94 protein-coding genes and 8 pseudogenes (1 of these 102 running past the window's edge) are annotated in these 98905 nt (G+C 68.3%); 57 read left to right on the forward strand and 45 right to left on the reverse strand.

The annotated features are described in order from the left end of the window. Both ACFY12_RS08500 and ACFY12_RS08505 read left to right on the forward strand, forming a co-directional pair. Window positions 1-1775: the 3' portion of a hypothetical protein gene (locus tag ACFY12_RS08500; RefSeq protein ID WP_390714965.1), read on the forward strand. The gene continues 1465 nt to the left of window position 1, outside the view; the window shows 1775 of its 3240 coding nt (coding positions 1466-3240); the start codon falls outside the window, past its left edge; its stop codon occupies window positions 1773-1775. 151 nt (window positions 1776-1926) lie between these two features. Then, window positions 1927-2124 (forward strand): hypothetical protein, encoded by a 198-nt coding sequence (locus tag ACFY12_RS08505; RefSeq protein WP_390714966.1) that lies wholly within the window; start codon window positions 1927-1929, stop codon window positions 2122-2124. A 272-nt stretch (window positions 2125-2396) separates the two neighbouring features. Here the strand turns inward: ACFY12_RS08505 and ACFY12_RS08510 are convergent, their stop codons facing one another. After that, window positions 2397-3827 carry a transposase gene (locus ACFY12_RS08510; RefSeq protein WP_390714967.1) on the reverse strand — a complete coding sequence of 477 codons (1431 nt, stop codon included), beginning with the start codon at window positions 3825-3827 and terminating at the stop codon, window positions 2397-2399. 222 nt (window positions 3828-4049) lie between these two features. Here ACFY12_RS08510 and ACFY12_RS08515 point away from each other — a divergent pair, with 222 nt between their 5' ends. After that, a complete protein-coding gene (locus ACFY12_RS08515; protein WP_390714968.1) occupies window positions 4050-4478 on the forward strand; it encodes a nuclear transport factor 2 family protein in 429 nt (142 codons plus the stop codon). Window positions 4479-4598: 120 nt separating this feature from the next. Here ACFY12_RS08515 and ACFY12_RS08520 read toward each other — a convergent pair whose 3' ends face one another. Beyond that, entirely contained in the window at window positions 4599-5852 is a 1254-nt protein-coding gene (locus ACFY12_RS08520; RefSeq protein ID WP_390714969.1) for a hypothetical protein, read from the reverse strand. A 337-nt stretch (window positions 5853-6189) separates the two neighbouring features. On the opposite strand from ACFY12_RS08520, the gene ACFY12_RS08525 reads away from it, so the two are divergent. From ACFY12_RS08525 to ACFY12_RS08540, 4 genes and pseudogenes are all read left to right on the forward strand, one after another. Then, a complete protein-coding gene (locus tag ACFY12_RS08525) occupies window positions 6190-6516 on the forward strand; it encodes a DUF6087 family protein (protein ID WP_390714970.1) in 327 nt (108 codons plus the stop codon). Between the two features lie 600 nt (window positions 6517-7116). After that, window positions 7117-7416, forward strand: a complete 300-nt coding sequence (locus tag ACFY12_RS08530) for a hypothetical protein (protein WP_390714971.1) — start codon at window positions 7117-7119, stop codon at window positions 7414-7416. Window positions 7417-7543: 127 nt separating this feature from the next. Continuing rightward, window positions 7544-7814 (forward strand): annotated as a pseudogene (locus ACFY12_RS08535) (ATP-binding protein); the annotation flags it as partial. Window positions 7815-7941: 127 nt separating this feature from the next. Continuing rightward, the gene (locus ACFY12_RS08540; RefSeq protein WP_390714972.1) at window positions 7942-8379 is read left to right on the forward strand and encodes a YbhB/YbcL family Raf kinase inhibitor-like protein; all 438 of its coding nucleotides are present in this window, start codon (window positions 7942-7944) and stop codon (window positions 8377-8379) included. Window positions 8380-8709: 330 nt separating this feature from the next. On the opposite strand, the gene ACFY12_RS08545 is transcribed toward ACFY12_RS08540, so the two are convergent. Then, on the reverse strand, window positions 8710-9231 hold the full coding sequence (locus tag ACFY12_RS08545; RefSeq protein ID WP_390715087.1) for a hypothetical protein: 522 nt from the start codon (window positions 9229-9231) through the stop codon (window positions 8710-8712). Between ACFY12_RS08545 and ACFY12_RS08550 the strand changes: the two genes are divergently transcribed. Continuing rightward, on the forward strand, window positions 9148-9519 hold the full coding sequence (locus ACFY12_RS08550) for a hypothetical protein (RefSeq protein ID WP_390715096.1): 372 nt from the start codon (window positions 9148-9150) through the stop codon (window positions 9517-9519). The two genes, ACFY12_RS08545 and ACFY12_RS08550, sit on opposite strands and share 84 nt — an antisense overlap. 26 nt (window positions 9520-9545) lie before the next feature. Here ACFY12_RS08550 and ACFY12_RS08555 read toward each other — a convergent pair. The 14 genes and pseudogenes from ACFY12_RS08555 to ACFY12_RS08620 all read right to left on the reverse strand — a co-directional run. Then, window positions 9546-9683, reverse strand: a pseudogene (locus ACFY12_RS08555) (hypothetical protein); the annotation flags it as partial. Beyond that, window positions 9629-10291, reverse strand: a complete 663-nt coding sequence (locus ACFY12_RS08560) for a recombinase family protein (RefSeq protein WP_390714973.1) — start codon at window positions 10289-10291, stop codon at window positions 9629-9631. The gene ACFY12_RS08560 and the pseudogene ACFY12_RS08555, both read right to left, overlap by 55 nt. 101 nt (window positions 10292-10392) lie before the next feature. Then, on the reverse strand, window positions 10393-10653 hold the full coding sequence (locus ACFY12_RS08565; protein WP_390714974.1) for a hypothetical protein: 261 nt from the start codon (window positions 10651-10653) through the stop codon (window positions 10393-10395). Further along, a complete protein-coding gene (locus tag ACFY12_RS08570) occupies window positions 10643-11581 on the reverse strand; it encodes a TRM11 family SAM-dependent methyltransferase (RefSeq protein WP_390714975.1) in 939 nt (312 codons plus the stop codon). The genes ACFY12_RS08565 and ACFY12_RS08570 overlap by 11 nt, the downstream gene beginning before the upstream one ends. A gap of 12 nt (window positions 11582-11593) precedes the next feature. Then, on the reverse strand, window positions 11594-12256 hold the full coding sequence (locus tag ACFY12_RS08575) for a hypothetical protein (protein WP_390714976.1): 663 nt from the start codon (window positions 12254-12256) through the stop codon (window positions 11594-11596). A 389-nt stretch (window positions 12257-12645) separates the two neighbouring features. Beyond that, the gene (locus ACFY12_RS08580; protein WP_390714977.1) at window positions 12646-13302 is read right to left on the reverse strand and encodes a class I SAM-dependent methyltransferase; all 657 of its coding nucleotides are present in this window, start codon (window positions 13300-13302) and stop codon (window positions 12646-12648) included. Window positions 13303-13470: 168 nt separating this feature from the next. Next, window positions 13471-14817, reverse strand: a complete 1347-nt coding sequence (locus tag ACFY12_RS08585) for an IS630 family transposase (protein ID WP_390714978.1) — start codon at window positions 14815-14817, stop codon at window positions 13471-13473. 80 nt (window positions 14818-14897) lie between these two features. Further along, on the reverse strand, window positions 14898-15668 hold the full coding sequence (locus tag ACFY12_RS08590) for a transposase (RefSeq protein ID WP_390714979.1): 771 nt from the start codon (window positions 15666-15668) through the stop codon (window positions 14898-14900). A 27-nt stretch (window positions 15669-15695) separates the two neighbouring features. Then, window positions 15696-16064: a helix-turn-helix domain-containing protein gene (locus ACFY12_RS08595; RefSeq protein ID WP_390714980.1), complete on the reverse strand. Its 369-nt coding sequence runs from the start codon at window positions 16062-16064 to the stop codon at window positions 15696-15698. Window positions 16065-16234: 170 nt separating this feature from the next. After that, complete coding sequence (locus ACFY12_RS08600; protein WP_390714981.1) at window positions 16235-16720, reverse strand: hypothetical protein; 486 nt, start codon at window positions 16718-16720, stop codon at window positions 16235-16237. 362 nt (window positions 16721-17082) lie between these two features. Beyond that, on the reverse strand, window positions 17083-17586 hold the full coding sequence (locus tag ACFY12_RS08605; protein WP_390714982.1) for a hypothetical protein: 504 nt from the start codon (window positions 17584-17586) through the stop codon (window positions 17083-17085). Window positions 17587-17779: 193 nt separating this feature from the next. Further along, entirely contained in the window at window positions 17780-18550 is a 771-nt protein-coding gene (locus tag ACFY12_RS08610; protein WP_390714983.1) for a transposase, read from the reverse strand. A 41-nt stretch (window positions 18551-18591) separates the two neighbouring features. Further along, entirely contained in the window at window positions 18592-18846 is a 255-nt protein-coding gene (locus ACFY12_RS08615; RefSeq protein ID WP_390714984.1) for a MafI family immunity protein, read from the reverse strand. 424 nt (window positions 18847-19270) lie between these two features. Beyond that, window positions 19271-19903, reverse strand: a complete 633-nt coding sequence (locus ACFY12_RS08620; protein ID WP_390714985.1) for an HAD family hydrolase — start codon at window positions 19901-19903, stop codon at window positions 19271-19273. 581 nt (window positions 19904-20484) lie between these two features. Here ACFY12_RS08620 and ACFY12_RS08625 point away from each other — a divergent pair. From ACFY12_RS08625 to ACFY12_RS08665, 9 genes and pseudogenes are all read left to right on the forward strand, one after another. Further along, window positions 20485-21312 carry a hypothetical protein gene (locus ACFY12_RS08625; protein ID WP_390714986.1) on the forward strand — a complete coding sequence of 276 codons (828 nt, stop codon included), beginning with the start codon at window positions 20485-20487 and terminating at the stop codon, window positions 21310-21312. Window positions 21313-21664: 352 nt separating this feature from the next. Continuing rightward, on the forward strand, window positions 21665-22045 hold the full coding sequence (locus ACFY12_RS08630) for a pilin (RefSeq protein WP_390715088.1): 381 nt from the start codon (window positions 21665-21667) through the stop codon (window positions 22043-22045). A 323-nt stretch (window positions 22046-22368) separates the two neighbouring features. Then, complete coding sequence (locus ACFY12_RS08635; protein ID WP_390714987.1) at window positions 22369-24018, forward strand: hypothetical protein; 1650 nt, start codon at window positions 22369-22371, stop codon at window positions 24016-24018. Between the two features lie 4 nt (window positions 24019-24022). Then, on the forward strand, window positions 24023-24970 hold the full coding sequence (locus tag ACFY12_RS08640; RefSeq protein WP_390714988.1) for a PrgI family protein: 948 nt from the start codon (window positions 24023-24025) through the stop codon (window positions 24968-24970). A gap of 62 nt (window positions 24971-25032) precedes the next feature. After that, a pseudogene (locus ACFY12_RS08645) lies at window positions 25033-26840 on the forward strand (VirB4 family type IV secretion system protein). Between the two features lie 8 nt (window positions 26841-26848). Then, window positions 26849-29248 carry a type IV secretory system conjugative DNA transfer family protein gene (locus ACFY12_RS08650; RefSeq protein WP_390715089.1) on the forward strand — a complete coding sequence of 800 codons (2400 nt, stop codon included), beginning with the start codon at window positions 26849-26851 and terminating at the stop codon, window positions 29246-29248. A gap of 37 nt (window positions 29249-29285) precedes the next feature. Further along, window positions 29286-31208 (forward strand): replication-relaxation family protein, encoded by a 1923-nt coding sequence (locus tag ACFY12_RS08655; RefSeq protein WP_390714989.1) that lies wholly within the window; start codon window positions 29286-29288, stop codon window positions 31206-31208. Continuing rightward, window positions 31205-32134 carry an extensin gene (locus ACFY12_RS08660; protein ID WP_390714990.1) on the forward strand — a complete coding sequence of 310 codons (930 nt, stop codon included), beginning with the start codon at window positions 31205-31207 and terminating at the stop codon, window positions 32132-32134. Before ACFY12_RS08655 ends, ACFY12_RS08660 begins: the two co-directional genes overlap by 4 nt. Before the next feature lie 384 nt (window positions 32135-32518). Then, window positions 32519-33460, forward strand: coding sequence for a MarR family transcriptional regulator (locus tag ACFY12_RS08665; RefSeq protein WP_390714991.1), 942 nt, complete (start codon window positions 32519-32521; stop codon window positions 33458-33460). 155 nt (window positions 33461-33615) lie between these two features. Here the strand turns inward: ACFY12_RS08665 and ACFY12_RS08670 are convergent, their stop codons facing one another. Further along, window positions 33616-33804 (reverse strand): hypothetical protein, encoded by a 189-nt coding sequence (locus ACFY12_RS08670; protein WP_390714992.1) that lies wholly within the window; start codon window positions 33802-33804, stop codon window positions 33616-33618. Between the two features lie 851 nt (window positions 33805-34655). Between ACFY12_RS08670 and ACFY12_RS08675 the strand changes: the two genes are divergently transcribed. The 6 genes from ACFY12_RS08675 (at window position 34656) to ACFY12_RS08700 (ending at window position 43682) form a co-directional block, all read left to right on the forward strand. After that, complete coding sequence (locus ACFY12_RS08675; protein ID WP_390714993.1) at window positions 34656-36113, forward strand: AbfB domain-containing protein; 1458 nt, start codon at window positions 34656-34658, stop codon at window positions 36111-36113. 54 nt (window positions 36114-36167) lie between these two features. Next, on the forward strand, window positions 36168-36719 hold the full coding sequence (locus tag ACFY12_RS08680; protein ID WP_390714994.1) for an RICIN domain-containing protein: 552 nt from the start codon (window positions 36168-36170) through the stop codon (window positions 36717-36719). An 87-nt stretch (window positions 36720-36806) separates the two neighbouring features. Next, window positions 36807-37385, forward strand: a complete 579-nt coding sequence (locus tag ACFY12_RS08685) for an RICIN domain-containing protein (protein ID WP_390714995.1) — start codon at window positions 36807-36809, stop codon at window positions 37383-37385. A gap of 197 nt (window positions 37386-37582) precedes the next feature. Next, window positions 37583-38692, forward strand: coding sequence for a hypothetical protein (locus ACFY12_RS08690; protein WP_390714996.1), 1110 nt, complete (start codon window positions 37583-37585; stop codon window positions 38690-38692). A 194-nt stretch (window positions 38693-38886) separates the two neighbouring features. After that, the gene (locus ACFY12_RS08695) at window positions 38887-43176 is read left to right on the forward strand and encodes a polymorphic toxin-type HINT domain-containing protein (protein WP_390714997.1); all 4290 of its coding nucleotides are present in this window, start codon (window positions 38887-38889) and stop codon (window positions 43174-43176) included. 119 nt (window positions 43177-43295) lie between these two features. Further along, window positions 43296-43682, forward strand: a complete 387-nt coding sequence (locus ACFY12_RS08700) for a hypothetical protein (RefSeq protein WP_390714998.1) — start codon at window positions 43296-43298, stop codon at window positions 43680-43682. 18 nt (window positions 43683-43700) lie between these two features. On the opposite strand, the gene ACFY12_RS08705 is transcribed toward ACFY12_RS08700, so the two are convergent. Next, complete coding sequence (locus ACFY12_RS08705) at window positions 43701-43925, reverse strand: hypothetical protein (protein ID WP_390714999.1); 225 nt, start codon at window positions 43923-43925, stop codon at window positions 43701-43703. 167 nt (window positions 43926-44092) lie between these two features. On the opposite strand from ACFY12_RS08705, the gene ACFY12_RS08710 reads away from it, so the two are divergent. Together ACFY12_RS08710 and ACFY12_RS08715 are read left to right on the forward strand one after the other, a co-directional pair. After that, window positions 44093-44470, forward strand: coding sequence for an acyltransferase family protein (locus ACFY12_RS08710; protein ID WP_390715000.1), 378 nt, complete (start codon window positions 44093-44095; stop codon window positions 44468-44470). Between the two features lie 2 nt (window positions 44471-44472). Beyond that, window positions 44473-44754 carry a hypothetical protein gene (locus ACFY12_RS08715; RefSeq protein WP_390715001.1) on the forward strand — a complete coding sequence of 94 codons (282 nt, stop codon included), beginning with the start codon at window positions 44473-44475 and terminating at the stop codon, window positions 44752-44754. Between the two features lie 879 nt (window positions 44755-45633). Here the strand turns inward: ACFY12_RS08715 and ACFY12_RS08720 are convergent. Beyond that, window positions 45634-46473 carry an alpha/beta fold hydrolase gene (locus tag ACFY12_RS08720; RefSeq protein WP_390715002.1) on the reverse strand — a complete coding sequence of 280 codons (840 nt, stop codon included), beginning with the start codon at window positions 46471-46473 and terminating at the stop codon, window positions 45634-45636. Between the two features lie 39 nt (window positions 46474-46512). Between ACFY12_RS08720 and ACFY12_RS08725 the strand changes: the two genes are divergently transcribed. Next, entirely contained in the window at window positions 46513-47022 is a 510-nt protein-coding gene (locus ACFY12_RS08725) for a MarR family winged helix-turn-helix transcriptional regulator (protein WP_390715003.1), read from the forward strand. 461 nt (window positions 47023-47483) lie between these two features. Here ACFY12_RS08725 and ACFY12_RS08730 read toward each other — a convergent pair whose 3' ends face one another. Then, on the reverse strand, window positions 47484-48134 hold the full coding sequence (locus tag ACFY12_RS08730; protein ID WP_390715004.1) for a transposase: 651 nt from the start codon (window positions 48132-48134) through the stop codon (window positions 47484-47486). A gap of 109 nt (window positions 48135-48243) precedes the next feature. On the opposite strand from ACFY12_RS08730, the gene ACFY12_RS08735 reads away from it, so the two are divergent. Beyond that, entirely contained in the window at window positions 48244-48402 is a 159-nt protein-coding gene (locus tag ACFY12_RS08735) for a hypothetical protein (protein ID WP_390715005.1), read from the forward strand. Further along, complete coding sequence (locus ACFY12_RS08740; RefSeq protein ID WP_390715006.1) at window positions 48386-48568, forward strand: hypothetical protein; 183 nt, start codon at window positions 48386-48388, stop codon at window positions 48566-48568. The genes ACFY12_RS08735 and ACFY12_RS08740 overlap by 17 nt, the downstream gene beginning before the upstream one ends. Before the next feature lie 153 nt (window positions 48569-48721). Here ACFY12_RS08740 and ACFY12_RS08745 read toward each other — a convergent pair whose 3' ends face one another. Further along, entirely contained in the window at window positions 48722-48949 is a 228-nt protein-coding gene (locus tag ACFY12_RS08745) for a hypothetical protein (protein WP_390715007.1), read from the reverse strand. Between the two features lie 54 nt (window positions 48950-49003). Here ACFY12_RS08745 and ACFY12_RS08750 point away from each other — a divergent pair. Then, window positions 49004-49363, forward strand: a pseudogene (locus tag ACFY12_RS08750) (amino acid permease); the annotation flags it as partial. 122 nt (window positions 49364-49485) lie between these two features. Here ACFY12_RS08750 and ACFY12_RS08755 read toward each other — a convergent pair. From ACFY12_RS08755 to ACFY12_RS08765, 3 genes are all read right to left on the reverse strand, one after another. Continuing rightward, window positions 49486-50385 (reverse strand): TauD/TfdA dioxygenase family protein, encoded by a 900-nt coding sequence (locus ACFY12_RS08755; RefSeq protein WP_390715008.1) that lies wholly within the window; start codon window positions 50383-50385, stop codon window positions 49486-49488. A gap of 15 nt (window positions 50386-50400) precedes the next feature. Beyond that, on the reverse strand, window positions 50401-50859 hold the full coding sequence (locus tag ACFY12_RS08760; protein WP_390715009.1) for a hypothetical protein: 459 nt from the start codon (window positions 50857-50859) through the stop codon (window positions 50401-50403). Between the two features lie 95 nt (window positions 50860-50954). Then, a complete protein-coding gene (locus ACFY12_RS08765) occupies window positions 50955-51530 on the reverse strand; it encodes a winged helix-turn-helix domain-containing protein (protein WP_390715010.1) in 576 nt (191 codons plus the stop codon). 881 nt (window positions 51531-52411) lie between these two features. Here ACFY12_RS08765 and ACFY12_RS08770 point away from each other — a divergent pair. The 13 genes from ACFY12_RS08770 to ACFY12_RS08830 all read left to right on the forward strand — a co-directional run bounded on the left by ACFY12_RS08770 (window position 52412) and on the right by ACFY12_RS08830 (window position 65285). Continuing rightward, complete coding sequence (locus ACFY12_RS08770) at window positions 52412-53551, forward strand: LLM class flavin-dependent oxidoreductase (RefSeq protein WP_390715011.1); 1140 nt, start codon at window positions 52412-52414, stop codon at window positions 53549-53551. Beyond that, on the forward strand, window positions 53548-54072 hold the full coding sequence (locus ACFY12_RS08775) for a GNAT family N-acetyltransferase (protein ID WP_390715012.1): 525 nt from the start codon (window positions 53548-53550) through the stop codon (window positions 54070-54072). The genes ACFY12_RS08770 and ACFY12_RS08775 overlap by 4 nt, the downstream gene beginning before the upstream one ends. After that, window positions 54069-54242, forward strand: a complete 174-nt coding sequence (locus tag ACFY12_RS08780; protein WP_390715013.1) for a hypothetical protein — start codon at window positions 54069-54071, stop codon at window positions 54240-54242. The genes ACFY12_RS08775 and ACFY12_RS08780 overlap by 4 nt, the downstream gene beginning before the upstream one ends. Window positions 54243-54256: 14 nt before the next feature. Then, entirely contained in the window at window positions 54257-55240 is a 984-nt protein-coding gene (locus tag ACFY12_RS08785; RefSeq protein ID WP_390715014.1) for an amino acid ABC transporter permease, read from the forward strand. Beyond that, the gene (locus tag ACFY12_RS08790; RefSeq protein ID WP_390715015.1) at window positions 55237-56055 is read left to right on the forward strand and encodes an amino acid ABC transporter ATP-binding protein; all 819 of its coding nucleotides are present in this window, start codon (window positions 55237-55239) and stop codon (window positions 56053-56055) included. Before ACFY12_RS08785 ends, ACFY12_RS08790 begins: the two co-directional genes overlap by 4 nt. Window positions 56056-56093: 38 nt before the next feature. Next, a complete protein-coding gene (locus ACFY12_RS08795) occupies window positions 56094-57077 on the forward strand; it encodes an ABC transporter substrate-binding protein (protein WP_390715016.1) in 984 nt (327 codons plus the stop codon). 88 nt (window positions 57078-57165) lie between these two features. Further along, window positions 57166-57735 carry an NADPH-dependent FMN reductase gene (gene ssuE / locus ACFY12_RS08800; protein WP_390715017.1) on the forward strand — a complete coding sequence of 190 codons (570 nt, stop codon included), beginning with the start codon at window positions 57166-57168 and terminating at the stop codon, window positions 57733-57735. 323 nt (window positions 57736-58058) lie between these two features. After that, on the forward strand, window positions 58059-59324 hold the full coding sequence (locus ACFY12_RS08805; RefSeq protein ID WP_390715018.1) for an LLM class flavin-dependent oxidoreductase: 1266 nt from the start codon (window positions 58059-58061) through the stop codon (window positions 59322-59324). After that, on the forward strand, window positions 59321-60748 hold the full coding sequence (locus ACFY12_RS08810; protein WP_390715019.1) for an NtaA/DmoA family FMN-dependent monooxygenase: 1428 nt from the start codon (window positions 59321-59323) through the stop codon (window positions 60746-60748). Before ACFY12_RS08805 ends, ACFY12_RS08810 begins: the two co-directional genes overlap by 4 nt. Further along, window positions 60745-61908, forward strand: coding sequence for an LLM class flavin-dependent oxidoreductase (locus ACFY12_RS08815; RefSeq protein ID WP_390715020.1), 1164 nt, complete (start codon window positions 60745-60747; stop codon window positions 61906-61908). Before ACFY12_RS08810 ends, ACFY12_RS08815 begins: the two co-directional genes overlap by 4 nt. 16 nt (window positions 61909-61924) lie before the next feature. Further along, on the forward strand, window positions 61925-63052 hold the full coding sequence (locus ACFY12_RS08820; RefSeq protein ID WP_390715021.1) for an MsnO8 family LLM class oxidoreductase: 1128 nt from the start codon (window positions 61925-61927) through the stop codon (window positions 63050-63052). Between the two features lie 840 nt (window positions 63053-63892). After that, on the forward strand, window positions 63893-64759 hold the full coding sequence (locus tag ACFY12_RS08825; protein WP_390715022.1) for a glutathione S-transferase C-terminal domain-containing protein: 867 nt from the start codon (window positions 63893-63895) through the stop codon (window positions 64757-64759). A gap of 325 nt (window positions 64760-65084) precedes the next feature. Then, the gene (locus ACFY12_RS08830) at window positions 65085-65285 is read left to right on the forward strand and encodes a hypothetical protein (protein WP_390715023.1); all 201 of its coding nucleotides are present in this window, start codon (window positions 65085-65087) and stop codon (window positions 65283-65285) included. Here the strand turns inward: ACFY12_RS08830 and ACFY12_RS08835 are convergent. The 7 genes and pseudogenes from ACFY12_RS08835 to ACFY12_RS08865 all read right to left on the reverse strand — a co-directional run bounded on the left by ACFY12_RS08835 (window position 65259) and on the right by ACFY12_RS08865 (window position 71465). Further along, window positions 65259-65813 carry a dioxygenase gene (locus ACFY12_RS08835; protein WP_390715024.1) on the reverse strand — a complete coding sequence of 185 codons (555 nt, stop codon included), beginning with the start codon at window positions 65811-65813 and terminating at the stop codon, window positions 65259-65261. The two genes, ACFY12_RS08830 and ACFY12_RS08835, sit on opposite strands and share 27 nt — an antisense overlap. Window positions 65814-66444: 631 nt before the next feature. Then, window positions 66445-66696 carry a hypothetical protein gene (locus tag ACFY12_RS08840; protein ID WP_390715025.1) on the reverse strand — a complete coding sequence of 84 codons (252 nt, stop codon included), beginning with the start codon at window positions 66694-66696 and terminating at the stop codon, window positions 66445-66447. A 234-nt stretch (window positions 66697-66930) separates the two neighbouring features. Beyond that, window positions 66931-67785 (reverse strand): 3-deoxy-8-phosphooctulonate synthase, encoded by an 855-nt coding sequence (gene kdsA / locus ACFY12_RS08845; protein WP_390715090.1) that lies wholly within the window; start codon window positions 67783-67785, stop codon window positions 66931-66933. Window positions 67786-67790: 5 nt separating this feature from the next. Further along, entirely contained in the window at window positions 67791-68561 is a 771-nt protein-coding gene (locus ACFY12_RS08850) for a 3-deoxy-manno-octulosonate cytidylyltransferase (protein WP_390715026.1), read from the reverse strand. Then, window positions 68543-69067, reverse strand: a complete 525-nt coding sequence (locus tag ACFY12_RS08855) for an SIS domain-containing protein (RefSeq protein WP_390715027.1) — start codon at window positions 69065-69067, stop codon at window positions 68543-68545. Before ACFY12_RS08855 ends, ACFY12_RS08850 begins: the two co-directional genes overlap by 19 nt. Window positions 69068-70484: 1417 nt before the next feature. After that, entirely contained in the window at window positions 70485-70910 is a 426-nt protein-coding gene (locus ACFY12_RS08860) for a PPOX class F420-dependent oxidoreductase (protein WP_390715091.1), read from the reverse strand. Between the two features lie 28 nt (window positions 70911-70938). Further along, a pseudogene (locus ACFY12_RS08865) lies at window positions 70939-71465 on the reverse strand (PadR family transcriptional regulator). Window positions 71466-71658: 193 nt separating this feature from the next. Here ACFY12_RS08865 and ACFY12_RS08870 point away from each other — a divergent pair. Then, complete coding sequence (locus tag ACFY12_RS08870) at window positions 71659-71895, forward strand: hypothetical protein (protein WP_390715028.1); 237 nt, start codon at window positions 71659-71661, stop codon at window positions 71893-71895. A 537-nt stretch (window positions 71896-72432) separates the two neighbouring features. Here ACFY12_RS08870 and ACFY12_RS08875 read toward each other — a convergent pair. After that, complete coding sequence (locus ACFY12_RS08875) at window positions 72433-74055, reverse strand: transporter (protein WP_390715029.1); 1623 nt, start codon at window positions 74053-74055, stop codon at window positions 72433-72435. Further along, complete coding sequence (locus ACFY12_RS08880) at window positions 74052-74825, reverse strand: ABC transporter ATP-binding protein (protein WP_390715030.1); 774 nt, start codon at window positions 74823-74825, stop codon at window positions 74052-74054. Before ACFY12_RS08880 ends, ACFY12_RS08875 begins: the two co-directional genes overlap by 4 nt. Window positions 74826-75511: 686 nt before the next feature. Here ACFY12_RS08880 and ACFY12_RS08885 point away from each other — a divergent pair. Both ACFY12_RS08885 and ACFY12_RS08890 read left to right on the forward strand, forming a co-directional pair. After that, a complete protein-coding gene (locus ACFY12_RS08885; protein WP_390715031.1) occupies window positions 75512-76036 on the forward strand; it encodes a hypothetical protein in 525 nt (174 codons plus the stop codon). Between the two features lie 85 nt (window positions 76037-76121). Continuing rightward, window positions 76122-76526: a hypothetical protein gene (locus tag ACFY12_RS08890; RefSeq protein ID WP_390715032.1), complete on the forward strand. Its 405-nt coding sequence runs from the start codon at window positions 76122-76124 to the stop codon at window positions 76524-76526. Between the two features lie 114 nt (window positions 76527-76640). Here the strand turns inward: ACFY12_RS08890 and ACFY12_RS08895 are convergent, their stop codons facing one another. Next, the gene (locus ACFY12_RS08895) at window positions 76641-76967 is read right to left on the reverse strand and encodes a winged helix-turn-helix domain-containing protein (RefSeq protein ID WP_390715033.1); all 327 of its coding nucleotides are present in this window, start codon (window positions 76965-76967) and stop codon (window positions 76641-76643) included. Beyond that, window positions 76964-77452, reverse strand: coding sequence for a hypothetical protein (locus tag ACFY12_RS08900; protein WP_390715034.1), 489 nt, complete (start codon window positions 77450-77452; stop codon window positions 76964-76966). Before ACFY12_RS08900 ends, ACFY12_RS08895 begins: the two co-directional genes overlap by 4 nt. Before the next feature lie 461 nt (window positions 77453-77913). On the opposite strand from ACFY12_RS08900, the gene ACFY12_RS08905 reads away from it, so the two are divergent. The 5 genes from ACFY12_RS08905 (at window position 77914) to ACFY12_RS08925 (ending at window position 81985) form a co-directional block, all read left to right on the forward strand. Then, on the forward strand, window positions 77914-78060 hold the full coding sequence (locus tag ACFY12_RS08905) for a helix-turn-helix domain-containing protein (protein WP_390715092.1): 147 nt from the start codon (window positions 77914-77916) through the stop codon (window positions 78058-78060). 8 nt (window positions 78061-78068) lie between these two features. Beyond that, window positions 78069-78458, forward strand: a complete 390-nt coding sequence (locus ACFY12_RS08910; RefSeq protein WP_390715035.1) for a transposase — start codon at window positions 78069-78071, stop codon at window positions 78456-78458. Window positions 78459-79325: 867 nt separating this feature from the next. After that, window positions 79326-80309: a hypothetical protein gene (locus ACFY12_RS08915; RefSeq protein WP_390715036.1), complete on the forward strand. Its 984-nt coding sequence runs from the start codon at window positions 79326-79328 to the stop codon at window positions 80307-80309. 118 nt (window positions 80310-80427) lie between these two features. Beyond that, window positions 80428-81264 carry a transposase gene (locus ACFY12_RS08920; protein WP_390715037.1) on the forward strand — a complete coding sequence of 279 codons (837 nt, stop codon included), beginning with the start codon at window positions 80428-80430 and terminating at the stop codon, window positions 81262-81264. Further along, window positions 81215-81985, forward strand: a complete 771-nt coding sequence (locus ACFY12_RS08925; RefSeq protein ID WP_390715038.1) for a hypothetical protein — start codon at window positions 81215-81217, stop codon at window positions 81983-81985. Before ACFY12_RS08920 ends, ACFY12_RS08925 begins: the two co-directional genes overlap by 50 nt. 1023 nt (window positions 81986-83008) lie before the next feature. Here the strand turns inward: ACFY12_RS08925 and ACFY12_RS08930 are convergent. Continuing rightward, window positions 83009-83368, reverse strand: coding sequence for a hypothetical protein (locus ACFY12_RS08930; protein ID WP_390715093.1), 360 nt, complete (start codon window positions 83366-83368; stop codon window positions 83009-83011). A 251-nt stretch (window positions 83369-83619) separates the two neighbouring features. Here ACFY12_RS08930 and ACFY12_RS08935 point away from each other — a divergent pair, with 251 nt between their 5' ends. Both ACFY12_RS08935 and ACFY12_RS08940 read left to right on the forward strand, forming a co-directional pair. Continuing rightward, the gene (locus tag ACFY12_RS08935) at window positions 83620-84228 is read left to right on the forward strand and encodes a hypothetical protein (protein ID WP_390715039.1); all 609 of its coding nucleotides are present in this window, start codon (window positions 83620-83622) and stop codon (window positions 84226-84228) included. 545 nt (window positions 84229-84773) lie between these two features. Next, a pseudogene (locus ACFY12_RS08940) lies at window positions 84774-85103 on the forward strand (transposase); the annotation flags it as partial. A 698-nt stretch (window positions 85104-85801) separates the two neighbouring features. Here ACFY12_RS08940 and ACFY12_RS08945 read toward each other — a convergent pair. From ACFY12_RS08945 to ACFY12_RS08970, 6 genes and pseudogenes are all read right to left on the reverse strand, one after another. Further along, a complete protein-coding gene (locus ACFY12_RS08945; RefSeq protein WP_390715040.1) occupies window positions 85802-85897 on the reverse strand; it encodes a hypothetical protein in 96 nt (31 codons plus the stop codon). 74 nt (window positions 85898-85971) lie between these two features. Further along, a pseudogene (locus ACFY12_RS08950) lies at window positions 85972-86118 on the reverse strand (alpha/beta hydrolase); the annotation flags it as partial. 141 nt (window positions 86119-86259) lie between these two features. Further along, window positions 86260-87876, reverse strand: coding sequence for an ABC transporter ATP-binding protein (locus ACFY12_RS08955; protein ID WP_390715094.1), 1617 nt, complete (start codon window positions 87874-87876; stop codon window positions 86260-86262). Window positions 87877-87881: 5 nt separating this feature from the next. Next, the gene (locus ACFY12_RS08960) at window positions 87882-88736 is read right to left on the reverse strand and encodes an ABC transporter permease (protein WP_390715041.1); all 855 of its coding nucleotides are present in this window, start codon (window positions 88734-88736) and stop codon (window positions 87882-87884) included. Beyond that, window positions 88733-89758 (reverse strand): ABC transporter permease, encoded by a 1026-nt coding sequence (locus ACFY12_RS08965; RefSeq protein WP_390715042.1) that lies wholly within the window; start codon window positions 89756-89758, stop codon window positions 88733-88735. The genes ACFY12_RS08960 and ACFY12_RS08965 overlap by 4 nt, the downstream gene beginning before the upstream one ends. Then, window positions 89743-91293, reverse strand: coding sequence for an ABC transporter substrate-binding protein (locus ACFY12_RS08970; RefSeq protein ID WP_390715043.1), 1551 nt, complete (start codon window positions 91291-91293; stop codon window positions 89743-89745). Before ACFY12_RS08970 ends, ACFY12_RS08965 begins: the two co-directional genes overlap by 16 nt. 398 nt (window positions 91294-91691) lie before the next feature. On the opposite strand from ACFY12_RS08970, the gene ACFY12_RS08975 reads away from it, so the two are divergent. The 5 genes from ACFY12_RS08975 (at window position 91692) to ACFY12_RS08995 (ending at window position 97845) form a co-directional block, all read left to right on the forward strand. Continuing rightward, window positions 91692-92687, forward strand: a complete 996-nt coding sequence (locus ACFY12_RS08975) for a TauD/TfdA family dioxygenase (protein WP_390715044.1) — start codon at window positions 91692-91694, stop codon at window positions 92685-92687. A gap of 115 nt (window positions 92688-92802) precedes the next feature. After that, on the forward strand, window positions 92803-93765 hold the full coding sequence (locus ACFY12_RS08980; RefSeq protein ID WP_390715095.1) for an ornithine cyclodeaminase family protein: 963 nt from the start codon (window positions 92803-92805) through the stop codon (window positions 93763-93765). Further along, the gene (locus ACFY12_RS08985) at window positions 93756-95132 is read left to right on the forward strand and encodes a Y4yA family PLP-dependent enzyme (RefSeq protein WP_390715045.1); all 1377 of its coding nucleotides are present in this window, start codon (window positions 93756-93758) and stop codon (window positions 95130-95132) included. Before ACFY12_RS08980 ends, ACFY12_RS08985 begins: the two co-directional genes overlap by 10 nt. 108 nt (window positions 95133-95240) lie before the next feature. Then, on the forward strand, window positions 95241-96284 hold the full coding sequence (locus ACFY12_RS08990) for a cysteine synthase family protein (protein WP_390715046.1): 1044 nt from the start codon (window positions 95241-95243) through the stop codon (window positions 96282-96284). Window positions 96285-96288: 4 nt separating this feature from the next. Next, complete coding sequence (locus tag ACFY12_RS08995) at window positions 96289-97845, forward strand: MATE family efflux transporter (protein WP_390715047.1); 1557 nt, start codon at window positions 96289-96291, stop codon at window positions 97843-97845. Window positions 97846-97933: 88 nt separating this feature from the next. Here ACFY12_RS08995 and ACFY12_RS09000 read toward each other — a convergent pair whose 3' ends face one another. Then, window positions 97934-98464 carry a hypothetical protein gene (locus ACFY12_RS09000; RefSeq protein WP_390715048.1) on the reverse strand — a complete coding sequence of 177 codons (531 nt, stop codon included), beginning with the start codon at window positions 98462-98464 and terminating at the stop codon, window positions 97934-97936. Between the two features lie 52 nt (window positions 98465-98516). After that, window positions 98517-98905: pseudogene (locus ACFY12_RS09005) on the reverse strand (hypothetical protein); the annotation flags it as partial.

Genomic DNA, 98905 nt, shown 5'->3' on the forward strand with positions numbered 1-98905 from the left:
TGGCAGAGGAAAACGCAAGGCCGGATCTGGTCGATCCGACTGACTGGCCGGCCACCGAGCAGCAGGCGCCCGCCCAACCGATCCCGGCCCAAGCCGCACGGATCGCTGTGCGCTGGAAGGGGGCACAGGCACAGGGCCCAGTAGCCACGGTCGTCGGAGTACCAGACTTCCCCGGCGTGGGGATCGTCCTCGACCAGGACGCGGCCACCCTGGCGCAGGCAGCCGGCACCTACGAGCAGCGAACCATGGGCTGCACACCCGTGCTCGAGGCGGACCGTGAGCGGCTCGACGACGCCGCACCCGGCTCCCCCGTCCCCGCACACGACTTTCAGCAATACATCCAGGAACTATTCGCTGCGCTGAAAGAAGGCAGCCCGTCGGCAACGGGGCTGCTGCAGGAGCTGGGACAGACCTCGCCTCTGCCCGCTCATCTCGTGGGGAGCGCTGGCGAGAAAGGAGGAGCACTAGCCGACTGGCAGGCGGAGCTGACACCGGAGGACTGCGGCAGGCAGCAACTGCTGAGTGAGGATGACAAGTCGGCTAGCGGCTTCAAGGTGCTCATCGCAGCCGGGCGGCATAGCTGGGACTGGTGGACGGCGCCTGGCGACGCGCAGTGTGCCCGCGACGGATCCGGGACGTGGTCGGTCGTCTCCGTGCCGTACCGGCGCTTCTTCGCCGAAGGTCCATACCCGATCCACCCCGCCGTACTCCTGGGGCATCAGCTCGCGCACGTGTACCAGATCCACAACGGGTTCCTCGACCTGCAGGAGGTCAGCGTGCAGGTGGAGAAGATCAGGAGAACCACGCAGGCGATCTCCGAGCACATGGCCCGAGGCGTGCACCCCTGCCAGCAGGCGGGGGGCTGCGGCCTACCCTTCAGCATTGAGCACTCTCGGCGCGTCGCCGCCCTGGTGTGGGAATCCTGGGGGAGGAGTTCGACGCGGGGCCGCCGTGCCTTCCCACAGGACCTGCAACGCACTCTGAAGCATGTGGGGTTCTCCGAGCGCACGGTGGCCGATGAACTGCGGGTCTACTCCCAGCGGTCGTACAGGGAAAAGGAGAACGACACGCAGGAGATCTACCTCAAGAGCGCCGTGGGCGATCTGACGGAGATCTTGCGCGAGCTGGCGAAGTACGAGCACCCGTGGGAGTTTCGGCGGTACTGGACGGCTTGGCCCGCGGACCACGAGAAGTACAAGCTCAAGAAGGAGGGGATCGCCAAGAGCGGCATCACCTGCGTCATCCGGCGTGACCTGCTGCCGAAGGACAGCCAGGCCGCCGCTGTGTATCAGCGCGCTATCGGCCCGCAGGCGGCCGACTACATTGAGCAGGGCATCAACAGCGCAGTTGATGCTGTGGCCGGGGCAGCTGTTCAAGAGGTACTTGATACGGCCTTTCCTATCGGGGCCATCGGCGCCGCAACTGCCACGAGCGCATCTGCCTTGAACCAGACGCATCATCTCTTGCACCGAGAAGTGCACCACGGACCACTGTCCGGCACGAGCACCTCCGGACGGGGCACGCAGGACCGGCTGTCCCTGCGCGATGTGGGCCCGCACCAGATGGTCACGTTCGAGAGCGACAAGGAGCCTCCGGCCCGCATGTCAGGACCCTCTAGCGTCACCTACGCCCTACACATGATGCTCCGCACCGCGCCCGCCAGGGCGACGAGTCATGCCGGATCTCCGTCAACAGCCTCTCAGAGGCCGGGCGGTGAGCTGGAACAGTGCGCCAAGTCCCCGGGCAAGGGTAAAGCGCGGCTGCTCCCCCGTTGACCCGGGTTCCGCAGATGATGTAGCGGGATAGTCCGTGGCGTTGGGGGTGACGTGCGGAATTGCGCCGTCGGCTGGTGGGACGGCGTGTGTCTAGGGCCAGTGGTTCGTGCTGGTCAGTCGATCGCGGGGGTGAGCTGGTAGATCCGCTGCGGTGGTCGAGCTGGAGGGCGTGGAACAGGTCGCATTGGGGTTTCGCGATCTCGGTGCGCTGTTGGAAGGTGTCGGCAGGGTCGGTGAAGGCGCCGAGCTTGATGCGGTCGAGTTCGTGGCGCAGTGTCGGCCAGTCTGCCCGGTCTGGCTCTCGGCGGTGCGGGCCGGGAGCAGGGCGAGCCAGCAGAGCAGAATGTGAGCGCGGATGCGTTCCTCCCTGCGATGGAACACCGGCCGCAGGTCCACGACCTGCTTCATGTCGCGCCAGCTGTGCTCGACTTCGAGGAGTTGCTGGTCACCGAGCGCCATGTCCTCGGTTGGTCATCTTGGGGTGGGAGACTGCCTCGTCGCCCACCTCACCAGATCGGCTTCGGCATTCTGCAGGTCAGCCCTTCTTTCCTGCCCTCGCTAAGGTGCTCGCCGTCCCGTAAAGCCGAGACATTGCCCCTTAGAGCTCCTACCGGTAGTTCGTTAAATCCGGCGGTAGAGGTCAATGCCGTGTCCGGTGGTGACCGCGTCGATCAGGGCTTGCAGCTCGGAGGGTGGGTCCGTGTCCGTCCAGGCTCGCCACCACCGGGTGAGGGTGATGGCAGGGGTGAGCCAGGAACGGATGGCTCGTAAGGCCCTGGGCCAGCAAGGCTGTTGGTGCTGGTGGGGTTCGGTTGATCCCCCCTTTTTGGCCCCTCGTTGGGGCACGGGTCCGGCGCGGTGGCATCCAGGGGTCCGGGTGGGTCGAACCACTGGTCCCAGCAGAAGGAGAAGGCGCAGTTGACGAGTGTCTGGTGGCGGCGGATGGCGCGGTCGGAGCGGACTTGGAAGTCGGCCCAGCCGAGTTCGTCCTTGATCTGCTTGTAGCTCTGCTCGATCCACGGCCGCAGGCCGTGGAGGCGGACGATCTCGGCGAGGTCGGCCGGTGGGTGCGGGCTGGTGGTGGTGTGGGGTGCGTCGGGGTGGGGCAGGTTGGTGGCCAGGTACCAGGTGGCCTTCTCCGGCAGGCCGGCTGGGTCGGTGGTGGCCACGACCAGCTGGCAGGGTGAGTCGGGGCCGTAGCCGGCCAGGCGGGCATCGGCGGCCCACCAGGTCTCGGTGTGCCCGTCGCGGAAGTGACGCTCCACGGGCGTCCAGTCGCCTGGGTACTTGGCATCGCGCCAGGTCAGGGCGTGGGCCGCTTCGATGGGGGTGTGGGGCTGGTCTGCCGGGGCCCAGGTGCCGCGGTGCGGCTTGAGCGCGACCACGTAGGCCAGGCCGGCCTCGCGCAGTGCGAGGTACCAGTCGTCGCTGACTTAAGTAGGCGCAGTCGGCGACCACCGCCGGGCAGCCGAAGCCCGCCGCTTTCCCGCGGGCCGCGAGGGCGGCTGCCAGCTGTGGTTTGGTGCGGAAGGCCGGGTCGGACCGGCCGCGGGCGAAGTGGTGGGCGGGGGTGTAGGGAGTCGTGTGCAGCGGGTAGTACACACGGCCGTCGGTCCACACCGTGGTCACCGTGACGATGCCGTTGTCGGTCTTGCCGTACCGGCCCAGCCACTGCCGGCCCACGTGTGCGGTGGCCGTGCCGTCCTTGCGGTCCCCGGAGTCGTCGATCACGATGACCCCGCCCTCGTGCGGAGCCGTCGCCACCTGTTCTAGCAGCAGTTCAAGCCGCCGGTCGTTGATCTGCTCGGCCTCCCAGGGCGACTCGGACAGGAAGAACTGCAGCCGCTGCACCCCCGGCGTCCTCGCACCCGCCACCGGTTCTGCCCCTGCCAGGCAGGTGATCGTCTTGTTCCGCTCCCATGGCGCCAGCAACCCGGTCAGGTACTCGCGAAAGCCCCGCCGCTGGGCCAGGCTGAAGAAGAGGTCGTCGAACTGGGCCGCGTAGTCCTCCAACGGGCCCGGCGCGGGCGGACACGGACGGCGAGCCGTCATCTTCAGCCTCCAGCACGGAATTTGGCTCCTCCCACCGGCCTACGGCCAACCCGACCTGTCGTCAACCCGAACCACCGCCGGATTTAACGAACTACCGGTAACGAACTACCGGTAGCTGGCCAAGCGCATCTTTGTGTGGCCGGCCGATTCGGATCCTCCTGGTGTGCGTGACGATCGCCCATGTCGGCCGCGGCGACTGGAGGTCAGCTGATCTGGCGGAACGTGATCGTTCTCGGAAACCGCTTTCCCGGAAGCGTGACTGTGATGATGTGGCCTTCTGTGTCCGAGTCCAGGGAGGCCGCCGTGTCCCGAACGCCGCAGGAGATCTTCGAGAGTTACGTCTACGCCGGTGCCATGCCCCGGAATGCTGATGCCCTTGCCGAGAACTTCACCATGGACGGTGTCTTCGAGGCGCCGCTCATGCCTGACGGTGCCACCTTCCCTAGGAGGTTGGTGGGTCGTGAGGAGATCCGTAGCGCGATGGCGGCGTACTACGAGCAACAGGTGAAGGGTGACCGCTCGCCGAATCTTGAGAAGTCCGGGTACGTGCTGCACACCACCTCCGATCCCGACGTGTTCATCGCCGAGATCGACACGGTCTTCGATGGGGACGGAGACTACGTGGCTGTCTCGCCGGTGCAGATCTCGTAGGTCTGCGGCGCGGGTCGCCATTCTCTTCTCACGGTGCACCGGCTGCGTCGTATCCCGCACGGTCAAGTCTCCGACCGGGCTCCGTCGTGGAGTCCGGAGCACGGCTCTCCAGCCTTGATGTCAGTACGTGAAACGGGCGCCCGGTGCTGGCAGCGACTCCTCGCCGAGGGAGTTCATCACGATCACATCGACTGTCTGGCCGGGTATGAACTGCACGGGCGGCGTGACGATCAGGCGCCGAGGAGAAGCCGGAATGACGTTCAGGGCCAGGACTCCACCGAAGGACACCTGAGAACCCGCGTCGAACCCCCACCCATCGATCTGGGTGAAACCACCCTGGCTCAGCACACCCAACGCCGTCTCTGGCTGGACCCGTTCCACCTTCGGCGGGCTGACCGCGATCTCGATGTCGAGCGCCGAAGCATCGAGAATGGGCGTGATCGCCTTCGCCCACCCGATGCTGACCGACGGAGTGCCGTCAGGGCCCGTGAACGCCGGGTCCATAAACCCCAGCAGCCCGAGCACTTCATGCCTCACGTTCAGCACCACGGAGCCGGAGTCGCCATGCCAGCAAAACAGGCCGCCGGGCGGATCGGTGCCGCAGACGATCCAGCTGACCTCGAAAGGATTGCTGCCGGGCACCAGCCCGACAATCTGTCCCGTGGTCAGTCCAGTGGTGCGCCCGCGTTTCTTGACGGGTTGAAAGAGGGAGAGTTCGGCTGTGGAGCCTTCCACCGGCCCGATGTCCTGGATCCTGGCGACCGGTTCGCCCCGGCTGCCGTTCAGCTCGATCATGGCGCAGTCGAGTCCGGGTATCCCGGAAGCCGGGATCGCCTTCACCGACTTCCCCACGATGGAAGCCTGGAAGGCACCCGACCCCAGCCCCTGCCGCGGCTGCCACACGTCGAGTCCCATCGGTGCGACGTGTTCACAGGTGAGCCCACCGCGTGCGCCGTCGCTGCGGCGCTGGACGATGCAGCCGAGCGTCCCGGTGTGCAGCGTGGCCAGTCCATCGTCACCGATCTCGATGGTCTGTATCTCGATCCCGCCCAATAGCGGCTTGTAGAAGTTGTTGTCGTTCACGATGCCCGCGATGGGGACCGGATTGCTCTCGACGACGTCCGTCTTCAGCTCCACATCGCCGGAGCGCCACACCTCGGGAATCAACTGCCCCGGACGCAGCCGGTTCACCGGCAGTTTCTGCGGGACGTACACGATGAGCGCCAGCTCCGGGGTAAACTCCCCGCCGGTCTGTTTCGCCCCCACACCGAACCGCGTGCCTTTCGGCAGCTGCCCCTCGAACTCGGCACGCAGTGATGCGAGCAAGGCGAGCGCCTCGGGTGGAACCTGCACCGGCTCCTCGGGAAGCGGCATGTCCGCCTCCTTCCGATCGAAGGAGCATTCTCATTGTCTTATGCCCGGTCTCGTGGCGCGACCGGGCGGCGCTGGGGTGTTGGGCTGCGCGAAAGTGCGGGTCGTACCCCCGTCATGCACAGTGGATACCGAGATCCCGGCTGGCCACGAGAGCGATGGCATGCCCGAAATTCGTGTCGACAGCAGCAGGCTTACCAGCACCACGTTCTTGATCTCCGGTCACAGCTCCGTCATCGTGGACGGGGCAGGTTTGAGTCGCCCTCTGAGCGCTTGTCGGAGCGGGTATGGTGTGAACCCAGGGTGGCGCACGGAGCCGCGGTTCCGCCACGATGACGCGATGGATGACGAGCCGCTGGACGGCTGGGCGCGGCGGCGCGAGGAGCGCCGGGCCCAGTCGAAAGGAAAGCTGTGGGCAGTGCCACTCACCGAGGGCCTGCATCGTGGGGCGCACGTTGATCCATGCGCGTCGCGGGTGATCGCGGTGTGGAACGGCACGGAGTGGGTGAGCGTGGGCGTCGTTGACGAATTGACGACCTGGCCGGCGCCAGGGCCCTGCTCTACCCGCCCCAGCTGGTCGAGGTGCAGCCCACTGAGTGGGACCGCCCGGCACTGGGCAAGGGCCGCGGCCGGCGTCGACCTCCCTAATCGCGCTCAATCCCCTTGAGTGTTGTGGCCAGGGCAGACGGGCCGGTAGACAGGGCTCCGAAGCGAGGAGTTGACGAGGGGGAGAGGCGCAAATGCTCGACCGGCTGAAACCGAAGAGCACCCGGATGGAACGTGGTCTGGCCTAGCGCACCCAAATGGTCATCGCGACCCGTGCGCCCATCGTGGCAACTCGCGGACCGTCGAGAGGACGTGGACTCGCTCGTTGGTGAGGCCGTATTCGACAGCGAAGCCCTTCGCGAGTCCCTGATGGAACTGATCGGTTGTCTCGCCCCCAGCGGGCCCTGAAGGCGACGGCTGAGGACCCCCTGGCCGCCGTCTCTGTGCTCCTGGTCCTCCGCCTGTCCTGGCTCGTCTAGCGCAACAAGATGTTTGGCCTCGATTCCGAGGCCACGGACAGTCGCAGTGACATGTGCCGACGGCGGGTCGACGGCGACACAGTGCGTGAGTGGCCGGACTTCGCCCGAGGTCAGGCAGCGCTCACCACCGCCGCGGAAGCCTGGTATGTGCTCTCGAGTGCGAACATGGACCTGATGCCGGTGGACTGTCAGGACGCCGAGCTGGACGCCGCTGCCCTGGTGCTGGCGAAGGTGCTGCCGGGATGCGACTGCCACGTGAAGGTTGTCTGGGCCTGGCCGACGGCGAGCTCACCCAGCTCGGCGCGCTGGCTCGCCGCCTGGCCCGCTGCCTGGAGGCCCCCTGGCGTGCTCGGATCGCCTCGGTCGAACTCGTGGTCTGGGCTGTTTCCCGCGAGTCCTACCGGTCCCAGCCTGCTCCGCCGAACCTGCCCGCCGTCACTGGCGCGTCCCTCGTCCGCCTGACCCAGTCCCGGGCGATCCCCATGCCGGCCACCTGCGCCTGCTCGACGCCCACGGCGGCGTCGCGGCCTGGATCTCGGTGATGGTCATTCCGACCTTCCCCCGAGGAAATGCACACCCCCGGTGAACAGGAATGGCTGCGATGCCTGTCGGAGATCACCTGCACCCACCCCAGCAGCAGCCAGGAAACGCTGGTGTGCCCCGAAGCCAGTAGTCGATGAGGTCGGCTACCAGCCCCTCGAGCGGGCTGAGGCGAACCTGGTCTTCCAGGTCATCTCGAAGCGTTACGAGAAGGACTCGATCATCCTGACCTCGAACAAGACCTTCAGATGAATGGGGACAGGTCTTCGGCGATGAAGTCCTCGCCACCGCCATCCTCGACCTCCTCCTCCACCACTGTGAAGTGACCTTCATCAATGGCCCCAGCTACCGGCTCAAGAGCCGCCTCAAGGCCATCGAGCGAGAAACCGAAGTGGCTTGACCCGGCTCCGGTTGTTACGCAGGCTCCTTGCTCGGCGGGATGAAGGTGTCGGCGCCATCAGCATCCTCGACATGCCCGTAATGCCGCGCAGTTAAGGGCCCGGAGGCGGTGTCAAGACTGGTCCGGGGTGCCGGACGGTACGCCGGAGTTGGTCCTGCTCTGCGAGGACCCTGATGCCCCAGGCGGGGCGTTCCTGCACTGGTTGGCCACCGGTATCGATCCGCGGAGTTCCGGCGCGGCGGAGGGGGAGGCACCGCCCGGAGGCCAGGCGTGGCCCTACGGATTCGGCCGGCTGGGTTGGGGCGGTCCCATGCCTCCGCCGGGACACGGGGTGCATCGCTACTTCTTCCGGCTGTGGGCCGTGCCGGAATCGCTTCCCTTTCACGGCAAACCAACAGTTGATGCAGCGCATCGCGCTGTAAAGGGCCGTGAGCTGGCGAGCGGCATGCTGGTGGGCACTTGCGAACGCTTGCCATTGCTGCGGACGCCAGCGGAGCCGCCCACGGACGGCGGTGACCCGGATCACTGCGCGGTGACGGATCCCTCCGTTTTTGACAGGGGCTGAGGGGACCAGTCGGGCAAGGAGAACGGTAACCACGTTGCTCCGTTCGTGGAGGTGATGGACACCTCCACAGGTTCGTGATCGGCAACGAGAATGGTCGCGCCACGGCCGCGCAGTAGCCCGGGCCTTAGCTGGCCACTCCCGGCTGCATTACTCAATTGAGGTATTGCTTCGCCAGAGCCGAATCTGTAGTCTAATTAGGGAAGTTCGATTTCGCCGGTGGCCCACGGCTGGTTGGTGAATGGTGAAACTCGGACCTCGGACACGTTTTATATGTACATGTTTGAGAGGGTTGTGACTCTACGGTCATGACCCTCTTTGGCATGTCGAGGGTCAGTGTGAGCCCGAAGTTCTCGTACAGGGGGCGCTTGCGTTCGGGCGGGGTGGCGAGGATCCGGTCGGCCATCGAGCCGAGCACGGAAACCATCTGCGTGATCTGGTCTGCGGTAAGGATCTCGGGCTGGGCTGACGTCGTGGCCAGGAGATCTTGCTGGGCCGAGACTTTCTCGGCCTGGGCCTGGTTGATCCATGTGGCGACGAGCTGGGGTTCGGCTCCGGCGTCGAGCGCGGCTTGGTACTGGGTGATGCGCCGGTCGCATTCGGTAATCGTTCGCTGCGCTGCCGTGGCGGCTGTCGTGGCGGGGGACTGGGCGTCCTGCTTTGTTGCATGGCGCGGAGTGTGGCGGTCAGCCGTCCGGGGGCGAAGGTCGTGGCGATCCACTTGTCCAGTACGGGGAGGATCACTTCCTCGCGTACGTAGACGGTGAGGGGGTGGTCGAGGGCGGTGTTCTTGGCGTATTCGGTGGTGTAGCGGCAGCGGTAGTGCGGTTTCCTGTTGTTGAAGGTGCCCTGCATCTTGCGCTGGCAGATGGCGCAGCGGAGCAGACCGCGCAGGGCGTAGCCGCGGTCGGTGGGGCGGGGCTTTCGCTCAAGGTGCTTCTGTGTGCTGCGGGCTTGGCGCTTGGCCTGTGCGTGGGTGAAGGTGGCCTGGGAGATCAGCGGTTCGTGGACCGGCTGTGCGGACCAGATCCACTGCTCGGGGTTGTTCCAGGCGAGTTTGGTGCGGTGGCCGAGGGTGACGTCGTCGATGTCGAGAGGACTTCGTCCTTGCGCTGCTTGTTCCACACTTCGTGGCCGGTGTAGCGGGGGTTGAGAAGGATGGCGCGGACCGCGCCCTTGGACCAGGCGTAGCCAGGTCGATGGGGGTTGCGGTCACGGTCGTGGGCGGAGGGGCAGGGGATACCGTCGCAGGTCAGACTCTCGGCGATGGCGTAGTACCCCTTGCCCCGGAGGTATTCGGTGAAGATGCGGACGACGACCGGGCGGCGGTGTCGGGGTCGGGCTCGAGACGGTGGAGACGTTTGCCGTCGGCGGCCTTGGCCGGGTTGGGGTGCGAGCCCGCGTCGGCGATCCGGTAGCCGTAGGGCGGTCGGCCGCCGAGGTAGCGGCCTTCGATCTGGGCTTGGGAGGCCATGGCGGTGCGCACGCGGATCTTGATGCGGTTGCGTTCGCCTTTGCTCATGCCGCCGAAGACGGACATGACCAGGTCGTGGGCCTCATTGTTCGGGTCGATGGCCCCGCCCACTTCGGGGACCCACAGGGGTACGCCGAAGTGGACGAAGAGGGGGAAGGTGTTGCCGAACTGGTTGCCGTAGAAGGTGCGCTGGGGCTCGCCGATGACCACGGCGTCGAAGCCTCGGTCCGGGTCGCGGAGGGCGTCGAGGAGTGCGGCGGCTTGGGGGCGGCGTTTCCAGGGCAGGGCGCGGGAGTGGCCTGCGTCGAAGTACTCGGCGACGATTTCGCCGCCGGCGGGTTCGATGAGGGCGCGGGCGCGGGTGAGCTGCCAGTTGCGGGAGGTCTCGGGGTCCTGGAGGTCCTCGGTGGAGCAGCGTCCGGCGAAGGCGAATCGGGTCATGGCGGTCTCTGGTTTCGTGTGCGGCGGGCACGGCGGATGACGGTGGTCCGTGGTACCTCCTGCTCTGCGAAGAGGGCCAGTCGTCCGCCGTGCCCGCTGGTCTACTGGGTTGGGTGAGCTGGTGATGCTTCCTTTAGGCGGTTGTACTCCTCGCGGATGAAGTGCAGCAGGGCCTTTGCCGCGCTGTCGGTGAGCGGTGGTGGCGTGTCGGGCAGGCGCACGGTCAGCCCGCCAACGGGCTCTGGGCGCGGTGCCCATCGTTCTTCAGCGGCGTCGGTGGTTTCCGTGGGCGCTGTTGGCGGCCCAGCCTTCACGGAGTCGACGCTGACGTCGATGCGCCCCTCGTTGCCTTCAGTGGTCACGACGGGGTCTGCGGGAGCAGGTTCGGGAGCGGAACGCCGCCGCGCATGCCGAGTTGTCGCTCGTGGGGCACGGTTTGCCGGTTCCGCTCTCGGGCCTGGTGAAGACGAGGACGTCCTCGTGCTGCACGACGGAGAGGGGGATGCCTTGTCGGCGGGCGTCGCGGACGTTCTTCATCTGGAAGAACGAGGGGCGGGTGATGAGGTGGCTGTTGCGGATGCCGGCGAGGAGGGCGGCGCAGCGTTCGGTGGGGGTGAGGCCGGCGGCTTTGCCTGCGGCGAGGACGGCGGAGGGCAGGTCGATGAGTTCGCCGTGCTCGCGCCAGGGGCGGGTGGTGACGACGACGGTGCCGCTGGGGCGGAGCATGGTGCGGCACTGGGTGAGGATCTCGGTGAACGCCTCCAGGAGGTGGGCGGTGGAGACGTGGGCGAGGTTGGCGCGGTCATGGCTGTAGCGGAAGTCCTTCTTCACCACCCCACGTTCGCCGGACTCCCGGGAGGAGCGGACCTGTCCATGGACGCTCGGCCCGTACGGGGGTGAGGTGACGACGAGATCCACATTGCCGTGGGCAACGGCGGGTGCGAGGGCGGTGAGGTGGCGGGCGTCGCCGCGACGTACAACGCCAGTACCGGTGCCGCTTGCTTGTGCGGCGGTGCGTGTGTTGAGTGAGGCGAGGGTGGCCCATTTGGGTTCGTATTCGATGCCGAGGGCGTTGCGGCCGAGATGGAGGGCTTCGACGAGGGTGGTGCCGATGCCGCACATCGGGTCGAGGACGAGGTCGCCGGGTTGGGTGTAGGTGCGGATGGCGTGGGCGGCGATGCCGGGGTGCATCTTGGCTGGATGGGCCGCTGAGCCTGGGGCATAGCGGCCATTGCGCTGGGCCGGGGCGGAGGTAGGTGCGGTGTTCCACACCGAGCAGGGAGGTGTCATGAGCGGGCTCCTTCAGGCGCCGGTGTGGTGGATGGCGGAAAGGGCGACCAGGTCGCTGTGCGCCACGCCTGGGCTGGCGTCGGTGGGCGGGGTGGGGATGAGGCGGTCGTCGGCGGGGTGGGTGTGCGCGACGATGACGTGCTGGAGGTAGCGGAAGCCGGCGGTGCGGGCGCAGGCGATGAGGGAGCCGAGCGGGTCGGTGAGGATGCCCTCGTCCCGGCGCTGACGGGTGGCCAGCAGGAGCAGGCCGTCGGCGGGCAGGAGGCGGTGGGCGCGGTGGAAGAAGCCCGGCCAGCCGTTCTCCATCGCGCCCGGCATCTCGCTGACTCCGCATGCCGGGAAGTTGGTGGGGTCCGGGAGAACGTCGGGGTGGAGTTCGGCGAGCAGCATGGACAGTCTGCTGGGGGTGCCGTCGGTGTAGGTGAGGACGGGGGTGCGGGCGTCCATGCCCGGCTCGGTGTCCCGTACGGAGATCTTCAGCAAGGGCGCGGGCAGGTGTCCGGGCCGGGTGGTGAACACGGTCCGGATCCGCTCGATCGCCCAGTCGGGAAGGACGGTGCCGGGAGCGGGTGCGGCATGCGGTTCGTCGGGGGCGGGGAGCCAGATGGTGGTCGGCAGGGGCCGGGTGGCGCGAGGCCGGGCAGTGGGCGAGGGGCTGTGTGGAGTGGTGGTCATGGGCTGGTGGGCCCGGGAGGAAGGATCGAATCCGTCTGGTGCTGACGTGAAGTAATAGAGAATCGGCCGGGCGGTTTTGACATGGTTGCCGCGTGCGTTCGAATCGGTGAACCGGCTGAAGATCTGCATCTGCGCCGCGACGGCGGACGGTCGCGATCGGGCAGTCTTCCCAGGCCAACCCCCTAGCGAGCCACTGTCGAGCCACCAGCGAGCCAGTGCCGAGCCAGTACCGCAGGGCCTCGACATGCCCAGTCGGCGTGGCCGAAAGATTTTTCTGTGTTCGATATCGAATGGCGTATCGGCGGTGCCACCTGACCCTTTTCAGCGAAGTTAGGCGACCGGAACTCGTTGAGCTGCTAGGACTGGATTGAGTGAGGCGGAGAGGCAGCTCATCGGTGGCGCCATACGAGTGTGTAGCGCCAGAACAGCCGACGGCGCAGTCGTGCGCCGGGCAGGAGCGAGTGGGCCTCGCGGACGATGTCGGGGAAGCTCATATCCGCTGGTCGGGTCCTGGCCGTCATCGAGATCGGGCGAGGCGCTGTGCGGTCCCTGTTTTTGAGCCAGCCCATGGCTGCGTTGAGTGGGCTGGCCACGGCTCCGAGCAGGTAGTCGCCTGGAGTCGCCGGGTGAGACAGTCCAAGGATCACGAGGGTTCCTCCGGGCGCCAGGTGCTGGCGGAAGAGGGTGAGAGCGTCGGTGAACGGCAGGTGGTGGATCGCAGCGACGCACGTGATGACGTCGTAAGAGTCTGAGGGGATCCCGGTCAGCGCGTCTGCGGTCGTGAAGGTGACGGGGGATGCCGGAGGGGTCAGTTCCTTTGCCTGAGTGGTCATCTCCGGGTCGGAGTCGATGCCGTGCACCTTGCCGGCGCGCGTGGCCAAGAGCCTGGCCAGGTCGCCACTGCCGGAGCCGACGTCCAGGGCACTGCCGAAGCGTCGGGGGAGCTGTCGCAGGATCCAGCGGTGGTAGTGGGCGTTGTGGTCCCACGGGTGAGCGGCATTGAACTGCTCAAGAGCCCGGAGGACGCGGTGCGGCAGTGTGGTCATGCTGACACCCCATCAGGGTCCTCGTGTCTGCGTCACCTCCATGGAGGAAGTTCAGCTGCGTCGGTCCAGGAGGACGTAGTTGCTTGCGGCGCCGGGCACGACATCCGGTGCTGATCGACAGGGCTCCGCCCCCGCACGACTTAGTGTGATGCGCCAGAAATCATGTGCTTAAGTCTCTCGCTGGTTTTCGGTGGCTGGCGGAGTGACCTTGGTGAGGTAGTCGGCGAGGGAACTGAGGATCTCGTCGGCGGTCTTCGTCCAGATGAAGGGCCGTGGGTTTTCGTTCCAGATATCGATCCACGCCTTGATGTCGTCCTCCAGGGCCTTCACGGAGGTGTGGACGCCGCGGCGGATGAGCTTGTCTGTCAGCAGGCCGAACCACCGCTCGACCTGGTTCATCCAGGAGGAACCGGTCGGGGTGAAGTGCACGTGGAAGCGGGGGTGCTTGCCCAGCCACGTCTTGATCTCGGGGGTGTTGTGGGTGGCGTAGTTGTCGCAGACCAGGTGGACGTCGAGCCCGGCGGGCACGGTCTTGTCGATCCGGGTCAGGAACTTCTTGAACTCGATCGCCCGGTGGCGGCGGTGGAGTTCCGATATGACGGTGCCATCAGAGATGTTGAAGGCGGCGAACAGGCTGGTGATGCCGTGCCGGTAGTAGTCATGGGTGCGGCGTTCGGGCATGCCCGGCATCATCGGCAGTACCGGCTGGGACCGGTCCAGCGCCTGGATCTGGCTCTTCTCGTCCACGCACAGCACCACCGCCTTCTCGGGCGGGTTGTGGTACAGGCCGACGACATCGACGACTTTGGCGACGAACTGCGGGTCGGCGGACAGTTTGAAGGTGTCCTGCAGGTGCGGCTTGAGGTCGAACCGCTTCCAGATCCGCCCGACCGTCGACTTCGACAGGCCCGAATGCTTCGCCATCGAGGCCCGCGACCAGTGGGTGTCCTTGCCCGGCGTGGCCTCCAGCGTCGCCACGATCACGTCCTCGACCTGGTCCAGCAGGATCGACGGCGGCCGGCCCACCCGCGGCTCGTCCGCCAGCCCGTCCAGCCGGCGGGTGATGAAGCGGGAGCGCCAGTTGTTCACCGACCGCTGGCTGACACCGAGTTCGGCGGCGACCTGCTTGTTTGTTCCGCCCTCCGCGCACCGCAGCACGATCTTCGCGCGCAGCGCGAGGTACTGTGCCGTCTTGGCGCGCCGGGCCCAGCGCGTCAGCTGGGCGCGCTCATCGTCGGTGAGGACCAGGTCTGCCTTGCGGCGGCCCGGCCGCGGCGCGTCCGTCAGCGCATCCATCCGCCGCTCAGCGAACCGCGTCCGCCACTTGCGGGCCGTATCCGCCGTCACCCCGACCTTCGCCGCCACCCGCACGGTCGGCAGTCCCTCGGCGCAGGCCAGGACGATCCGCGCCCTCTCAGCCAGCCGAGCGCCTTCCGCCCCATCAGCCCAACGCGTCAGCTCCACGAACTCCTCAGCGGACAACACGACTTCAACAGCACGAGGCCCCGGCGACATAAGAACACCCTAGCCACTTACATCCCAGATTTCTGGCGCATCACATTAGTGGTCGGCTCCGTAAATCCTTCGGGGGTTGATCACGCTGCCACTGCGGCGGAGGATTCTTCGTGGTGATCGGCGGTGTGCCGGTCGAGTCTGGCCAGCAGATCGTCCAGGTCGGAGGTGGTGAACTTCCACTGGAACGGCTGTGCCGTGGTGTTGTAGCGGTCTTCGAAGGCTCGGAGCCGGTCCCTGGCCTCGGCGAGGTTGGTGAAGTCGTTGGGTGAGATCACCTTGCGCTGGACGACGGAGAAGTAGATCTCCACTTGGTTCAACCAGGAGGCGTGCACGGGGGTGTGGACCATCACGGTGTTCGGGAACGCTGCGGTGAGGCGGTCGGCGGCCTTCTGCCCACGGTGGGAGGAGCCGTTGTCGACGATCCAGTACACGCGTTTGGCGCTGGCGTAGGGTTCCTGGCTCATGACCTGGGTGACCAGGTTCATGAATGGGTCGATGCCAGTGCGTTCTTCGGTACGGCCGAATACCTTGGCCCGGTGGACGTCGTAGGCGGCGAGGTAGGCCAGGGCGCCGCCGCGGCTGTAGGTGTGGTTGACGAGCATCGCGCGGGCCTGGCCGGGGGCGAGGGTGGGGTGGCAGCGGCAGCGGGCCTGGATCGAGGTCTTCTCATCCGCGCTTATCACGTACTCGTCCTCACCCAGTGGTTCGCCCTGCCAGGTGCGGACGTACAGATCCAGCACCCGGGCAGCCTTCGGCCGGAAGCCGGGGTCGGTGATGAAGATCCAGGATCGGTGCTGCCAGGGCTTGAGCGCGTCCTCGGCCAGCCAACGGCGCACGGTGGAGGCCGACACGAAGTGGCGATGCCCCGCCGGGCGGCCTCACGGGCCAGTTCCGGACACGACCAGCGCGAAAGCGGCACCCCGCTCTCGGTGGGCAGCCGACAGACCAGCGCCTTGGCCTCGGCGGCCTGCAGCAGTGTGAACGAGGCCGGGCGGCTTGTAGCGTTGACGGTCTTTCAGCCCGTGCAGGCCCGCCCGGGCGAACCGGCCACGCCAGCGGCGCACGGTGTCCAGGTGCAGCCCAGTCTCCCGGGCGATACGCGCGTTGGAGCGTCCGCGCGCGGCATGCAGCACCACCTGCGCACGCACCCGCAGCCGGTACTCGGTCTTGTGGCTGTAAGCCATCTTCTTCAGCCGCACGCGGTCGGCGGCATTCAGGGCTATCGGACAGGCAGTGCGGACAGGCATGGCGGGCAAACCGATCGGCCGAAATGGATCACGGGCAAGCCGCAGCCTGCCCCGCCCGCCGCACAGACGGAGCCCACACGTCGCGGTGGGCGCCGATCAGGTAGATGCAGCACATGCCCGCACCGCTGTTGCGAGCCGGGGTAGAACCAGCTGGCCGCGTCAGACCCTGTTCACAGCGCGGCGGCCCGGCTACGTACCAGTAGGTTTTGCGTCCCCAGGCCGATCGCCAGATATGCGTAGAGCGACACGGCCCCCAGCACACCGACCCCGGTCACATGGTCAATCCACAGGCCCAGCCCGAGGTGTACGCCCACCGAGGCAAGCCACAGCCCCGTAGTGGCCACCGTCCCCTTGCGCAGCACTACGCCCTGAGGGCCACGCCAGATCCGCACAGTCCGCGCCCTAACAACGCCGAAGCCCGCCGCGACGGCCAGGCTCACCACCAGGAGGATGACAGGCAGTGCCGTCAGCGCGTGATCCTTGACGACCGACAAGACACCAAAGGCGGTCCCCGCGACACCCAGGACGCCCAGAGCCCCCAGGGCGACCAGCGAACCGATGCGCCGCACCGGACGGGTGCGCAGTTGCTGACGTATCACCAAGCCGACCACCACCACGAGTATGACGAAGGCAGCCCCGCCATTCACACCGTGCACCTCAGCTCCTCCTGTGGCCCCGCGCTCGGGCGGCGCAGTACTGCCCTATTGTGCGAGGGTTTCCACGGAGCCATCACAGGGGCCCCTGGACTCAGCCGGCTGCCGTGCACGTGCGTCACCGCGACTCCTACGTCGACGGCGACCTGCCCGACGGCGCGTGATCAAACCAATGTGCCTGTCCTACAGCGGCTTCGCCGCACAGTGAGGCTTCGCGCTCTACTTGGCCAACAGCAACCGTAACGAGGGCATCGTCCTGCCCACCGGCATCTGCGGCCAACACACATAGCCGACTCCGCAGTCAATCCCCGAAGGATTTACGGAGCCGACCACTTAGGTTCACTGAGATAGAAGCGAGCCGGCCATCAATCCCAGGAGTTGAAGAGCGTCGAGCCGAGAGTGTTCGGCTGCCACTGCTCGATCTGCCGCAGCTCCGCCGTGGACAGGGCAGTGGTATCTGCACCCGTCGGCGGTGACAGGAGCAGTGATGCGCCCAGGACGGTGAAGCCGAAGTCGTTGAGGATGGTCGCCCAGGCCGGAGGGTCTTGAAACTCGTCGGGTGATGGGTGGCGCTGGTCGCCCACAAAAGCGATCAGCGGGTACTGAGCGTGGAACAGCACGACGTGTGTGCCATCCCGGTTATCGATCGTGCCGCTGTGGAAGGTCTGCGGGTACCGCTGCTCCTCAAAGTTCCTGACCTGCCCGCGTGCGGCCCGGGCCGTGGCGTGCAAAGCGGTGCGGCACACCCGAGGATCGGTCTCGGGCAAGGGTGGGTCGCTGAGATCACAAAACCCCGTTGCCCCCCGCTCCAAACGGAAGGAAGCCTGCGAACCGTCCACCTTCACCCCCATCCCGAGCAGGTCGCTCACACTTCGATGTCACGAACCTATCGGTGATCAAACTTCCGTGACAACGCTGAATCATCGCTGTCACAGGGCAACAGGGCATTCTGACCGCTGTCATCCAATCGAGGCGATTGACAGTGGACCCAGTCGTTTCGGCTTCCTTAGGGCTGTCCCATAAATGATCTCGGACATGCCTGCTGACCGGCTCGTTTCTTGGTCACCCGGCGAGGGCAAGGTTGTGCAGGCGAGCGATGCCGAGCATCGCGTGGTGGACGCCGTCGCCTTGCAGGCGGCAGTCACGCAGGATCTTCCAGCTCTTCATGCGGGCGAAGACGTGCTCGACGCGGGCGCGGACTTTGCGTTGGGAGGCGTTGTGTTCCTCTTTCCAGTCCGGGAGGTCGGTCGGACCTGGCTCGCGGCGGTGCGGGATGACCAGGCCGGTGCCCCGGTAGCCGCCGTCCGCAATCACTACGGCCTTGCCGACGGCGGCCTTGGCGCCGGACAACTCCCATGCCTTGCAGTCGTTGCGGTTGCCAGGCAACGGTCGGCCGACAGCGACGACGAGCCGAGTGTCCGCGTCAATGGCGACCTGGTGATTCGTCGAGTACCGATAGTTCTTCGACTGCTCGGCGACGGTGTGGTCACGGGTGGGAACCAAGGTGCCGTCCACGATCAGCACAGTGTCCCTGCGGAACCGCTTGCGCGGCTGGAGTGCGAGCGACGGTGCAAGGTGGTCGATGATGCGGCCGGCCGCCGATTTCGACACCCCGAACAGCGGCGCCAACTGCCTCAGAGTCAAGTTCGTCCGCCAGTACGCAGCGACCAGCAGAACCCGGTCCTCCAGTGGCAGGCTCCACGGTCGCCCCCTGCGGACCGCGTCCGCGCCTTCGCGTCGCAGTGCAGTCAGCAGTTTGCCGAACTGCCGCGGGCTCAGCCCGGTGAACGGGGCTATCCAGGACGGCTCCGACGCCGTGATCACAACTGCCACGGGAAAGATCATTCCTCGACAACACCGCCGAGGGGTAAGTGTCAGTCGATCAGCAGCTCGTCAAGGCGCTGGACGGACCTCGGGGCGTCCATCTCGTCCGCCATTGCCACCAGTCGAGTGTGGTATTGACGGGTGATGGGCAGGTCGTCCTCATAGATCCACGAGCACATGGTGTCGAACGCCAAAGCCTCCTCCCCGTGCGAGAGCAGGTGGCGCACGTCCGCGATGACAGCCTCCGTGGTGAGCGGCGACTCCTCCAGGAGCGCCACCACGCGTGCTCGATACGACAGGCTCACGAGCTGTCCTCCATGGCAGAACTCAACGGACTGATGACATCCGACATCCTCGCCTCCAGCCAGGGAGATGTCGACTCAGCCGCCCTTAACGGGACAACGCTTTGCCAGTGGACCTAGCCGTACGAGGTGTTGTCTGGGGGTGCTGGGTGGCCGTACCGGTCGGGGTGGATCTTGTGGAGCCGTATGTCGAGCTGTCGTACGTCGATGCGGTACGCGAGCGTCGGTGACGTCCGCTGCTGGACTGTGTGACGGCCCGGTTCGAGGGTGTGGCTGCGGGAGGCCGTTTCGCTGGTCGCGCGGTGAGCGTCACTTCTCCGGCTGGTACTGGGCGGCGACGGCTGGGCAGCACGTCGGTTTCGGGTCGTGGCTGGAGCGGGAGCATCCCAGCCTTCTACCAGGCCAGCACGCAAGCAGAAGGAGTTTCTCAGCTGTCGAGCACGAAGCCCAGTACCTTCTGGAGATCGGCAGGCTCGCGGTAGTGCACACCGGTCATGCCGAGTGTGTTGGCGGCCTTGACGTTCTCCAGCCGGTCATCCACAAACAGGCACCGGCTGAAGGCGGTTCCTGCCCGGCAGGCTGCCACCTCGTAGATCTTCCGGTCAGGCTTGGCCACCCCGACTCGGGCGCTGCTGACGACGTGGTCCGCGAGATCCGCCAACCCCATCGACTCAAGGTCGTGCTCCAGCTCCAGGGTCGCGTTGGTCACCAGGACCAGGGGCATGTGTCTCCGTACCCGGCGCAGCAGGGTCACCGCCACGTCGTCGGCTCGGAACGGAGCATCGGCAAGCGCCATGCCCAGCTGACGGGCATGCGTCTGCGGTACCTGGTCGGAGAGCACCGACGCGATGGAGTCCACCCACTCCTTTTTGGTGATCTTGCCGAGGAGGAGCGGCAGGTCCACTTCAGGGGCGTAGGCCACCCTTGCGGTGGTGCCCTCGGCCAGGCCCGCAGCACGTTCCAGCTCAGCCAGTGGAGCCATGTCGTAGAAGCGGATCACGTTGTCGAGGTCGCACAGCACCGCATCAAAGGGCCTGCTGGATATCTCGGAAGCCGTCACCGCTCATGGATAGCACAGCGTTCGGCTGCCGATAGATCGCAACCAGGAACAGAACCTTCGAGTGCCTTCCCCAGCACAGCGAAGCCCATCTGAACTGGGCACTCATCCCCCTCATGACCAGGCGACTCACCCGGAAGCGCCGCGCACTGACAGCTGGACGAGGGAGAGAAAGCGAGGAGAGGGCGTCCCGGATGCAGGGACGTTCGTATGCCCTCTTGGGGTTTCGTCAGAAGGTCGCGGTGCTTTGCTGACACGCGTGAACGTCGCTCAGACAGCGGAGCCAGTCCGTCGTCAGTTGCCGACCGGGATCTCAGCGATCCACTCGCGAGCCATCAGCGAGCCATTGGGTAAATGGCGCAGCAGGCTCGGTTCCTGCCGCACAAGAATTCTGTGTTCGATTCTGGCCGCGAGGGTGCAGCGACGGCGCAGGTCATTGATGAGGGGCGACGGCTCGTTATCGCACAGCCTGGGCCAGTGGTTCGGCTGGGCTGCGGGGTTGGTGCGCGGGTGGTCCGGCGGTGGCTCGAGGTGGTGACAGGGGTGCGGCGAACGTTGTCCGCCACTCCCGCAAGGAGCTGCACATGCACCACCACCCTTCCCGCCACCGCGCACCTGTCTGCGCCTGCACACCGTCCGATGGCCGTTCGCCGCTGGGGGCGCTGGAGGAGTCGTTCCTCGCCCTCGCCTCTGCCCCCAAGCCACTGACACTGCCCGCGCACCTCATCTGCGAGGAGCCGGAGCAGGCCGCGCTTCCCGTCGATCAGGTCCGCACCCGCCTGGCCCACCCCGGTACGTCGCCGGCGTTGCGGGAGCGGACATGGGGCGAGGTAGTGCGTCGTGCCCAGCGGCTCGGTGCGCCGTGGGACACGGCGGTCCTCGGCATGGCCGTGCCGGTGCTGCACCGGATGCTGGCCCGCCTGGGGCGCTGTGATCACCTGGAGCGTGCGGAGGTGGAGCAGGAGGCACTCGCTGCGGTAACCGCCGCCCTGCACGCCGTGGACATCGATGCCGCGGAGGTCGGGCGGGAGTTGTTCACCGCGGCTGACCGGGCGGTGCATCGCCTGGTGTACGCCGCACGTCGCCGCGCCCAGCGCGAAACCGGACCGGAGGAAGCGAGAAGTCTGAGCGGCCTTGGTCATGGTGGTGACCCGGCCGCATCGCCGGCCCTGGCGCTGGACGCCGCCAGCGGTGAGGCGGCGGACGAGTACACAGTGCTTGCCCTCGCGGTCAGGGCACGTGTGGTGACCATCGCTGAGGCGCAGCTGATTGCCCGTACGCGCCTGGAGGGCGAGCCGATGCAACGCCTCGCCACCGAGCGAGGGGTGAGTTCCCGTCAGCTCTACCGGCATCGTGCCGCGGCCGAGCAGCATCTGGCCGCGCATCTGCGGCCCCTGCTGCACCAGGGGTGATGTGTGGGCTGTTCGGAGACTTTTCCGGCGGCGGATGTCAATTTCGCGGCCCTGAGTCTCTATTACAAGTGAGCGTCACCGCCGGATCCGCGCCATGGATGCGGCGGTGACCTCAACAAGGCACCGTCCGCGGTCGCGCTGATGGCGCCTGCTGCCACCGGTGGGGTGAGCACGTCCGTCTCGTGCTGACACCCGAGCCCTGTTCCTGCCACTCCTCCAAGGAGGACGGCCCGGACAGAGGGATCCGTGTTCACCCCACCGCACGGCTGCCACCCGGCGGCCTGACCTGCGCCAACGCCGCCCTCTCATGTGTCTTCCCGTTTCCCCTGCTGCGCTGTTGGAGGCGTCCGTGTTGTTCGCAACGATCCGTCGAACAGGCCGACGGCTGATCTGCCGGGTGGGCCATTGGACGGCCCGGATCGGCTTCATCACCGTGCCCTCATTGCTGGTGCTGCTAGCCGACGCGTCGCAGGGGTGGGCGGTTGCGACCATCCCTGCGGTGATCTCGAATCTGCGGAATTGGATCATCGGCCTCCTGGCCGGGCTCGCCACGCTGTTCCTCACCTTCGGTGGGCTGCGCTATCTGATGGCCGGAGGTGATCCGGGGGAAGTCGAGGCCGCCAAGCGGGCGTTGAATGCCGCGGCGATCGGCTACGGACTGGCGGTTCTGGCTCCGGCTCTGGTCACGGTGCTCCAGGGCATCGTCGGTGCAGGCGGCGGGGGCGGGCAGTGATCCGCGCCGGGCGCCGCCTTCCTGCGCTGTCCGTGCTTTTCAGCTTCGCCGTCCTCGTCCTGGGGCCGTTGTCCGACCAGCCGGCCCTCGCACACCCAGTGCCCGTACCCGCTGCCGCCAAAGCGCCTGCGGCCCCGGATCCGCCGCGGCCTGAGCCCCAGCCCGCGCCAGGCCCCACCCCCTCCCACCCCAAACCCCCTGCATCACCGCCGCCCGCTCCCACTCCTGGGCCGACGCCCGCTCCAGACCGCCCCTCACCACAACCAACACGGTCACCGTCTGCGGAGCCGTCCCCCGGACCTACGCCGCCGGCCTGTGAGGCCATGGGCAAGGAGTGCGTCAAGGACACCTCCTCGGGCTGGGATGTCCTCACCGACACCCCTGGCATGATCACGGGCGCGATCACCTCGTTCCTCGGCACGCTGATCGAGCAGATCATGAAGCCGCTCCGCGAGTTCCTCGCCGACACCCTGCTGGCCACCCCCGACGTCACCCAGCACGCCGACATCAAACGGCTGTGGAAAGCCATGCTCGGCATCACTGCCGGCATCTACGTCCTCTTCGTCACGGCGGGCGGCATCACGGTCATGGGCTACGAGACCATCCAGTCCCGCTACGCCCTCAAACAGATCTTTCCCCGCCTGCTGGTGGGGATGGTCGCGGCAGCCACGTCCCTGACCGTGATGGGCAAGGCGATCGGCCTGGCCAACGCGCTCGCCCACGCGATCATGGCCACCGACCTTGCGGAGGCCGGGCAGGGCATGGTCGAACGCGTCCTGCCGTTCGCGATCTTCGGGGCCGCCGGACTGAAGCTCTACCTGGTGATCCTCGCGATCGCGGTGATCGCGCTGGTCCTGGCGGTGCTGATCGGCTTCATGGTGCGGGTCGCGGTGATGGCGCTGCTGGCCGTCTGCGCACCCCTGGCCCTGGCATGCCACGCCCACCCCGCAACCGATCCGGTCGCCCGGCTGTGGTGGCGGGCCCTGGCCGGCTGCCTGATCATCCAGATCGCCCAGTCGGTGACGTTCATCCTGGCCCTCAAGCTGTTCTTCGCCCCGGGCGCATCAACGCTGGGGATCCCGAAGTCCGACCAGCTCGGCACGCTGCTGGCCGGACTGGGCTTGTTCTGGGTGCTGTTCAAGATTCCCGGCTGGGCACTGCAGGTCGTCCTGCGCGGCACACCGGCTCACCAGCCGCACGCGCCTGCGGCCGTGCGGGTGCTCAAACACCTGGCGCTGTACCGGCTCATGGACCACTACCTGCCCGCGACCCGCATGCTGCGCCGCCGTAACGGCGGTGCAGGCGGCGGCGGGGGAGGAGGCGGGTTCGGGCGGCCGGGCCGTGGCGGGCCAGGAGGCAGACGCGGTGGGCCCGGTGGGGGTGGAAGGGGTGGCAGTCGGCCACCCGCTCCTGGCCCCGGACCCGGCGGAGGCGCTCGCAGTCGTGCCGGTCGGCCAACTGCCCCGCCCGGTCCTGCTGACAGCCGGAGCGCAACCGGTGCACCGGCGGCAGGCGGAGCGCATCGGCCGGAGCCCTCCGGCACGAGGAACACACCGCCTGCCGCCACCACGGCTCCCGGCCCAGCCCCCAGACGCGCCTCTGTCAGCCAGGCTCGCCGACGCCCCGGTCCGCGTGCCGCTCCCCTCGCCCGCTCCTCGAACGGGCCACGAACCGTGCTCCAGCCCGGTCAGGCCCACCGGCGACAGCAGGTCACCTCATCCGTTCCCGCCGAGCGCACCCCTGCCCGGCCGCCCCAACCCACCCAGGCATTGCCTCCGACTCGCAGCGAACACACCCCCACTTCCCCACAGCCCCGGCTGACCTGGACATCCCTGCCCTCACGCTTTGGTGCCACCGTGATGCCACCCCCACTCGTCCGGCCACCGGTCCTCCCCAGCCCCACCGAACAGCTACACCTGCGACCTCTCCGTCGCGTGCAACTGCGACTTCCCCTCGAACCACCCAGGAGATGAACCCGTGACAGAACACGACGACGCCACAGACGCCCCCTACGCCACACGTATCCCCGCGGACATCTCCCGCCCGGACCGGATCCTGGGCCCCTTTACCGCCCGGCAGTCGGCGATCCTCGCCGTCGCGGCAGCGGTCTTCTACGGCGGCTGGTGGGCCACCCGCCCCCTCATGAGCACGCTCTCGTACGCGGCCCTGGTGATTCCGATTGCGGGGGCGGTGGCCGCGCTCGTACTCGGCCGACGGGAGGGCATCGGCCTCGACCGCTTCCTGGCCGCCGCCCTCCGACACACCCGCACCCCCAAGCGCCGCGTGCACGCCCCCGACGGCGTGCCGCCGCTGCCGGACATTGTTCCTGCCCGCTGGGCGAAGAGTGCCGGGCCGCCTCCCGCCGCGATGCGCATGCCCTACGACGGCATCACCCCAGGCGGCGTGCTCGATCTCGGCAGCGACGGAAAAGCGGCCGTTGCGGAGTGTTCGACGGTCAACTTCGAGTTGCGGTCGGCGGCCGAACAACAGGGCTTGAGCGTGGCGTTCGCGCGTTGGCTCAATTCCCTGACCGGTCCGACCCAGCTGCTGGTGCGCTGCCACCGCATCGACCTCGCACCGCTCGTCGACAACCTCCACCACCACGCCGCCGCACTGCCTCACCCTGCCCTGGAGCGGGCGGCCCGCGACCATGCCGACTTCCTCTCCGACCTCTCGCTGAGCCGAGACCTTCTGGGACGGCAGACCCTGCTGATTGCCCGTGAAGAGACCGCAGGGCGCACCGTGCGCGGCGGTACGGGGGAGGGGCGAGCACTACAGCGTATGGAGGAGGCTGCCCGGGGTCTTGCTCCGGCCGAGGTCACCGTCACGCCCTTGGACGGCCCGCGCAGCGTCGAGCTGGTCAGCGCGGCCTGCAACCCCAACACCCCCGCCCCGACGGACGACCGAACGAGAGGTGCCCTGTGATGGCTCGACGCCGCTTTGCTCACCAGGCTCCACCCTCAACACCGGCTACTGACGCCGGAGACCTGCTCGATGTGACTGGCCCCGAGTCCGTCGAGATCCGTGCTCGCACCCTCGCCGTCGGTGCCCACATGGCCACCACGATGGTCGTCACCGGCTACCCCGCCGAGGTCACCCCCGGCTGGCTCGCCCCGCTGTTCAACTTCCCCGGCCACCTCGACATCGCCCTGCACATCGAGCCCGTCCCCACCCCCGTGGCCGCCGCCGGACTGAAGAAACAGCGCGCCCGCCTCGAATCCGGCCGCCGCGCCGGATTCTCCAAGGGGCACCTGGACGACCCCGAGGTGGAGGCCGCGGCCGCGGACGCCGCGGAGCTGGCCTACCGCATCGCCCGCGGCGAGGGAAAGCTCTTCCACGTCGCCCTCTACCTCACCGTCCATGCCCCCGACGAGGACACCCTCGCCGACACCAAGCCGCCGCTGTCCGCGCCATCGCCGAGTCCCTGCTGATGACGGTGGCGCCGACCACCTACAGGGCGCTGCCCGGCTGGCTTGCCACCCTCCCGCTCGGCCTCGACACCCTCAAGATTCGCCGGACCTTCGACACCGCCGCCCTCGCCACGTGCTTCCCCTTCACCAGCCCCGACCTGTCCACACAGACCAGCACGGACGGCCAGACATCAGGCGTCCTGTACGGGTTGAACACGGTCTCCGGCGCCCCTGTTCTGTGGGACCGCTTCGCCCAGGACAACTACAACTCCATCACCCTGGCCCGCTCCGGCGCCGGCAAGTCCTACCTCGCCAAACTCGAACTGCTCAGGCTGATGTTCACCGGCGTCACCGCCTCAGTCATCGACCCGGAGGACGAATACGTCCGCCTCGCCGAGACCGTCGGCGGGCGTGTGGTGCGGCTCGGGTCCGACGGCGTATGCCTCAACCCCTTCGACCTCCCACCTGCAACGTGCGGCGAAGAGGACGTGCTGACGCGGCGTGTGCTGTTCCTTCACACCTTTCTCGCTGTCCTGCTGGGCACCGACGTGACCGCCACCGAGAAGGCTGTGCTGGACCGGGCGATCCTCGCTACGTACACCCGTGCCGGGATCACCGCGGACCCCCGTACCTGGCAGCGCACGCCACCCACGCTCGCCGACCTGGCCACCGTGCTGACCGAGGACAGCGGCGACGTTGCGACGGGTCTCGCCGACCGGATGGTCCCGTACACCTCCGGCTCGCACGCCCGGATGTTCAACGGCCCCAGCACCGCTGCCATCTGCGGCCATCTGGTGGTCTTCGCGCTCCGCACCCTGCCCGAGGAGGTCAAAGCACCGGCGATGCTGCTCGCCCTGGACGCGACCTGGCGGCAGGTCACCTCACGGAGCGACACCGGCCGGCACCTGGTCGTGGTGGACGAGGCATGGCTGCTGATGCACGACGGCGCCGGAGCCCGCTTCCTGTTCCGCATGGCCAAAGCCGCCCGCAAGTACTGGACCGGACTGGCGGTCGTCACCCAGGACGCCGACGACGTCCTCGCCTCACCCCTGGGCAAAGCCATCGTCTCCAACGCCGCCACCCAGATCCTGCTCCGCCAGGCACCCCAGGCCATCGAAACCATCAGCCAGAACTTCCACCTCTGCTACGGCGAGCGCGAGTTCCTGCTCGCTGCCTCCCGCGGCGAGGCGCTCCTGCTCACCGGAGACCGCCGGCACAAAGTCGCCCTGATCAGCGTCGCCGCTCCCGGCGAACACGACGTCATCACGACAGACCCCGGTGAACTGGCCGCCGCCCAACACCCAGGCAGTGAGGCCACTCTCTCCGCCGAGGGTCGCGCGGGCGAGGGCACCTGCGTCGACGGCGACGAGGGGTGGGCATCGTGACCGGGTCCATGGTACGAGCCATCGCCCAGCCGGGCGGCCCCCTGTTGGACTTTCTTACCCACCCGGAGACGTTCGTCCCCACCGTGCTCCACGCCGCCCTCGACTGGTGCACCGCAGCCGCGCCCCTTCTGATCCCCACCGCCCTCGTGTCCACAGCATCTGCGTACTACACCCGGCGCCGACTGCTGCGTTCACGTCAGCAGCGACTGGCCGACGGCGCCCGCTGTGTGGAGATCCTCGCCCCGCCCCACGTCGCTCCCAAGGGCGGGGAAGTCCTCTGGGCCCAGCTCGCTGGGCTACTGCGCCCCTGGTGGCGGCGCATCACTACCGGTCAGCCCCACCTCGCCTTCGAATACACATGGGCCCATGATGGCCTGCGCATCCGTATGTGGGTCCCGGGCACGGTGCCGATGGGCCTGGTACGCCGCGCCGTGGAAGCCGCCTGGCCCGGCGCCCACACCCGCGCCACCGAACCCACCCCCCTCTTCCCGGGCACAGACACCGCCACTTGCACGGCCGGGCGCCTGCGGCCGGCCCGGCCCGACATCCTGCCGCTGCGTACCGACCACCCCACCGACCCCCTGCGCGCTCTCCTCCAGGCCGCCACTGGCATGGCCGAGCACGAATCGGCCTGCGTACAGATCCTGGCTCGCCCTGCCACCGGCCGTGCCTTGCGCCGCGCCCGCCGCCAGGCACGGCAGCTGAAAGCCGGGCACGCCCCAGCCCGCCTTGCCGCCCTGGCAGCGCTCCTCCTCCATCGCGCCCAACCCGCCGCCACCGGTAAGCAGGACCCCGACCACAGCACCGCCGTACGACAGATGGTCGCCAAGCAATCCGGAGCCCAGTGGCAGTGCACCCTCACCTACGCCGCCACCTGCTCGCAGAAGGCGGAGCGAGCCCAGGATGTGGCGCGGGGCCGGGCCCACGCGATCGCCTCCGCCTTCGGCCTGTACGCCGACCGCAACTACCTCACCCGCACCCGCCTCCACCGCCCCCAACCCCAACTCACCGCCCGACAGTTCCCGTCTTCCCGCCCGGCGCTGCTGTCGGTGCCGGAACTCGCCGCCCTCGCCCACCTCCCCTACGACCCGGACGCCCCCGGAGTGCGGCGGGCCGGCGCCCGCTCCGTCCTCCCGCCCCCGCAGATCCCCGAACCCGCCCCAGGAAGTGGCGTCAAACCCCTGGGCCGGTCCGATGCCGGCGCTCGCCGCGGCGTGGGGCTCGCGGTTGCCGACGCCCGCCACCACCTCCACGTCATGGGCGCGACCGGCTCCGGCAAGTCCACCCTCCTGGCCAACCTCGTCCTCGACGACGTACGCCACCACCGTGGCGTCGTCGTCATCGACCCCAAGGGCGACCTGGTCAACGATCTGCTAGATCGCCTCCCCGACACCTGCGCCGACCGCCTCGTCCTCATCGACCCCGACGACCCTCACAGGCCCCCGTGCCTGAACGTCCTGGACGGTGCGGACATCGACGTCGTCGTGGACAACATCACCGGCATCTTCCGCCGGATCTTCACCGCCTTCTGGGGACCCCGCACCGACGACCTCATGCGCGCCGCCTGCCTGACCCTCCTCAAACACAAGGGCCGCACCGGCCAACTGGTCACCCTTGCCGACATCCCTCGCCTCCTCGGCGAAAGCGCCTACCGCCTCCGCCTCATCCCCTCCCTCCACGACCCTGTCCTGCGCGGCTTCTGGGCCTGGTACGAGTCGATGTCCGAACCCTCCCGGGCGGCGGTGGTCGGCCCGGTGATGAACAAGCTGCGCGCCTTCCTCCTGCGCGACTTCGCCCGCCGCGCCATTGCCGCCGGCCCCTCCACCTTCGACCTCACCGACGTCCTGAACGGCGGCATCCTCCTCGCTCGCCTCCCCAAGGGCGCGCTCGGGGAGGAGACCGCCCGTCTGCTCGGCTCCTTCATCGTCGCCGGAACCTGGCAAGCCGCTTCCGCCCGCGCCCGCACCCCCGAACACCAGCGCATCGACGCCACCTTGAGCATCGACGAGGCCCACAACTTCTTGACCTTGCCGTATCCGCTGGAGGACATGCTGGCCGAGGCCCGCGGCTACCGCCTGTCCATGCTCCTGGCCCACCAGCACCTCGCCCAACTCCCACGCGACCTGCGCGAAGGCATCTCCGCCAACGCCCGCAACAAAGTCTTCTTCAATGCCTCACCCGAAGACGCCACCACCCTCGAACGCCACACCCTCCCCGCACTCGCCGCCCACGACCTCGCCCACCTCGGCCCCTACCAAGCCGCCGCCCACCTCCTGACCGGCGGCGCGGAATCGGCCGCCTTCACCCTCACCACCCGCCCTCTGCCACCCGCTGTACCAGGGCGTGCCACAGACCTGCGCACGGCAGCCGCCGGCCGCAATGGACCCCGCCCCGCCACCCGTCCCTAAAACACACCACGACCTGCTCCTTTGGAGGGGATCTGTCATGCCCGCACTCCCGCGTCCCGCCTTCGGCCCCGGCTCCCGCTACACCGCCCGGGCCGCCACCACCCGCACCCGCACCTCCCCTCGGCACACGGACGTCGCCACCCTCTCCCGCCGTCTCACCCCGCGCGACATGTGGCTGGTCCGCATGCTCCACGAACACCGCGTCCTGACCACACACCACATCGCCCGCCTCGCCTACACCTCACAGCGCTCCACCCAACGCCGCCTGCGCACCCTCCACCAGCACGCGGTCCTCGACTCCTTCCGCCCCTTGACCGCATCCGGCACCGCCCCCGAGCACTACACCCTCGGCCCCGCCGGAGCCGCCGTCCTCGCCTCCCATGCCGGCCTGGACGTCTCCGCGATCGGCTGGCGTCCCACGAACACCGGCCGCATCGCCTACTCCCCGTCCCTCGGCCACGACCTCGGCGTCAACGACCTCCTCACCCACCTCGCCGCACATGCCCGCACCACCCCCGACGCCGGGCTGTCGCTGTGGCTGTCCGAACGCTCCGCCGCCCGCCGCTGGGGCGACATCATCCGCCCCGACGCCTACGCCCACTGGCAAGACGGCGACCTCTTGCTGCCGTTCTTCCTCGAATACGACACCGGCAGCCAGCCCCTGCCTCGCGTCGAAGGCCAAACTCGCCGCCTACGCCGCCTTCACCACCGCCACCAGCACCCGTCCCGCCCTGCTCATCCACACCCGCACAGCCTCCCGCGACCAAGCCCTACGCCAACGCCTCGCCACTACTGCCCGCGAGCTGGGCCTGAACGTGGCCACCACCTCCGCCGACTTCACCACCACCATCCCCTGGGGCCGGTGGTGGGCACCACTGGATCGCGCAGGCCGCCGCACCACCCTGGCCCACCTTGCCGCCCAGTGGGCCGACCTCAGCCCCGCCTCCGGACTGGAACTGACCGACGCCGACACCGTCCTCACCCTCCCCGTCCCCTCCCTCCCGCCCACAGAGGGCAGACCATGAACTCTCTGCTCGGCAAGACGGTCACCGGCATCGGCTGCGCAGTCATCGCCCTGCCCCTGCTCGCCGCCCTCACCCTCGCCGCAGCCCTCGGCAACCCGTCCTCCCACAGCAGCGCAGCAGCCTTGCCAAGCGCACACGCCCGGACCGATATCCCGCCCCGCATACTCGCCCTCTACCAGCGCGCCGCCCCCGAGTGCCCCGGCCTGTCCTGGACCACCCTCGCCGCCATCGGCAAGATCGAAACCAACCACGCACGCCACCCCACCATGACCTCCCCAGCAGGCGCCGTAGGGCCGATGCAATTCATCCCGTCCACCTTCACCGCCTACGCCCACCCGGTACCGCCCGGCGGGAAGAAGCCCCCCACACCGTGGGACGCAGTCGATGCCGTGTACGCCGCAGCACGGCTGCTGTGCACCCATGGCGCCAGGCACGGCAAACACCTGTGGGCCGCACTCTTCGCCTACAACCACTCCCACACCTACGTAAGCCACGTACTCACCACCGCAAGCGCCTACGTAGCCCGCATCTCCGCACCAACCAGCGCGGCTGACAAGGCGGTTGCCTTCACCCGCTCCCAGCTCGGCACCCCCTACGTCTGGGGCGGCGACGGCCCCGCCGACGGTGGCTTCGACTGCTCCGGCCTCACCCAAGCCGCCTACCGCACCGCAGGCATCCACCTCCCCCGCACCGCCCAGGCCCAGTACAACGCAGGCCCCCGCCTCCCCAAAGACACCGCCCTCGCCGCGGGTGACCTGCTGTTCTTCGGCCCCAACCCCACGCGCATCACCCACGTCACCCTCTACACCGGCAGTGGCGTGGCCATCGATGCCCCACATTCTGGAGCAGTTGTCCGCCAAGGCCCGGCGCGCACCAACTCCCCGTCCTTCCAGGGCGCAACCAGACCTGCGGCACGAGCAGGCGGTGGCCGGTGAAGCAGCTCGAAGCACGCGAAGCCATCAGCCTCCTGAGAACCATGACCCGGGTCCTGTGCATCGTCGGGGTCCTGGCACTGGTCTTCACCACCGTCAACGTCACCCGCTTCGCCACCAGCCGCGATGTCCCCCTCTTCATTGCTGTCCTCCTCGATCCCATGATCGGAAGCGCCCTGGCCGGCGTCCTCTACGTCGACGCACGCCTGGCCGCATGGGGCATCACCCCACCCGCCTGGTCCACCACCCTGCGCTGGAGCGCCGGCTCCACCGCCGCCCTCATAAACACGTGGGAAAGCCTCTGGCCCGACGGCCAGATCGGCTGGCCCGACCACGCCGACCCCGCAGCCGTCCTCCTCCACCTCACCCCCGCCCTCCTCCTGATCACCCTCACCGAAACCATCGCCGCCTACCGCCGCACCCTCACCGAACTCCTCGACCACACCAACCCCACCAACCCAACGGACCCGACCGGTCCGACCGAACCGACCTACCTCACCAATCCGACCGACCCACCAGACCCCCGCACAACCCTCACCCCCAGATCGGCCACCGAACACATCGACCGAGAACCGATCACCGGCGCTGCTCCGCCACCCGACTCCCCACCGCAGAACACATCCGGCCCCACCCCGATCTGCCTCCCGACCGACCGCCTCAGCCCGGCCCCCACCAGGCCCGACACGACCAACGAGCCGCCCCGCAGCCCACACCCCAACCCCGAACGACCACCACCCGGCCTGCGGGCGGCAGACGCCGACCTATGGCCGCACGCCCTCGCCCTCGACAACGCCACCCGGGCCGCCACCGGCCAGCCCGCAAGCATCTGGCGACTCCGAAACGAACTCCACCTCGGCTCCCACCGCGCCCGCCGCATCCACCACCAGCTCCACAACCACCCCACCGACCGACCACCCCCGATCGAATGAACCCCGCCCCGATCGCTCCGACCGACCACACCGACCAGACACCGACCGGCCGACCGACCACTCCCCAAACCCACGGCCCCACACCGGCCCGGCCCCGTCCACGACGCAAGCCCCGTATCCGCACGGAAGCCACGGCAACCACTCCGACCAGGAACGATCCCGCGAAATGCGTCGCTTGACTTCCCGCCCGCATCGAGCGTCCATGGTCGTGGCCGAGAAAGCCCGTGGGTTCACCAAAAGCGTGAACTCGCTCTCACCACGGCCACGTTCGCCGGATGAACGCGCCGCGCACGCGCCGGGCGAACACCGCGGCCCGCCCACGCGGCCCGTACCCCGGCCGGGGACCTCAACCACCACACTGCACTCGGAATCGAGGACCCCAACATGTCCGACACCAACCCCGACACCACACCCACCCCCGACGGCACCTCCCACCCGGAACCGCTGACCGGCCTGACCGGCGCAGCCGCCGATGTCTACACGGAACTGCTCGGCCTGACCGAACCTGTCACCGTCGCCGAGCTCGCCCACATCGCAGGCATCGGCCACTCCACCGCCGGACGAGCCGTAGCCACCCTGGAGAAGCGCGGTCTTGCCACCCGCACCCGAGGCGGCCACGACGGCCCCCGCCGCATGCCCGACCTCTGGCACCCTGTAACCCGAGCATCCGCCCCGGAGGCTACCGACGCCCCAGAACACGGCGAACAGCCCACCGACGCGCAGCCGGAAAGCTCTCCCAGCGACTCCGCAAAGCCGGTCGATGATGACGTGGAATGCGGTGAGGACACGTCCGGGCCCAGCACCTCCGACGCCTCCGGGATACCTGACCCCGACAGCCTCGGCCACACCATCACGGACGACGCCAACGTGCCCGTGGACACCCCGCCCGACGACACCTCCAACACCACACCCGCCAACAACCCCACCACCAATACCGAGCCGGAAGCCGACACCTCCCACGTAGAGCCGCCCCAGAACACCGAGCACCCCGGCGACAACAGCCAGGACCACGGCCCACAGAACGAGACCAACGACACCCCCACGTCGAGCGAAGACACCGAGGCAACGTCGGCCCCGGCGCAACCGGCACTGGCCAAGGACGGGCGGCTCGCACCGGGAGCACTCCGGCAGATGGTCATCGACCTCCTCCACGCACACCCCGACGAAGCATTCACCGCCACCCGCATCAGCCGCATCATCAAAAAGTCCTCCGGCGCCATCGCCAACGCCCTCGACAAACTGGCCAATCAGGGCATCGCCGAGCAGGTAACCGACCGGCCGCGCACCTTCCGACTCGCCAACACCGCTGTGAACAACACGAAGTAGCCGCCCACCGACACTGGGCCGGGCGCACCCTGCACATCATGTGGGGTGCGCCGGGCCCCTTGTCCTTCGTCACCGCTGGGCTGTCGGAGCGGCGAGGCGCGTGGCGGTCTCCAGCAAGCGGCGGCGCTCGGCCAGCGGGAGGCGGGGGTCTTCGCTCAACCGGATGAGTAGGTCGCTGTCGAATGGGAGGAGGCCTGTGTGCCGGTCTCGGTCAGCGTCACGACCCGCACCTGCGGAAGTCCTCCTGGTTTATCGCTGGAGTCCTTCGGCCCGCCGAAAGTCCGCCGGCTGGCGTCGTTGTCCGGCACGTCCGGCAGGAACCCATCGACCGCCGCCAGACGCATCCCCTCGATAGAAGGGTCCCGCCCAGCCCTATCGGGGCCAGAGGGCTGACCAGGCGATGGAAGAGTCGTTCCAGAACCTCTGGCCCGAGACGCTCCCGGGCCCGCGGGAGCGAAGCGAGGGAGCGAGCGGAACCGGCCAGAAGTACACAGTTCCAAGTCATCTATGCGGAACGTCGCGAAGCGGGACGACTCGAAGTGTGACGACGTGAGCCGGGCCACGGTCGTGCAGATGAGATGGATGCTTACCGCCCGGTGCCCGGGCAGGCCCCGGAGCCCGAACGGGAGCGTTTGGAGGCGCCCGTGGAGGCGGATCCCTTCCGGTGCGCTGCTTTGGGTATTCGGGCGAACGCCGAAGAGAGCCCGTGGACTTGGGGCTTCCTTTGCTTGTTCGCCTTGGGTGTCTTCTCTGGCCCTGCATGTGTGACCTGTGAGTTCATCGGGCGGTTGTGCCTGCGACCTCACCCCCCTTTGCGTGATCGTTTTCATGGTGGGTGCCGGGAGGTGGGTTGGCTGGGCTTGCGCCGTGGTGTGGTGCGGCGGAGGGTGTTCATGTCCCTTTCATGTGTCTTGATACTTTTTCAGGAAATCTTAAGACTTCGGCGCGTCCGCCCTGTACGCATCAGGTTGCCCCGAACCCCCAGGGGGCGGTGCAGGGCGGCACCAAGTCCGCGCTACACGTCAGGTCGCCCCTGCGGGGGTGGAAGGGTTGTTGAAGCACGATGCACGCAAGTCACACCACTCCCGCACGTGTGCGGAGGGCCCTCACGCGAGGGGTCGTTGCCGCCACCGCGCTGACTGCGGTCACGGGTATAGCGGTGCCGGCCACTGCTGCCGCCGCACCGTCAGCAGCGGTGAGCCAGGGCGTTGATATAGGGACCAGTGAGACGGAGCGGGTCAAGGCGGCGGCTGTGGTTGGCCTCGACCCGACCCCGGACGTGATGCTGCTCAGTGACCGGGACTTCATCTTCGCGCTGTGGGAGAAAGCCCGCGATGCCGGGGAGTGCTTGACGGCGGTGCGCCTGGCCGCCGAGGAGGCCCTGGCCAGCACGGTGGCCGAGGACCATGTGCAGTTCATTGCCACCGGCATCCACCAGGCGTTCGAGGTGGACAAGCAGCGCGAGCGGGAGAGGGCAGATGCCGAGCGCGCGAACCGGCAGGCCAAGGCCCAGGTGCTGATCGCGGTGGGTATCCCGGTCACCCCGGAGCTGCTGGGGCTCAGTGACGACAACTTCATCCGCAAGGTCATGAAGCACCCCGACGCCGGGCCGGAGGCCAAGGCCGCGGCCGCGCGTGCTCTGGCTGGTGGGCCAGCTGAATGGGGGGAGTTCATCACCAACGGGGCCCGCGAGGCGCATGACCGCGATGTGGCCAAGGAGCTCAAGGAGCTGGAGGAGAAGGACCGCGAGGAGGCCCAGCGCCGCAAGGAGCTGGCCGCCCGGACGAAGACCGCGGCGCTGTTCGGTATCACGCCCACCGAGGCCATGCTCGCCCTGGGCGACGACAACTTCATCCGTGAGCTGGTCCGCAGTGCACCGGCCCGCCTGAAGGGCTCCGATCTCCTGGCCGCGGCCCAGCACGCGGTGCTCAGCTCTGATCCGGCGGATTGGAAGCAGTTCCTGCATGCTGGTGCCGAGCAGGCCTACAAGCGTGATGCCGAGGCCGCGCGCAAGAGGACCGCTGATGCCAACCGCAGGTTGGTGCTGAAGGTCCAGGCGGCGGCTGCGAAGACCGGGATGTACCCCAACCTGGTCGAGGCGGCGAAGAAGGCACTGGCCGGCAGTGACGAGGACGTCGCCGAGTTCCTCAAGCCGGACAACATCTACCGGGCGGCGCGGCAGTCCTTCGTCTCGGTCGATCCCAAACTGATCAATGACCCCGGCGGCAGGTCCACCTGGTACATCCGTCAGTCCAGTGCGGACGGAGGCGCGGCCTATGTCGCCCCGGTCGACGAAATGAGCAAGCAGTCCGTCCGTGAGGACGCCACCTGGGTCGTCAAGGGCGCGCTGAATGGCCAGCGCGGCTGCTACTCCTTTGAGTCGGTGCGCAAGCCTCACTACTACCTGGCGGCCCAGCCCAACCTTCAGGTGAGGATTTCCCCCGATGACGGCAGTGCGGCGTTCCGCAAGGACGCCACCTGGTGCGCCCGCAAGGGCGTAAGCGGCTACTGGACGTCGTTTGAGTTGGCCGGCAAGCCGGGGTACTGGCTGCGCGCGCACCAGGGAGGCCTCTCCGCCAGCCGCGCGGACGCCAAGGACAAGGCCTTCACGGCAGAGGCCACCTGGGCCATCTTCCCCCCGCTTGCGCGCTGACCTGCCGCCGGCCTTACCCCGCCCCCTTTTTTTGAGAAGAACGGAAAATCCTCTATGTCTTGGACCCTGCGGGCGGCACTCGCCGCCGGTGCCAGTGCCGCCGCACTGATCGGCAGCGCGACTGCCGCCCACGCCGCCCAGGCCACGCCCCGCGCCGCTGCTGCCCTGTCGGTCGTGCAGTTTCAAAATGAGCACAGCGGCAAGTGCCTGACCATCACAGGCGGCAGCCTGGCCAACGGCGCCAACGCCGTCCAGGCGACCTGCGCCGACGATGCGGATAACCAGGCCTTCGAGATGATCCCTGCCGGCAATGCGACCTTCATGGTGCGGGCCCTGCACAGCGGCAAGTGCCTCGAAGTGGAGAACAGCGGCAAGGGGGACGGTGCGAACGTCCAGCAGTGGTGGTGCTCCGAGGGCCCCCAGATGTGCTGGCGGCTGGTCATGGTCGACACCACCAACAAGCTCTACGAGCCGCGCCCCGCGCACGTCGACGACCGCTGTGCGGGCATTGCCATGTCCAGCAAGGACGACGATGCGAATGTACTGCAGTGGACCTGCAATGCCACCACCCCCGAGCACTGGCGCCTCAAGCCGGTCACGGCCTGACGATTCGGCACGCCACAGAGCGCCCGCACACAGGCCGAGCGGGCTGTTGAGCAGCACAAGCAACACGAAAGAAACGGAAGTTCCACGATGTCCCGGACCATCCGAGCCGCGCTGGCCATAGCCGGCAGCCTTGCCGCGCTGGCCGGCGGCGCAACCACCGCCCACGCAGCAGGCGCTTCCCCTTCCGCCGACAGGGTCCAGACCGCCAAGGACGCCGCCTCGAACACAGGCAACATCGTCCAGCTCCAGGCTGCTCACAGCGGCAAATGTCTGGGCATCGATGATCCCAAGACGGACAACGGTACGGGTGCGCTGCAGTGGACCTGCAACGATGGCACGCCACAGCAATGGCGCGCCATCCCCACCGTCGGCTCCTCCTACGTGCTGCGTAACGAGCTCAGTGGCAAGTGCCTCGAGGTGGAGAACAGTGGCACCCAGGCCGGTGCCCGGGGCCAGCAGTGGGACTGCAGCGGCGGCGGCCCACAGTTGCGCTGGCAGACATTCCTCGTTGACCCCGTCAACGAGCTCTACCAGCTGCGTCCCATGCACACCAAGGACCGTTGTCTGGACATCGACGGCGCCAAGACGGGCGATGGCGTGCGGGCTCAGCAGTGGTACTGCAACCAGACCCCGGCCCAGCTGTGGCGGATCCAGCCGGTCAAGTGATCCGCCGTTGCGCTCCGGCCGTGCGCGGCGGATGAGCATGCGAATGCCTTGCAGGGGACGAAAGTTTCGAAAGAACCACTTTCATCCCCTGCGCAGAAGCACTGACTGTCGTTTTCCGGTGAGAAGGGCTGGCGTTTGCGTCCCCTTCTCGTCCTGTCGGACGTTTCTTTTCCTCTCTTTCCTCCAGGGAGTTTTGAGTGAGTCGTAAGTGGTGGGCTGTGCAGGCGTTGACGGTCAGTGTGCTGGCCGGCGCAGGCGCGGTCACGTCCGTTGCACCGGCGTGGGCACAGGCGGCTCCTGCCGCCGTGGCCGGCCAGCCCTCCGGGCAACGGTCCGATGAGCCCTCGGGTATCGAGGCTGCGGCGGCCGCACAGGCGCGTGCGCGTGTGCGGGCGATAGCGATGTCGTACATGCCGGCCGAGATACGGGTATCGGCGTGGAACGCGTTGCGCAATGTGCGGGGCGATGAGGCGATCGCGGACTGGCTGGCTCCCGGCGGCGGTTATGACTTCGCCAAGCAGCGGGCGCAGAGTACCCGGGCGAGGAACAAGGCATTTTGCGAGCGGGTGGTGCGCACGCACACCAAGGGGTTCTCTCCCCAGGTGCGTCAGGCGGCGGAGCGTGCGCTGAAGGGCTCGGCTGCCGATCAGGCGGTGTTTGTGAAGAGTGGGTACGCCCAGGCCAAGGAGCAGGACCGAGTGGCGCGGGAGGCTGCTGTCGCCCACCGGCAGCAGGTCGCTGACCGGGAGCGGAACTTCGTTCGTGCCGTCGCGGAGAGCGATCCGGGTGAGCAGGTGCGTGTTGCGGCGCAGTGGGCGCTGCGGGACGGCGCCGGTGATGAGGGTGTCGCGGAGTTCTTCGGTTACGGCTGGATGAGCGGTGCGGCGTTGGACCTGGAGGCCTATCGGATGCGGGTAACGGATACCGGGGTCGAGCAGCACCGCGTCCTGTCGCGTCTGATCAAGGAGGCCGAGGCGGCCGAGGAGGCGGTGCAGGGTTCGTCCGATGCCGCCAAGGCCCGGGCCGAGGCTGGACGTGCCTGGAAGGCGGTGTCCGAGCACGCCGACGCCGCGTACAAGGTGTGGCTGGCCGAGCGGGATGCCGCTATGGCGCAGACGGAGAACTGGAAGAAGATCACCCAGGCTGCGGCGGAGACCACGGACGGGCTGTGGAAGAACATCGCCGGCCCGGCTGAGAAGAACCAGGACGCCTGGGCCACGGAACAACAACAGGCCGACCGACAAGCGGCGTTCTGGAAGGGCATGTCCGACCGGGCCCAGGACTCCGAGAGCCACGTCAAGGGCTGAACTCCTCAAGGCCCGTCTTACGTGGACCTCATCAGCGCTCCTGTCGCTTCTTCTCACTTCTGTTGTGGCGTCAATCGTCCCTGCCCTGCCCGCATATGCAGGGAAGGGGGCTTTTTAAATTTTTCGTTCACTGAAAGAGGTTGTTTCCCTTGATAGGTAGATTCCGGCCGGATCCCGGCCGGCGGCGTGGTCGTGTGAGCCAGGTGGCGGCGAAGGCCGTGTCCACGGCGGTGGTCGCGGCCATGCTGGGCGGCCTTTCGGCCCAGGCCGCTGCCGCCGCCCCTGCTGCTGCGCCGTCTGCTCGCCAGGGTGCGTTCACCCAGGCTCTGGCCACTGTGGACCGTGCGACCGCTTCGCTGCCGAAGACGGACTCGGCGCCCACTCCTGCTCCGCCGTCGAAGCTGGAGCGGATGAGCCGGGACTGGGACCGGGAGATGGTGGAGACCTACGCGGAGTTCGACGAGTTCGAAGAAGTCCGCGAGGCCGCCAAGAAGGCCCTGGAAAGCAGCGATCCGAACGCGATCCGGGAGTTCCTGGAACACGGTATGGCCGAAGCCCGCAAGCGGGCCCAGGAGAAGAAGGACGACACCGACGCCGGCAACCGTAAGAAGATCGAGGCGATGCGCGGCAGTGGTGGGCCACACTTCAACGCCGAGGTCGAACGCGTTCTGGGCCCCAAGGCCACTGCCAGGGACCGGGCCGACTTCCTTGCCTTCGGCGCCCAGATCGCCCGAGAGCGGGATCAGAAGGACGAACAGACCGCCAAGGACCGCGCGGCCGAACTCCGCAAGCGCGTGGAGATGCTGGCCGGTGCCGGCGGTCCCGAGGTGAGCAAGGCCGCCCGGGCCGCGCTGGCGGCCGGTAGCGACAAGGCGATCGAGGAGTTCCTGGAAAAGGGCTACCAGATCGCCGCGCAGAAGGACGCCGACGATCGGGCCGCGCACGAGAAGGCGCTGAAGGAAGCCTTGGAGGCGGCGGAGAAGCTGCGGGATCTGGCGCAGCGGACTGCCCGCGCGGCCAAGGCGCGTACCGAGCTGATCGCTGTTCACGGGGATGCCGTCAGGGAGCTGAAGACGGCTTCCAATGCGATGACGCAGGCGGCTTTTGCCGCCCGGCAGGCGGACCAGATGCTGTCGGCCGACCGGGCGGGCAAGCGCCTGTCCGACTACGGCAATGTGAAGGCCGAGGTCGCCCGGCAGGTCAAGGACGCCGGTGACGCAGCCTGGCGTGCCAAGGTGGCGGCTCTGCAGGCGAAGGTGCAGGCCGACATTCTGGTGGAGACCAGGCTGACGCACGGTGTCCAGTGGGCCGAGGTCGCCTACGGCATCCAGGCCGCGGCGGAGGCGGCGGCCAAGGCCGCTCAGACCGCCCAGCACGCCGTGGACGCCACCGAGGCCGACGCCAAGGCGCTGAGCTCCAAGAACGCCGCCCAGGCGCATGAGCAGCAGGCCAAGCAGTGGCGTGCCAACGCCGAGCAGCAGGCCAAGGCCGCAGCCCAGATGGCCAAGGCCGCCCAGAAGCAGGCGGAGATCGCCGCCGATGCCGCCACCAGGGCCAAGCAGGCCCGCCTCGGTGCGGAGAAGGCCGAGCAGGAGGCGTGGGAGCACGCCAAGAAGACCCGTCAGGCCCGCCTCGAAGCCGAGCGGCAGGCGAAGATCGCCGCCGAACAGCGCCAGATCGCTGAGCGTGAGCGGGACCTGGCCGCGCAGGCCCGTGCCCGGGCCGAACGCGAACGCAACGCGGCCGCGGCCGCGCGGGCACGCGCGGAGGCCGAGGCGCGTACCGCGGCAGCCCTGCGGGCCCAGGCCCAGGCCGCCGCCGCACAGGCAGCCTCAGCACGCGCAAGCGCCGCGGAGAAGGAGAGCATCGCTGCCACGGCCGATGAGCGGGCACGTGGTGAGGAGAGCAAGGCCCGTGACGCCCGCGACAAGGCGTTCGAAGCCGAGCAGACCCACCAGTGGAAGGAAGCCCGGGCCAAGGCCATCGAGGCGGCGGCAGCCTCCGGTCGGGGCACCGCCGCCGCCGGAGAGGCCAATGCCGCGGCACAGAGTGCGCGGGCGGATGCCACCGCCGCCGGCGCAGCAGCCGGCCAGGCCCGCAGCGCCGCCGATGCGGCCAGCGGTGCGGCCATGCGCTCCCGTGCGGCGGCGACCGAGGCAGCCGGGCATGCCGCCCGGGCACGGGCCGCGGCGGCCGAGGCCACCGCACACGCCGCCCGTGCCAATGCCGCCGCGAACAAGGCCGAGGCTGCCGCAGCACGCGCGAACGCCGCGGCGAACAAGGCCGAAGCCGAAGCCGCCGCCACCCACGCCGCAGCCCAGCGGGCCCATGTCAAGGCCGCTGAGGCCACCGCCCAGCAGGCCCGCGCGGGCATCGCCGCGCACGAGTCGGCCCGCCTGGCAGGCCTTGCCGCCCAGCACGCCAACAATGCCCGGCAGGCAGCCAATCGCACCAAGGACGAAGCCGACGGCGCGGCCCGCGAAGCGGCGATGGCCCGCATCCAGGCCACCATCGCCGTCCAGGCCTCTTCAGCGGCCCGGACCACCGCGGCCGGGATCGCCGACCCCGCCAACACTGCCATCACCCTGACCGCCCCCTTCACCGGCAAGGACCTCGACGCCGACTTCGCGGCCCTGGTCGCCAAGGCCGCCCTCGAGACCGGGCAGGAACAGGTCGACTCGGCCGAAGCCAAAGCCAATGAGGCGCTCAAGGCCGTCCAGGCCGCCGAGGATGCTGCCAGGCGGGCAGGCGCCCAGGTAGCACCGGCGTTCAAGGCCGCCGCTGACGCAGCCCGCTCCTCAGCGAACGCCGCACGCTCGACTGCGGCAGCGATGAAGTCCGCCGCCCAGGCCGCCCAGGACGCCGCCAAGGCCAGGGACGCCGCAGCGTCCGCCGACAAGGCTGACACTCAGGCCCAGGCCGAAGCCAAACTCGCCTGCCAAGCAGCCGACCAGGCCTACGCCGACGCGGCAGCGGCACGCAAGGCGGCCAACGATGCCGAAGCCGAAGCAGCCCGCGCCCGCGGCGCCGCCGCCGACGCCCAACAGCAGGCCAACGCCGCCAACAGCGCCGCCAACCAAGCCGAACACGAGGCCAGCGTCGCCCAAGGAGCAGCAGCCCAAGCCGAAAAGGACGCCGCCGACGCCAACCAACTGGCCACCTCCGCAGAAAAGCACGCCAAATCCGCGGAAGAAGCAGCCAAGAATGCCAACAAATACGCCCAGGAGGCCAAGGAAGCCGCCGAGAAGGCCGAGCAGTGGGAGCGCGAGCAGGAGCGCAAACGCCGCGCACAAGCCGCCGAACAAATGGGGAAGGGTAGCGGCCACGGGCTGACGGAGGAGCAAGATTTTGCACTCGAGAGTGCCGGCATAACGTTCGAGGAGTACGAGAAAGCCCGCAAGATCGACGGAAAGTCAATTGGCGACTTTCTGACGGAAAACGGCGGCGAGATCCTCAAAGAACTCATCGGCCTCGATGACATCCAGAAGTGCTTCACCGAAGGTAACGTCAAAAGCTGCATCTGGACACTCATCGGCGCTCTCCCCTGGGGCAAGGCTGCCCAGGTCATCAAGAAATTCCCGGAAGTCTCCAAAGCCGTCTACCGCACCGTCACCGGATTTGGCAAGTTCATCCGCGAGTCCTCTGCGGCAAAGAAGCTGCTCAGCAAAGCAGAGGCAGTCCTGGAAAGGTTCCGTAAGGGCTGTATAGGGAACAGCTTCACACCGGAAACGCCGGTGCTAATGGCCGACGGTACGCGCAAGCCAATAAAGGATGCTCGCGTCGGCCAGCAGGTCGTGGCTACCGACCCTGCTACCGGAAAGACCGAGGCAAGAGAAATCTCCGATGTGATCGTTGGCGAGGGTCAGAAGCGCCTGGTCCAGATCGCCATCGATACCGACGGCGAAGCAGGCGATGCTACCGGAGCAGTGAACGCCACTGATAGGCATCCGTTCTGGGAGAACAGCAAGGCCAGCTGGCTGGATGCCAAGGACCTCAAGGCGGGAGACCGCCTCCGCACCTCCAACGGAGAGCTGCGAGAGGTCGTCAACACGCGTGCCTGGACTGAAAGCCGCACGGTCTACAACCTCTCCGTTGAGGGCATCCACACGTACTATGTGGTGGCGGGCGAGACTCCGGTACTGGTTCACAATTCCGGAGGAGCGTGCAAGGAAGTTGTCCTGGACACCTTTGACAGCTTCGAGCAAGCCCGAAACAAGGCACTCGATCTGCTGGGTGAGATCGATCCGGCCACTCGGCAGCCATACATCGGCCGTCTCGAATCTGCGCCAACGACCTACGGTAAGGTAGTGGGTTTCACCACTCGAGTGAACGGCGAATTCAAGAGGTTCAGGATGGACTATGACCCGGTGAAGGGGCCCCATATCAACGTGGAAGTCGGTAAGGGCGACTCTGCACGTAAGTTTGCCGTGCCATGGAAAGGTACAGAAGACGATTTGGCGAGAATGCTTGGCGGTAATTCGTGACGGTCGACGGTGTATACGGAACCCGGCCGGACCTCCTGCCCCGGTCTATGGTCCGAGTTGTTCGTGCAGATCAGCAAGGTGATCGACGGCTGACTTGGGTTGGGCGGCCAGGGGTGCAGTTGCTGAGCCTGGACCAACATCTCCAGTACGAGCGTGAAAGCCTTAGCCGCTACCCGCGCAACTCCGATGGTTCGATCGAGTGGGGTGCGGTGGCTGATGATTTGGTGCTCTGCTCGATGGAGTTGGATTCCATCGAGCTACGCACCGTAATCCAGCAGTTCGCCCCGAAAGCTAGCAGTCTAATCTTCTTCTGGGAGAGCCTGGCAGTTCCGAGCGTGGAGATGGGGATCGAATTCTCGATCTCTCACCTGTTGGACATCACGGAATCCGTGCCGGAACTCTGGATTTATTCTCCCGGTGACCGGATTGTGGTGGAGATTTCGTTCTCTTGCGTAGTGACTGCGGCCCATGTTCCCGTGGCGGTGGATGGCCAGGGTCCTGCGTAACGCCGCTTGACGGCAACGTCAGCAGTCGACCACCGCTGAGGGCGGCGGCTCTTCGGAGTCGTCGCCCTCAGCCAGTGCATCACTCAGGATGTCAATGGCCCGGCGCTGGAGGCGGAGTCGTACGTGAGCATGGACGCCGGCGGTGACTCCGATGTGGGCGGTGCCGAAGAGTTCCTTCATAAAACATGTGGTGATCACCACATTCGCGGAGAATTGTCTGTTCTTTTTCTTGCGGGCAAGCATGCAACTTGCTCACGGGTTGCTATCTGCGGGCTTTTCTTACGTGGTTCGCTTCTGACTGGGGCGCTTGGGGGTTGCACGATGGCCGAGCGCCGCTCGGGGAACAGGCTTGCCTTACTCGACGGACTGCGGCTGCTGGCCGCAGGGATAGTCGTGATCTACCCACGGCCATGGACGACGCGTGGTCGGGGCGCACCCGGACGATCTTCCCGAGCCTCCACCGGATATCCCAGTACGGCTGGATCGGCGTCGAGGTCTTCTTCCTGATCAGCGGCTTCGTCATCTGCATGAGCAGTTGGGGCCGTTCGCTCGGCGACTTCGTCGTCTCCCGCGCCGCCCGGCTCTACCCGGCCTACTGGGCGGCGGTGCTGATCTCCGCCACAGTGATCAGTTTCTGGCCGCAGGTCCGGCACATCACGGGCTGGAACCAGGTGGCGACGAACCTCACCATGCTGCAGCACGGCATGGGCGTCCCGGTCTCCGAGGTGGCGATCCCCAATACCGTGTTCGTTATCCTGAACAGGCATCCAAGGTCAAAGGTTGGATGAACATGACGCCTGAGCTGAACGGACGCGAGCGCAGCCTCATCGGTCAGCTGGTTCGCGGCAGGGTCCTAGCGGTGTTCCGCTGGGGTGTCATCGTGGACCTCGGGCTTTCGCGAGTCGGTCTCATTGATGTCCTGTACATCGACGACGGTGACTCCTACGAGGTGGGAGACGAGATCGAGGGTAATCTTGACTACTTCGATGAGCAGAAAGACAAGTTCATCCTGAGGCCACCTCATCAAACATCTATCTCGGAACGGCTCAGGATGAACGCGTTTGACGTTTAAGGGTCACAGGTGTCCCGCTACAGTAGTCCTTAGGTAGGGAGTCGTGTTTTCAGCCGAAGGTCCGGAAGTTCGCCCCGCGAATTTCCGGACCTTCGATATGTCCGACATGTCGAGTTCGCTCCGCCTTGATGGCACCGTCAGCGGACGGGGCCGCGGGTAGCCCGGGCGGGAGCGACGCCGTCGGCGTCTTTGAGCAGCAGGTGAAGAAGATCGCCGTCCGGACCTTTGATCAGGAACGAAGGCGGCGCTCCTCGCCGTCGAAGGGCGGCGCAGTCGTCGCGCCGGTCAGTGCCGGTAAGCCGCCGTCGCTGCCGGGATCTTCGCCTTCCGCTTCGTGCTCAAACCCTGGCCCCCGGTCTTGATGGCCAACGGCACATACAAACCGATCAAGGACGTCCGGGTCGGACAGCAGGTTCTGGCCACCGACCCCGAAACCGGAAAAACAGAGGCACGAGCAGTCACTGACGTGGTCACCGGCTCGGGCCAGAAGAACCTGGTCGCAATCACAGGCACGGTCAATGCCCCCTCTCTCTGGCCCTTCGTCGGGGCGCGGGCACGGCGCGGTGGCATCCAACGATCCGGGCGGGGCGAACCCTTGGTCCCAGCAGAAGGAGAAGGCGCAGTTGACCAGGGTCTGGTGGCGGCGGATGGCGCGGTCGGAGCGGACTTGGAAGTCGGTCCAGCCGAGTTCGTCCTTGACCTGCTTGTAGCTCTGCTCGATCCACGGCCGCAGGCCGTAGAGGCGGACGATCTCGGCGAGGTCGGCCGACGGGTGCGGGCTGGTGGCGGCGTTGATGAGGATCCTTGGAAATCCCCACGGCTGCTCTTCCTCCTCAGACCGGTGCCTGTTGAACTAGAGGTCAGGAACGGCCGTGGTGCTCAGACCAGGAACTGCGTCAACAGGCGGTTGAGGTCGGCAGGTCGCTCGGTGGGAAGGGAATGGTGGGAGGCGCTGGGCAGGATGGCGACACGTGCCTCGGGCAGGAGCTCGCGGGCTGCGCCAACCACCCGTTGCGCGTTGTGGGCCCGGCTGCGTTCAGCCAGCAGCACCAGGGTCGGAATGGTGCAGGTCCTCAAGTCTTGTGGCCTGGGGCGTCGCATGGCGACGACCTTCGATCGCCGGGCGGTGGCGGTACTGTCCAGGAACACCTGCCATGCCGGATCCTCAGGGGTGCGGCCGGTTTCCCACCGGAGGAAGGCTTGCACACGCCCAGCGGTGGGTTTGAGAAGCATCGGCAGCGCGCGCACAAGGTAGCGAAGGCTCACGCCGGCGAAGCAGTTGGTGGGGTCGAGCAGCGCCAGCCGGCCGAGTCGGTGGGGCGCGTGCAAGGCGTAGGTCAGGGCGATCCAGGCGCCGTAGGAGTGGCCGCACACCTGTGCGCCGTCCAGGTTCAGCCGGTCGAACAGCGTGTCGAGCCACGCCGTCAGGTCATCAGGGCCGCGCAATGGTGCGCCGTCGTGCACGCTGCGGCCGATGTCGCCCATCAGGTCGAGGGCGTAGACCCGGCGGGACGAAGCCAGTTGACCGATGTTGGCGAACCATGACACCGAGGTGGCCCCGCCGCCGGGCAGGAGTACGAGGGGGGTGCCGTCCTCCGGGCCGCAGATCTGGACCCGGGTACTTCCGTAGGGGGACGGCACGTCGATGCTGCGGACCTTCACAGGCCATCGCCGCAGGACGGCGTCGTACGCCGTCAAGAAGGCCGTCTCGTCACCCATGATCCCCGCCCTATGATTACTCGACCACCAATAATCTCGATGGTCGAGATACTACGCCCGGAGGGGAACGTGGACGACCAGGACCCTGGCCTTCAACTGGTTCATCTGCTGCGAGCGGTCACCGTGGAACTGGACCTTTTCGCCGCCGGGTTCGCCGACCTCAACGGACTGCATCCCACCGATGTGCGCGCGCTGATCCACCTGCTGGACGCGGGCCGGGCAGGGGTGACCGCCACTCCGGGATGGCTCGGTGCACAGTTGGGCGTGAACTCGGCATCGACCACTGCCCTGATCGACAGGCTGGAGCGGCTGAAGCTGGTCCGCCGGGAACGAGACACCCGCGACCGCCGGCGGGTCCTGCTGGCCGTGACGGACGAGGCCACCACTCTGGGCTGGGCGTTCTTCGGGCCGCTGATCAACGGGATGATCTCCGCTATGCGCTCCTTCGACGACGAGGAGCTGACCGCGGTGCGGCGTTTCCTGCTGGCTATGCGCGATGTCGCGGCCGCAGGGCGACGAACCCAACGGCAGAGCGCCGCCGAACGGTGAACACCAAGCCACCCGCATCTCGTCGGATCGGCGCATCCCGCCCTCGGGCCCGCGCCACACACTTGTCCCATGCAGGTGGGGAGTGAAGGTGAGCAGGACTGAGCAGCGGCCTGAGCGCCCCTGGGGAAAATCAATGATCCTCAACAGCGTGGGGTGCGTCAGGTGGGGCAGGTTGGTGGCCAGATACCAGGTGGCCTTCTCGGGCAGACTTGCCGGGTCGGTGCTAGCCAGACCACCGGCAGGGGGAGTTGGGGCCGTAGCCGCCCAGGCGGGCGTCAGCGGCCCACCAGGTCTCGGTGTGCCCGTCACGGAAGTGACGCTCCACGGGCGTCCACTCGCCGGGACGCCTGGCGTCCTGCCGGGCCAGAGTGTGGGCTGCTTCAATGGGGGTGTGCGGATGGTCGGCCGGGGCCCAGACACCGTTGCGAGGTCTGAGGGCCACCACGTAGGCCAGGCCGGTGTCACGCAGCGCGAGGTACCAGTCGTTGCTGACTCAAGTAGGCGCAGTCGGTGACCACCGTCCGGCAGCCGAAGCCCGCCTGCTTCCCGCGGGCCGCGAGAGCAGCGGCCAGCTGGGGTTTCCTGCGGAAGGCCGGGTCGGACCGGTCGCGGGCGAAGTGGTGGGCGGGGGTGTAGGGAGTCGCGTGCAGCGGGTGGTACACGCGGCCGTCGGTCCATACCGTGGTGACCGTGACGATGCCGTTGTCGGTTTTGCCGTACCGGCCCAGCCACTGCCGGCCTACGCGCGCGGTCGCCGTGCCGTCCTTGCGGTCCCCGGAGTCGTCGATCACGATGACCCCGCCATCGTGCGGAGCCGTCGCCGCCTGCTCGCGCAGCAGTTCAAGCCGCCGGTCATTGACCTGCTCGGCCTCCCAAGGGGACTCGGACAGGAAGAACTGCAGTCGCTGCGCCCCCGCCGTCCTCGCACCCGCCACCGGTTCCGCCCCTGCCAGGCAGGTGAGCGTCTTGTTCCGCTCCCGTGGCGCCAGCAACCCGGTCAGGTACTCGCGAAAGCCCCGCCGCTGGGCCAGACTGAAGAAGAGGTGGTCGAACTGGGCCGCGTAGTCCTCCAACGGGCCCGGCGCGGGCGGACACGGACGGCGAGCGGTCATCTTCACCCTCCAGCAAGGCAGTTGACTCCCCTCCGGGCCTACGGCCAACCCGACCTGTCGTCAACCCGCACCACCGCCGGATTTAACGAACTACCGGTAGCGTGGGGCCATGGCTTACGACGAGGTCTTGGCGGATCGGGCCAAGGAGCGGTTGGAGGATGAGGGGGTGGTCGCGAAGAAGATGTTCGGCGGGATCACCTTCCTTTTGCAGGGCAATGCGCTGGCCAACCTGTATAGAAGAGGGCCTGACGGTGCGTGTCGGGCCTGACGGGATGGACGAGGCCCTGTCCCGCCCTGGCACCCAGCAGCTGGTGTTCCGGGGCAAGGAGCGGAACGGCTGGGTGGTGCTGGACGAGGAGATCCTCGACGACGACGTCCTGGATGACGGGCTGAAGTGGGCCATGAAGGTCACCGCGGAGCTTCCGCCCAAGTGATCCGCCGTCTGCCCGTCTGCGGCGCCGTGGGGCTGTGCTTCACCGGCCTGCGGCACCGTTGATGCCTGTCCCGTCCTTGATTGGCCCAACGCCCGTGTCGTCCTGTGCGTGGTTCTCGTCCTCCCTGGTGAGCGCGCGGGCGGCGCGCAGGAGCTACTGGCCGAGCTTCTCCAGGTGGGGGGCGAGTTCGGGGCTTCCGCCGATGGTGGCGTCGCGGCCGAGGTCGATGGTGAGGAGTTGTTCGGCGATGTGGTGGGGGTTGTTGGCGGCCAGGTCGAGCGTGCTGGTGTGGCTGTCGAGGGGGTGGACGCGGCCGGGCAGGGACCAGGTGCGGGCGCGTACGGTCTCGGCGTCGGCGGCGACCAGCGTGTGCGGCTCCACGCGGCGAGGCCCGGTCTCGCCCGCGCTGGTGCGGTGGGCGAAAGTGACGATCTCGTGGTCGGCGAGACGGCCTCCTGCGCAGCGACGGCCCTCACGGGCGGTTCCTACGTGTGGCCGGTGTGGGCCCACGCGGTCGCGGCCGCCGCTGTGGTTGCGCTGACCGCAGTGAACTACGTGGGCGTACAGAAGTCCGCGTGGCTCACGCGGGGGATCGTCGCCATTGTCCTGGCCGTTCTCGCTGCGGTGGTCACCGCGTGTCTGGCGGGTGGAGCGGCTCAGGCTGCCCGGCTGGACATCGGCGGCGACGCAACGGCTGGCGGGGTACTGCAAGCGGCTGGCCTGCTGTTCTTCGCCTTCGCCGGCTACGCCCGCATCGCCACCCTCGGTGCGGAAGTCCGCAATCCGGCCCGTACGAATCGGTGGTGATCGGCCCAGCTGTCACGCGTTCACCCAGGCGCCCGGGCATCGGTCGGTGTCCGTCGTGGGCGGGCCGCCGGGCAGGGGCTGAGCAGTCCCCGCCCGGCGGCCCGTGGAGGTCAGGCCGCGGCGGGGGTGTAGTGGGACGCGTCGTCCCCCTCGACGATGTGGCTGAGTGTGCCGTCGATCGCGGCGGGGATGTCGCCCGCGACGGTCACCCGGTACAGCCGGCGCGGCAGGTCGCCGTAGTCGTCGGGGGCGTAGTGCTGGGTGATGCGGTTGTCGAAGAGGACGAGGTCGCTCGGTGTCCAGGCCACGCGCACGATGTTCTCGGGGCGGGTCACATACGACTGGAAGATGCGCAGCAGGTCCCGCGAGTCGGAGGCGCCGAGGCCGACGATGCTCTGGGCGAAGCCGCCGATGAACAGGCCGCGCTCACCGGTCTCGGGGTGGACGCGGACGACGGGGTGGGCGGTGCGGTACGTCCGTGAGACGAACCTCCTGCGGTGCTCGGCCGCCTTCTCGGTCTTCGGGGCGGCGTAGTCGTAGTCGTTGGTGTGCACCGCCCACAGCTTGTCCGCCAGCTCGCGCAGGGGCTCGGGCAGGTCACGGTAGGCGGCGGCTGCGTTGGCGATGAGGGTGTTGCCGCCGTAGGGCGGGATCACGATGCTGCGCAGCGTGGACACCTTCGGGGGTGTGCGGACGAAGGTGACGTCGGTGTGCCAGTGGTTGGAGCGGATGCCCTCGTCGCCGTCGACGGGCAGGATCTGCGGCTGGCCGTCGACGGAGGGCACGGTGGGGTGCGCGGTGGTGAGCTCGCCGAAGAGGGAGGCGAAGCGGAGCTGGGCGGCGTCGTCGAGGTTCTGGTTGCGGAAGACGAGTGCCTTGTGTTCCAGGAGTGCGGAGTTGATCTCGGTGACGACGGCGGGGTCGAGGTCGGTGGACAAGTCCACGCCGAGGATCTCGGCGCCGATGCGGCCGCCGATCCTGCGGGCGGCGAAGCCGGTGCTGGTGGTCATATGCGGGTCTTCCTTTCAGGCGGTGATCGGAGAGGAGACGATCAGTCGGGAGGTCATCAGGAGGTGATGGGCAGGGCGGTTGCCTGGTGCCCCCGTGGTCCGAGAGAAGGACCGATGGGTCGTAGTGCGCCGAGGTGCGGCCTCGTCCCCAGCCGAGGTGCCGGCGGTAACTGCCGAGCAGGCCCGTGTACGGTCCAGGGCCTCGTTGACGGTGCCGGAGATGACGATGTTCCAGCCGGCCCGGCCATGGGGTACCTCGGACCGGGGGCTGTGAGACGCAGGGGCGGTGAGACCGACGGGCAGGAGGCGAGCGGGGCAGTGCGACGGGAGCGGGTGGCGAGAGGAGCGGGCGGCCGGGTCAGCCGTCGGCCGGTAGCCGAGTCCCGCCTTGGTGCCGATCGTCTCGCCGGAGACCAGCACCGTGCGGCGTTCACCATTGCGTGGATGCCGGGTCGCGTGGCGAATTCCGATCATTGCCGATCATGCGGAGCCCGCCGGACAACTGAGTGGCAGCGTCGAACGGGGCCCTTCCTGTCTGCTCCCTGGCCACCGCGTCCGTGGTCAGGTCGTCAAGGTCTGCGGCCGGCTGTGGTGTTGCCGCTCTCTTGCCGTTCGGGCACGTACTTGTAGCCCACGCGCCGTACGGTGACGATCCGGTGCCGGTGGGCGGCGCCCAGCTTGCGGCGCAGTCGCGCGATGTGGACGTCCACGGTGCGGCCGTCGCCGATGTGGTCGTAGCCCCAGATGCCGGCCATCAACTGCTCGCGCGAATACACATGGCGGGGATGCAGAACGAGATGAGCCAGGAGCCCGAACTCCAGGTAGGTGAGGTCGAGTTCGCGTCCATCCACCTCGGCGACATGCCCCGTGGGGTCGATGCGCACGACGCCGCCTCCCGCTCCCGCCTGGTGCGCGGGAGGTGAGTCCGTGTACGAGACTGGTCGGATTTCCGGCCGTGTCACGTCCTTGGCGAAGAGCTGGGCGGGGTCGGTTCCCTCGGGGGCGAGCACGAGGTAGCCGACGAGGGGAGCGGAACCGTGTCCCTCGTCGCCGTCCTGCGCGGTATCGCCCACGGGGCGGAGATGGCGCATGTCGGGGGGTGGTGAATCCGATGGAGTGGCCTGGGCCGGAAGTGCCGTGGTCATGGCGGTCGTCCTTCAGGAGTGCGTCGGGCCGTCGGGCGCACTGCGTGGGTGCGCCTGATCACCTGGGATGAGAGAGAAGGAGCGGAACGGCACGCGCAGGGTGTGAGTGTGTGCGTGCCTTACACGCGGCAGCAGGCGGCGCTGACGACGTGACCAAAGTCGACATGCCGACGACGAACGAGTCGTTGCTGCGTGTGGGCCATGCGCTTCATCGTGCGCGCCCGCCGGGTGGCCCGTCAATGGTTTCCTGGTAGATCAATAGGAAATGTGCGGCGCGCGGCACCACGGGTTGGCTCACCGGCTCGCCGCGTCCCTCAACGCGGCCGACGGCCGGTACCGCTGTCACGTGCGGCGGAGCCGGTCCGGCCTCGATCGTATGGGTGCACCGCGCGCATATGTCAACCACACCCGGAAGGGCCCAACGCCGGCCCGGCATCCGGGCCGTGGTTGACGAGAAGCGAGATGTGCTGCTCAATTAGTCGCATGACTGCCGAGCAGCACCTGGTCACCCGTGACCACATCGACTTCGGTCGGGTGTGGTCCGCCGCGTGTTGCGCCTGACGCGGCAGCGGGCCGTCTGACCGGCCCTTTCCCTCCCTCGGTGACCCCGTCGCGGGCCGAGTTTCTCCTGTCGCAGCACCGTCGTACGCACGCGCTCAGCACACGCTGAAACCGCCTACGGACGGTTTACGACACCTGACACGCGCTGCCGCGCCCCACCTCGCCCGAGGCCCATGCCCCGGCATCATCACACCTGCTCACGACCTGGTTCCCAGCACCCTGAAGCACCGGCAAGCCCGGCCGCACCGTGGGCTGCTCCGCAGTGCTCGCGTGCCGCTCATGGCACGACACCAGAAGGACCTGAGGAAAGGCCATCTCCCATGCCCGTGGAGTTCCTTGGCATCGCCGCCACCAACGACGGCTCCGAAACCACCCCGCGCTCCGGCGCCGCCTTCGACAAGGGGTACACGCTCCGGCTCGCCCGCGCGCACGAGGACCATGACTGGGACCGGGTGCTCTTCGCCTACGGCTCCGGATCACCGGACCCCGCACCGGCCGCCGCCTACGTCGCGAGCAGGCTGGACCACCTCCAGATCCTCCTCGCTCACCGGCCCAACGTCTCGTACCCCACCTTCGCCGCCAAGACCTTCGCCACCCTCGACCAGATCAGCGAGGGCCGGCTGACCGTGCACTTCATCACCGGTGGCAACGACCATGAGCAGGGACGCGAGGGAGACACCCTCACCAAGGACCAGCGTTACGCCCGCACCCGCGAGTACATCCGGATCGTCAAGAAGATCTGGACCACCCGCGACCCCTTCGACCACGAGGGCGAGCACTACCGCTTCCACGACTTCGTCAGCGACGTCTTCCCCGTCCAACAGCCAGGCCCGAACGTCTCGTTCGGCGGATCGTCGCCCGCCGCATACGCCGCAGGGGGCGCCGAGGCCGACATCTACTGCCTGTGGGGCGAACCCCTGGCCGAGACCGCCGAGCAGATCGAGGCCGTGAAGGCCGCCGCGCGGGCTGCGGGCCGCACCGACGTGCCGCGCATCCAGGTGGCGTTCCGCCCGATCATCGCCCCGACCGAGGAACTGGCCTGGGAGAAGGCCCACCGCACGGTCGGCGCCATCCGTGAATGGCGCAAGGGAGGTCTCGTACGGCACCACCGCAGCGGCATCCGTGGGGCTGCCACACCTCAGAACACCGGCTCGCAGCGGCTGATCGCCATCGCCGAGGCGGGGGAGCGCTACGACCGCGCCCTGTGGACCCCGACGGCCGCCGCGACCGGGGGCGCGGGCAACTCCAACGCCCTGGTCGGCACCCCGGAGACGGTCGCCCAGGCGCTGCTCGACTACTACGACCTGGGCGTCGACATCCTCTCTGCCCGCGGCTACGACCTGCTCGGTGACGCCATCGACTTCGGCCGGTACGTCATCCCGATCGTCCGCGAGGAGGTCGCCAAACGCGACGCAGCGTGGGCGGCGAGCGGCACACAGAACGCGGCGGTGAACGGATGACGTACCCGCCCGACCTGGCGGCCACTCAGGTAACTGTCGCAGACCCGAGGGTGAAGCCCCTGCTGCGCGAACTCGGCAACGAGTACGCACGACGCTACGGCAAGGACGCGCACGCCGAACTGGCCCGCTATCCGGACGAGGAGTTCACCGCGCCGTACGGCGGCGTGCTGCTCCTGCTCCTCGAACGTGGCGAGCCGGTCGCGGGCGGAGCCTTCCGCCGGTACGACGCGACCACAGCCGAGCTGAAGCGGATCTGGACGCACTCCGCGCACCGTCGGCGCGGTCTGGCCCGCCGTGTCGTCGCCGAGCTGGAGCGCGAGGCCGGCGCCCGCGGCTACCGGCGGATCTACCTGACCACCGGGCCGCGCCAGCCCGAGGCCCGCGGCCTGTACCTGGCCACCGGCTACACCCCGCTGTTCGACACCGAGGCCGACCCGGAATCCATCGGCCCGCTGCCCTTCGAGAAGCACCTGCCGGCCGGAGCACGCACCGCACGTACGCGAAAGGCAGCCGACCTGTGAACCATTGCCCGATCAGAACCCGGCTGCGTGTCGCTGCCACCATCGCGCTGCTCCCCGTCCTGGTGCTGACCGCCTGCGGCTCCGGCTCCGGTGACACCGACGGCACCGCTGAACGCCTGAAGACCAGGATCAACCCGCCGAGCACACAAGAGAGCACACAAAAGAGTTGAGCAGGAACGCCACGATGGGACTCACCACCGATTCCGCCTTCGCGCCACCCGGCGCCGCATCCCCGCATACCGGCCCCGACGCCCGGCCCTCTCCGGACGACCCGGCCTCGCTCAAGGTCGTCCCCGCCCGCCACTACGCCCGCTGGGCGGCCGCCGTCGCCGTGATCGTGCTGGTCGCCCAGTTCGTGCACGGGCTGGCCACCAACCCTGTATGGGAGTGGGGCGTCTTCCGCGATTACATGCTGTCCGAGACGATCGTCCAGGCGGTGTGGGTGACCCTCCAGCTCACCGCCTACGCGACCGTGCTGGGCTTTCTGCTGGGTACCGTCCTGGCGTTCATGCGGCTGTCGCGCAGCCCGGTGCTGCAGACCGTCGCCTGGACCTACGTCTGGGTCTTCCGGTCCATCCCGATGATCGTCCAGCTGGTTTTCTGGTTCAACCTCAGTGCACTGTATGAGGAGTTGGGGGTCGGCATCCCCTTCGGGCCGGTGTTCTGGTCCGTCGACAGCAACAGCCTCATCGGCACCATCGGCGCCGCCGTCATCGGGCTGACGCTGCACCAGGCCGCGTACGCCGCCGAGATCGTGCGCGGCGGTGTCATCGCCGTCGACCATGGACAGCTGGAGGCCGCCGCCGCACTCGGCATCCCCCGGCTGCGGCAGATCCGCCGGATCGTGCTGCCGCAGGCCATGCGCGCCATCCTGCCCACCGCGGGCAACGAGATCATCGGCCTGCTCAAGGGCACCTCGGTGGTCTACGTGATGTCCATCGGCGAGCTGTTCTACCAGGTGCAGGTCATTTACGGCCGCAACGGCCGGGTGATCCCGCTGCTGCTGGTCGCCACCGTCTGGTACGTGGTGCTGACCTCCCTGCTGTCGGTCGCCCAGTACTACGTCGAGCGCCGCTTCGCCCGGGGCGCCAACCGCACCCCGCCGCCCACCCCGATCCAGCGCTTCAGCCGCTTCGTAGCCCCCCGACAAGCGACGGAGAAGACATGAACGACGTCATGGTCGACGTCCACGGCGTCCACAAGAGCTTCGGCCCGCTGGAGGTGCTGCGCGGCGTCGATCTGGAGGTCCGCGCCGGCGAGGTCACCGTGATCCTCGGCCCGTCCGGCTCCGGGAAGTCCACGCTGCTGCGCACCATCAACCACCTGGAGAAGGTCAACCGCGGCTGGATCAGCATCGACGGCGAGCTCATCGGCTACCGCCGCTCCGAAGACAAAAGAGCGGCCCGAAGGGCCTCGGCCAAGGGCGGTGGTGGGCGACGGGCGGGAAAGCTGTACGAGCTGAAGGAGAGGGACGTGCTGAAGCAGCGCACCCACATCGGGTTCGTCTTCCAGAACTTCAACCTCTTCCCGCACGTGACCGTGCTGGAGAACCTCGTCGAGGCACCGGTCTCCGCGCTGCGCCGTCCGCGCAAGGGGGCGGAGGAGACCGCTCGCCGCCTCCTTGAGCGGGTCGGCCTCGCCGACAAGGCGGACACCTACCCGCGGCAGTTGTCCGGAGGCCAGCAGCAGCGCGTGGCCATCGCCCGCGCGCTCGCCCTCGAACCCAAGGTGCTGCTCTTCGACGAGCCCACCTCGGCGCTCGACCCGGAACTGGTCGGCGAAGTCCTCGATGTCATCAAGGACTTGGCCCGAACCGGAACCACCATGATCGTCGTGACCCACGAGATCGGCTTCGCCCGCGAGGTCGCCAACACCGTGGTGTTCATGGACGGCGGCGTCGTCGTGGAGCAGGGCCCGCCCGCGGCCGTACTGGACGACCCGCAGCACGACCGCACCCGCGCCTTCCTCTCCAAGGTCCTCTGACCAGCCCTCACCCCTTTCCACAAGGCAGGAGCACGACTGTGTCCACCTCGATCGCCCGCGGCACCACCGCAGCCGCGCTGGGACTGACCGCCGCCCTCGTCCTCGCCGCGTGCAGCAACCCTTCCGACGGCGGTACGACCGAGGTCGCGGCCACGTCGGGCAGCAAAACGAAGATCAACATTAGCCCGGACCAGGACCGCATCACCACCGACAAGGTTGACTCCATAGCCGCCGGGGTCCCGGAGAAGATCCGCAAGAGAGGCACCCTGGAGATCGTCGGCTCGTCCGGCTCCGCGGCGCCGCTGACCTTCTACGCCACTGACAACAAGACCGTCATCGGCGTCGAGCCCGACATCGCCTCTCTCGTCGCCGACGTACTCGGCCTCAAGCCGCACCTCAGCACGGTCTCCTGGGAGAGCATCTTCGTCGGCCTCGGCAGCGCCAAGTACGACGTCGGCTTCAGCAACATCACCGTCACCGAGGAGCGCAAGGAGAAGTACGACTTCGCCACCTACCGCAAGGACAACCTGGGCTTCGAGGCGAAGCGGGGCAGCGGCCTGAAGGTGGACGGGCCCGAGGACGTGGCGGGCAGGACCGTAGCGGTGAGCAGCGGAACCAACCAGGAGAAGCTACTGGTCGAGTGGAGCAAGGAGAACGAAAAGGCCGGCCGCAAGCCGGTGGACATCAAGTACTACCAGAACGACAGCGACACCTACCTCGCTCTCCAGTCCGGCCGCATCGACCTCTGCCTCGGCCCCCACCCGACCGCCGCCTACCACGCGGCCACCACCGGAAAGACGGAGGTGGCCGGCACGTACTCCGGTGCCGGCACCACCCGCCAGGGCCTCATCGCGGCCACCACCAAGAAAGACAGCGGTCTGGCCAAGCCGCTCGCCGATGCGCTCAACGAGGTCATCGAGAACGGCACGTACGCGAAGGTGCTTCAGCGCTGGGGCCTGTCCGACGAGGCCGTGGCCACGTCCGAGATCAACCCGCCCGGCCTGCCCAAGACCAACAAGTAGGTGCCGCAGGACGCGGCACCGCAGTCCGCCGCGGTTCGCGCCCCCGCGTCGGTTCCACGAACAATCCCACGCTCCCGAAGGGTCCGCCATGGCCACCGTCCTGTCCGTCTCCGGAAGCCCCTCCGCCACCTCTCGAACCGCCCGCCTGTTGCGCCACCTGGACCGGCGGCTCACGGCCCAGGGACACGAGGTGATCCCCCTCGACGTCCGCACCATCCCCGCCGGGGCCCTGCTCGGCGCCAACTTCGGTCACCCTGCGATCGTCGAGGCGACCGAGCTGTTCGCCCGTGCCGACGGGGTCGTTATCGGCACGCCCGTCTACAAGGCCGCCTACTCCGGGCTGCTGAAGTCCCTGCTGGACCTGCTGCCGCAGTACGGCCTGGCCGGCAAGACGGTCCTGCCGCTGGCGACCGGAGGGACCACGGCCCACGTCCTGGCGATCGACTACGCCCTGCGTCCGGTACTCAGCTCCATGGGCGCCGCGCACATCGTCCAAGGCTGGTTCACGCTCGACAAGGACATCGCGGTGGGGGACGACGGCACCCTGACCGTCGCGCCGGGCCCGGCTGAGGCCCTCGCCCAGGTCGTCGACCAGTTCTCCGAAGCCCTTGGCAGCCGTCCGGCTGCCGTGCCGGCGGCCGCCGGACGAGCAGCCTGACCGGCACCGCCGACGACGAACGAAAGGCGTGAGCCTCCGTGAGTCTCACCTTGCACTGTTTCCTTCCCGCCAAAGGCGACAGCTGTCCGCCCAGCCCGCCCAGCCCGCCCAGGAGGGGCCGAATGGCTTCATGGAACTGCAATAAGCTCTCCACCTTCGCCCGTTCAACTCCACGTAACCTACGGCGATATGGGGCCTGCCATGACGGAGCCCGGCAGGCCCCGTTCCGACTAGGGCAAGCGGCCGGAAGAGCGGAGGTGACGGTGTTGTCCCCCGTTTCCCGCGTGATCACATAGACGGTCGACCAGGAAGGCACCTTTCTCGTGTCCGCACCTCCCCCTCTTCACCTTGCCGTGGCGCTGGACGGTACCGGCTGGCACCCGGCTGCATGGCGCGAGCCGGGCACCCGGCCCCACGACCTGTTCACCGCCGGTTACTGGGCCGGCCTCGTGAACGAGGCCGAACGCGGTCTGCTCGACTTCGTGACGTTCGAGGATGCGCTCGGGCTGCAGTCCTCGCAGCTCACGGAACCGGACGGGCGCACCGACCAGGTGCGGGGCCGATTGGACGCCGTGCTCGTCGCCGCACGGGTGGCACCGCTGACCCGGCACATCGGGCTGGTGCCGACCGTGGTCGCCACGCACACCGAGCCGTTCCACATCTCCAAGGCAATCGCCACCCTGGACTACGTCAGCACCGGCCGCGCGGGCCTGCGCGTCCAGGTGACGGCACGGCAGAACGAGGCCGCGCACTTCGGCCGCCGCACCGTCCCGCCCGTTCGCGCAGCGGACTGGGAGACCCCGGCGGGCCGGGAACTGATCACCGAGCTCTTCGAGGAGGCTGCCGACTACATCGAGGTGGTGCGCCGCCTGTGGGACAGCTGGGAGGACGACGCGGAGATCCGCGACGTCGCCACCGGGCGCTTCATCGACCGCGACAAGCTGCACTACATCGGCTTCGAGGGCAGGCACTTCAGCGTCAAAGGACCGTCGATCACTCCACGGCCGCCGCAGGGGCAGCCCGTCGTCAGCGCGCTCGCACGCCGGAGCATGCCGTACCAACTGGTCGGCCGCTCGACTGACATCGGTTACGTCACCCCGCACGACACGGGCCAGGCTCGCACCATCGTCGCCGAGATCCGTGCCGCCCAGGCCGCCGCGGGGCGGGCGGAAGAGCCCTTGCACGTCTTCGGCGACCTGGTCGTCTTCCTGGACGACGATCCCGCGGCGGCGGAGGACCGCAAGGCCCGCCTGGACGGCCTCGCAGGCTACGCCTACACCAGCGACGCAGAGGTGTTCACAGGTACACCCGGGCAACTGGCTGACCACCTATGGGAGTTGCACTCAGCCGGCTTGACCGGCTTCCGGCTGCGCCCCGGAGTGATCAGCCACGACCTGGAGCAGGTCACCCGGGGCCTGGTGCCCGAACTCCAACGCCGAGGTGCCTTCCGGCGCGCCTACGAGGCAGACACCCTGCGCGGGCTGCTCGGGCTCGCCCGCCCCACCAACCGCTACTCCCCAAGCTCTCGACTTCGCTCGAGCAGCGGGCACCCCCATCTGCTCGAAGCCGGAGGAGCCGTACGACCATGAGCACACCGACCACGGACACACCGACTACAAACAAGGCGACCGCGGGCAAGCCCCTGAAGCAGATCCATCTCGCGGCCCACTTCCCCGGCGTCAACAACACCACCGTGTGGAGCGACCCGCGGGCAGGCAGCCACACAGAGTTCAGCTCGTTCGCGCACTTGGCGCGTACCGCCGAACGCGCCAAGTTCGACTTTCTGTTTCTCGCCGAAGGGCTGAGACTGCGCGAACAGGGAGGCCGCATATACGACTTGGACGTGGTGGGGCGCCCCGACACCTTCACGGTCCTGTCCGCGCTCGCCGCTGTCACCGAACATCTCGGCCTGACCGGCACCATCAACTCCACCTTCAACGAGCCCTACGAGGTTGCCCGGCAGTTCGCCAGCCTGGACCACCTGACGGGCGGGCGCGCCGCATGGAACGTCGTCACCTCCTGGGACGCCTTCACCGGCGAGAACTTCCGGCGCGGCGGCTTCCTCCCGCAGGAGGAGCGCTACTCCAGGGCCAAGGAGTTCCTGTCCACCGCCACCGAGCTGTTCGACTCCTGGCGCGGTGACGAAATCGTCGCCGATCAAGAGTCCGGCATCTTCCTGAAGGACGCGCAGGCCGGATCCTTCATCCACCGAGGACAGCACTTCGACATCGCCGGACAGTTCAACGTCCCGCGCAGTCCGCAGGGCCGCCCGGTGATCTTTCAGGCCGGCGACTCCGACGAGGGCCGTGAGTTCGCCGCGTCCAGCGCCGATGCCATCTTCAGCCGGCACGGCACTCTGGAGGCGGGCCGGGAGTTCTACGCCGACGTCAAGGGACGCCTGGCCCGCCACTGCCGAACCCCTGACCAGCTGCTGGTCCTGCCCGCGGCGACCTTCGTACTCGGCGACACCGACGCCGAGGCGCAGGAGCTGGCCCATGAGGTACGACGCCAACAGGTCAGCGGTCAGACCGCGATCACGTACCTCGAACACGTCTGGAACCGGGACCTGTCCGCCTACGACCCGGACGGCCCGCTCCCCGACGTCGACCCGGATCCCGGCGAGAACACCATCGCCCGTGGCCGGGCCAGCATCCGGATGTTCCGCGACCCTCTCGCCGTCGCCAGGCAATGGCGTGAGCGTGCCGCGGCCGAGAACCTGTCGATCCGTGAGCTGGTCATCGAGACCACCGCCCGTCAGTCGTTCATCGGCTCCCCGGCCACCATCGCCGAGACCATCAACCACTTCGTTCAGACGGACGCCGCCGATGGCTTCATCCTGGTCCCGCACATCACCCCCGGCGGCCTCGACGGGTTCGCCGACACCGTCGTCCCGCTGCTCCAGGAACGCGGCGTGTTCCGCCACGACTACACCGGCACAACGCTCCGCGGCCACCTCGGCCTGGCACACCCCGGTGCCCGCGCGGAGACGGAGACCCGGCGGGCGGCGTCGTGAAGTTCCTCGCCATCACCCTCATCGTGCACGCCCCGGATCCGGTGACCGGCGTCCAGAAGTCCACCAACGAGCGCTTCCGCGAGGTGATCGACAATGCGCTGCTGGCCGAGGAGCTCGGATTCGACGGCTTCGGCGTCGGCGAACGCCACGAGCGGCCGTTCCTCTCCTCCTCACCACCGGTCGTGCTCAGCCACATCGCCGCACTCACCTCCCGGATCCGCCTGTTCACCGCCGTCACCACCCTCAGCCTGCTCGACCCGGTACGCGCGTACGAGGACTACGCGACCCTGGACCACCTGTCCGCGGGCCGGCTCGACCTGATCATCGGCAAGGGCAACGGCACCGCCCAGCGCGAGCTGTTCCACGTCACGCCCGAGGACCAGTGGGACCGCAACGCCGAAAGCTACGAGCTGTTCCGCCGCATCTGGCGGCAGGACAAGGTGAACGCCTCCCCGCGCTTCCGTCCCCGGCTGACCGGCGCCGAGGTGTGGCCGAGACCGCTCCAGCAGCCCATCCGGGTCTGGCACGGCAGCGCGACCAGCCGGGAGTCGGTCGACCTCGCCGCCCGCTACGGTGACCCGCTCTTCTCGGCCAACGTCACCCACCCGATCGAGCCGTACGCCGAACTCATCCGCTACTACCGGGAGCGCTGGGAGCACTATGGCCACGCCCCGGCACGGGCCGTCGTCGGCGCGGGAACGGCCGGCTACTACGCGGCCCGCACCTCACAGGAAGCCATCACCGCATACCGGCCGGTGTTCGAGGGCCATCTCGCCATCCAGAAACGGCTGGGCGTCGAGCCGATGTTCGCCACTCTGGAGGACTTCGTCGAACGCAGCTCGGCGCTGATCGGCAGCCCTCAGCAGGTCATCGACAAGGTGTACCGCTACCACGAGCAGTTCGGACACAGCGTGCTCCACCTGCACGCCGACGCAGGCGGTCTCACCCACGCCCAGCACCGTGCCTCGCTCGAACTCTTCCAGTCCGACATCGCCCCGGTTCTGCGACGCGACATCCCCGACCCGCCGTTCCCCTGGGCTCCGGTCACCGCCGAAGCCGAAGCCGAAGCCGAACCCCGGTCCGCGCCCGGCCCCGAATCTGCTCCCGCGTCCGTGTCCGCGCCGGCATCGGCACCCGCATCCGCACCCACCGACCGCTGAGGAGCAACACCCGACCATGACCGGCATCCCTCTCGGAATCCTCGATCTCGTCCCGATCCCGTCCGGCTCCACCGCCGCCGAGGCGCTGCGCAACACCATCGATCTCGCCCAGCAGGCCGAGCATTTCGGCTACACCCGTTACTGGTTCGCCGAGCACCACCTCAACCCGGGCGTCGCCGGGACCTCTCCCGCCGTCGTGCTGGCCCTGACCGCCTCCGCGACCTCCACGATCAGAATCGGCTCCGGGGCCGTACAGCTCGGCCACCGCACCGCCCTGTCCACCGTCGAGGAGTTCGGCCTGATCGACGCCCTGCACCCCGGGCGACTCGACCTGGGCCTCGGCCGCTCGGGCGGACGTCCCACGGGGCGGACAACAGCCCCCCGGCCCACCACGACCCCTGTCATCGACGGTCGCACTCCCAACGGGCTGAAGATCCCGCCACGATTCTCCCCCGAGCACCTGACCGGCTCTCCCCGCTTCCTGCTCCAGCAGCAGCTCCTGCACCAGCCCGACGCCCGCCCCCAGGACTACGGTGAGCAGGTCGACGACATCCTCGCCCTCCTGCGCGGTGACTACCGCTCAACGGACGGGACCGAAGCACACGCCGTCCCCGGTGAGGGCGCCGACGTGCAGGTATGGATCCTCGGCAGCAGCGGCGGACAGAGCGCCGACGTCGCGGGCCGCAACGGCCTGCGCTTCGCCGCCAACTACCACGTCAGCCCGGCCACCGTGCTGGAGGCAGCCGAGGGCTACCGCGCCGCGTTCCAGCCGTCCGACCACCTCGACAAGCCCTACGTCAGTGTCTCCGCCGATGTCGTCGTCGCCGAGGACGACGAGACCGCCCGCGAACTGGCCACCGGCTACGGCCCGTGGGTCCGCAGCATCCGCACCGCCGAGGGCGCCATCCCCTTCCCGACACCGGAGCAGGCCCGCGCCCACACCTGGACCGAGGCGGACCGGGCATTGGTCGCGGACCGTGTCGACACCCAGTTCGTCGGCTCCCCGGGACGCGTCGCCGGCCAGCTCGAACAACTGCAGGAGGCCACCGGCGCCGACGAGCTGCTCATCACCACCATCACCCACGACCACGCCGACCGGGTGCGTTCCTACCAACTCCTCGCAGAAGAGTGGCAACGCCGATGAGCCGGTCGCGGCCCGGCTCCTGGCGCCGAGCGGCAGGCACGCCGACTCGCGCCGACTCGTGCTGGCTCCGGCCGCTCAGTCCCGCCAGTAAAGTTGGTGATCAGGCACTCCAGCCGGGCAGCCGCCGGCCTGAGCTTCGGCATGGCCTGTCTCGTTGCTGACTGCGTGTCCCACCACCCGGCCGTCACAGGCGGGACCACCTCCGGCGCCTCCACCGACGGGGACGTGGCGGAAGTCGAGAGTGCCGCAGCGGCCGGGAACGCCGCGGACGCCTGATCCAGCGACTGCCCGTCCGCACTGCGGCTGCCTCTGTCCGCACTGCGACGGGCCGACCCGGCGCCGTCCTGCTTGTCCCCCCCCTCGCGAGCAGGGCGGCGCCCTTCAACGCTCTCCCTCCCCGTGTCAACGAGGCCTCTCCGTATGTGAGGCTCCCGCTTGAAGCACGGGACGGACCCTTGACGGGAGCTCGCCAGCGGCTCGACACTCGGGGAAGAATTCTGTCGAACGAGTCTGTCGAACGGGCAGGAAATCATGGGGCGTTCAGGGCTGGTCACCGACCGTGCATTCTGCACGGTTCAGCCGCTCCCCCTCCCCGCCCTTCTGACTTCCCGCCGCCACATCGATCTGCTGCGCGTCTGCAGCGCGGCACATCCTCTCCACTGAGGCGGTAGCGCACCCCGGACGAGCGCACCACACACCATTCGTCCCGCATCCCGGCCTGCGCGACACGTCTTCGTTGCGCGCCCTGTCCCTGCCGTAAGCCCGCGCAGGAAAACCCGCGCACCAGAACCCCCACCAGAACCCGCGTATCGGAACCGAAACCCGGACTCAGGGAGACGTATGTCCGCCACACCCTCGACAGCCGTGCTCACGCCCACCTTCCGCGGCAGGATCGGCCGCGATGTGCGCAGCGGCCACTACGCCGTACCGCACCGCTACCGCCTGCACCTGTCGCTGTCCTGTCCGTACTGTCTGCGGATCGCCATCACCCACAGCCTCCTGGGCCTCGACGGCATCCTCCCTGTGACACTTCTGCCCGCCGTGCCCGACCACCCCGACGGCGGACACTCGGCACTGCGCCCCCTTTACGAGGCCAGCTCGCACCAGCACCCCGGACCGGCCGCGGCACCGGTGCTCAGCGACGGATGGACGGGCCGCATCGTCAGCACGCACACCCCAGACATCCTGCTGGACCTCAGCGACCGGTTCGGCGGCAGCGGCCCCGTGCTGTACCCGCACGGCGCCGACGAGGAGATCGCGGCCATCGCCCGGCTCTGCGAGCGGGACATCACCGAAGCCGCGCAGCGCGCCGGGCAGCCCGGCACCGACAGAGCGGACCACGAAACGGCCCTGGACACCCTGCTCGGTGCGCTGCACTCGGTAGAGCACCGCCTGACCCACCGGCAACACCTGCTGGGCGACGAACTCACCGCAGCAGACGTACAGTTGTGGGTGACCCTGGTGCAACTGGACACCGTGCACCGCTGGCACCTGGACGCCACCGCCGTCCACCGCATCGCCGACCACCCACGGCTCTGGGCGTACGCGCGCCGACTGGCAGCCCACTCCGCCTTCGGTACCCACCTCGACCTCGACGGCATTGCCCGCAGGCACCACGCACACTGCCGGGGCCTGGAGGCCGCGGGAGCGGCCGTGCAGATCGTGGACTGGGTGGCTCACGCGCCGACGGAGCAGGCAAGCCCCTGAGGCCCTCGTCGATACTTGCGCCGCGAGACGGATGCGACGGCCTGAAACCGGGCTACCCAGGCGTCGAATGACACCTCGAACTTGATCGGCATTCGTCCAGTTCCAGGGGCAGACGAGCGGCCTTCGCGTGACCCTTTGCTCTGTCACAGAGGCATGGGAACAGTGCGAAGGCCTCACTCGGTAGTGGCTTGGGACCCACGAACAGTCCCTCGACATCGGCGCGGCGTGCCCCGCGGCTGCTCATTGTCATCGGCTTACCCGCGCCGCCCTCGTCCGCGCGATCGGCGGCGTCCTCGCCGCGGCCGTCTCCCTCGCCGACCCCCAGATGATCGTTATCGGCGGTGAGTGGGGCAGCCACGCTCGGATGGTCACGGCGATCGACGAGCACTTCAGCCAGACCCCGCGGTCCGTCCCCGTCACCGCCGCCGCGCTGCCCTCACCCGAACTGGCCGGCGCACGCACCCGCGCCGTGGAAGAACTCCGCTCACTCATCATCCAGTCAGTCCGCCCTTCCACGGACCCGTGAACGGTGTCCCCACGCTTGGGGGGTGGGAGCCCCGTCTGCCCCGGCGATCCGGGCCTCGTACTTGCCGTCGCTATCGGCGTGCCAGACGTCCAGCACCGCGTCGGGAACCGGGCAGCCCTGGGTGTCGGTCACGGTGCCGGTGATGAACGAGGGTCTGCCGGGAGGCCGTCGGACACGTCGTGGCCGTGAGGGACTTCGGGAGAACCACCATGTGGAAGGGCCCAGCAGCGTGGGCGGGGTGCCACCGTCCTGCAAGCGATTGTTCAGCTGGACGACGAGCGTGCTCAGCCCCAGGAGATCGGAGGCGAGGGCAAACTTCTGACGCTTGCCGTCACCGGCGTGCCCGACGGCCGCCGGCCAGGCAAACGCATCCGCCAACTCCGCCTCGGTGATCCGGACCTTGCGGGCGAACGCGTGCAGGTGTCGTACCAACGCGGCCTTGATCTTGGCCAATCGCGGCGGCTGGGCGGTGGCCCAGCGCTGCGCCGCCCGCTCGGTGATGGTGTCCTCGTCGTCGACGAAAGCCATGGTGGTCGTCCCCGGTTCTCCGCTGAACTGTTGGTCGGCCGGACAGAACGTCCCATCTGTGTGAGGGCGGGTGTAAGGGGCCATCCCGGCGATGTTCCGCACCACCGGTCACGGAGTGACGCCTTCCGTAACCCGCAGCGGTCGACCACGCTGTGCTGCCGTGGGAGGCCCGGCGGGAACGTCGCCGTCGCAGGGTGAAAGGTACGCGGAGATACCCGGTACGACGGCGAGCGCGACATCCCGGCACGCCCCGGCCGGCCCTCCGGTCGCGCTGCTTGAACAGGCCGCCGCGCTGGTGGATCTCCAAGTGCGCATTGCCGCATGGGGTTTCACGGCTGCTACCGAGGTGTGCGCCGATCGCCGGACGACGACGTTCTTGAGGGGTTTCGCATTCTCGGGCGCACCCTGGACTCCCCTTGGTCCGAGGAGTTCTCGTGCCGCAGCGCACCGCGCCGTTGTCCGCTGGCCGTTTCCGCTGCCCCGCCTGGGGGAGACGCCGACTTCCGGTGACGGCGCTCGCCGCCGCGACGGCCGTCTCGGGGCTTGCCGTCGGTGCCGGGCCCGCCACGGCTGCCCCCCTGCCGACCGCTCTGCCGCACCCGGACCCATCGACGGTCGTCAGCTCCTCTGATCAGCCACCCGCTTCTCGGCCCGCATGTGCTTCGCCGCGAAGGCCAACCACGGCGGTCGGCCGAAGGGCATCGACGAGGACTCGCTCCTGTTCGCCCGCGCCCTGAAGGACCGCGGCGTCCCCGTCCCCGGGATCGCGACGAAGCTGACCATCAAAACCGGCAAGAACGCGGGCAAGCATCCGTCCGTCGCCTCCCTCTGCCGCGCGCTCGCCGAAGCCGAGGAACGCCGTGCCGACCAGGGCGGAGGTCATCGGGCCCCGGCCCATCCGGGCCCGGACCACCGGCCCCGACAGCGGCACCGCCCAGAGCTGATGGAACGCTTCCAGCAGCAGGCCCCGGACGCCGCGCCCGACGACGTGACGGAGCTGCTGGCCGCACAGCCTCTGGACACGTTGCGCAATCCGGGCCCGACGGCGGGGGTACCGGCCCAGGCAGTGCGCCCGGCAAGGTGCTCATGGCCGGTTCCTGGCCAGTGGGAAGAGCGGCTATTCCCGCACCACGGAATGCCAGCCGTGCTCCTTGACCAGCTCGTCTACTTGCCTGATCTGGCGCAGGATCGCGGGGACGTCTGCCAGAGGGGTTGCCGAAGGGCCGTCGCAGGGGGCGTGTGCCGGGTCGGGGTGTGCTTCGACGAACAGGCCGGCCAGCCCGATGGCGGTCCCGGCCCGGGCCAAGGACGCTGCGTATCTGCCGCGGCCGCCGGTCGCGGTGCCCAGATGGCCGGGGAGCTGGAGGGCGTGAGTGATGTCGAGGGTGACGGGAGGGCCGAATTCGCGCATGTGGGCCAGACCAACGGTGTCGACGACCAGGTTGTGGTAGCCGAATGAGGTGCCACGCTCGCACAGCACCACGCCTACCGCCCCCGCCCGAGCACACTTGTCGGCGGCCGTGCGCATCTCCTCGGGTGCCATCATCTGCATCTTCTTCAGATGCACGGGCCGCCCGGTTGCCGCGGCCGCGTGGACCAGGTCGGTCTGTCGCACCAGGAAGGCGGGGACCTGGAGCAGGTCTGCGACCTCCGCGACCGGGGAGCACTGCTCCGCGGTGTGCACATCGGTGATGACCGGTACGGCCAGTTCCTGTTTGACTCGCGCCAGCATCGCCAGGCCGTCGTCGAGGCCGGGGCCGCGGTAGCTGTGCGGTGCGGAGCGGTTGGCCTTGTCAAAGGATGCCTTGAAGACGTACGGCATGCCCAGTTCCTCGGCCGCGGTGCGGAACACCTCGCCCACCCGCAGACTGGTGTCCACGTCCTCCAGGACGTTGACCCCGCCCAGGATTGCCGCCGGCAGGTCGTTACCCAGCTCGATGCCGGCGATCGTGCACCGGCGCAGCGCAGCCAGCTCCGTCACGGCGCCCCCCTCTCGCGTGCCAGGGCTTCGGCGGCCGCTTCAGCAGCGGCCAGGTCGGACGGGACGTTGATGCTGATGGGGGCTTGCGGGGAGGGCACCACGGTGACCGGCAGGCCCAGTTCGAGGAAGCGCAGCTGCTCCAGCCCCTCGACCCGTTCCAGAACCCCGGGCGGGGCGGCGGCAATGCGCGCCAGCGCCTCCCGGGTGAAACCGTAGATCCCCAGGTGCTTGGCGGCCCGGCCGCTGCCGCGCAACTCATCGAAATGCCCGCCGGACCACGGGTGGGGTACGGCTGCGCGGGAGAAGTACAGAGCACGGTCGGCCTGGTCGGTCAGGACGGTGACCTGATGCGGATCAGTCCCGCACGCCTCATCCAGGGGGCCCGCGGCAGTGGCCACCGGGTGCCCGGCCTCCACCGCCTCGATCACCCGGTCGATGACGTCGGGGGAGATGAACGGTTCGTCGGCCTGGAGGTTGACCGCACACTCTGCGTCCAGGTGCGCTGCCACCGCGGCGGTACGGTCCGTCCCGGTAGCGAGGAGTTCCCTGGAGACCATCACCTCGGCACCGAAGCCCTGGCACACCTCGGCGATGCCGTCGCAATCCGTGGCCACGACCACCCTCGTGACCCGGCGCGCCTGCGTTGCGGCCTGGTGGGTCCATTGCACGACAGGGCGGCCCCTGAGTGGTGCGGTGGCCTTGCCGGGAAACCGCGTGGAGCCGGCTCGAGCCGGAATGACGACGACGGTCACAGTGCCCGCTCCCACGTGGCCGGGTGAAGGTCCACCACGAGATCGGTGGGATGGGATTTGGCCTCGAACACGCTGAGCACCAGGGCGTGCCCAAGGGCCGTGAGGGCGAGCGTCGCCGTGGTGGGTGGCCCCACAGACTGCTCGATGGGGCACTCGGCTGACAGCACCAGATCGCTTGCGTGTGCCAGCGGTGAGCCACCGTCGCCCACCAGGGCCGTGGTCCGCGCCGGCCGGCGCGCGAGATGCGGTAGCAACCTCAGCACTTCGCCCGTCTGCCCAGACCAGGACACCACGACCACCTCGTCGCCGGGTGCGACCATGCCGAGGTCGCCATGGAGGGCCTCAGTGGGATGCAGGAAATACGCCGGCGTCCCCGAGGCCGCGAACAGCTCCGCGACGCCGCGTGCCACCGTCGCCGACTTGCCGACCCCGGTCAGCAGAAGCCGCCCTGACGAGGAGGCCAACACCTTGGCCACCGACTGCACTTGACCGGACCGCTCCTCGGCCAGCCGGGCCAGCACCGATGCCCCGTCTCGCAAACTCTCCCGCGCCGCTGAATACTGGCTACCCTGCCGCACCGCCCCTCCCGTTCACCACTCCGCCCCCACCGGGAACTCATCCCCCGCGATCAATGTTCCTCCGCTGGACTCAGGCCAAACGCGCTGCTGCCGAGCGAGGAGAACGTCTGGCTACGGGGCCCAGAGGCTCGCGCAGCAGGCGAGTACCGCTGACCGTAGGTTGGCCGCCACTCAATACGGGGAGGGGTTCTCACCTCTACGTCGATCGCGGTGGAACGGCCTCCCGCGAAGCGGCGAGGCAGGTCCGACGGCACCGTCATCGTCAGGACAAGCCTGCGCTTTCTCAACTTGATCTGCATCTACGGCAGCCGCAGCTCGCCCCGCATCACCAGCATGTGGGTATGGTTTCGGACACACTCTTGGCACACGCTGCTTGGTTTTCAGGCAGCGGCCATCGGTGCCCGTTCTTGGCCTTCGGCCGGGAGCGGGCGTTTGTCGTGTCTGGCCTGCTTTCGTTCGGGGCGGATGGGGTGAGGCGTCGGTCGGTGGCTGTCAGCCGATGAGATCCTTTCTGCGGTGGGGGTGCTGGCGGTGAGGGTCTTTCCTTTCGGGTCGTAGGTCAGTGTGATCTTTGCTGTCCGGAGGCGGGTGACGAGGTCGGCTGGCGAGGTGCTGGTTGCACTGGCGTCCGTCAGGCTGAGTCTGATTGCGAGGGCGGGCAGGTGGGGCAGGATGCGGTCTTCGCGTACGCGGTGTTGCGGGGGCGGTCGGTGCTGGTGGCGGTGGTGTGGCCGTGGCGGCAGTGGTAGGCGGGGCGTTGGTGGGACCAGCAGGAGTCCATCTGGCGCTGGCACAGGGCGCAGTGCAGTAGGCCGGCGAGAAGGTATTCGCGGCCGGGGGCGGTTTCCCGCGGGGCGCGGATGTTCTGGACGGCGACGAAGTCTGCATCGCTGACCAGTGCCGGAGAAGATCCAGGTGATAATGGGGCCGGTGGTGGGGTCGGGGACGAGGCGGTGAGCGCGTACGCCGCGTCGGGCCAGGCCCCGGTTGGGGTGTGGGCCGGCATCTGCGAGCCGGTAGCCGTAGGGTGGGCGGCCGCCGAGGTAGCGGCCTTGGCCGCGGGCTTGGACGGTCATCGAGGTGAGGGTGCGCATGCGGGGGCGGGCGACCTCGCGCTTGGCCAGGATGCCGAGCGGCACCATGAGCTCCTCGTGGCCGGTGGTCTGCGGATCGGCGGCGCCACCCAGCTCAGGGATCCACACGGGGATCTTGTAGTGGTCGAAGAGCGGCGCCAGGACGGTGAACTGGTTGCCGTGGAAGGCACGTTCGCTGGAGCCGATGACGATGGCGTCGAAGTCGCGGTCGGGGTCGGCGAGTGCGGCCAGGAGGGCGGCTGCTTCGGGGCGGCGGGGCCAGGGGGTCAGTCTGCGATGCCGTGGAAGGCGATGGCACGGTCGACGGTGGCGCGCACCAGGTACTCACCTGGCTCGGAGTTACGTCGTCCGTAGGCTTCAGCGTGGTCGTGTCCCATGTAGCGCGCTCCGATGCGGGTTGCCCAGGAGAGCAACTCGCCGGGGTTGTCGGTGAGTTCGGCTGTGCACTCCAGCATGACGTAGCTGTAGGGCGGTTCCTGGTCGTCGACGCACAGGGAGAAGCGCGGTTCGCGGCGCAGTGCCTGGTACTTCAATGACTTGTGCCAGGTGGTGAAGACCACCTGGCCATCGGCCTCGTCGTCGAGGAGGAACCACACGGGGGTGACGTGTGGGCGGCCGTCCTTGCGGTTGGTGGCCAGTTTGCCGGTGCGGGTTCCGGTGAGGACGAATGAGTGCCATTCGTCGTGGGTCATGGCTCGCACGGAGTCTCTCCTGTTTCGTCTAGTGGGGGCTCAGGGTCTCGATGGTCTCTTCCAGCCAGGCGAGTTCGGCCTGGGAGGTGGCCTTGGCGATGGTGAGGACGCCTCGTCGGAAGGGGTCGTCGACGTCCTTGATGCCCAGGGGACGGTCCCCGCTGTAGAAGAAGCTGCTCGGTTCCCGGAGGAAGGCGAGGCGCCGGCGCAGCACGTCTGCCTGTGTCTCCTGGTCCGGCAGGTGGCGCAGGAAGGCGAGGAGCGTGAACCAGCGGTTCTCGTCGGTGATGAAGGGGGCATCGGGCGTGCGGAGCTCTTCCAGCAGTGCCTGTTTGCCCCGATCGGTGAGGCTCAGCATATGCCGGGGGCGGCCCCGGCTCCCGGCTGCGACTCACGAACCAACAGATCGGCCTTCTCCATGCGCTTGATGGCCGGATACAGGGTGCCGTGGCTGATCGCTCGTACGTGACCGGTTAGCCGAGAGATGCGGGTGCGCAACTCATAGCCGTGAAGGGGCTCTTCGTAGAGGAAGCCCAGGACGGCGAGACCCAACATGCTTGACATGGTCGGACAGCATAGGGCTAGAGCTAGCCATAGGTCGATTCGACTCATGACGCATATGACATATATAGATAACGGCGCCTGGCTTGCTGCGTGTCTTCATCCGCGGAACCGGGCAAGGAGGTACAGCTTTGTCGGCCTCATCGATGCCACAAGCCGACCGCGATGTACGGTACGGGCCGGCGGGTTGGCGGCCGTCGAGCCGTCGCGCTCGGCATTCCCTATCGCGGCACTGGCGGCACTGTCGCTGTCGGTGTTCGCCGTGTGCTCCGCGGAGTTCGCCCTCATCGGTCTGCTGCTCAATGTCTCCGGTGACCTGCATGTCTCGGTGGCCAGCGCGGGCCGGCTGCTGAGCGCCTATGCGATCGCGGTGGCGGTCGGCGGACCGATCGTCACCATCCAGGCCATGTCTCCTCGATCATGAGCAGAGCCAGATAAGCAGTGCGGCTGCGGTGACCGGGCCGGACAGGCGTAGCCGTGCTTGTCATAGCGGGCGGCCGCGGCCCGGAACTGTCACCAGGTTGTACTGACACGGCCTCACCAGCCCTTCTGCCGATCGCCGAGCACGGTTGCCCGGTCACCGACACCGGGCTGCGCGCGGACATGGTGTCGTCGCCCGGTGCAACCCGACCGAGTTTGAAGCGGTGAAGATCGTGGAGGTGGGTGCGGCGTGGCCCCGGAGCCTCATGCCCCCACGTCGCGAGGCCCGTCCCCAGGGGTGGGCCTCGCAACGTGGGACCGTGGCCGTGTCAGCTTGCTTGTCGCTCGCGCCAACGTCGCCGGGCGACGAAGAAGACGAACCGCAGGATCATCGGAGACAGGGAGATGGCCGTGGGCACTCCGCCGGGCAGCCCCTCACCTACCGGGTAGGGCCAGCTTCTTGGGTCGAAGTCCCCCGGCAGGATGGTGCCGGGGGACTTCGATACGTCGCTGATCCCGGGACAGCGGTGGTTGCTGTGCCTCAGTCCTTGCTGACTGCCGCCAGGATCTCCGGCAGGCGTTCGGCAGCCCGGGGGGCCGTCAGGCGTAGGCCGAGGGCCGCGACGCAGAGCCCGTAGACGGCGCCGGCGGGCAGTACGGTCCACAACAGGCCGTGCAGGTCTGTCATATGGAGCCCGATGGTCAGCGCCAGCAGCGGCGAGATCAGCCCGCCGGCGACCAGCACTCCGGCGAAGAAGCCGCCCCAGGAGAGCGGGCCCTGGCCGGCGGCCGCGTTCTTCTTGCCTTCGGAGGGAATCGAGTACGGGGCCAGCACCGAGGCCATCGCGCCCGTGGCCACCAGCGCGCCGAACAGGGCCAGCGCGAGCCCGTAGACCTCCGGGAAGGCCGACCACGGGCCCATGAGGGCCGCGGCGGCGACGGTGACCAGCGTGACGTACGGGACGGCCACCAGCGCCACGGCCAGCGCACGGGCCCGCAGCTCCTCGTAGGCGTCGCGCGCGGTGGAGATCGTCTGGGCCACCATCCAGAACGCCGAGGTGTCCTGCCCGAACTGGTTGAACATCTGCGAACCGAGCATCCCGGCCGCCCACAAAGCGGTGTAGATGCTGCGGTTGCCCTGGACGGACCAGAGGACCGGCATCAGCAGTCCGAAGCCGAGCGACATCGACCAGGACATCTTCGACTTCGGGTCGCGCCAGGCGTAGCGCAGCGTACGCAGCATGACCGTGCCCGTGCGCCCCTGCGGCAGTAGCCGTGCGAGCCCCCGCTCCCCGCTGCTGGTCCGGCGTGCGCTGTCCTTCTTCATGGCCTGGAGGGTGGAGGAGTCCGGCGAGGTCATCAGGGTCGTCAGGGTGCGCTGCCACCACCATAGGAGCAGTGCCAGCGCCAGCACCGTCAGTGCCAGGCCGGCCGCCGCGCGCCCGTAGGCGCCGTGCCCGGCGTCGTCCACGGCGCTGATCGCGGAGGCCGGCGGTATCCAGCGCAGTGCGTTGCCCAGCGACTCCAGGACGGGCAGGCTGTCGGGGCGGCCCAGCCGTTGCACTGCCAGGTTGAAGCCCTGGGCCCCAAGGGCGATGAACAGGCCGCCCAGCACGGCGAGGTCACGGCCCCGTCGGCTGGTCAGCAGCCGCACCGAGGCGGTGGCGATCGCCCGCGCGAGGGCGACGCAGACCAGCACCACCAGGACAACGGCCGCGACGCCGACGAGCGCGGCGCCCACCCCGTCCGCGACCGCGAACACTGCGCCGGTCGCCACAGCGAGCGTGACGACCGGGCCGATCCCCACCAGCGACGCCACCAGCAGTACGCGGATCAGTGGGCGCGGCCGCAGCGGCAGCATCACCAGCCGGGTCGGATCGAGGGTCTCGTCGCCCGTGGAGAAGAACAACGGCATCGCCGCCCAGCCCAGGGCGAGGATGCCGATGAGAAGGACGGCAAGCGCGCCGGCGTGCGGAGTGCCGCGCAGCGCTATCAAGCCAACGACGGCCAGGCCCGCGACGACCAGGCCCATGAACGTGGAGGCGACATACCCCACCATGCGCCCCGGCGACTGGCGCACGCCGTTGCGCAGCAGCGTCAGCTTGAGCCGTACGAAGACGGAGACCGGCGACGAGAGGGTGGTGGCGGTGGCGTCGGCGCTCATCGGGTGCTGCCCAGCCAGTCCAGGCGCTGGCCGGCGCCACGGTCGTTCACACCGACCAGTGCGAGGAACGCCTCCTGCAACGACGGTGCGGCGCCGCGCACCTCGGCCAGCGGGCCCTGCGCGCGGATCCGGCCGGCGGCCATCACCGCGACCCAGTCGCACAGCGACTCGACCAGCTCCATCACATGGCTGGAGAAGATCACTGTCGCGCCGGAGGAGGTGTAGCGCTCCAGTACGCCGCGGATGGTCTGCGCAGAGACCGGGTCGACGCCCTCGAAGGGCTCGTCCAGGAAGAGGATCTCCGGATTGTGCAGCAGCGCGGCGGCCAGCCCGATCTTCTTGCGCATGCCGGTCGAGTAGTCCACGACGAGCTTGTGTTGCGAGCCTGACAGGTCGAGCACGTCCAGCAGCTGGGCGGCCCGCTTGTCCACCTCGTCGCCTGGGAGGCCGCGCAACCTGCCTATGTAGGCGAGGAGTTCCCGCCCGGACAGCCGCTCGAAGAGGCGCAGCCCCTCGGGTAGCACGCCGATCCGGGACTTCACGGACACCGGGTCCTGCCAGACGTCGTGCCCGCCGATCTCGACCAGACCGGAGTCCGGCCGCAGCAGGCCCGTCACCATGGACAGGGTGGTGGTCTTGCCCGCCCCGTTGGGACCGACCAGGCCGATGAAATGGCCCGCGGGCAGCGTCAGATCGATGCCGTGCACCGCGGTCTGCTCACCGAACCGCTTCCACAGGCCCTCGATACGGACAGCGGGCGGAACGCCCATGACACCACCCGAAGGTATGTCCGATCCACCCCGTTCTTGCGTCTTTTCCTGGATTTCCGCTTCGTCGGCCACAGCTTCCCTTTCAATTCCCCATAGGGGCCTGGTCACGCTCCTCGTTCAACATCCCACAGTACGAGTCAATGGCGACAGAACAGCGTGCGAGCGTTCGAAGACCGGCACGGCCAAGAATTGGCCCAGGCCACCGAACTCGAAGCAAAGAAAACCTGCGAATCCTGCGTAGCCGCGGCTGCGCCGCTTGCACGGCGACGGTCAACGGACATGGATCACAACGCTATGCGACAACTGTCGCAGTATTTCAAGCCCACCCCGCGGCGCCAACGACGAACCCGATGCACAGGTGATGACGTAGAACCTACGCAACTCGTCGCAGCACCCTGAAGGCGACGAAGAGGGAGATAGCTCCTGCAATGCCCGTTTTAGCGACAACGCCAAGCGGGGTGAAAAAAGGGCAATGTGACGCGGTGTTGCTTACCTCGTTGATCGCGTCGATCGCTCCAAGAATCGTGTGTTAGCTTCGCAGCGCCGACCGGCCGAGACCTGCGAAAAAGGGCCGGCGGCATGGAAAACGGGGGAAGAAGACTGGGGGGATCCGGCTTTGCTTGCAGGCTTCACACCGGTACTCCGCCATGCCCTCTTCCCCCGGCATCGCATCAAGGGGTCTATACATGAAGCGCAATACCCTGCGGATAGCCGCTGCTTCCGCACTAGCGGCTGTCACCTTCGGCGTCGCGACACCGATGGCGAACGCCGCGCCGGCTTCTGCGGCGCCGCGTGCGGCAGCGCCCGTACAGGGGATCGGCGACGCTGAGGGGATCAAGGCCCTGGAGCGGTTCGCACAGGCCATCCAGCAATTGCCGAAGAACCTCCAGAACAAGAACCTCAACGACCCCGAGGTCATCAACGCCCTGAAGGGCAAGTTGTCCACGAATAGCGGCTCGAACGGCTCGGTTGCGACGAGGACCAACTGGTTGGGTTGCGGCGTTGCGGCGGCCAAGTTCGCGGCGGAGAACGGTATACCCGTCGCCAAGGTCGCCCGCATCGTCGGGAAACTCGGTGGGTACACCAAGTTCGCCAAGTACGCGTGGAGGTACCTGAAGGACGGCCATGTTCCGCCGGAGGCCGGCGAGGAGTTCGCCGACTTCGTCATGGCTGTAAGCGGCCTTGGCGACCTTGCCGCCGCCTGCGCCTGACGCTTACGCATGCAAAAGACCGGTCACACGACAATGGCAAGGAGGGATGCAAGTGCTAGGTAGGGCTTCTGGAGACGGTGAGCAGGTGACAGTGCGGGAGGCGATCGGATATAGCGCTTTCACGGTCCTGCTGTGCCTGGTCTTCGCCTACCCGGGTGCGTCCTTCATCCGCGAGTTGATAGGGCAGCGTGGTCTCGCAATCTCCCCGCTGGTCGCCGCCGTTGCCGTGTGGCCGGTGGCTGCGCTGCTCATGTCCATCGAGGCATGGGTGCAGGCACAACAATGGTGGCCGAAGGCCAAATCGGTGTGGGCCTGGGGATTGGGCATCCTCCTGTGCGGAACGCCCCTGATCACCGCGCTGACTGTGCCGTACCCGGTAGGTGAGGGGTTGCCCGGCGGAGTGCCCACCGCCATCTCCCTGTCTCCGATGATCCTGCTGTTCGTCTTCTTCGTCGCCCGGCGACGTTGGCGCGAGCGAAACGCAACCTGACACGGCCACGGTCCCACGTTGCGAGGCTCACCCCTGGGGACGGGCCTCGCAACGTGGGCACAGTCGCGGCTCGCGCACGATCGCTGTTTTCACGTACGCGGTAGTCAGCGGTAGTCAGGCGTCCGGGGTGGTGTCCTGGTCAGGTTCACGCTGGAGTAGCTGCTGCAGTGCTGCGACGTGTCGGCTGTAGCGGGCCTGGCCCAGTGGGGTAATGCGGAACCAGGTGCGCGGGCGCCGCCCGATCCCACCCTTGCGGACCTCGATGTAGCCCGTGTCCTCCAAGGCGCGGCTGTGCTTGGAGACCATCGAATCGCTCAGCCCCGTCGTCTCCCGGACCGTGCGGAACTCTACCCACTGCGGGCCTGCGGCCAGCAGCGCACAGATCGACAGCTTCGGTAGCTGATGGATCACGGGGTCCAGCCCGTCGGATGTGTCGGTCACCGCTGCTGGCTCCCCGTCAGGATGTCGCTACGGATCCCCGCGGCCATCCAGGTCAGGAGGAACGCGATCACGCCTCCCGTGACCACCGCGATCCCGATGGCTGCCCATGCGGCGCCGCTGGATGAACGGTTCAGCTGGCCCAGCCCGAACACCGTCGCCACACTGCCCAGGCACACCAGGACGAACGAGGAGAAGCGCCGACGCAGCGACGGATACACCGCGAAGGGCCACACATCCCGCCGATTCATCCCAGAGCGCACGGAGAACACCACGATCAACGCCACAAACAGCAGGCCGCCGACCTGGCCGTACGGTAGGTCCGGAATCCCCAAGCGGCGGTAACCGGCCGCTGGGAACGCACTGCTGACCGCGAGCGTCCAGGACGCCGCGCTCAACACCGGAAGCCACCGGCCCAGCCGGACTCGTGTAGCCGCGGCCTGGCGCTGACGAGCCACAACGTCCATGCCCGCCCGGTACTCGTCCATCCACTCACTCCTGCACCCAAAGTAACTTTCCAAATGGAAAGCACTTTCTGGACTCATACTTGGCAACCCGAGCATGAAGAGCCTCACCAACCCCTGCCCCCCGCGGTTTTGCCAAAACTGAAGGGTTCTCAGCAGGAACCCGAGCGTCCGATGCCCTGATGTCAGGGGATGGGCCCTGGGTTCGTGGAGAAGTCGCGGGGTCGGTCTCCAGCGCCTCTCGATACTGTGGCGTGACATCAGAGCTCGTAACCGGGTCTTGTTGAGGTGTCCTGGTCGGACGTGACCGATGTGCTGATTTAGCTGCTCGTGTCGTGTGACGACTCGCCCCTGAGGATTGCCGGTTGGGGTGATGTGTGTAGTCACTTTGGTTGTATGTCTGGTAGATGAGGTATTCAGGTGGGGGTGGCCTGACCGGGTCGGAGCGGGGCCGGCGGGAGCGGGTGCGGTTCGAGGCTGCCGGGATGTTCGAGCAGGGTGTGGCCCCGCCGGTGGTGGCCAAGGAGTTACGGGTATCGCGGAAGTCCGCGTATGCCTGGCATACGCTGTGGCGTGAGGGCGGCGTGGAGGCGTTGCGCTCTAAGGGGCCAGCGGGCCGTCCTCGCGGCTGATCTACCGGATGCTGACCCATACCAGTCGCAAGGGCGAGAAGAAGGGCTTCCGCGAGGACAACCTCGCCATGCTCCTGGACGCCGCGCATCAGCAGCTCGGTGGCCCGGTCGTCCTCGTCTGGGACAACGCCACCTCGCACAAGGACACCGCGATGCGCGAGCTGCTCCGGGCACGCAGCGCGTGGCTGACGGTCTTCCGTCTCCCGCCGTACACACCGGACCTGAATCCGGCCGAAGGCGTGTGGGCGCATCTGAAGAAGTCCCTGGCCAACCTGGCCTCCTGCGCCACCCACCAACTCGCGAACACGGCCTGGACTCGGCTGAAGAAGATGCAGTACAGAGTTGACCTCCTCGACGGCTTCATCGCCGAGACCGGGCTCAACCTCAATCCGCCCTGACCATCACCCCAACCCGCAACCCTCAGCCGTGGATCGTGGATGACGGTTCCTTCCGCATCGAGTTCACCGTGTGAGGACCCCACCGGGTGTCCCGCCCGGTACCGATCCCACCTCCTGATCCGGGCTCCCCGCCGTGCCACGCTCACTGCGGGGAGCCCGGAAGACTCGGTTCGGCAGGCGGTGCCGGGTGTGAACGACGGAGGCAGAACATGGCTGCAGGCGCGGACGCACGCTCGCTCGACTGCGCGGCGACCCGGATGTGCGTCACTTTCACCCGTGGTCTGGACCCCGAGGATGTGTTCGCCCGGTACGGGGCCGATCCGGCCCAGGCGCGCCTGCTCGCCTGGGACGCGGCCTCAGCGGGGCGGTATCTACGTGGGCGGGGGACCGGTTCCGTCCGGGACTATCGAGATCTGGTGAGACCTCACGCCAGGTCATCCCTTCCCGTCCCAGTCGTCGCTCGGGGGATGAGCGCGGTGCTCGCTCGGTGACCAAGCGGGCGCCGACCGGAGAAGGGCGGCGGCGACACTCAGCGATGACCGGTAGGAGGGCTACGTCACCCAGGACGCAGTCGGGGCGCCGTCGCCGGTCGGCCGGGCCGACCGGCGACGGGCGGGATGCTGTCGATGAGGTGGAGGGTCTGGGTGATGTCGTTGACGTTGGCGGTAGTCGTGATGACGTGGAGGGGCGGAGGTGATACGCGAGGAAGCCGCCACTTCGTGACGGGCTGGCTGTCAGATTCGGTGGTGGTGAGTGCCGACACCGGAAGTGGCGACGGACACTCTTATCTTTCACTTAGAACGTTCCCCTAGCGTCTCGTTCATGATGATGCAACGTGGTGCAGTCGGATCTGTTGTCCTCACGGCCGTGGCCTTGACGGCCACCGTCGGGGTGGCCGTCGCGGCTCCCGCCCCCGACAAGGCCGCCGCCTCGGTGTCCCACGGCAAGGTGGCGGACAATCTGTACATGTCGCTCGGCGCATTCGAGGATGCCACGTCCGGCAAGGACCCGAAGGTCAAGGCCATGATTGACCGTACGGACATCGGTGGCGTACAGGTGGTGGCGCCCTGGAAGGCTCTTGAGGGGAAGAAGGGGGAGTACAAGTGGTCGCGGCTGGACAATGCCCTGAAGTATCTCCAGGAACGCCACAAGAAACTGTTCGTCCAGGTTCAGGATCGGTTCTTCGATGTAGCCATGAAGGACGCCAACGTTCCCCAATACGTGAAGGACGAGGGCGGGGTCGCGCCGACGGTCGATGAGAACCCTGACAACCCCACCACCCATGGGGCCATGGTCGCGCAGTGGAACAAAGAGGTGCGAGCAGACTTCCAGGCCATGCTGAAGGCGATGGCGGAGAGGTTCGACGGCAAGCTCGCCGGGGTGAACCTTCCGGAGACCGCAGTCGAGGTGGACACCAAGAAGGATCAGACCAAGTACACCTCGAAGTCCTACATCGATGCCGAGATCGACAACATGCGCTACGGCAAGAAGGTCTTCACCAAGACGCAGTTCATCCAGTACATCAACTTCCTGCCGGATGACGACGACCACACGCGCATGAAGGAGATGTTCGACCTCGCCAGGGATAAGAAGATCGGCATCGGAGGACCGGACACCCTGCCGGACCGGAAGTACCAGATGGAGAACTCCTACAAGTTCCTCCACGAATACAAGGATGCCCTTCCCCTCGTCGCGATGGCCGTCCAGGAGCCCGACATCAACGCCAAGGACCCCAAGACCGGTAAGCCGTACACCCGCGAACGGTTCACGGACTTCGCCCACGACTACCTCGGTGCGCGCCACATGTTCTGGACCACCGAAGCAGACTGGCTGCAGAAGCCCCCGGCATGACACGTGCGCGAGTTCGGCTACCGGTAGTTCGTTAAATCCGGCGGTGGTGCGGGTTGACGACAGGTCGGGTTGGTCGTAGGCCGGTGGGAGGAGTCAACTTCCGTGCTGGAGGCTGAAGATGACCGCTCGCCGTCCGTGTCCGCCCGCGCCGGGCCCGTTGGAGGACTACGCGGCCCAGTTCGACGACCTCTTCTTCAGTCTGGCCCAGCAGCGGGGCTTTCGCGAGTACCTGACCGGGTTGCTGGCGCCGCGGGAGCGGAACAAGACGATCACCTACCTGGCAGGGGCGGAACCGGTGGCGGGTGCGAGGACGGCGGGGGCGCAGCGGCTGCAGTTCTTCCTGTCCGAGTCGCTCTGGGAGGCCGAGCAGGTCAACAGCCGGCGGCTTGAGCTGCTGCGCGAGCAGGTGGCGACGGCTCCGCACGAGGGCGGGGTCATCGTGATCGACGACTCCGGGGACCGCAAGGACGGCACGGCGACCGCGCACGTGGGCCGGCAGTGGATGGGCCGGTACGGCAAGACCGACAACGGCATCGTCACGGTGACCACGGTGTGGACCGACGGCCGCGTGTACCACCCGCTGCACGCGACTCCCTGCACCCCCGCCCACCACTTCACCCACGGCCGGTCCGACCCGGCCTTCCACACCAAACCGCAGCTGGCCGCTGCCCTCGCGGTCCGCGGGAAGGCGGCGGGCTTCGGCTGCCGGGCGGTGGTCGCCGACTGCGCCTACCTGAGTCAGCGACGACTGGTACCTCGCACTACGCGAGGCCGGCCTGGCCTACGTGGTGGCCCTCAAACCTCGCAACGGTGTCTGGGCTCCGGTCGACCAGCCGCACACTCCCGTTGCGGCCGCACAGGCCCTGACCTGGAAGGATGCCAAGCAACCCGGAGACTGGACGCCCGTGGAGGGTCACTTCCGCGACGGGCACACCGAGACCTGGTGGGCCGCTGATGCCCGCCTGGCCGGCTACGGCCCCGACTCACCCTGCCGGCTGGTCGTGGCCATCACCGACCCAGCCGGCCTGCCGGAGAAGGCCACCTGGTACCTGGCCACCAACCTGCCCCACCCCGACGCACCCCACGCCACCACCAGCCCGCACCCGCCGGCCGACCTCGCCGAGATCGTCCGCCTCTATGGCCTGCGGCCGTGGATCGAGCAGAGCTACAAGCAGATCAAGGACGAACTCGGCTGGGCCGACTTCCAAGTCCGCTCCGACCGCGCCATCCGCCGCCACCAGACCCTGGTCAACTGCGCTTTCTCCTTCTGCTGGGACCAGTGGTTCGACCCACCCGGACCCCTGGATGCCACCGCGCCGGACCCGTGCCCCGAAGAGGGGCCAGAGAGGGGGACTAACCGAACGTCACCAGCCCCAACAGCCTTGCTGGCCCAGGGCCTTACGTGCCATCCGCTCCTGGCTCACCCCTGTCATCACCCTCACTCGGTGACGGCGATCTGGACGAACCCGTCACGGGGTACGATGCATAGGAAGGTCCGCCTCTTCATGAATGACCAGCGTCTTCACACAGCGCAGGCGCGCCGGGTTGGAAGTACGCTCAGCCACACCTGGAACACTTTCGACACCGGTACCGATACCAAACTGTGCGTCAAATTCGCTATCTCACAGATGGCATGCGAGACGACTCGCTACATCGGTGACCGCGCACAGTCCTGACAGGAGCCCACTCGAGGCTCACACATGGCACTTTGGACCGGAGTCAACGTTCGAGCTTTGGGCGCACCCCAAGGCCGGGTGGCACCAGGGTCGATTCGCTGGCTTCGCCACCGTTACCGGTCGGCCTGGTCCAGCGGGACGACAGTAGGCGAACCCGTGCCGGACGAGAGATCCACAACGCCCTCCAGCAGCTTGCCGCCGCATCTGCAACGAGCCGCCAGGTGCCGCAGGCCTTTGTACCCTGGTTGTTCTTCGATCGCGCCAGCACTCACTTGCACTTCACCCTGCCCACGCGAGGTCGCATTCAGCCTTGGGTAGGCAGCGCCGTACCCCAGCAGCGGGCAGCCTCGCATCGCCGCCCCAGACCGGCAGCGTTCCGGCACTCCTGGGCCCAGCGCGCGGAAGAGGGAAGCGGCCACCGCGGCGTCCATGCGGACGGCCTTGACCAACGGTTCGATCGTCTCGTCGAATCAGTGACACCACGCTGATGGGCAGCTCGCTGCGACAACCCCTGTGATGCGCGGCGACGCAGGCAAGCTATGCCGGCACGTCTGCCGAAGACGCGTATCGGCTGATGCGGTTATCGCGCTTCTCCGGTTGCGTGTTCGCGGGGTTGCCCGTGCTTGATGAAGCGCTCTTCCCCTTCCCCCGCGTGCGGCGACGATGGCGTGGGTGACTTTCGGCGCGGTCATGCTGTAGACGAACTGTTTGAGATTTCCCAGGTCCGGACTTAACCGCGTCGCCGCATACGGTCCTGGACGCGGTAAGTCTTCAGGCGGATGAATCGGGTTTCCGGGTCGTAGATGTTGCGTCATCCCAGCCCGCCGGCTTCTGCCAAGAGATTGATGGCGTCGCGCGGGCTGTCGAATCGGTAAGAGAGCGGAGTCTTCGGCCTCCACCGGTCGCACGGCCACTGGTCGCCGTCGGGAGCGAGATAACCATACGGACTGCGGTCGGCTTGAGCGTGGGCCCCAGCGTTGTAGGCGACCAGTGTTTCCGGCGCAAACGACGCGTCGCGATCGGTCACCGTGTCGCTGGCTCTTGTCTGCTGGTCGACTGCGTGCTGCGGATCCGGGAAGACGACGTGGGACGCCGCAATGTGGTTGTCGTCCGCGCCGGTGATGAACAGCGCGCCTGGTCCGCCGCCCGTGTCGGCAGCCCAATACTTCTGATGCCCTGCACTGGACCGGACGGGATCGGCCGTTTGACGCCCTCGCGGCAGACGACGATGCCGCAGTCGGGCTGCACGAGCTTCGTGTGTGGCCGGTCGGCGTGGATCTTCAGCGTCCACTGTCCGGTATCACAGAACTTCAGTACCGCTTTGAACTCGATGTAGTCGTCGAACTGCCCGACGGGAACGAGCTGCTTGTCACGAACGATGATGCGGCAGCCATCCCAAGGCTTTCCTCTCTGTGGCTATGCACATAGCCATCTCCGCAAACGACACGGGGGCTTGGCCTCGGCGTAGTCGCGTGACGCCCGGTTTGTGAAGATTAAGAGCCGAAGAGTGCGAGAAGGTGTCGAGGGCCGCGGGCGTTGTGGCGAAGGTCAGCCACGGGGAGTCGTTCACAGCTGGCGACTCTTTGCGCCCAGGTTGCACGCGATTGATTGATCATTTAAAGCATTGAGTTAGCGTGCAGGAGACCGAGAAAACGAGAAAGTGGGGAAAGTTGAAGTTCCGCAAGTGTGCTATAGCTGCGTCTTCTGTTCTTGCCTTGAGTGCCGCGATCGCTCCGGCGTCAGCTCAAAGTTCCGGGTACGCCTCTCATGTTCAAACTGCCGCCGCATCTTCGGCCCCTGCGCAGGGAAATATTAAGCTCAAGTCGCTCAAGTCGCCGGACAGCAAGACTCTGACGGTGGAGCTTTCCGTACCGGAGGGATACCACTTTACTGTTTCCCGAGGGTTTCTAGTTCTCGTTGGCTCCGATGGGAAAGAAGTGGGAAAGCTGGGAGAGGCGGTTCAGCTCAAGAACGGGAACACCGCCCACCTCACCTACGAGGTAGCGGGGGCAACGGTAACCGTCCACTCCTCAAAGCCCTTCAAGGAGCTGGGCACTACACCAACGAAGCTCGCCAAGCAGAGCTACTCTGAATGCGCCAACGGTAAGATCAAGGACTACGTAGTTAGCGGCGGTGTCGGAGGGTGTATCGCAGGTGCTGAAACGGGGTGCGCGCCAGGCGCCACCGTAGGCGCGTTCGGTGGCCTCGTGTCCGGTGCTGCCGTCGCTTTGATGGATTGCTGATAAGGTCGAGTCGTGAGAAAAGTGGTCCTCGCTGCAATCGTCAGCTTTCTCGTAATCTTCGGGATCACACATTTTCTGTGGCCCGACATGGGAGAACCGGCGCAACTCATTACGGCCGTCATTGTCGGGGTGGTCGTGGGTGGTATCAGCCGATTCTCAGGAATGCGCGCCAGAAGTAAGTAAGATCCTTCAAGGGCGACTACGTCGAAGACGTGCGACACAGGGCAGGGAGGTAGCTGCCTCACTGCCCTGTGCTCCTCACTCTCACAAACCGTGCATGATGTGTGCTCGCTCCAGTGCACGCAGCACAGTCTCCTCGGTCGGCACGTCCGGGGCCGCGTGAATGTCGATCGTGATGTTGCGCCCTTCCTGATGAGGGGGCCCTGCGTGTGAACGACCGGCGCGTCGATGAGGCCACTGGCGAGCGGCAGTGGTTCTCCTCGTAGATCCTGCTGCCGTGCTGCCGTGCTGCCGTGCTGCCGTGCTGCCGTGCTGCCGTGCTGCCGTGCTGCCGCGAGTCGCCGAAGGCCGCGGAGGTGTTGCCGCTGAGCGTGCTGGCGGAGGGGCTACGCGAGTCCACCGAGTCGTGGGCCGACCTGCTGAGTGACTGCCGCCGACGCGGCCTGTGCCACCCCGAGTTGGTGGTCGGCGACGGCGCGATGGGCCTGTGGAAGGCACTGCGTGCCGTGTTCCCCGCTGCCCGGCATCAGAGGTGCTGGGTTCACAAGGCCCGAAATATCTCTAACGCCCTGCCGAAGTCCGCGCAACCGGGCGCGACGAAGGTGATGCAGGAGATCTACAACGCCGAGGATCGTCCCCACGCCGAGGAGGTGATCGAGGCGTTCGCGAAGACCTACGGCGCGAAGTGGCCTAAGAGATGGTCTCAATTGGCGTTCTATAGGGCAGGGGGCTGCTCCGCAGGAGGCGGCAGAGCTCCGTATCCGGAGGTCATCGCCTGCGCCTGCAGCAGCTGCCAGGACCCCGAGGTGGCGGGATCCTGGTGGTCTTCGGTGGAGACCCGGCCGTAGAACGCGAACCGCAGCCCCGCGGGTGCCGGCATCATCGTCGCTGATGGCGCCCGGCCATGCTCGCGAGCCCAACCCGCCAGCGGGCCGTGCGCGTCCGTCGATACGGACGTGGGGCCGGCGGACGAACCCTTCAGCGCCATGCGCGCCACCTCCCTGCAGGTGCGCCGTCTCGTCCGCGTCCGAGCGGCCATCCGTTCGCTGTGTGGCCGGTTGTGCCTGCATGATTGAGCTGAGGAGCCATACCACCAGCTGAAGTGTCTCTCCACCTACGGGTTGGGATAGCCGGTGGGTGAGGCGACGCCACCAGCGCACAAGTGCACAAGCGTGGTGAATGCTGGTGCGGCGAGTGGTGTGGCTCGATGAGGCCAATCCGCTGCCCGGGCAGTGCTTCGGGAACCTGGCTGGTGAATGTAGCGCTGAACGGTTGCGAGGTAGGCCTCGGCTACAGCCTGCTCGCGGCCGGCGCGGTGCTCACGCTGCGCGTGTTGTGCTGAGCGATGCGCCGCGTGCCGTGAGGGGCGCACTTGCCCCGCCGTCCGGCACGATCAACTCGCCGGTCGTGGTAGGGGCTTGGAGGGGCATGCCATGTCGTGCGCCGGGATCGCCCCCTTGAGCAGAGAGGCGTCGACGAGCGAGTCCACGCACGCGTTGCCGTTCTGGTACTGGCCGTGGTCGCCGCCCTGGTGACTGTGACCAGCCGCGAGCCCTTCAACGTCTGGTGTGCGCGCAGCGCGCCTTCGTAGTACGTGGGCGGGTCGTGTATGGAGTTGAGCATCAGGGTGGGGGGCAGCCTCCTGTTGGTTACCTTGACGCGGGGCGCGTCCGGCTTCGGCCAGGACGCGCAGGTCGCCGCGTATGCCAGCTCCTGGGCCCCGGCCGGCGGTAGCTCGTGGTGTCCGGGCGCTCTGCCGTAGCCAGTAGGTGAGGTCGCCCTTCACGGAGTGTCGTTCTCACCCGTACACGCGGGTCACTCGCGTATGCGGGGCGTTCGCATGTGTGTCACTCACTCCGCCCCCACCGGAACTCCCAACAGCGAGGCCGTGGCGGGGTGGGTAGGGGAGGCGAAGATCTGCGGTGTGGGGCCGTACTCGACGGCTTGGCCTTCGGAGAGGACGAGGAGGGCGTCGGTCCGGTCCTCCACCAGGCGCAGGTCGTGGCTGATGAGTGCGAGGGCGAGGTCTCGGTTCTGGCGGAGCTCGTCGAGCAGGTTCATGACGGAAAGGGATGTCTCGGGGTCGAGGGCGGAGGTCACTTCGTCGCACACCAGGATGTCGGGATCGGCCGCGAGGGCGCGGGCGATGGAGGCGCGCTGCCGTTGCCCGCCGGAGAGTTCGTGGGGGTAGCGGTCGGCGAAGTCGGCCGGGAGGCCCACCTGTTCGAGGAGTTCCAGCACACGGTCGGCGGTCTGGTGCGGGTGGGTGCGGCGGTGGAGGGTCAGAGGGCGGCGGATGGCGGTGCCGACGGTGCGGCTGGGGTTGAGGGTGCCCAGTGGGTCCTGGGGGACGAGCTGGATGCGGCGGCGCTGTTCGCGGGTGCGGCGGGCGGCGGAGGTGTGCAACGGGCTGCCGTCGAGGGTGACGGTGCCGCCGGTCGCGCGGTGGAGGCCGACGATGGTGCGTATCAGGGTGGTCTTGCCGGAGCCGGAGGCGCCGACCACGCCCAGGCTGGTTCCTGCGCCGATGGTGAGATCGATGCCGTGAAGGACGGGGACGCGGCGTCCGCGGTGGGTGAATGCCGCCGTCAGGCCGGTGACGGACAGCAGGGGCGGTTTCGAGGCGTCGTCCTGCCGTGTGTTGTTGCCCTGTCGTGAGAATGTGCTGTTGCCCTGCTGTGAGAAGTCGGCCTGCCGTGCGGTGTTGTCCTGGTGTGTGGTGCGGGGAGGGGGGAGGCGTCGGGGTGGTGTGCTGATCCGGGGGCGGAGTTCCACGACGGTGTCGGCCAGTCGGGAGACGAGGTCGGCGTCGTGGCAGGAGAGTGCGACGGCGAGGTGGTGTGCGTTCGCCAAGTGGCGCAGGAGTTCGCCGATGTCGTCGCGCAGGTTCGGGTCGAGTCCGGCGGTGGGTTCGTCGAGGAGGAGGACGGCGGGGCGTCGGGCCAGGGCGCGGGCGAGGGCCACTCGCCGTTGCTGGCCGCCGGAGAGGGCTCCTGGGCGGCGGTCGGCCAGGTTCCCGTCCCCCTCGATCGGCAGCTGTACTTCGCCGAGCAGCGCGCGCAGCGCCTCGGGGCGGCGGTCCGTCGCCAGTTCGGCGAGCAGGCGGCGTACCTTCATCCGGGGATTGAGGCCGGAGCCCGGGTCCTGGCCGACGTAGGCGAGGCGGTGCCGTCGCAGGGCACGTTTCTCCGCTTCGGGCAGCGTGAACGGGTCGTGCCCGAGGACGTCGAGACGTCCGGCCGTGCGCCGCGTGCCCGGGGGCAGGACGCCGGCCACGGCGCGTAGCAGTGTGGTCTTGCCGCAGCCGGAGGGTCCGGTCAGGGCGACGACGCGGCCGCGGGGGACGGTCAGGGAACCGTCCTTCAGGAGCAGTCTGCCGTTGGGGGCGGCGATGGTGAGGTCGCTGACGTGCACGGCGATGCCGTCGGTGTCGGTGTCGGCCTGGTTTTCGGGGTACCAGCGGGGCATGTGGTTCACAGAGTGGTCACCGCCTTGCGGCCGCTGACGGGGACGAGTGCCGCGGCGGCCAGGTTGACGCTCATGGCCAACAGGCCGATGGCGAGGCTGGGGGCCAGTACGGCCCAGGAGTTGAGGAGGATGCCGCCTGAGTTCTCGCGGATCATCAGGGCCCAGTCGGCCGCGGGCGGCTGCGGGCCCACTTGGAGGAAGCCCGCGGTGGAGACGACGTAGACCGCGGCGACGAAGCGCAGTCCGAACAGGGCGAGGAGGGTGGCTCGCAGGTTGGGCAGGACCTCGCGTACGACGAGGTACCACAGGCGCTCGCCTCCGACGGCCGCTGCCTCGATGTAGCCGGATGCCACGACCGGCGCCGCCGCCGCGGTGACCAGGCGCACCGCATAGGGCACCCCCATGACGCAGGCGGCGGTGATCACGGCGAGTCGGCCGCCGGCCGGCCAGGACAGGGCGACCAGCAGGATGCCGAGGACGGGCGGCAGGAGCATGAGGACGTCGGCGGTACGGTCGATGACACGGCCGATGCCGGGGCGCAGTGCCCCGACCGTGCCGAGGGCGGCGCCTACGGCCGTGACGACGGCGGCCACCAGCAGGGAGGTGGTGATGAGTGCGCGGCCGCCCGCGAGGAGACGGGTGAACACGTCGCGGCCGAGCTGGTCGCTGCCGAGCGGGACGCCGCCGCCCAGCTCCGCGTACGGAGCGGTGACCGGGGTGTCGATGGCGTGCGGAGCCAGCCAGGGGCCGGCCACGGCGAGCAGGACCAGGATCAGGGCGGGCAGGGCGGGCAGGGTGCGGTGCACGCCGACATGGCGTGGGCGCCGGCGTTGTCCGGGCGCGGTCCGGGTGGTGGTCACAGGCTGCCTCCGGATGCCCTGGCGCGTACGAGGTCGGCGAGGAGGAGGACGCCGGTGATGACCGCTCCCGTGACGGCGACGACTCCGGCGATGACGGGACTGTCCCGGTCGGTGACGGCTCCGGCGAGAACGGCACCGATGCCGGGGTAGTTGAAGATGGCTTCGACCGCGACCGCACCGCCCAGCAGCATTCCGGTCGAGGTGGCGATGCCGGCCGCGATGGCGGGCGTGGCTCCGGGCAGCACATGGTGGAGGAGGACGCGGTGGCTCGGCAGACCGTCGAGCACGGCGGTCTCCACGTGCGGGGCCTTGGCCTCGTCGGCGAGCGCGGCCCGCACGATGCGGGTGTTCCAGCCGATCTGCGGAATGGACAGGGCCACGACGGGCAGGACGAGCATCTGCCAGGACGCGGGCCAGCCGTCACCGTCGGCCAGCGTCACGGCGGGCAGCCAGCCCAGCCACTGCGCGAAGAGCAGGACGAGGGCGACGGCGACGACGAATTCCGGGAGCGCCAGTACGCCGGTCGCGGTGGCGGAGATCACCCGGTCCGCCTTGCCGCCGGGCCGGAGCGCGGCCCAGCCGCCGAGGGCGAGGGAGGCGGCGAGCGTGACGAGCAGCGCCAGGCCGCCGAGCAGGAGGGTGTTGGGGAAGGGACGGGCCAGCATGTCCGTGATCGGCTCACCGTGCGCGGAGGTGCCCAGGTTCCCGGTGGGCAGGCCGGTCATCCAGTCGGTGAACCGTTCCACCACCGGCCGGTCCAGGCCCAGCAGTGCTCGCCGTTGCGCGATGCCGGCGGCGCTCTCGCCGCGCTCCGCCGTGGCGGTGGCCGCGTCGCCGGGGAGCAGCTCGACGGCGGCGAAGACCGTGGCGAGCAGAACGGCGAGCAGCAGGGCCCGGCGGGCGAGGAGGGCGAGGAAGCGCACGGCCGTGAGCAGCCAGGGCCGGGGCGGTGCGGAGGCGGTTGCTCCGGCCGTCCCGGCTCCGGGCCGCTCGGCGGCGGTGCGGGTCAGCGGTTCAGCCATGCCCGCTCGAGCTGTACGCGCCCGTAGCCGGGGAGGGTGGGCAGGCCCTGCACGGGCGCGGTGGCCAGGTCGATGCCGTCGGCCATGCCCCACAGCAGGTAGCCGGACGCATCGTGCTGGATCTGCTGCACCTCGCGGAGCAGCCTGGCCCGTTGGGCCGTGTCCTTGGTGGCCATGGCCTTGCGGTAGGCGGCGTCGAACTCGGCGTTCTTCCAGCCCGCTTCGTTCGTCCCGGCCTCCGCGACCATGTTCTTGCTGGCGAAGAAGACCACGGAGTCGTTGGTGCCCCAGTACGTGGTGTAGAGGTCTCCCTTGAGCCAGGTCCTGTCCCAGAAGGCCCCGGACTCCTGCTTGACCACCTTGATCTTGACCCCGGCCTCGCGGACCTGGGTGGCGAACAGGCCGGCCGCGTCGGCGAGTCCGGCGATCTCCTCCGTCGTCACCAGCTCGTACGTCCGGGAGAGGTCGAAACCGGCCTCCTTGAGCAGCGACTTGGCCTTGGCGAGGTCGCGGGTGCGCTGCGGGATGCCCTTGGCGTAGGCCGGGTCGCCGGTGCCGAGGATGTCGTTGGCGACGGTGCCGTAGCCGGACAGGACCTGCTTCACCATGGCCTGGCGGTCCACAGCCAGCCGCAGGGCCTCGCGCACCTTCTCGTTCGCGAACGGTCCGTCGGCGGTGCGCATGACGATGGGCATCGCCATGTCGTTGGGGCGGCGCACGACCTGGATGTCCTTGCGTGCCTTGGCCGTTCGGGCGGCCACGGCGCCGGCGTTGGAGGCGAGGTCGATCTGCCCGGCGAACAGGGCGTTCGCCATGGCCTGCGGGCTCTCGAAGATCTTGACCTCGATCGCGTCGAGCAGGACGTCGCCGCCGTACCAGTCGTCGTTGCGTACGAGCCGGGCGTTGCCGGCGCGGAACCACTCCAGCTTGAAGGGGCCGGTGCCCGGTGCCTTTGCGATCTCCTTGTCCTTGGTGCCCTTTTTGACCACGAAGGTCGTCAGGCGGAGCAGCAGCGGCAGTTCGGCGTTGGGGTAGTCGGAGACGAGGACGACGGTGCCGGCGCCCTCGGCCTTGATGTTCTCGGCCTTGATGCCGGGCAGGCGGGCGGTGCCGGACGGGGTGTTGCGCAGCCGGCGCAGCGAGAAGACGACGTCCTCCGCGGTGACGGGGCTGCCGTCGTGGAACTTCGCGTCTCCGGCGAGGGTGAACCGCCAGGTCCTGAGGTCGTCCGTCGACTGCCAGGCGGAAGCGAGGCGCGGTTTGGTGTTGGGCTTGGCGCCGGGAATGGTCAGGGTGTCGTAGACGAGCGAGATGATGAGGAAGTCGCTCTCGTTGGACTGAGTGCCGTGCGGGTCGCGGGTGATGGCGCTGGCATGGCCGAGTGCGCCGACCCGCAGGGTGCCGCCCTTCTTGGGTTTCGTGCCCGCGCCGGCGGACTTGGCCGAGGTGTCACTGTCCCCGGAGCAGGCGGCGAGCAGTGCCGCCGCCCCCATCGCTCCGCCCGCACACAGCAGTTGGCGCCTGTTGATGTCCACGTACGTCCTCGATCCACATCGGGCAACGGGAGGGGGGTGGCGCGATGCTTAGGTTTGCCTACCCTAATGGCGGCTGTTGCTGCAAGGGCTGCGTCTCGATCGCATGAGTAGGCGCGGAGTGCGTTGCGCCGCCGTGCGCCGGGGTGCGCGCCGCGCGTGCCGTCTTGAGGTGCCGCCACATGCAAAAGTGAACCCATGGGTATGGTTTGCCTAACCTTACTTCCCTGCTAGCGTGCGGGGCGTTCTCCAGGGCCACGACCCCCATGGCCGCCCATGCGGCTGCTCTGGCCCCCGCCCGTTACGGATCCGCGGCCCCCAACGCACGTAACGGCTCAGCGTTCCCGCATGCCCGATCGCCCCTGCTTCCCCCTGTCGCTCGACGGAAACGGATCCTTGCCATGAGCACGGCAAACACTCCTGTCCGCCAGCTCGATGCCCCCGCGGTGGACGAACTGCGCCACATCGCGGAGAAGATACTCGGCGAATTCGGCACCTCGGCCACAACTGCAGCTCTTCTAGGGCGAGTTGCTCATGCAGTCGGTGGGTTCAGCGACGCTTTGCGCCACCACTGCCGCCCCGTCGACACCGCAGACGGCCTGTTCGTCCTGCGCGGCCTCGACGTCAACGATGACGCCATCGGCCCGACCCCCGCCGGCTGGGCCACCGCCGGCGACAGCGGTGCCCGCCACGACATCACGCTGCTGCTGCTCGCGACCGTGATGGGCAACCCCCTCGCCTGGAAAGGCCAGCAGAACGGACGATTCGTCCACAACATCGTCCCGTCACCCGGGCACGAGACCGCGCAGACCGGGGCCAGCAGCTCGGTGCTCCTCAGCCCGCACACCGAGGACGCGTTCCACCCCGGCCGCGCGCACCTGCTGATGCTCGGCTGCATGCGCAATCCCGACCACATCGCCACCACCGCCGCCAGCATCCGCAACGTCTCCCTGCCTGACGAGGACATCGACATCCTGACGCGGCCCCTGCTGCCGGTCTTCCCCGACGACGCCTACGCGAAAGCCGAGGAGTATGCCGACGTACCGCCTCCGCCCGTGCCCACGCTGTTCGCGAGCGAGGACGGCCTGACACTGCGCTTCGACCCGGCGTACACACCGCTGGAGGAGGCGGACGAGACCTACCGGGCCGCCTACCGGCGCCTGGAGGCCGAGCTCGCCCGCGTCTCCGTCGCGGTCAGCCTCAACCCCGGCGAAGTCCTCGTCCTCGACAACGACGTGGTCGTCCACGGACGGGTGCCCTTCCAGGCCCGCTACGACGGCACCGACCGATGGCTCAAGCGCGCCTCCGTCCGCATCCCCGGACGCCGCACCCGCCCCCCGGCCGAAGCCGGCGAACACGGCTACGGCCAGACCGCCCTAGAAGCACACACCGCCTGAACACCCGCCCAAGGACTGGAGGAACACCATGACCGACACGTCGAACGCCCCCATCGGCGGTACCCCCGTCGGCACCCCCACGGGAGTCACATCGGGCGACGACAAGCACCTGTGCATGCTGTCGAAGACCGACCTGGCCGGGATCGAGATATCCCTGTCCGACGTGGTCACCACCGTGGAAGGCGCCTACCGCACCCTCCACGCAGGCCAGTCGGACAACCCCCGCAAGCTGACGGTCAAACCGCAGGACGGGCACTCCGTCTCCTACGCGATGCTGGGCCGTGACGGTTCCCGCAACGTCGTCGCCATCAAGACCTCCTACAAACACGGCCTGGACAAGGGCCGCGAGGAGCAGCACTACTACACGACGCTGACCCTCTACGACGACGTCAGCGGCCTGCCGGTGGCGGTCATGGACTGCTCCCGCGTCGGTTCCCTGCGCACCCCGGCCGTCTCGGCGCTGCTGGCCCGCGAATGCGCGGCGCCCGGTGCCCGCACCGCCCTGGTCATCGGTACCGGAACCCAAGGACGCCTCGCCCTGCCGTTCCTGCTCACCACCCTCCCGGACCTCGACCGGCTGATGCTGTTCGGCACCCACGCCGAAGGCATCGCCGCCGTCCGCGAGCGACTGCGCGCCCACTTCCCCGACCGGGACGCCGAGACCGTCACCGATCTGCGAACCGCCGCCTCGGACGCCGACATCATCGTCGCCACCGCCGGAGCCCACACCCCCGCCGCTCTCGAGGCCGGTTGGCTCAAGCCCGGTGCGCTGTCCGTCCTCGTCGGTCACGGCCTTGCCCCCTCGACCCTGCACCAGGCCGACCGCGTCATCGCCACGAGCGAGGCACAGATGAACGTCACCGGTACCGATATGGCCGACGCCGACGGCAAACTCCCGCCCGTTGACACCGAGTTCCCACCGGTGCTCGCGGGTATCACCGCCGGCCGCCGCTCACCCCAGGAGCGGATCTTCGCCTACAACAGCGGCCTCGTCGTCACCGACATCGCCCTCGGCCACCGCTTCGCGCAGCTCGCCCTCGCCCAGGGCCTCGGCACCGAGGTGCCGCTGTGGCAGTGAACCCGGCAACCGCCTGGCCGACCCTGCCCGTCCGGCCCGACCCGGCCACCGACGCGGTCCTGGCCAGCGGGCTGATCGAGGAACTGTCGTACGCCTTTGGCGGCCCGTTCCACATCCTGCTGCCGGACGCCTTCGACACCAATCTGGGCGCGATGCGGGCCGCGCTGGACGAGGCGGGCGTGGACGGCTTCGTGTACTACGCGAAGAAGGCCAACAAGGCCGCCCTATGGGTTGAACGGTGTGCCGTGCACGGCGCGGGTGTCGACGTCGCCTCCGCCGGTGAGCTGCGCGAAGCCCTCGGGCACGGGGTACGCGGGGAGCACCTCGTGGTCACCGGCCCGGCAAAGGGCAGGGACCTGCTGCTCCTCGCGCTCCGGCACGGCGCACTGATCGCCGTCGACGCGCTCGACGAACTCGACACCCTCATCACGACGGCCCTGACCGGCACGGTGCGCCCTGCCCGGCTACTCCTGCGCTGCCTGCCGCCGACCCAGCCGCACAGCCGATTCGGCATGCACGACGCCGAGTTGAGCACCGCCATGGCCCGCTGCGTGCAGGCGGGCGACGCGGTACGCATGGAGGGCTTCAGCTTCCACCTGTCCGGCTACGCCGTCCAGCCGCGTACCGACCTCGCAGGCCACCTCGTCGACCTGTGCCTGAAGGCCCGCGCCCGGGGACTGAAGGCAGGCTGTGTCAGCATCGGCGGCGGCCTGGCGGTCAGCTACACCGATGCCGACAGCTGGCACACCTTCCTCGACGAGCAGAACAGCAACCACTACCACGCGGGCAAGTCGTTCCGTACCGGCGACTTCTACCCCTACCACTCCCCGGCCGCCGGAGCCGACGCGCTGCGGGCCCTGCTCGCGGCCCACCCCGAGGGCCACGGCCGGAGTCTCGCCACGCTGCTGAAGGACTCCGGTGTCGCCCTGCTGCTGGAACCCGGGCGCGCGCTGCTGGACCGGGCCGGCGCGACCGTCTTCCGGATCCAGGGCGTCAAGGACCGCGACGGCTACCAGCTCCTGACCGTCGAAGGCACCAGCCTGAGCCTGTCCGAGCAGTGGTTCAACAGCGAATACCTACCCGACCCGTACCTGTTCTCCCAGAGCGCGGACACCCCGGCCTCCGGTACCTGGCCCGCCAGCATCGGTGCCGCTACGTGCCTGGAGACCGACATGCTCACCTGGCGGAAGGTTCCCTTCCGTCGCCGGCCCCGCATCGGTGACCTACTGGTCTACCCCAACACCGCCGGCTACCAGATGGATTCCAACGAGTCGCCTTTCCACGACCTCCCCCTGCCCCCCAAGGTCGTCGTGGAGTCCACAAGCCGGCGCCCCCGCTGGCGGCTGGACCGCCACCCGCCCTCCTGACCGTCGTCTCCTGCCCCCTGACCGCTGTCTCCTGCCCCCTGACCGTCGTCTCCTGCCCTCCTGACCGTCCCCTCATCCTCGCCCGCCCCTCATCCCCGGGAGCCCCTCATGCACAAGGCATTCCTGCACAAGGCACTCCTGCGGCCCCCCATCGTCAGCCGCGTCTCCGACCTCATCGGCTGCACCCCTCTCTTCGAGCTGTGCCGCACCGAGAACGGCAGCCGGCTGCTGCTCAAACTGGAGCAGTTCAACCCCACCGGGTCCGCGAAGATCCGCATGGCCCGTCAGATGGTCCTCGCCGCCGAGGAACGCGGTGAGCTCCGCCCCGGCGGTCGCATCATCGAATCGACCTCCGGCAACACCGGTCTCGGCCTGGCCGTGATCGCCGCCGAGCGCGGCTACACCTTCACCGCCGTCGTCGATCACCACGCCTGCCCCGACAAGCTCCGCGGCATGACGGCCCTGGGCACCGAACTCGTCTACGTCGTCGACGACGGCACCGAGGATCTGGCCACCGCCGCCCGCGAGGAACTCGCCGAGAAGCTGGCGGACGAGGACGACAACGCCGTCTTCACCGAACAGCACAACAACCCCGCCAACGCCGTCGGCTACTACCCGGTCGGCCGCGAGCTGGTCGCCGCCCTCACCGGCCGTATCGACGTCCTCATCGGAGCTGTCGGCACCGGCGGCGGCCTCTGCGGCACCGGACGCGAGCTGCGCCGGACCGTCCCCGACGTGGCGATCGTCGGCGTCGAACCCAAGGGCTCCATCGCCTTCGGCGGCCCGGCCCACGACTACTACCAGTCCGGCACCGGCACGCCAGAAGGGGCGTCCATCGGCGCGCTGGTCGACTTCGATCTGATCGACGAAGGCGTCAAGGTCGGCGACATCGAGGCGTTCGCCACCGCCCGTGTCCTCGCCCGCACGACCGGACTGCTCATCGGCGGCTCCGCGGGCGGCGTCGTCTACGAGGCCCTCACCCGAATGGCCGACCTCCCACCGCACACCACCATGGTCGCCCTGCTCAACGACGGCGGCGAGAAGTACATGGACACCGTCTTCGACGACGACTGGATGCGCGCCCGTGATCTCATGGATCCCAAGGCCGAGCGTGAAATCGACGAGCTGCTGACCAAGCTTCGCGGGAGCTGAGCCGATGCCGATACCGAAGCCGAACCCGAAGCCGAAGCCGACACGGATACGGATACGGACACCGCTCCGCACCCTGCTCCGCGACAGCCGGGCCCTCGCCGCCCTGGCCGTGCCGCTCGCCCTGACCCAGCTCGCCCAGGTCGCCCTGACCACCACCGACACGGTGATGATGGGCCTCATGGGCGTCGAGGCCCTGGCCGCCGGCGGCCTCGCTATGGTGATCTTCAACCAGCTGCGCACCATGGGCGTCGGCATGGTCACCGCCGTCGGCAACCAGGTCGCCGCCGCGGCGGCCCGCGCCGAATCCGCCGATGCCGACGCGTCCCGGGACGAGGCCGACGAGGACGTACGCGACCTCGTCCGCGCCGCGCTCACCCTCGCCACACTGGCCGGACTCACCGGCGCCGTGCTGATGGTGCTGATCGGCCACGCCGTGGCCTGGCTGGGCCAGGACGCGGCCGTCGTCGACGCGGCCCAGCCCCTCCTCTACGCCATGGCCCCCGGCCTCGTCCCCTGCCTGTGGTTCCAGGCCATCCGGCAGTTCACCGTCGGCATGCGCCGCCCCCAGGCACTACTGCGCATCACTCTCGCCGCCCTCGCCGTCAACGCCGCCCTCAACTGGGCACTGATCCACGGCACCTGGCTCCTGCCGGAGCTCGGCCTGCCCGGCATCGGCGTTTCCACCTCGCTGGTGTACCTGGTGTCCTGCCTTGTCCTCTACGCCTCCACCGCCCGGGACCCGCAGCTCGCACCTCTCCTCGACATCCGCATCTGGAAAACCCGCAAGAACACCCTCCGCAGACTCACCGGACTCGGCACCCCCATAGCCGCCACCTACGGTTCGGAAGCCGGCTTCTTCTCCGTCGTCGCCCTCATAGTCGGCACGTTCGGCAGCTCCGCCCTCGCCGCGCACACGGCCGTCAACCAGCTCGTCTACATCGTCTTCCAGATAGCCGTCGGCCTCTCCCACGCCGCATCCATCAACGTCAGCCGCGAACTCGCCCTGGGCCGGACCGACGCGGCCCGACGCCTGAAAAACACCGCCCTGGCCTGCGCCGCAACCGTCATGGCCGCCGTCACAGCCGTCTACGTCCTCACCCCCCAACTGGTCCTCCGCCCCTTCCTTTCCCCCTCCGAACACCAGGCGATCTCCCTCGCCACTGACCTGCTCCTGATCGCCGCCGTCCTCCAGTTCTTCGACTGCGCCCAGAACATCGGCGTCGGCCTGCTACGCGGCCTGGACGACACCAAGGGCGGCTTCCACGTCACTCTCGTCGGCTACTGGCTCATCGGCCTCCCCGCCGCCTGGCTCCTGGGCCACCTCGCCGGCCTGCACACCACCGGAGTCTGGCTCGGCCTCCTCACCGGCCTCGCCGCCACCGCCCTGCTGCTCCTGCGCCGCTACCACCGCGGCCTGGCACGGCGTGCAGGCGAGCCGCTGCCTGCGGCGGCCGCTCCGGCGGGTCCGGCTGACGCAGGCGCGCAGACGCCGGTGAGAGCACACGAAGGGCACGCCGACCCGGAAGAGGTCCAGACGGATACCGCAGGCCCAGGTCGGTGACCTGGGCCTGCGCCATCGCTATGGAGTGGAGCGGGTGACGGGAATCAAACCTGCGGCCCGGCTCTACCTGGTCAGCAGTCACAGGGCATTATGAGGCGTGATGTTCGTCATGGAGGTTTGCGTTGGGTGTGGGGCCGCCACGGGACTTGAGTTGGCCGAGCTCGGGCACGCGTACGGCCGCGGTCCGGACGCGCAGCTTGTGGAGGCCATCGCCACCGCCGTCGAACCGGAAGACCTGGCTGGTGCCGTTCCACTGGGCCAAGGCCGCCGCGTCCCGGATGAGGGTCCGCTCGCACACCAGGTCATCTCGGCCCGTGAACATGCTGACCAGCAGCGCGACCAGGTTGTGGGCTGCCAGGCCCACCAGCACGATCCCGGCGGCGTAGAGTTCCGGCTTGCCCGGCGGGACTGGCCCGATGAGCTGGTCGATGAGGACCTCGACGATCATGATGGTGAACGCGCGCAGTTCCTGGAAGAGCTGGGCACGGAACCGGGGATTGTAGAAGTCCTGCTCCCAGCACTGGATGTGCACCGTCCGCCGGTGGTCCACCAGACCCTCGTCGACCAGTGCGTGGTCGGTGAAGGGACGAGCGTCTCCGCCGTTGATGCCGCCGAACACCGGTGACCCGTATTCGTGGCCGCGTCCCCGGTCCGAGGCCGAGTAACGCCGGCTAGGACCGCGTCGCTCTCCCGCACTTGTCTCCCAAGGACTCGCCCCGCCCGACCGGTGCGCTGCGGTCGTACGGGTCGACCTCCGTGCCGGCCTCGTCCGCCCGGTGGTCCGTGCCGAAGGGCGGGACGAAGTAGCCCGTGGGGGTGCCGCAGCCGCCGTTGGTCATGTCGTACTTGTTCGAGACGATCGAGAACGTGCCCGGTTCGGTGATCACCTTGGCGGGGTCGTCCCAGCTCAGGACCAGCTCGCGCCGGACGATCGTGCGCATGATCTCGTCGCCGCTGCCCGCGTTCGCGCGGGTGACCGGGTAGACGAAGGTGACGTCGGCGGTCACCTGGAGCGCGCCGCGCTCGCCCTCCCGGTAGGTGAGCCTGCCCCGGGTCTTCA

This window comes from Streptomyces sp. NPDC001339 (assembly GCF_042895955.1).
Classification (GTDB): domain Bacteria; phylum Actinomycetota; class Actinomycetes; order Streptomycetales; family Streptomycetaceae; genus Streptomyces.

What these genes read in the sequence shown, in the direction of transcription:
- ACFY12_RS08980 (WP_390715095.1), top strand. Translation starts at nt 92,803, where the DNA reads ATGCTGTCGAAGACCGACCTGGCCGGGATCGAGATATCCCTGTCCGAC.
- ACFY12_RS08785 (WP_390715014.1), top strand. Translation starts at nt 54,257, where the DNA reads ATGGGACTCACCACCGATTCCGCCTTCGCGCCACCCGGCGCCGCATCC.
- ACFY12_RS08575 (WP_390714976.1), bottom strand. Translation starts at nt 12,256, where the DNA reads ATGACCACCACTCCACACAGCCCCTCGCCCACTGCCCGGCCTCGCGCC.
- ACFY12_RS08680 (WP_390714994.1), top strand. Translation starts at nt 36,168, where the DNA reads ATGTCTTGGACCCTGCGGGCGGCACTCGCCGCCGGTGCCAGTGCCGCC.
- ACFY12_RS08770 (WP_390715011.1), top strand. Translation starts at nt 52,412, where the DNA reads ATGCCCGTGGAGTTCCTTGGCATCGCCGCCACCAACGACGGCTCCGAA.
- ACFY12_RS08755 (WP_390715008.1), bottom strand. Translation starts at nt 50,385, where the DNA reads ATGACCACCAGCACCGGCTTCGCCGCCCGCAGGATCGGCGGCCGCATC.
- ACFY12_RS08725 (WP_390715003.1), top strand. Translation starts at nt 46,513, where the DNA reads ATGGTCGAGATACTACGCCCGGAGGGGAACGTGGACGACCAGGACCCT.
- ACFY12_RS08580 (WP_390714977.1), bottom strand. Translation starts at nt 13,302, where the DNA reads ATGACCACACTGCCGCACCGCGTCCTCCGGGCTCTTGAGCAGTTCAAT.
- ACFY12_RS08810 (WP_390715019.1), top strand. Translation starts at nt 59,321, where the DNA reads ATGAGCACACCGACCACGGACACACCGACTACAAACAAGGCGACCGCG.
- ACFY12_RS08625 (WP_390714986.1), top strand. Translation starts at nt 20,485, where the DNA reads ATGCACCACCACCCTTCCCGCCACCGCGCACCTGTCTGCGCCTGCACA.
- ACFY12_RS08510 (WP_390714967.1), bottom strand. Translation starts at nt 3,827, where the DNA reads ATGACGGCTCGCCGTCCGTGTCCGCCCGCGCCGGGCCCGTTGGAGGAC.
- ACFY12_RS08715 (WP_390715001.1), top strand. Translation starts at nt 44,473, where the DNA reads ATGACGCCTGAGCTGAACGGACGCGAGCGCAGCCTCATCGGTCAGCTG.
- ACFY12_RS08545 (WP_390715087.1), bottom strand. Translation starts at nt 9,231, where the DNA reads ATGCAGGGCACCTTCAACAACAGGAAACCGCACTACCGCTGCCGCTAC.
- ACFY12_RS08885 (WP_390715031.1), top strand. Translation starts at nt 75,512, where the DNA reads ATGAAGCGCAATACCCTGCGGATAGCCGCTGCTTCCGCACTAGCGGCT.
- ACFY12_RS08585 (WP_390714978.1), bottom strand. Translation starts at nt 14,817, where the DNA reads ATGTCGCCGGGGCCTCGTGCTGTTGAAGTCGTGTTGTCCGCTGAGGAG.
- ACFY12_RS08995 (WP_390715047.1), top strand. Translation starts at nt 96,289, where the DNA reads ATGCCGATACCGAAGCCGAACCCGAAGCCGAAGCCGACACGGATACGG.
- ACFY12_RS08955 (WP_390715094.1), bottom strand. Translation starts at nt 87,876, where the DNA reads ATGCCCCGCTGGTACCCCGAAAACCAGGCCGACACCGACACCGACGGC.
- ACFY12_RS08650 (WP_390715089.1), top strand. Translation starts at nt 26,849, where the DNA reads ATGGTACGAGCCATCGCCCAGCCGGGCGGCCCCCTGTTGGACTTTCTT.
- ACFY12_RS08655 (WP_390714989.1), top strand. Translation starts at nt 29,286, where the DNA reads ATGCCCGCACTCCCGCGTCCCGCCTTCGGCCCCGGCTCCCGCTACACC.
- ACFY12_RS08910 (WP_390715035.1), top strand. Translation starts at nt 78,069, where the DNA reads ATGCTGACCCATACCAGTCGCAAGGGCGAGAAGAAGGGCTTCCGCGAG.
- ACFY12_RS08975 (WP_390715044.1), top strand. Translation starts at nt 91,692, where the DNA reads ATGAGCACGGCAAACACTCCTGTCCGCCAGCTCGATGCCCCCGCGGTG.
- ssuE (WP_390715017.1), top strand. Translation starts at nt 57,166, where the DNA reads ATGGCCACCGTCCTGTCCGTCTCCGGAAGCCCCTCCGCCACCTCTCGA.
- ACFY12_RS08720 (WP_390715002.1), bottom strand. Translation starts at nt 46,473, where the DNA reads ATGGGTGACGAGACGGCCTTCTTGACGGCGTACGACGCCGTCCTGCGG.
- ACFY12_RS08730 (WP_390715004.1), bottom strand. Translation starts at nt 48,134, where the DNA reads ATGACCGCTCGCCGTCCGTGTCCGCCCGCGCCGGGCCCGTTGGAGGAC.
- ACFY12_RS08520 (WP_390714969.1), bottom strand. Translation starts at nt 5,852, where the DNA reads ATGCCGCTTCCCGAGGAGCCGGTGCAGGTTCCACCCGAGGCGCTCGCC.
- ACFY12_RS08990 (WP_390715046.1), top strand. Translation starts at nt 95,241, where the DNA reads ATGCACAAGGCATTCCTGCACAAGGCACTCCTGCGGCCCCCCATCGTC.
- ACFY12_RS08775 (WP_390715012.1), top strand. Translation starts at nt 53,548, where the DNA reads ATGACGTACCCGCCCGACCTGGCGGCCACTCAGGTAACTGTCGCAGAC.
- ACFY12_RS08560 (WP_390714973.1), bottom strand. Translation starts at nt 10,291, where the DNA reads ATGACCCGATTCGCCTTCGCCGGACGCTGCTCCACCGAGGACCTCCAG.
- ACFY12_RS08790 (WP_390715015.1), top strand. Translation starts at nt 55,237, where the DNA reads ATGAACGACGTCATGGTCGACGTCCACGGCGTCCACAAGAGCTTCGGC.
- ACFY12_RS08840 (WP_390715025.1), bottom strand. Translation starts at nt 66,696, where the DNA reads ATGACCTCCGCCCTGGTCGGCACGGCGTTCCTCGGCTTCGGCGAGCGC.
- ACFY12_RS08760 (WP_390715009.1), bottom strand. Translation starts at nt 50,859, where the DNA reads ATGATCGGAATTCGCCACGCGACCCGGCATCCACGCAATGGTGAACGC.
- ACFY12_RS08710 (WP_390715000.1), top strand. Translation starts at nt 44,093, where the DNA reads ATGGACGACGCGTGGTCGGGGCGCACCCGGACGATCTTCCCGAGCCTC.
- ACFY12_RS08825 (WP_390715022.1), top strand. Translation starts at nt 63,893, where the DNA reads ATGTCCGCCACACCCTCGACAGCCGTGCTCACGCCCACCTTCCGCGGC.
- ACFY12_RS08765 (WP_390715010.1), bottom strand. Translation starts at nt 51,530, where the DNA reads ATGACCACGGCACTTCCGGCCCAGGCCACTCCATCGGATTCACCACCC.
- ACFY12_RS08670 (WP_390714992.1), bottom strand. Translation starts at nt 33,804, where the DNA reads ATGCGTCTGGCGGCGGTCGATGGGTTCCTGCCGGACGTGCCGGACAAC.
- ACFY12_RS08635 (WP_390714987.1), top strand. Translation starts at nt 22,369, where the DNA reads ATGGGCAAGGAGTGCGTCAAGGACACCTCCTCGGGCTGGGATGTCCTC.
- ACFY12_RS08880 (WP_390715030.1), bottom strand. Translation starts at nt 74,825, where the DNA reads ATGGGCGTTCCGCCCGCTGTCCGTATCGAGGGCCTGTGGAAGCGGTTC.
- ACFY12_RS08735 (WP_390715005.1), top strand. Translation starts at nt 48,244, where the DNA reads ATGGCTTACGACGAGGTCTTGGCGGATCGGGCCAAGGAGCGGTTGGAG.
- ACFY12_RS08905 (WP_390715092.1), top strand. Translation starts at nt 77,914, where the DNA reads ATGTTCGAGCAGGGTGTGGCCCCGCCGGTGGTGGCCAAGGAGTTACGG.
- ACFY12_RS08920 (WP_390715037.1), top strand. Translation starts at nt 80,428, where the DNA reads ATGACCGCTCGCCGTCCGTGTCCGCCCGCGCCGGGCCCGTTGGAGGAC.
- ACFY12_RS08530 (WP_390714971.1), top strand. Translation starts at nt 7,117, where the DNA reads ATGCGACTGCCACGTGAAGGTTGTCTGGGCCTGGCCGACGGCGAGCTC.
- ACFY12_RS08860 (WP_390715091.1), bottom strand. Translation starts at nt 70,910, where the DNA reads ATGACCCACGACGAATGGCACTCATTCGTCCTCACCGGAACCCGCACC.
- ACFY12_RS08665 (WP_390714991.1), top strand. Translation starts at nt 32,519, where the DNA reads ATGTCCGACACCAACCCCGACACCACACCCACCCCCGACGGCACCTCC.
- ACFY12_RS08705 (WP_390714999.1), bottom strand. Translation starts at nt 43,925, where the DNA reads ATGCTTGCCCGCAAGAAAAAGAACAGACAATTCTCCGCGAATGTGGTG.
- ACFY12_RS08525 (WP_390714970.1), top strand. Translation starts at nt 6,190, where the DNA reads ATGGATGACGAGCCGCTGGACGGCTGGGCGCGGCGGCGCGAGGAGCGC.
- ACFY12_RS08830 (WP_390715023.1), top strand. Translation starts at nt 65,085, where the DNA reads ATGATCGTTATCGGCGGTGAGTGGGGCAGCCACGCTCGGATGGTCACG.
- ACFY12_RS08820 (WP_390715021.1), top strand. Translation starts at nt 61,925, where the DNA reads ATGACCGGCATCCCTCTCGGAATCCTCGATCTCGTCCCGATCCCGTCC.
- ACFY12_RS08835 (WP_390715024.1), bottom strand. Translation starts at nt 65,813, where the DNA reads ATGGCTTTCGTCGACGACGAGGACACCATCACCGAGCGGGCGGCGCAG.
- ACFY12_RS08900 (WP_390715034.1), bottom strand. Translation starts at nt 77,452, where the DNA reads ATGGACGAGTACCGGGCGGGCATGGACGTTGTGGCTCGTCAGCGCCAG.
- ACFY12_RS08875 (WP_390715029.1), bottom strand. Translation starts at nt 74,055, where the DNA reads ATGAGCGCCGACGCCACCGCCACCACCCTCTCGTCGCCGGTCTCCGTC.
- ACFY12_RS08570 (WP_390714975.1), bottom strand. Translation starts at nt 11,581, where the DNA reads ATGACACCTCCCTGCTCGGTGTGGAACACCGCACCTACCTCCGCCCCG.
- ACFY12_RS08595 (WP_390714980.1), bottom strand. Translation starts at nt 16,064, where the DNA reads ATGCCTGTCCGCACTGCCTGTCCGATAGCCCTGAATGCCGCCGACCGC.
- ACFY12_RS08685 (WP_390714995.1), top strand. Translation starts at nt 36,807, where the DNA reads ATGTCCCGGACCATCCGAGCCGCGCTGGCCATAGCCGGCAGCCTTGCC.
- ACFY12_RS08965 (WP_390715042.1), bottom strand. Translation starts at nt 89,758, where the DNA reads ATGGCTGAACCGCTGACCCGCACCGCCGCCGAGCGGCCCGGAGCCGGG.